113 protein-coding genes (2 of these 113 running past the window's edge) are annotated in these 110,677 nt (G+C 70.6%); 72 read left to right on the top strand and 41 right to left on the bottom strand.

The window, feature by feature from the left end; genetic code table 11:
• Positions 1 to 190, bottom strand: partial view of a nodulation protein NolW gene (locus MKK52_RS18960; protein WP_243956405.1) — the 5' portion only. It extends 395 nt beyond the left edge of the window; only the first 190 of its 585 coding nucleotides appear in the window; the start codon lies at positions 188 to 190; the stop codon falls past the left edge of the window.
• Between the two features lie 287 nt (positions 191 to 477).
• Between MKK52_RS18960 and MKK52_RS18955 the strand changes: the two genes are divergently transcribed.
• The 12 genes from MKK52_RS18955 (at position 478) to lexA (ending at position 9,404) form a co-directional block, all read left to right on the top strand.
• A complete protein-coding gene (locus MKK52_RS18955; RefSeq protein WP_243956404.1) occupies positions 478 to 882 on the top strand; it encodes a nodulation protein NolB in 405 nt (134 codons plus the stop codon).
• Between the two features lie 10 nt (positions 883 to 892).
• On the top strand, positions 893 to 1,702 hold the full coding sequence (gene sctJ / locus MKK52_RS18950) for a type III secretion system inner membrane ring lipoprotein SctJ (protein WP_243956403.1): 810 nt from the start codon (positions 893 to 895) through the stop codon (positions 1,700 to 1,702).
• A 25-nt stretch (positions 1,703 to 1,727) separates the two neighbouring features.
• Entirely contained in the window at positions 1,728 to 2,252 is a 525-nt protein-coding gene (locus tag MKK52_RS18945; protein WP_243956402.1) for a hypothetical protein, read from the top strand.
• Positions 2,245 to 2,841, top strand: coding sequence for a type III secretion system stator protein SctL (gene sctL, locus MKK52_RS18940; RefSeq protein WP_243956400.1), 597 nt, complete (start codon positions 2,245 to 2,247; stop codon positions 2,839 to 2,841). Before MKK52_RS18945 ends, sctL begins: the two co-directional genes overlap by 8 nt.
• The gene (gene sctN, locus MKK52_RS18935; RefSeq protein ID WP_313898763.1) at positions 2,838 to 4,178 is read left to right on the top strand and encodes a type III secretion system ATPase SctN; all 1,341 of its coding nucleotides are present in this window, start codon (positions 2,838 to 2,840) and stop codon (positions 4,176 to 4,178) included. Before sctL ends, sctN begins: the two co-directional genes overlap by 4 nt.
• The gene (locus MKK52_RS18930) at positions 4,154 to 4,666 is read left to right on the top strand and encodes a hypothetical protein (RefSeq protein ID WP_243956398.1); all 513 of its coding nucleotides are present in this window, start codon (positions 4,154 to 4,156) and stop codon (positions 4,664 to 4,666) included. Before sctN ends, MKK52_RS18930 begins: the two co-directional genes overlap by 25 nt.
• Entirely contained in the window at positions 4,663 to 5,742 is a 1,080-nt protein-coding gene (sctQ, locus tag MKK52_RS18925) for a type III secretion system cytoplasmic ring protein SctQ (RefSeq protein WP_243956396.1), read from the top strand. Before MKK52_RS18930 ends, sctQ begins: the two co-directional genes overlap by 4 nt.
• Before the next feature lies 1 nt (position 5,743).
• Positions 5,744 to 6,406: a type III secretion system export apparatus subunit SctR gene (gene sctR, locus MKK52_RS18920; RefSeq protein WP_243956390.1), complete on the top strand. Its 663-nt coding sequence runs from the start codon at positions 5,744 to 5,746 to the stop codon at positions 6,404 to 6,406.
• A gap of 13 nt (positions 6,407 to 6,419) precedes the next feature.
• On the top strand, positions 6,420 to 6,695 hold the full coding sequence (locus MKK52_RS18915) for an EscS/YscS/HrcS family type III secretion system export apparatus protein (RefSeq protein WP_243956388.1): 276 nt from the start codon (positions 6,420 to 6,422) through the stop codon (positions 6,693 to 6,695).
• An 8-nt stretch (positions 6,696 to 6,703) separates the two neighbouring features.
• Positions 6,704 to 7,507: a type III secretion system export apparatus subunit SctT gene (gene sctT, locus MKK52_RS18910; protein WP_243956386.1), complete on the top strand. Its 804-nt coding sequence runs from the start codon at positions 6,704 to 6,706 to the stop codon at positions 7,505 to 7,507.
• Positions 7,504 to 8,547 (top strand): EscU/YscU/HrcU family type III secretion system export apparatus switch protein, encoded by a 1,044-nt coding sequence (locus MKK52_RS18905; protein ID WP_243956384.1) that lies wholly within the window; start codon positions 7,504 to 7,506, stop codon positions 8,545 to 8,547. Before sctT ends, MKK52_RS18905 begins: the two co-directional genes overlap by 4 nt.
• Positions 8,548 to 8,663: 116 nt before the next feature.
• Positions 8,664 to 9,404, top strand: a complete 741-nt coding sequence (gene lexA / locus MKK52_RS18900) for a transcriptional repressor LexA (protein ID WP_243956382.1) — start codon at positions 8,664 to 8,666, stop codon at positions 9,402 to 9,404.
• Here lexA and MKK52_RS18895 read toward each other — a convergent pair.
• Positions 9,398 to 11,566 carry a ComEC/Rec2 family competence protein gene (locus tag MKK52_RS18895; protein ID WP_243956380.1) on the bottom strand — a complete coding sequence of 723 codons (2,169 nt, stop codon included), beginning with the start codon at positions 11,564 to 11,566 and terminating at the stop codon, positions 9,398 to 9,400. The genes lexA and MKK52_RS18895 overlap by 7 nt on opposite strands.
• 262 nt (positions 11,567 to 11,828) lie before the next feature.
• On the opposite strand from MKK52_RS18895, the gene gltX reads away from it, so the two are divergent.
• From gltX to MKK52_RS18870, 5 genes are all read left to right on the top strand, one after another.
• Positions 11,829 to 13,256 carry a glutamate--tRNA ligase gene (gltX, locus tag MKK52_RS18890; protein WP_243956378.1) on the top strand — a complete coding sequence of 476 codons (1,428 nt, stop codon included), beginning with the start codon at positions 11,829 to 11,831 and terminating at the stop codon, positions 13,254 to 13,256.
• Positions 13,257 to 13,444: 188 nt separating this feature from the next.
• Positions 13,445 to 14,734 carry a citrate synthase gene (gltA, locus tag MKK52_RS18885; RefSeq protein WP_243956376.1) on the top strand — a complete coding sequence of 430 codons (1,290 nt, stop codon included), beginning with the start codon at positions 13,445 to 13,447 and terminating at the stop codon, positions 14,732 to 14,734.
• Between the two features lie 68 nt (positions 14,735 to 14,802).
• Positions 14,803 to 15,675, top strand: a complete 873-nt coding sequence (locus MKK52_RS18880) for a DNA-3-methyladenine glycosylase family protein (protein WP_243956374.1) — start codon at positions 14,803 to 14,805, stop codon at positions 15,673 to 15,675.
• Between the two features lie 222 nt (positions 15,676 to 15,897).
• Positions 15,898 to 17,187, top strand: coding sequence for a crotonyl-CoA carboxylase/reductase (ccrA, locus tag MKK52_RS18875; protein ID WP_243956373.1), 1,290 nt, complete (start codon positions 15,898 to 15,900; stop codon positions 17,185 to 17,187).
• 142 nt (positions 17,188 to 17,329) lie between these two features.
• Entirely contained in the window at positions 17,330 to 17,626 is a 297-nt protein-coding gene (locus tag MKK52_RS18870) for an alkylphosphonate utilization protein (RefSeq protein WP_243956372.1), read from the top strand.
• A gap of 7 nt (positions 17,627 to 17,633) precedes the next feature.
• Here MKK52_RS18870 and MKK52_RS18865 read toward each other — a convergent pair whose 3' ends face one another.
• Positions 17,634 to 18,194 carry a cupin domain-containing protein gene (locus tag MKK52_RS18865; protein ID WP_243956371.1) on the bottom strand — a complete coding sequence of 187 codons (561 nt, stop codon included), beginning with the start codon at positions 18,192 to 18,194 and terminating at the stop codon, positions 17,634 to 17,636.
• Between the two features lie 146 nt (positions 18,195 to 18,340).
• Between MKK52_RS18865 and MKK52_RS18860 the strand changes: the two genes are divergently transcribed.
• On the top strand, positions 18,341 to 19,663 hold the full coding sequence (locus MKK52_RS18860) for an aspartate aminotransferase family protein (protein WP_243956370.1): 1,323 nt from the start codon (positions 18,341 to 18,343) through the stop codon (positions 19,661 to 19,663).
• 69 nt (positions 19,664 to 19,732) lie between these two features.
• Complete coding sequence (locus tag MKK52_RS18855; RefSeq protein WP_243956369.1) at positions 19,733 to 20,794, top strand: SDR family oxidoreductase; 1,062 nt, start codon at positions 19,733 to 19,735, stop codon at positions 20,792 to 20,794.
• Here the strand turns inward: MKK52_RS18855 and MKK52_RS18850 are convergent.
• Positions 20,784 to 22,082 (bottom strand): ArgE/DapE family deacylase, encoded by a 1,299-nt coding sequence (locus MKK52_RS18850; protein ID WP_243956368.1) that lies wholly within the window; start codon positions 22,080 to 22,082, stop codon positions 20,784 to 20,786. The two genes, MKK52_RS18855 and MKK52_RS18850, sit on opposite strands and share 11 nt — an antisense overlap.
• 174 nt (positions 22,083 to 22,256) lie before the next feature.
• On the opposite strand from MKK52_RS18850, the gene MKK52_RS18845 reads away from it, so the two are divergent.
• Positions 22,257 to 22,433, top strand: a complete 177-nt coding sequence (locus MKK52_RS18845) for a hypothetical protein (protein ID WP_243956366.1) — start codon at positions 22,257 to 22,259, stop codon at positions 22,431 to 22,433.
• On the opposite strand, the gene MKK52_RS18840 is transcribed toward MKK52_RS18845, so the two are convergent.
• The 3 genes from MKK52_RS18840 to MKK52_RS18830 form a co-directional block, all read right to left on the bottom strand.
• Entirely contained in the window at positions 22,430 to 23,296 is an 867-nt protein-coding gene (locus MKK52_RS18840; RefSeq protein ID WP_243956365.1) for an amidohydrolase family protein, read from the bottom strand. The genes MKK52_RS18845 and MKK52_RS18840 overlap by 4 nt on opposite strands.
• A 2-nt stretch (positions 23,297 to 23,298) precedes the next feature.
• Positions 23,299 to 24,606 carry an MFS transporter gene (locus MKK52_RS18835; RefSeq protein ID WP_243956364.1) on the bottom strand — a complete coding sequence of 436 codons (1,308 nt, stop codon included), beginning with the start codon at positions 24,604 to 24,606 and terminating at the stop codon, positions 23,299 to 23,301.
• A gap of 126 nt (positions 24,607 to 24,732) precedes the next feature.
• A complete protein-coding gene (locus MKK52_RS18830; RefSeq protein WP_243956363.1) occupies positions 24,733 to 25,224 on the bottom strand; it encodes a hypothetical protein in 492 nt (163 codons plus the stop codon).
• 179 nt (positions 25,225 to 25,403) lie between these two features.
• Here MKK52_RS18830 and MKK52_RS18825 point away from each other — a divergent pair, with 179 nt between their 5' ends.
• Positions 25,404 to 26,150: a phosphodiester glycosidase family protein gene (locus tag MKK52_RS18825; RefSeq protein WP_409564696.1), complete on the top strand. Its 747-nt coding sequence runs from the start codon at positions 25,404 to 25,406 to the stop codon at positions 26,148 to 26,150.
• 157 nt (positions 26,151 to 26,307) lie between these two features.
• On the opposite strand, the gene MKK52_RS18820 is transcribed toward MKK52_RS18825, so the two are convergent.
• Positions 26,308 to 27,426, bottom strand: coding sequence for an NADH:flavin oxidoreductase/NADH oxidase (locus MKK52_RS18820; protein ID WP_243956362.1), 1,119 nt, complete (start codon positions 27,424 to 27,426; stop codon positions 26,308 to 26,310).
• A 173-nt stretch (positions 27,427 to 27,599) separates the two neighbouring features.
• Here MKK52_RS18820 and MKK52_RS18815 point away from each other — a divergent pair, with 173 nt between their 5' ends.
• On the top strand, positions 27,600 to 28,028 hold the full coding sequence (locus MKK52_RS18815; protein WP_409564699.1) for a hypothetical protein: 429 nt from the start codon (positions 27,600 to 27,602) through the stop codon (positions 28,026 to 28,028).
• Between the two features lie 202 nt (positions 28,029 to 28,230).
• Here the strand turns inward: MKK52_RS18815 and MKK52_RS18810 are convergent, their stop codons facing one another.
• Both MKK52_RS18810 and MKK52_RS18805 read right to left on the bottom strand, forming a co-directional pair.
• Positions 28,231 to 30,141, bottom strand: coding sequence for a propionyl-CoA synthetase (locus MKK52_RS18810; protein WP_243956360.1), 1,911 nt, complete (start codon positions 30,139 to 30,141; stop codon positions 28,231 to 28,233).
• A gap of 163 nt (positions 30,142 to 30,304) precedes the next feature.
• Positions 30,305 to 30,484, bottom strand: coding sequence for a YdcH family protein (locus MKK52_RS18805; RefSeq protein ID WP_243956359.1), 180 nt, complete (start codon positions 30,482 to 30,484; stop codon positions 30,305 to 30,307).
• 172 nt (positions 30,485 to 30,656) lie between these two features.
• Here MKK52_RS18805 and MKK52_RS18800 point away from each other — a divergent pair, with 172 nt between their 5' ends.
• The 4 genes from MKK52_RS18800 (at position 30,657) to MKK52_RS18785 (ending at position 33,700) form a co-directional block, all read left to right on the top strand.
• Positions 30,657 to 30,875, top strand: coding sequence for a YdcH family protein (locus MKK52_RS18800; protein WP_243956473.1), 219 nt, complete (start codon positions 30,657 to 30,659; stop codon positions 30,873 to 30,875).
• 78 nt (positions 30,876 to 30,953) lie between these two features.
• Entirely contained in the window at positions 30,954 to 31,448 is a 495-nt protein-coding gene (purE, locus tag MKK52_RS18795; RefSeq protein WP_243956357.1) for a 5-(carboxyamino)imidazole ribonucleotide mutase, read from the top strand.
• A complete protein-coding gene (locus MKK52_RS18790) occupies positions 31,445 to 32,539 on the top strand; it encodes a 5-(carboxyamino)imidazole ribonucleotide synthase (protein WP_243956355.1) in 1,095 nt (364 codons plus the stop codon). Before purE ends, MKK52_RS18790 begins: the two co-directional genes overlap by 4 nt.
• 291 nt (positions 32,540 to 32,830) lie before the next feature.
• Positions 32,831 to 33,700: a tetratricopeptide repeat protein gene (locus tag MKK52_RS18785; protein ID WP_243956354.1), complete on the top strand. Its 870-nt coding sequence runs from the start codon at positions 32,831 to 32,833 to the stop codon at positions 33,698 to 33,700.
• Positions 33,701 to 33,730: 30 nt separating this feature from the next.
• On the opposite strand, the gene MKK52_RS18780 is transcribed toward MKK52_RS18785, so the two are convergent.
• From MKK52_RS18780 to MKK52_RS18765, 4 genes are read right to left on the bottom strand one after another with little or no spacing between them, the layout of a single operon-like run.
• The gene (locus MKK52_RS18780) at positions 33,731 to 34,885 is read right to left on the bottom strand and encodes an acyl-CoA dehydrogenase family protein (RefSeq protein WP_243956353.1); all 1,155 of its coding nucleotides are present in this window, start codon (positions 34,883 to 34,885) and stop codon (positions 33,731 to 33,733) included.
• 12 nt (positions 34,886 to 34,897) lie between these two features.
• Positions 34,898 to 36,094, bottom strand: a complete 1,197-nt coding sequence (locus MKK52_RS18775; RefSeq protein ID WP_243956352.1) for an acyl-CoA dehydrogenase family protein — start codon at positions 36,092 to 36,094, stop codon at positions 34,898 to 34,900.
• Positions 36,095 to 36,097: 3 nt separating this feature from the next.
• On the bottom strand, positions 36,098 to 37,282 hold the full coding sequence (locus tag MKK52_RS18770; protein ID WP_243956351.1) for an acetyl-CoA C-acyltransferase: 1,185 nt from the start codon (positions 37,280 to 37,282) through the stop codon (positions 36,098 to 36,100).
• The gene (locus tag MKK52_RS18765; RefSeq protein WP_243956350.1) at positions 37,279 to 39,351 is read right to left on the bottom strand and encodes a 3-hydroxyacyl-CoA dehydrogenase NAD-binding domain-containing protein; all 2,073 of its coding nucleotides are present in this window, start codon (positions 39,349 to 39,351) and stop codon (positions 37,279 to 37,281) included. Before MKK52_RS18765 ends, MKK52_RS18770 begins: the two co-directional genes overlap by 4 nt.
• Positions 39,352 to 39,745: 394 nt before the next feature.
• Between MKK52_RS18765 and MKK52_RS18760 the strand changes: the two genes are divergently transcribed.
• From MKK52_RS18760 to MKK52_RS18745, 4 genes are read left to right on the top strand one after another with little or no spacing between them, the layout of a single operon-like run.
• A complete protein-coding gene (locus MKK52_RS18760) occupies positions 39,746 to 40,651 on the top strand; it encodes an NAD(P)H-dependent flavin oxidoreductase (RefSeq protein WP_243956471.1) in 906 nt (301 codons plus the stop codon).
• Positions 40,648 to 41,385 (top strand): enoyl-CoA hydratase/isomerase family protein, encoded by a 738-nt coding sequence (locus tag MKK52_RS18755; protein ID WP_243956349.1) that lies wholly within the window; start codon positions 40,648 to 40,650, stop codon positions 41,383 to 41,385. The genes MKK52_RS18760 and MKK52_RS18755 overlap by 4 nt, the downstream gene beginning before the upstream one ends.
• A 17-nt stretch (positions 41,386 to 41,402) precedes the next feature.
• A complete protein-coding gene (locus tag MKK52_RS18750; RefSeq protein WP_243956347.1) occupies positions 41,403 to 42,179 on the top strand; it encodes an IclR family transcriptional regulator in 777 nt (258 codons plus the stop codon).
• Between the two features lie 10 nt (positions 42,180 to 42,189).
• Positions 42,190 to 43,389: a CaiB/BaiF CoA transferase family protein gene (locus MKK52_RS18745; RefSeq protein WP_243956345.1), complete on the top strand. Its 1,200-nt coding sequence runs from the start codon at positions 42,190 to 42,192 to the stop codon at positions 43,387 to 43,389.
• Here MKK52_RS18745 and MKK52_RS18740 read toward each other — a convergent pair.
• Positions 43,386 to 44,576 (bottom strand): complex I NDUFA9 subunit family protein, encoded by a 1,191-nt coding sequence (locus MKK52_RS18740; protein WP_243956469.1) that lies wholly within the window; start codon positions 44,574 to 44,576, stop codon positions 43,386 to 43,388. The genes MKK52_RS18745 and MKK52_RS18740 overlap by 4 nt on opposite strands.
• A gap of 192 nt (positions 44,577 to 44,768) precedes the next feature.
• Between MKK52_RS18740 and MKK52_RS18735 the strand changes: the two genes are divergently transcribed.
• Positions 44,769 to 44,960, top strand: coding sequence for a hypothetical protein (locus MKK52_RS18735; RefSeq protein ID WP_243956344.1), 192 nt, complete (start codon positions 44,769 to 44,771; stop codon positions 44,958 to 44,960).
• 14 nt (positions 44,961 to 44,974) lie between these two features.
• On the opposite strand, the gene MKK52_RS18730 is transcribed toward MKK52_RS18735, so the two are convergent.
• The 3 genes from MKK52_RS18730 to MKK52_RS18720 form a co-directional block, all read right to left on the bottom strand.
• Complete coding sequence (locus MKK52_RS18730; RefSeq protein ID WP_243956343.1) at positions 44,975 to 45,898, bottom strand: MBL fold metallo-hydrolase; 924 nt, start codon at positions 45,896 to 45,898, stop codon at positions 44,975 to 44,977.
• Positions 45,899 to 46,169: 271 nt separating this feature from the next.
• A complete protein-coding gene (locus MKK52_RS18725) occupies positions 46,170 to 47,330 on the bottom strand; it encodes a murein L,D-transpeptidase family protein (protein WP_243956342.1) in 1,161 nt (386 codons plus the stop codon).
• 112 nt (positions 47,331 to 47,442) lie between these two features.
• Positions 47,443 to 50,007: an ABC transporter ATP-binding protein gene (locus MKK52_RS18720; protein ID WP_243956341.1), complete on the bottom strand. Its 2,565-nt coding sequence runs from the start codon at positions 50,005 to 50,007 to the stop codon at positions 47,443 to 47,445.
• A 198-nt stretch (positions 50,008 to 50,205) separates the two neighbouring features.
• On the opposite strand from MKK52_RS18720, the gene MKK52_RS18715 reads away from it, so the two are divergent.
• The 14 genes from MKK52_RS18715 to MKK52_RS18650 all read left to right on the top strand — a co-directional run bounded on the left by MKK52_RS18715 (position 50,206) and on the right by MKK52_RS18650 (position 64,134).
• Positions 50,206 to 50,814, top strand: coding sequence for a cytochrome c3 family protein (locus MKK52_RS18715; RefSeq protein ID WP_243956467.1), 609 nt, complete (start codon positions 50,206 to 50,208; stop codon positions 50,812 to 50,814).
• Entirely contained in the window at positions 50,811 to 53,753 is a 2,943-nt protein-coding gene (locus MKK52_RS18710; RefSeq protein WP_243956340.1) for a TAT-variant-translocated molybdopterin oxidoreductase, read from the top strand. The genes MKK52_RS18715 and MKK52_RS18710 overlap by 4 nt, the downstream gene beginning before the upstream one ends.
• Positions 53,754 to 53,756: 3 nt before the next feature.
• Positions 53,757 to 55,736, top strand: a complete 1,980-nt coding sequence (locus MKK52_RS18705) for a quinol:electron acceptor oxidoreductase subunit ActD (RefSeq protein WP_243956339.1) — start codon at positions 53,757 to 53,759, stop codon at positions 55,734 to 55,736.
• Positions 55,733 to 56,266: a c-type cytochrome gene (locus tag MKK52_RS18700; RefSeq protein ID WP_243956338.1), complete on the top strand. Its 534-nt coding sequence runs from the start codon at positions 55,733 to 55,735 to the stop codon at positions 56,264 to 56,266. The genes MKK52_RS18705 and MKK52_RS18700 overlap by 4 nt, the downstream gene beginning before the upstream one ends.
• Positions 56,263 to 57,306: a hypothetical protein gene (locus tag MKK52_RS18695; RefSeq protein WP_243956336.1), complete on the top strand. Its 1,044-nt coding sequence runs from the start codon at positions 56,263 to 56,265 to the stop codon at positions 57,304 to 57,306. The genes MKK52_RS18700 and MKK52_RS18695 overlap by 4 nt, the downstream gene beginning before the upstream one ends.
• Entirely contained in the window at positions 57,303 to 57,788 is a 486-nt protein-coding gene (locus MKK52_RS18690; RefSeq protein WP_243956334.1) for a hypothetical protein, read from the top strand. Before MKK52_RS18695 ends, MKK52_RS18690 begins: the two co-directional genes overlap by 4 nt.
• The gene (gene coxB / locus MKK52_RS18685) at positions 57,785 to 58,753 is read left to right on the top strand and encodes a cytochrome c oxidase subunit II (RefSeq protein ID WP_243956332.1); all 969 of its coding nucleotides are present in this window, start codon (positions 57,785 to 57,787) and stop codon (positions 58,751 to 58,753) included. The genes MKK52_RS18690 and coxB overlap by 4 nt, the downstream gene beginning before the upstream one ends.
• On the top strand, positions 58,750 to 60,426 hold the full coding sequence (locus MKK52_RS18680; RefSeq protein ID WP_243956330.1) for a cbb3-type cytochrome c oxidase subunit I: 1,677 nt from the start codon (positions 58,750 to 58,752) through the stop codon (positions 60,424 to 60,426). Before coxB ends, MKK52_RS18680 begins: the two co-directional genes overlap by 4 nt.
• Complete coding sequence (locus MKK52_RS18675; RefSeq protein WP_243956328.1) at positions 60,423 to 61,088, top strand: cytochrome c oxidase subunit 3; 666 nt, start codon at positions 60,423 to 60,425, stop codon at positions 61,086 to 61,088. Before MKK52_RS18680 ends, MKK52_RS18675 begins: the two co-directional genes overlap by 4 nt.
• Positions 61,089 to 61,090: 2 nt before the next feature.
• On the top strand, positions 61,091 to 61,402 hold the full coding sequence (locus MKK52_RS18670; protein WP_243956325.1) for an oxidase: 312 nt from the start codon (positions 61,091 to 61,093) through the stop codon (positions 61,400 to 61,402).
• A gap of 69 nt (positions 61,403 to 61,471) precedes the next feature.
• A complete protein-coding gene (locus MKK52_RS18665; protein ID WP_243956323.1) occupies positions 61,472 to 62,269 on the top strand; it encodes a class II glutamine amidotransferase in 798 nt (265 codons plus the stop codon).
• Between the two features lie 150 nt (positions 62,270 to 62,419).
• Complete coding sequence (locus MKK52_RS18660) at positions 62,420 to 63,154, top strand: NepR family anti-sigma factor (RefSeq protein WP_243956321.1); 735 nt, start codon at positions 62,420 to 62,422, stop codon at positions 63,152 to 63,154.
• A gap of 158 nt (positions 63,155 to 63,312) precedes the next feature.
• Positions 63,313 to 63,726 (top strand): DUF1236 domain-containing protein, encoded by a 414-nt coding sequence (locus MKK52_RS18655; protein WP_243956319.1) that lies wholly within the window; start codon positions 63,313 to 63,315, stop codon positions 63,724 to 63,726.
• A gap of 138 nt (positions 63,727 to 63,864) precedes the next feature.
• Positions 63,865 to 64,134: a hypothetical protein gene (locus tag MKK52_RS18650; protein WP_243956317.1), complete on the top strand. Its 270-nt coding sequence runs from the start codon at positions 63,865 to 63,867 to the stop codon at positions 64,132 to 64,134.
• A 4-nt stretch (positions 64,135 to 64,138) separates the two neighbouring features.
• On the opposite strand, the gene mscL is transcribed toward MKK52_RS18650, so the two are convergent.
• The 3 genes from mscL to MKK52_RS18635 all read right to left on the bottom strand — a co-directional run bounded on the left by mscL (position 64,139) and on the right by MKK52_RS18635 (position 66,199).
• Entirely contained in the window at positions 64,139 to 64,567 is a 429-nt protein-coding gene (mscL, locus tag MKK52_RS18645; protein ID WP_243956315.1) for a large conductance mechanosensitive channel protein MscL, read from the bottom strand.
• Positions 64,568 to 64,640: 73 nt separating this feature from the next.
• Positions 64,641 to 65,477, bottom strand: a complete 837-nt coding sequence (locus tag MKK52_RS18640; protein WP_243956313.1) for a CDP-alcohol phosphatidyltransferase family protein — start codon at positions 65,475 to 65,477, stop codon at positions 64,641 to 64,643.
• An 11-nt stretch (positions 65,478 to 65,488) separates the two neighbouring features.
• Positions 65,489 to 66,199, bottom strand: a complete 711-nt coding sequence (locus tag MKK52_RS18635) for a phosphatidylserine decarboxylase (RefSeq protein ID WP_243956311.1) — start codon at positions 66,197 to 66,199, stop codon at positions 65,489 to 65,491.
• A 267-nt stretch (positions 66,200 to 66,466) separates the two neighbouring features.
• Between MKK52_RS18635 and MKK52_RS18630 the strand changes: the two genes are divergently transcribed.
• The 3 genes from MKK52_RS18630 to MKK52_RS18620 all read left to right on the top strand — a co-directional run bounded on the left by MKK52_RS18630 (position 66,467) and on the right by MKK52_RS18620 (position 68,166).
• Entirely contained in the window at positions 66,467 to 67,357 is an 891-nt protein-coding gene (locus tag MKK52_RS18630) for an NAD(P)-dependent oxidoreductase (RefSeq protein WP_243956309.1), read from the top strand.
• A gap of 144 nt (positions 67,358 to 67,501) precedes the next feature.
• On the top strand, positions 67,502 to 67,759 hold the full coding sequence (locus tag MKK52_RS18625) for a type II toxin-antitoxin system RelE family toxin (protein ID WP_243956307.1): 258 nt from the start codon (positions 67,502 to 67,504) through the stop codon (positions 67,757 to 67,759).
• 32 nt (positions 67,760 to 67,791) lie between these two features.
• Entirely contained in the window at positions 67,792 to 68,166 is a 375-nt protein-coding gene (locus tag MKK52_RS18620; protein WP_243956306.1) for a helix-turn-helix domain-containing protein, read from the top strand.
• Positions 68,167 to 68,172: 6 nt separating this feature from the next.
• Here the strand turns inward: MKK52_RS18620 and MKK52_RS18615 are convergent, their stop codons facing one another.
• The 5 genes from MKK52_RS18615 to MKK52_RS18595 all read right to left on the bottom strand — a co-directional run bounded on the left by MKK52_RS18615 (position 68,173) and on the right by MKK52_RS18595 (position 74,306).
• Entirely contained in the window at positions 68,173 to 68,967 is a 795-nt protein-coding gene (locus MKK52_RS18615; protein WP_243956304.1) for an ABC transporter ATP-binding protein, read from the bottom strand.
• 6 nt (positions 68,968 to 68,973) lie between these two features.
• Positions 68,974 to 69,783 carry an ABC transporter permease gene (locus MKK52_RS18610; RefSeq protein WP_243956302.1) on the bottom strand — a complete coding sequence of 270 codons (810 nt, stop codon included), beginning with the start codon at positions 69,781 to 69,783 and terminating at the stop codon, positions 68,974 to 68,976.
• A gap of 4 nt (positions 69,784 to 69,787) precedes the next feature.
• A complete protein-coding gene (locus MKK52_RS18605; protein ID WP_409564698.1) occupies positions 69,788 to 70,759 on the bottom strand; it encodes an ABC transporter substrate-binding protein in 972 nt (323 codons plus the stop codon).
• A 154-nt stretch (positions 70,760 to 70,913) separates the two neighbouring features.
• Entirely contained in the window at positions 70,914 to 72,815 is a 1,902-nt protein-coding gene (locus MKK52_RS18600; protein ID WP_243956298.1) for an ABCB family ABC transporter ATP-binding protein/permease, read from the bottom strand.
• Positions 72,816 to 72,902: 87 nt separating this feature from the next.
• The gene (locus MKK52_RS18595) at positions 72,903 to 74,306 is read right to left on the bottom strand and encodes a LysM peptidoglycan-binding domain-containing protein (protein ID WP_243956296.1); all 1,404 of its coding nucleotides are present in this window, start codon (positions 74,304 to 74,306) and stop codon (positions 72,903 to 72,905) included.
• A 230-nt stretch (positions 74,307 to 74,536) separates the two neighbouring features.
• Between MKK52_RS18595 and MKK52_RS18590 the strand changes: the two genes are divergently transcribed.
• Both MKK52_RS18590 and MKK52_RS18585 read left to right on the top strand, forming a co-directional pair.
• The gene (locus MKK52_RS18590; RefSeq protein WP_243956294.1) at positions 74,537 to 75,133 is read left to right on the top strand and encodes a TIGR00730 family Rossman fold protein; all 597 of its coding nucleotides are present in this window, start codon (positions 74,537 to 74,539) and stop codon (positions 75,131 to 75,133) included.
• 147 nt (positions 75,134 to 75,280) lie between these two features.
• A complete protein-coding gene (locus MKK52_RS18585; protein WP_243956292.1) occupies positions 75,281 to 78,547 on the top strand; it encodes an autotransporter domain-containing protein in 3,267 nt (1,088 codons plus the stop codon).
• 57 nt (positions 78,548 to 78,604) lie between these two features.
• Here the strand turns inward: MKK52_RS18585 and MKK52_RS18580 are convergent, their stop codons facing one another.
• The 7 genes from MKK52_RS18580 to MKK52_RS18550 all read right to left on the bottom strand — a co-directional run bounded on the left by MKK52_RS18580 (position 78,605) and on the right by MKK52_RS18550 (position 85,521).
• Entirely contained in the window at positions 78,605 to 79,144 is a 540-nt protein-coding gene (locus tag MKK52_RS18580) for a ferritin-like domain-containing protein (RefSeq protein ID WP_243956289.1), read from the bottom strand.
• 142 nt (positions 79,145 to 79,286) lie between these two features.
• On the bottom strand, positions 79,287 to 80,510 hold the full coding sequence (locus tag MKK52_RS18575) for an ABC transporter substrate-binding protein (protein ID WP_243956287.1): 1,224 nt from the start codon (positions 80,508 to 80,510) through the stop codon (positions 79,287 to 79,289).
• Between the two features lie 94 nt (positions 80,511 to 80,604).
• Complete coding sequence (locus MKK52_RS18570; protein ID WP_243956284.1) at positions 80,605 to 81,507, bottom strand: 3-keto-5-aminohexanoate cleavage protein; 903 nt, start codon at positions 81,505 to 81,507, stop codon at positions 80,605 to 80,607.
• 64 nt (positions 81,508 to 81,571) lie between these two features.
• Positions 81,572 to 82,573, bottom strand: a complete 1,002-nt coding sequence (locus MKK52_RS18565) for a nickel/cobalt transporter (RefSeq protein WP_243956282.1) — start codon at positions 82,571 to 82,573, stop codon at positions 81,572 to 81,574.
• A complete protein-coding gene (locus MKK52_RS18560; protein WP_243956280.1) occupies positions 82,564 to 83,220 on the bottom strand; it encodes a DUF1007 family protein in 657 nt (218 codons plus the stop codon). The genes MKK52_RS18565 and MKK52_RS18560 overlap by 10 nt, the downstream gene beginning before the upstream one ends.
• An 81-nt stretch (positions 83,221 to 83,301) precedes the next feature.
• Positions 83,302 to 84,216, bottom strand: coding sequence for an amino acid ABC transporter substrate-binding protein (locus MKK52_RS18555; protein ID WP_243956278.1), 915 nt, complete (start codon positions 84,214 to 84,216; stop codon positions 83,302 to 83,304).
• A 24-nt stretch (positions 84,217 to 84,240) separates the two neighbouring features.
• On the bottom strand, positions 84,241 to 85,521 hold the full coding sequence (locus MKK52_RS18550; protein WP_243956276.1) for a dicarboxylate/amino acid:cation symporter: 1,281 nt from the start codon (positions 85,519 to 85,521) through the stop codon (positions 84,241 to 84,243).
• Between the two features lie 232 nt (positions 85,522 to 85,753).
• Here MKK52_RS18550 and MKK52_RS18545 point away from each other — a divergent pair, with 232 nt between their 5' ends.
• The 10 genes from MKK52_RS18545 to MKK52_RS18500 all read left to right on the top strand — a co-directional run bounded on the left by MKK52_RS18545 (position 85,754) and on the right by MKK52_RS18500 (position 95,012).
• Positions 85,754 to 86,671 (top strand): branched-chain amino acid ABC transporter permease, encoded by a 918-nt coding sequence (locus MKK52_RS18545; protein WP_243956274.1) that lies wholly within the window; start codon positions 85,754 to 85,756, stop codon positions 86,669 to 86,671.
• Entirely contained in the window at positions 86,671 to 88,077 is a 1,407-nt protein-coding gene (livM, locus tag MKK52_RS18540) for a high-affinity branched-chain amino acid ABC transporter permease LivM (protein ID WP_243956272.1), read from the top strand. The genes MKK52_RS18545 and livM overlap by 1 nt, the downstream gene beginning before the upstream one ends.
• Positions 88,077 to 88,937 (top strand): ABC transporter ATP-binding protein, encoded by an 861-nt coding sequence (locus MKK52_RS18535; protein ID WP_243956270.1) that lies wholly within the window; start codon positions 88,077 to 88,079, stop codon positions 88,935 to 88,937. The genes livM and MKK52_RS18535 overlap by 1 nt, the downstream gene beginning before the upstream one ends.
• Before the next feature lie 10 nt (positions 88,938 to 88,947).
• On the top strand, positions 88,948 to 89,754 hold the full coding sequence (locus MKK52_RS18530; protein ID WP_243956269.1) for an ABC transporter ATP-binding protein: 807 nt from the start codon (positions 88,948 to 88,950) through the stop codon (positions 89,752 to 89,754).
• Positions 89,747 to 90,100, top strand: coding sequence for a DUF6867 family protein (locus MKK52_RS18525; protein WP_243956267.1), 354 nt, complete (start codon positions 89,747 to 89,749; stop codon positions 90,098 to 90,100). The genes MKK52_RS18530 and MKK52_RS18525 overlap by 8 nt, the downstream gene beginning before the upstream one ends.
• A 57-nt stretch (positions 90,101 to 90,157) precedes the next feature.
• Complete coding sequence (locus MKK52_RS18520) at positions 90,158 to 91,279, top strand: branched-chain amino acid ABC transporter substrate-binding protein (protein WP_243956265.1); 1,122 nt, start codon at positions 90,158 to 90,160, stop codon at positions 91,277 to 91,279.
• A 381-nt stretch (positions 91,280 to 91,660) separates the two neighbouring features.
• Positions 91,661 to 92,584 (top strand): amino acid ABC transporter substrate-binding protein, encoded by a 924-nt coding sequence (locus MKK52_RS18515; RefSeq protein WP_243956263.1) that lies wholly within the window; start codon positions 91,661 to 91,663, stop codon positions 92,582 to 92,584.
• Positions 92,585 to 92,661: 77 nt separating this feature from the next.
• Positions 92,662 to 93,384, top strand: a complete 723-nt coding sequence (locus tag MKK52_RS18510) for an amino acid ABC transporter permease (protein WP_243956261.1) — start codon at positions 92,662 to 92,664, stop codon at positions 93,382 to 93,384.
• A 58-nt stretch (positions 93,385 to 93,442) separates the two neighbouring features.
• Positions 93,443 to 94,135 carry an amino acid ABC transporter permease gene (locus MKK52_RS18505; RefSeq protein ID WP_243956259.1) on the top strand — a complete coding sequence of 231 codons (693 nt, stop codon included), beginning with the start codon at positions 93,443 to 93,445 and terminating at the stop codon, positions 94,133 to 94,135.
• A 148-nt stretch (positions 94,136 to 94,283) separates the two neighbouring features.
• Complete coding sequence (locus MKK52_RS18500; protein ID WP_243956464.1) at positions 94,284 to 95,012, top strand: amino acid ABC transporter ATP-binding protein; 729 nt, start codon at positions 94,284 to 94,286, stop codon at positions 95,010 to 95,012.
• Between the two features lie 19 nt (positions 95,013 to 95,031).
• On the opposite strand, the gene MKK52_RS18495 is transcribed toward MKK52_RS18500, so the two are convergent.
• The gene (locus tag MKK52_RS18495; protein ID WP_243956257.1) at positions 95,032 to 96,054 is read right to left on the bottom strand and encodes a DapH/DapD/GlmU-related protein; all 1,023 of its coding nucleotides are present in this window, start codon (positions 96,052 to 96,054) and stop codon (positions 95,032 to 95,034) included.
• 109 nt (positions 96,055 to 96,163) lie between these two features.
• Between MKK52_RS18495 and MKK52_RS18490 the strand changes: the two genes are divergently transcribed.
• Positions 96,164 to 96,634, top strand: coding sequence for a molybdenum cofactor biosynthesis protein MoaE (locus tag MKK52_RS18490; RefSeq protein WP_243956255.1), 471 nt, complete (start codon positions 96,164 to 96,166; stop codon positions 96,632 to 96,634).
• Between the two features lie 4 nt (positions 96,635 to 96,638).
• Here MKK52_RS18490 and MKK52_RS18485 read toward each other — a convergent pair whose 3' ends face one another.
• Entirely contained in the window at positions 96,639 to 96,788 is a 150-nt protein-coding gene (locus MKK52_RS18485; protein WP_243956253.1) for a hypothetical protein, read from the bottom strand.
• Between the two features lie 126 nt (positions 96,789 to 96,914).
• Here MKK52_RS18485 and MKK52_RS18480 point away from each other — a divergent pair, with 126 nt between their 5' ends.
• A complete protein-coding gene (locus MKK52_RS18480; protein ID WP_243956251.1) occupies positions 96,915 to 98,060 on the top strand; it encodes an AI-2E family transporter in 1,146 nt (381 codons plus the stop codon).
• Positions 98,061 to 98,067: 7 nt separating this feature from the next.
• Here MKK52_RS18480 and MKK52_RS18475 read toward each other — a convergent pair whose 3' ends face one another.
• A complete protein-coding gene (locus tag MKK52_RS18475; RefSeq protein ID WP_243956249.1) occupies positions 98,068 to 99,297 on the bottom strand; it encodes an amidase in 1,230 nt (409 codons plus the stop codon).
• 130 nt (positions 99,298 to 99,427) lie between these two features.
• On the opposite strand from MKK52_RS18475, the gene MKK52_RS18470 reads away from it, so the two are divergent.
• The 8 genes from MKK52_RS18470 (at position 99,428) to MKK52_RS18435 (ending at position 104,876) form a co-directional block, all read left to right on the top strand.
• Positions 99,428 to 100,438 (top strand): extensin family protein, encoded by a 1,011-nt coding sequence (locus MKK52_RS18470; RefSeq protein WP_243956248.1) that lies wholly within the window; start codon positions 99,428 to 99,430, stop codon positions 100,436 to 100,438.
• A gap of 28 nt (positions 100,439 to 100,466) precedes the next feature.
• On the top strand, positions 100,467 to 100,604 hold the full coding sequence (locus MKK52_RS18465) for a hypothetical protein (protein ID WP_243956247.1): 138 nt from the start codon (positions 100,467 to 100,469) through the stop codon (positions 100,602 to 100,604).
• 67 nt (positions 100,605 to 100,671) lie between these two features.
• Positions 100,672 to 100,932, top strand: coding sequence for a type II toxin-antitoxin system ParD family antitoxin (locus MKK52_RS18460; protein WP_243956246.1), 261 nt, complete (start codon positions 100,672 to 100,674; stop codon positions 100,930 to 100,932).
• Complete coding sequence (locus tag MKK52_RS18455) at positions 100,925 to 101,227, top strand: type II toxin-antitoxin system RelE/ParE family toxin (RefSeq protein ID WP_243956244.1); 303 nt, start codon at positions 100,925 to 100,927, stop codon at positions 101,225 to 101,227. Before MKK52_RS18460 ends, MKK52_RS18455 begins: the two co-directional genes overlap by 8 nt.
• Positions 101,228 to 101,348: 121 nt before the next feature.
• Positions 101,349 to 101,813: a hypothetical protein gene (locus MKK52_RS18450; RefSeq protein ID WP_243956242.1), complete on the top strand. Its 465-nt coding sequence runs from the start codon at positions 101,349 to 101,351 to the stop codon at positions 101,811 to 101,813.
• A gap of 20 nt (positions 101,814 to 101,833) precedes the next feature.
• Complete coding sequence (locus MKK52_RS18445; RefSeq protein ID WP_279597922.1) at positions 101,834 to 102,496, top strand: ribonuclease T2; 663 nt, start codon at positions 101,834 to 101,836, stop codon at positions 102,494 to 102,496.
• Positions 102,497 to 102,555: 59 nt separating this feature from the next.
• Complete coding sequence (locus tag MKK52_RS18440; protein ID WP_243956238.1) at positions 102,556 to 103,410, top strand: 23S rRNA (adenine(2030)-N(6))-methyltransferase RlmJ; 855 nt, start codon at positions 102,556 to 102,558, stop codon at positions 103,408 to 103,410.
• Positions 103,411 to 103,610: 200 nt separating this feature from the next.
• Positions 103,611 to 104,876: a porin gene (locus tag MKK52_RS18435; protein WP_243956236.1), complete on the top strand. Its 1,266-nt coding sequence runs from the start codon at positions 103,611 to 103,613 to the stop codon at positions 104,874 to 104,876.
• A gap of 60 nt (positions 104,877 to 104,936) precedes the next feature.
• Here MKK52_RS18435 and MKK52_RS18430 read toward each other — a convergent pair whose 3' ends face one another.
• Positions 104,937 to 105,473 carry a GNAT family N-acetyltransferase gene (locus tag MKK52_RS18430; RefSeq protein ID WP_243956462.1) on the bottom strand — a complete coding sequence of 179 codons (537 nt, stop codon included), beginning with the start codon at positions 105,471 to 105,473 and terminating at the stop codon, positions 104,937 to 104,939.
• Between the two features lie 176 nt (positions 105,474 to 105,649).
• Here MKK52_RS18430 and MKK52_RS18425 point away from each other — a divergent pair, with 176 nt between their 5' ends.
• Complete coding sequence (locus MKK52_RS18425) at positions 105,650 to 107,149, top strand: peptidoglycan DD-metalloendopeptidase family protein (protein ID WP_243956456.1); 1,500 nt, start codon at positions 105,650 to 105,652, stop codon at positions 107,147 to 107,149.
• A gap of 53 nt (positions 107,150 to 107,202) precedes the next feature.
• Here MKK52_RS18425 and MKK52_RS18420 read toward each other — a convergent pair whose 3' ends face one another.
• Both MKK52_RS18420 and MKK52_RS18415 read right to left on the bottom strand, forming a co-directional pair.
• Positions 107,203 to 107,544, bottom strand: a complete 342-nt coding sequence (locus MKK52_RS18420; protein ID WP_243956235.1) for a YidB family protein — start codon at positions 107,542 to 107,544, stop codon at positions 107,203 to 107,205.
• 88 nt (positions 107,545 to 107,632) lie between these two features.
• The gene (locus MKK52_RS18415; RefSeq protein ID WP_243956234.1) at positions 107,633 to 108,043 is read right to left on the bottom strand and encodes a YidB family protein; all 411 of its coding nucleotides are present in this window, start codon (positions 108,041 to 108,043) and stop codon (positions 107,633 to 107,635) included.
• A gap of 131 nt (positions 108,044 to 108,174) precedes the next feature.
• Between MKK52_RS18415 and MKK52_RS18410 the strand changes: the two genes are divergently transcribed.
• The gene (locus MKK52_RS18410) at positions 108,175 to 109,074 is read left to right on the top strand and encodes an alpha/beta fold hydrolase (RefSeq protein WP_243956233.1); all 900 of its coding nucleotides are present in this window, start codon (positions 108,175 to 108,177) and stop codon (positions 109,072 to 109,074) included.
• 15 nt (positions 109,075 to 109,089) lie between these two features.
• Here MKK52_RS18410 and MKK52_RS18405 read toward each other — a convergent pair whose 3' ends face one another.
• A complete protein-coding gene (locus MKK52_RS18405) occupies positions 109,090 to 110,433 on the bottom strand; it encodes a sensor histidine kinase (protein WP_243956231.1) in 1,344 nt (447 codons plus the stop codon).
• Positions 110,434 to 110,437: 4 nt separating this feature from the next.
• Positions 110,438 to 110,677, bottom strand: partial view of a response regulator gene (locus MKK52_RS18400; protein WP_243956230.1) — the end only. It continues 495 nt past the right edge of the window; only the last 240 of its 735 coding nucleotides appear in the window; its start codon lies beyond the right edge, outside the window; the stop codon is at positions 110,438 to 110,440.

Here is a 110,677-nt window from a genome sequence, read left to right as displayed (position 1 = left end):
CCTGCGGCGTGCCGTCGGGGATGCGCCCCTGGATCCGCCCCTTCACCTCCGGGCTGATGCTGACCTTGAGGCCGAGGTTGGCGCCGAACTCCTGGAGCGCGGCGGCGAGATCCTGATCGATCACCGTGTAGCGGTAGGGGATGTCGGGCAGGGTCAGCGGGGCCGCGACGCCGCCGGACCCGCTCGCCACCGAGCTCACTAAGAGGGCGGCGCAGAGGGCAAGACGACGACCGAACCGGTCCAACCGTGACATGCCTGCGACGACTCCGCTACGGGCCCGGTGCCCGGCAAGCCGATCCGGTTAGGCGGGAAGTATGACGCTTCGCTGACGCCGCGCGAACGTCGTCGTCAGGTCGCCGTCAGTTTGGCGGCCTAGGCCGGGGCGATATCCGGCCGCCGACGATTCCCTGGGCGCCCGGAAGGGGTGGTGTCGGCGGTATGGCGATCGAGTCGATTGCGGCGGGTCTCGGCGGGGCGATGCCAACGCCCGGAGGCGCGTCTCAAACGAGCAGCGCGGAGGCTTTCGAGGCCTTCCGGCCGGCGCCCCCCGAGGCGTCCGCGTCCCTGCCCGCGCAGACGGCCCGGCTCGACGGCCCGGCGGAGGCGTCGCTGCGCCCGCGCATCGTGACGGAGGTGAGCGCGTCGCCACCCGTCAACGACCTCTCCCTCGGCCAAAATGTGCTCGACCGGCTCGACACCCTGCAGCGGGGCGCCGCCGCCACGGCCCTCCCCGGCCCGCCCGGCGAGGGCGGAGGGCCGAGCTTCGAGGGGATGATGGACCAGCTTCGGCAGATGAGCGGCCAGGTGGTGCAGGTCTCCCTCGTCACGAAGACCACGAGCAGCTTCACCGGCTCGCTCAACAAGCTGCTGTCCTCCGGTTGAGCGCATGGCGATGACGCGACCGATAGGTTCCGGCCGAATCCGGCTCCTGCGCCGAGCCACGCTGCTCGTGGCGCTGGCGCTGGCGCTCGGCGCCTGCAAGACCGACCTCTACACCAAGCTCTCGGAGCGCGAGGCCAACGAGATGGTCGCGCTGCTCCTCGACCGGGGGATCGACGCCGCCCGCATCGGCGTGAAGGACGGAACCAGCACCGTCCAGGTGGAGCAGACCCGCTTCGCCCAGGCGGTCGAGATCCTGAAGGCGGCCGGATACCCGCAGCCGAGTTTCGCCAGCATGGGCGAAGTCTTCAAGGGTGGGGGCCTCGTCGCCTCGCCCACGGAGGAGCGGGCGCGCTACATCTACGCCCTCAGCCAGGAACTCTCGAAGACCGTCTCCGGCATCGACGGCGTGCTCTCGGCGCGGATCCATGTGGTCCTGCCGAAGAACGACCTGCTGAAGCAGGATTCCACGCCCTCCTCCGCCTCGGTCTTCATCCGCTACGACCAAGCGGTGCCCGTGAAGGCGCTGCTGCCGCAGATCAAGATGCTGGTGGCCAACAGCATCGAGGGGCTGAACTACGAGAAGGTCTCGGTGGTGTTCGTGCCCGTGGACCGGCCCCCGATGGATCGCGAGGCGCCCCTGCGGGAGCGCCCCGTGGGGGGCCTCGATCCGGTCCTTGGGCTCGCCCTGGCGGCGGGGGCGGTGGTCCTGCTCGCCCTCGCGGGCGGCGCTTTCTGGTTCCTTCGCCGCCGCCGTCGTGCGGAGGCCCCGCGTCTCAATGATCCCCCGGTGCAGGGTCTGATCGCCGATGCGAACGGGTGAGACGATGCGGATCCATCCGGATCGGATGCGCACCACCCTCCACGGGGGGCTGAGCGATGCCACCATCGTCCGCCTTCTCGCCTGCGCGCGGTTGCGCGGGCGCCTCGATGCGTGTTTCGGGACCGGCCCCGTGGGCGCGAGGGACGCGCCGGCCTGGCTCCTCGCCGACCCTGCGGAGGCCGTGCGCCGGGCGGGTGCGGTCCTGCACGGACGGGCGATCCGGAGCGTTCTCACGGGACCGGACGTGGCGGCCCTCGTGGCGGCCATCGGGCGGGAGGCGCATGCCCTCGGCCTGCGCCACGGCGCGCAGGCGCCCGCACGCGACCACGGCAGCGACCTCGCGGGGGCGATCCTCCGCGACGGCGCGGCCTGCCTCGGCGCGTGGCTGCGCACCCGTGCGGCGCCGCTGCGTGCCGCGATCCTCCTGGCGCTGCCCCCCGAGTTGGCCGTCGCGGAGCCCTCGGAGGCCATCGACGCGGAGGCGGTGATGGAGGCGGTCGCGTGCTCCTTCACGCCGCCCGGGGATGCGGAGGCCGGCTCCGGTGTCTGACGAAGCTCCGACGCCCCCGCGCCTGCGTCCCGACGGCCCGATCCTGAAAGCCGCCGAGGTGGCGATCTGGGGCGAGGCCGAGGCGGCACTCGCCGCCGCGCGGCAGCATGCAACGCAAACGCGGGAATGGGCCCGCGATCTCCTCGAAGCGGAGCGGGCGCGCGGTCATGCGGAGGGGCGCGCGGCGGGGGCCGAGGAGGCGGCACGGCTCCTGGCCGAGACCGCGACCCGCGCGACGGACTACATCGCGGCCCTGGAGCGGGACCTGCCCACCCTCGTCCACGACCTCGTCGCCCGCATCCTCGGTGAGTTCGATCCGGGGGATCGCATCGCCCGCGTCGTCGGCCACGCGGTGGAACGGCTCCGCCCCGATGCCCAGGCGGTGCTGCGCTTCGCCCCCGGCGAGGCCGATGCGGTGCGCAAGGCCCTGGAAGGGCTCGGTGGCCACGCCCTGCGGATCGAGCCCGATCCGAGCCTCGCCCCCGGCGAATGCACTTTGCGCAGCGCGGTCGGCCGGGTCGAACTCGGCGTCGAAGCGCAGTTGCGCGCGCTGCGCGACGGCCTCCTCCGGGCGGAGGCGCAGCCGTGAGAGGGACGGGCCCTACCGGAGGCGGACTCGCGGAGGCCCTGCCCCGCCTGCGCACGGCCGTTGCCGACATCGACACGCGGCCGGTGCGCGGGCGCATCGTCTCGGCCATCGGCACGGTGATCCAGGCCGTGGTGCCGGGCGTGCGCATCGGCGAATTGTGCCGGCTGGAGGATCCCGCCGGCGGCACCCGCCTGGAGGCCGAGGTGGTCGGCCTGACCGACGAGGCCGCGATCCTGACCCCCATCGGGGCCATCGAGTCCCTGTCCGCCCGCACGGAGGTGGTGCCGACCGGCCGGATGGTCGAGGTTCCGGTGGGGGAGGCCCTCCTCGGGCGCATCCTCGACAGCCGGGGGAAGCCCCTCGACGACGGCGCCTCCCTGGCCGGCTGCCGGACCCGCTCCCTGCGCGGCACCGCGCCGAACCCGCTCAAGCGGCAGCTCATCGCGCGGCCGATGCCCCTCGGCGTGCGCGTCATCGACGGCCTGCTCACCGTGGGCGACGGGCAGCGCCTCGGGATCTACGGCGAGCCCGGCGGCGGCAAGTCCTCGCTGATGGCGCAGATCGTGAAGGGCGCGCAGGCCGACATCTGCGTGATGGCGCTGATCGGCGAGCGCGGGCGCGAGGTGCGCGAATTCGTGGAGCGCCATCTCGGGCCGGAGGGCATGGCCCGCAGCGTCCTGGTGGTGGCGACCTCCGACCGGTCGGCCATCGAGCGGATGCAGGCCGCCTACGCCGCCACCGCCATCGCCGAGCATTTCCGGGACGAGGGCCGGCGCGTCATCCTGCTGATGGATTCGGTCACGCGCTTCGCCCGGGCGCTGCGCGAGATCGGGCTGGCGGCGGGGGAGCCTCCGACGCGGCGCGGCTTCCCGCCTTCCGTCTTCGCCAGCCTGCCGGGGCTGATGGAGCGGGCGGGGCCCGGGGAGACGGGCTCGATCACCGCCTTCTACACCGTCCTCGTGGAAGGGGACGGCGGGGGCGACCCGATCGCGGAGGAGACGCGGGGCATCCTCGACGGGCATATCGTGCTCTCGCCGAGCCTCGCCGCGCAGAACCACTACCCCGCCGTCGACGTGCTGGTGAGCCGGTCCCGCGTGATGGGCGCGGTGGCCTCGCCGGAGCACGTGAAGGCCGCCGGCCGGTTCCGGCAATTGCTCGCCCGCTACCAGGAGGCCGAATTCCTTGTGCAGGTCGGCGAATACAAGTCCGGCTCCGACGCCCTCACCGATAAGGCCATCGCCCGGATCGACGACCTGCGCGGCTTCCTGCGCCAGGGCGAGCACGAAACTACCGTCTTCCAGGAGAGCGTCGCGTGGATGCAGCGTCTCGTCGCGTGAGGCCGGTCGATCTGGCCCGGCTCCAGACCCTGCGGAGCCGGCGGGAGGATGAGGCGCGCCGCGCCGTCCGCGCGGGCATCGCCGCGCGGGAGATGGCGGAGGCGGAAACCCTGCGCGCCGGCCGGGAGGCCGAGGCCCGCGAGGCCGAGCGCCTGGAGAACGAGCGGGTGCTTCGGGCCAAGCTCGACGGTGCCTCCCTCGGCTTGACCGCCCTCGTGGAGGCCCGCCTGCGGATCGCGGGATGGGCGGAGGAGGTCGCGAAGGCTCATGCGCAGGTGAGAGCGCGCGCGGCCGATGCCGAGGCCGCCACCACGGTGCTCGCGCAGGCCCGCGCCCGCCACGCTGCGCGGATGGGCGAGGCGAAACGGTGGGAGCGTGTGCGCACCCGCATCCTGTCGGCGCGCCGGGCGGCGGCGGAGCGGGCCGAGGAAGCCGCCGCCGAGGACGACACCCTCGACCGGCTCGGGGCCGCACGCGTGCGCCGATGAACGCGGGTCCCTCCCCCCGGCGCTACGCGCCCCGCACGCGGATCGACCCGGCGGCGGTCGCGGTACTCAACGCGGTCGCACGGCCGCGCGACGGAGTCTCCGCGATCATCGAGGGTCTGGCCCTGCGCCTCGCCCCCGCCGGAGTCGCGGACGAGCCCGCCCCGTCGCCGGAGGACACCGAGATCACCCTCGCCGTCGCGGAGGCGGACACGCTGGCCCTGTGCCTGCCGGGGGCGATCCTCGACCGGCTCGCGCGGGCGGTGCAGGCGGACCTCCCCGCGCTGCCGCCGGGGCCGGCGGGCCTTTTCCTCCTCGAACTCGCCCTCGCCCCGCTCCTCGACGCCGCCGAGGGCATCGCCGGCAGGACGCTCCGCATTGAGGCCGTGGCCCCCGCCGCGCGCCGGCCCGGCGCGGTGGTGTTGCGCCTCGACGGGGCGCTGGACGGCACAGCCTTCACGGCTTCCCTCGCGCTGCCGCCCTCCGGCGCGGCGACGGACGCGGCGCTTGCCCTGCTGCGGGGGCTGCCGAAGCGGGATGTCCCGGTGCCTGAGATCGGCCTGCCCCTCGCCTGGGAGGCCGGCGTCACGCGGCTGAGCGCGGGGCAGATCGCGGGGCTCAGCCCCGGCGACGTGGTGCTGCCGGACCTCTGGCATCCGAAGCGGCGGGCGATCCGCATCGTCCTCGGCACCACCCATGCCGCGATGGCGGCGGCGGACGCCCGGCGGGCGAAACTGAGAACCGCATTCCGGCCGATCCCGGCCGGCGCGATGGCACGGGGGACGGACGGCATGAACGAGGCCACGGGGCAGGCCGCGACGAACGAGGCCGAGACGGCCGGGTCGGGCCTCGACGCGGTGGGCCTGACGCTGAGCTTCGAGCTCGGGCGGCAGGTGATGACCCTCGCCGAACTGAAGGACGTCGGCCCCGGCCACATCCTCGATCTCGACGTCGCGACGGACGAGGCCGTCGACCTCGTGGTCAACGGCTCACGCATCGGGCGGGGCGAGATCGTCACCATCGGGGAGCGGCTCGGGGTGCGGGTCGTGCGCCTGTTCGGACAGGGCCGGGACGCCTGACATGAGCGAAGTCCAGCCGAGCATCCTGTCCCTCGTCGCCGTCACGGTCGCGATCGGCCTCCTGACCTTCGTGATCGTGACGACCACGGCCTTCATGAAGATCGCGGTGGTGCTGTTCCTCGTGCGCAACGCCCTCGGAACGCAGCAGATTCCGCCGAACATGGTGCTCTACGGCGCTGCGCTGATCCTCACCGTCTACGTCTCCTCCCCCGTGGCCGAGAAGATGTTCGCGCGCGCCTCCGAGCCGCACCTCACCTACCAGACCATCGCGGATTGGGTGGAGGCGGGCCGCCGGGCGGCGGACCCGGTGCGCGACCACCTCATGCGCTTCACGACGCCGGAGCAGCGCCAGTTCTTCCTCGACGCGACGCGCCGGGTCTGGCCCGAACCGGCGCGGGAGAGCGTCGGCCCGGAGGATCTGCGCATCCTCGTGCCGTCCTTCCTCATCTCCGAACTGAAGCGCGGCTTCGAGATCGGCTTCCTGCTCTACCTGCCCTTCGTCGTCATCGACCTCGTGGTGACGACGATCCTGATGGCGATGGGCATGTCGTCGGTCACGCCGACCACGATCTCGACCCCGTTCAAGCTGTTCCTGTTCATCGCCATCGACGGCTGGTCGCGGCTCATGCACGGGCTCGTGCTGAGCTACGCGGTCGAGCCCTGACCGGAAGCGCCCCATGGACGGTGCCGACATCGAGACGCAGATGAGCGCCGCGCTCCTGCAGTTCATGATTCTGGCGCTGCCGCCCCTCGGCGCGGCCCTGGTGGCCGGGCTGATCGTCGGCATCCTGCAGGCCGCGACGCAGATCCAGGATCAGACCATGCCGCAGACGGTGAAGCTGCTCGTGGTCATCGCGGTGCTGGTGCTGTTCTCGCCCATCCTCGCGGCGCCGATGTTCGAGAGCGCCAAGCAGCTCTTCACCGATTTCCCCGCCCTGACGCGGCGGGGCTGAGCCGGACCATGCCGGACGGCCTCGGAGACCTCGGCATCGAGGCGGCACGCTGGGTGACGGTGGCCTCGATCGGGATGAGCCGGCCGGTCGGCCTCATGCTGATCCTGCCGGTCTTCACCCGCGCGGAGCTGGGCAACCTGCTGCGGATGGCCTTCGCCTTCGCCCTGGCCTTGCCGGTCCTCGGCACGGCGGGGCTTGTGCCGGCCGACCTCTCGGCCGCGAGCCTCACCCTCATCGGGCTCAAGGAGCTCTTCGTCGGGCTCGTCATCGGCTACCTGATGGGCGCGCCGTTTTGGGCGATCCAGGCGGTCGGCGAATTGATCGACACCCAGCGCGGCATCTCGAACCCGGCGGGGCCGAGCGATCCCTCGTCGAAGTCGCAGGCTTCGGCGACGAACCTGCTCCTCGGCCTCCTGGCGATCACGATCTTCGTCGCCGCCGACGGGATGAACCTCGTCGTGGACATCCTCTACGGCAGCTACACCCTCTGGCCGGTCGGCAGTGCCCTGCCCGGCTTCGCCTCCGAACGCGACGCGGTGGACGAGGTCGGCCGCGTCGTGGACCACGTGCTGCGCGTGGGGCTCACCGTCGGCGGGCCGGTGATCGGGCTGATGCTGTTGCTCGAACTGTCCGTCGCGCTGCTCGGGCGGATCGCGCCCTCGCTCCACCTCGGCGAGCAGGGGGGGATGCTGAAGAACGCGGCGTCGGTGGTGTTCCTGCTCGTCTACGCCCATGCGCTGTTCCACTACGTCGGGGGCGAGGTCGCGACCACGCGGGAGCTCGCCGCGCGGCTCGGGCAGTTCCTGCGGTGAGCGGCGCATCGAGCGAGGAGAAGAACCACCCCGCGAGCCGGAAGAAGCTTCAGGACGCGCGCAAGAAGGGGCAGGTCGCCAAGAGCCGCGACCTTGTGGGCGCCCTCACCCTCACCGCCGCCGCGATGGTCCTCGCCGGCCAGTCCGGGAGCCTGACCGAACGCCTGCGCGACGCGATGCGGCAGGCCCTGCGCCTCCAGAACGCGCCCTTCGCGGAGGCGCTTCCGCAGGTCGCGGCGAACCTCGCCGACCTCGCGGCGATCACCCTCCTGCCCCTGCTCGGTTTGATCTTCGCGATGGTCGTCCTCGCCAGCGTGCTCGCGACGCAGGGCGTGGTCGTCTCCCTCGACCCACTCAAGCCGAAATTCTCGAAGCTCAACCCGATCAAGGGTCTCGCCGGGCTGTTCGCCGCGAAGGCCCTGGTGGAACTCGGTAAGGGCCTGCTGAAGGCGCTGATCCTCGGCGCGGCCCTGTTCACGATCATCCTGGAGACCGTGCGCTCGCTCCCGCTCCTGCCGGCCTGCGGCGTGCCCTGCCTCGGCTCCCTCGTCGCGGCGAGCGCGAAGTCCCTCCTGCAGACCACGGCCGGGATCTCCCTCGCCGCCGGCCTCGCGGACGTGCTGATCCAGCGCTGGCTGTTCCTGCGCGACATGAAGATGAGCAAGAGCGAGGTGAAGAAGGAACACAAGGATCAAGAGGGCGATCCGCATGTGCGCAACGCCCATCGCCGCCACCGCCAGGAGGCCGCGTCGCTCCCCCGCACCGGGCTGGACCGCGCGACGATCCTGATCCGGGGGCGCGGCGTGGTGGTCGGGATGCGCTACGTGGCGAGCGAGGGCACCGCGCCCGTCATCGTCTGCCGCGCCCGCGACGAACGGGCCGACGCGATGCTCGCGGCCGGGGCGGCGCTGCGCATCCCGACCGTGGCGGACGAATGGCTCGCGGTCTCCCTGGCGAAGAAGGTCCCGCCGGGCACGATCCTGCCGAACCGCTTCTTCGACCGGGCGGCGCAGGCGATCTACGCCACCATGCAGACCTGAAACGCTCGCCCGTCTCGCCTAAGGCCAAGCTTGTCTCTTGCGGAACACTTGCGGAACGCTTAACGTGTTCGCGATTTGTTTCTTTGCGCCCGGCGCCCCTTTGCGAGACCCGACCCATGCTCACCCGCAAGCAGCTGGACCTCCTGCGCTTCATCCAGCAGCGGATGCAGGAATGCGGCGTGCCGCCGTCCTTCGATGAGATGAAGGACGCCCTGGATCTCAAGTCGAAATCCGGCATCCACCGCCTCATCACCGCCCTGGAGGAGCGCGGCTTCCTCCGCCGCCTGCCGAACCGCGCGCGGGCCATCGAGGTGATTCGCCTCCCCGACGCCCTGGGCCGCGGGGCGGAAGCCGCCGAGGCGGCCGCTGCCGCCGCGCCGGAGCCCCGTCGCTTTACTCCCAGCGTGGTCGAGGGTGGCCTCGCCAAATTGCCGCCGGCCGCCGCGCCTCAGCCGCGGGCCTACGAGGAGTTCCGGGGCGTCGCCATCCCGGTCATGGGTCGCATCGCGGCGGGCACGCCCATCGCGGCGATCCAGAACCAGAGCCACACCGTCACCATGTCGCCGGACTTCCTAGCCGGCGGCGAGCATTACGCCCTCGAAGTGCGCGGCGACTCGATGGTCGAGGCCGGCATCCTCGACGGCGACCTCGTGGTCATCCGCAAGCAGGAGACCGCCAATACCGGCGACATCATCGTTGCCCTGATCGACGACGAGGAGGCGACCCTCAAGCGCCTGCGTCGGCGCGGCTCCTCCATCGCCCTCGAAGCGGCGAACCCGGCCTACGAAACCCGCGTCCTCGGGCCCGACCGAGTGCGGATCCAGGGCCGGCTGGTGAGCCTCGTCCGCCGCTACTGATCCGGCAGGGGCTCCGGCTCCCGACCAGACCGCCAGGGTGGGGCGCGCTGCGCCTCATGGGCATAGGTCGGGACCAGGGCAGCGCCGTCGAGTCTCAAGGAGACGGCGCCCCTTTCCGCGAGGCGGTGCCGGTCGATGACGAGGGGCGCCGCGCAATCCGGCGGTGCCCTCAACGCGCTGACGATGACGGTGGCGCGGGCGCAATCCTCGGGGAAGGCCCGCCTGTCCTTCACCAGGGCGACGGCCCGCCCGTCCGGCAGGCGGGCGGTGCAGCCGAGGCGGTCGCAGCGGCCCGGCGGGGGCGCGGCGAGGAGGTCGCCGGCCCGGCGCCCATCGCCATCGGCCTTCAGCCATTGCTCCAGCACGAAGGCCGGCGGCTTGCCGAGCACCGCGAGGCGTCCGTCCGCCCCGCGCAGGGCCGCCCCCGCACCCTGGCGGTCGATGTAGAGATCCTGCCGCTGCGGCAGGGCGGCGAAGGCGAGCCCCGCCAGGGCCGGCAGCAGGGCGAGGCGGCGCAGGGGCGAGGCCGGCAGGGTCGCGACGAGCAGCGCCGCCGCCAGCAGCAGCAGGGCCCCCGTCCCGAAGGCCGGCACCACGAGGACGGAGCGGCCGAACCCGGCGATCCAGTCCGAGATGGCGAGCATCCCCGCCACCGCCTGGCCCATCACCCACCAGACCGGCCGGTCGAGGGCGAAGGGATAGGCGAGCGTCCCGAGGACGGCGCAGGGCATCACCACCAGCGAGACCAGGGGCAACGTCAGCGCGTTGCTGAGGACGCCGAAGGGCTGCACCGTCTGGAAATGGTAGGTCGCGAAGGGGGCGGTCGCGATTTGCGCGACGAGGGTCGTGGTGAGCGTGCCGACGACGGCCTTGGCGAGGAGCCCCAGGGCCCGCCCGAGGCGTCCCGCGCCGGGGGTGAGGAAGAGCCGCCCGTCGATGAGCCGGGCGCAGGCGACGAGTCCCGCCACCGCGCCGAAGGACATCTGGAAGCTCGGCCCGAGCAGTGCCTCGGGCTCCCGTGCGAGGCAGATCAGGGCGGCGAGCGCGAGGTTGCGCATCGAGAGGGCGGGCCGGTCCACGAGGATCGCGCCCAGCATGATCAGCGTCATCACGAGGCTGCGCTCGGCGGCGATGTCCCAGCCGGAGAAGGCGCAATAGGCGGTGACGCCCGCCATGGCGGTGCCGGCCGCGATCTTCTTGATCGGCCAGAACAGAGCGCAATGGGGCACGAGGGCGAGGAGCGCCCGGACGAGCCAGAACACGACCCCCGCCGCCAGCACCATGTGCAGGCCGGAGATCGAGACGACGTGGTAGATGCCCGCCGCGCGCAAGGCATCGTTGGCCTGGGGGCCGATCAGCCCGCGCTTGCCGGTGACGAGGGCGGCGGCGACGGCGCCGGGCTGGCCGCCGTAGCTGTCAGCGATCCGCCGGGTCAGGGCGTTCCGGGCGTCGTCCAGGGCGGCGGCGAACCGGAGCGCGGGCGGCAGGTCCGGCGTCGGCCGCACAATGATCGCCCCGGAGAGCGAGCCCACCGCGCCGATACCCTGGAAATACGCGTCCCGGGCGAAGTCGTAGCCCCCCGGCCGCGCGGCCTCGGGCGGGGGCAGCAGCCGCGCCGTGGCGCTCACCGTGTCGCCCGGCTTGAGCGGCGGCGCCTTGCGGAACGAGACCCGGACCCGAAGGGGCCGCGCCTCCGGCGGCAGGGTGCCGAAGCTCTCGACGCGGACGATGAGCCGTGCGCCCTCCTCCCGCTCGTCCAGGGCCTCGATCAGCCCGGTGAGCGGGCCGACGAGGGTCCGCGTCAGGACCGGCGCGGCGACGCGCTCCACCCGCCACGCGGCGGCGAAGAAGCCGAGGGAGGCGAAACCGAGGGCGAGCGCCAGGGCCATCGCCCCCGGCCGCGCGCCGAGCCGGGTGGCGAGGAGGAGGCAGGCCGTGCCGGCCGCCAGAGGCGCGGGCAGGACGGGCCGCCCGTCGGCGCAAGCGAAGAACACGAGGATGCCGGCCCCGAAGGCGACGGCGAGCCAGGGGAACAGCCGCCGCTGCCCGGCCTCCAGGGCGAGGGCGTGCCGAAGGCGACCGTGCAGGGCGCCGAGCGCGAGGTCCGGGGCGCGGAGGCGGGCGCTCGCCCCCGCCGCCAATCCCGCACCGATCCGCTGCATCGAGAGCCGTCCACGCCGTCGCCCACGATGACGCGGGCGCCCTGCCGATGCTTAGCGTAGCGGCCGGGCCCGGCGACAGTGTCGCGCGGGGTATGGGGCGATCTCAGCCCCAGGCACTTGACCCGGCGGGCGGAGCAATGCCCTGTCGCCGGCAGCGAACAGGCCGACGCGACGACACGCAGGGATCGAACTTGCGTCGGCGCGCTTTCCCCCGCAATCCCGGTCCCGGCCGCCGCCGGCTCCCTCGCCAGTCCGAAAAAAGATGTCGTCTCCCGTCGTCACGCGCTTTGCCCCCTCGCCCACCGGCTTCCTCCATATCGGCGGGGCGCGCACCGCCCTGTTCAATTGGCTCTATGCCCGCCACCACGGCGGCCGGATGCTGCTGCGCATCGAGGACACCGACCGGGAGCGCTCGACCAAGGCGGCCATCGACGCGATCCTCGAAGGGCTGCGCTGGCTCGGCCTCGATTGGGACGGCGACGTGGTGTTCCAGTTCGCCCGCGCCGAGCGCCACCGGCAGGTGGTGGACGATCTGCTCGCCGCCGGCCGCGCCTACCGCTGCTACGCCTCACAGGACGAGCTGACCCAGATGCGCGAGCAGGCCCGCGCCGAGGGCAAACCCCTGCGCTACGACGGGCGCTGGCGGGACCGCGATCCCTCCGAGGCGCCGGAGGGCGTGAAGCCGGTCATCCGACTGCGGGCGCCGCTCGAAGGCGAGACCGTCGTGGACGATGCGGTGCAGGGCCGCGTCACCTGGGCGAATCGCGACCTCGACGACCTCGTGCTGCTCCGCTCGGACGGGACGCCGACCTACATGCTCGCCGTGGTGGTGGACGACCACGACATGGGCGTCACGCAGATCATCCGCGGCGACGACCATCTCACCAACGCCGCCCGGCAGAGCCAGATCTTCTCGGCCATCGGATGGGAGGTGCCGAAGATGGCGCATATCCCGCTGATCCACGGGGCGGACGGCGCCAAGCTCTCGAAGCGCCACGGGGCGCTCGGCGTCGAGGCCTATCGCGACCTCGGCTACCTGCCCTCGGCCCTGCGCAACTACCTCGTCCGCCTCGGCTGGAGCCACGGCGACCAGGAGGTCTTCTCGACGGAGGAGATGGTCGCGGCCTTCGATCTCGGCTCCGTCGGCCGCTCGGCCTCGCGTTTCGATTTCGTGAAGCTCGCGAACCTCAACGGGCTCTACATCCGCAACAGCGGCGATGCCGAACTGGTGGCCGCCATCGAGGCGATCCTGCCCCAGGTCGGCTCCGAGCGCGGCATCCCGGTGCCCCTGCCCGACGACCTGCGGGAGAAGCTGACGCTCGCCATGCCGGGGCTGAAGGAGCGCGCCAAGACGCTGATCGAACTCCTCGACAGCGCCTATTATCTCACCGCCGCCCGGCCCCTCGTGCCCGACGAGAAGGCGAAGGCCCTCCTGTCGGACGAGGGCCGCGCCCGCATCGCGGCGGTGCTGCCGGCGCTGGAAGCCCTGCCCGATTGGAGCGCGGCGGCGACCGAGGGTGCGGTGCGCCAGTACGCCGAGACCGCCGGCTGCAAGCTCGGGCAGGTGGCGCAGCCCCTACGCGCGGCGCTCACCGGCCGCACCACCTCCCCGCCCCTGTTCGACGTGATGGCCGTGCTGGGGCGGACCGAGAGCCTCGCCCGCCTGGGGGACCAGATCCCGCAGGCCTGACTCGGCCCGGATTTCGCATTGCGGGCGGCAGGCTTTGTCACCCGGCCCGTTGCCGCTGCACTGCCGTTCGGCTAACCGGGGGTTCTGTGAGCAACCGCAAAATAATGTGCGGTGCGCTCACGAGTCCGGGGTCGCCTCGGGGGAGCGGAACCGGTCTCGTCACGTCCCACCAGAAGGGTCCACGTCCCATGAGCGGCACCAGCACCATCACCGTGGACGGAAAGCAGATCGAACTGCCGGTGAAATCCGGTACGATCGGGCCGGACGTCGTCGATATCAGCAAGCTCTACGCGCAGACGGGGGCCTTCACCTTCGATCCGGGCTTCACCTCGACGGCCTCCTGCGAATCGAAGATCACCTACATCGACGGCGACGAGGGCGTGCTGCTCTATCGCGGCTACCCGATCGAGCAATTGGCCGAGCAGGGTGACTTCCTCGAGACCTGCTACCTGATGCTGTTCGGCACCCTGCCGACCGAGGCCCAGAAGGCCGACTTCGATTACCGCGTCACGCGCCACACCATGGTGCACGACCAGATGAACCGGTTCTTCACCGGCTTCCGCCGCGACGCGCACCCGATGGCGGTGATGGTCGCCTCCGTCGGCGCCCTCTCGGCCTTCTACCACGACTCGACCGACATCACCGACGAGAACCAGCGGCTGATCGCGTCGATCCGCATGATCGCCAAGATGCCGACCCTGGCGGCGATGGCCTACAAGTATTCGATCGGCCAACCCTTCGTCTATCCGAAGAACGACCTCGACTACACCTCGAACTTCCTGCGCATGTGCTATGCCGTGCCGTGCGAGGATTACGAGGTGAACCCAGTCTTCGCCAAGGCGCTGGACAAGATCTTCATCCTGCACGCCGACCACGAGCAGAACGCCTCGACCTCGACGGTGCGTCTGGCCGGCTCCTCGGGCGCTAACCCCTTCGCCTGCATCGCGGCCGGCATCGCCTGCCTGTGGGGCCCGGCCCATGGCGGCGCCAACGAGGCGGCGCTGAAGATGCTGATGGAGATCGGCAAGCCCGAGAACGTGGGCAAGTACGTCGCCAAGGCCAAGGACAAGAACGACCCGTTCCGCCTGATGGGCTTCGGCCACCGCGTCTACAAGAACTACGACCCCCGCGCCCGCCTGATGCAGAAGGTGACGCACGAGGTCCTAAAGGAACTCGGCCACCAGGACGATCCGCTGCTCGAAGTCGCCGTGCAACTGGAGCAGATCGCCCTCAAGGACGAGTACTTCATCGAGAAGAAGCTCTACCCGAACATCGATTTCTATTCAGGCATCACCCTGAAGGCCATGGGCTTCCCGACCGACATGTTCACGGTGCTCTTCGCCGTGGCGCGCACGGTCGGCTGGATCGCCCAGTGGGCCGAGATGATCGAGGACCCGCAGCAGAAGATCGGCCGTCCGCGCCAGCTCTATGTCGGCCCGGACAAGCGCGATTACGTGCCGATCAACTCGCGCGGCTGAGGCCGACGCGAGGGTCTGACGAAAGGCGGCCTCCGGGCCGCCTTTCTCGTTTCGGAGGCGCCCCTCCCGTGATCGTCACCCTCCCCGTCCGGCAGCCCTACGATTGGGCGGGCATCCGCGCCTTCCTCGCGGCGCGGGCGATCCCCGGCGTCGAGAGCGCCGACGCGGGCGGTCCCTATGCCCGCACGGTCCGCCTCGGGGGCCGGGCCGGCACCGTGACGGTCGAGCCCGGTGGCGACGGGCTCGTGGCGACGCTCGCCGGCCTGTCACCGTCCGATGGGCCGGAGGTCGAGGCCCGCCTGCGCCGCCTGTTCGATGGCGAGGCCGACCCCGCCGCGATCTGCGCCTGCCTCTCCCGCGATCCGCACCTCGCTCCCCTGGTCGCGGCGCGGCCGGGCCTGCGTCTGCCGGGCGCCTGGGATCCGTTCGAGACCGGGTGCCGGGCGATCCTCGGCCAGCAGGTGTCGGTGTCCGCTGCGCGCCGCCTCGCCGGGCGCCTCGCGGAGGCGTTCGGAGCGCCCGTGCCGGCCTCGACCGGGCTCGAACGGCTGTTCCCGGCGCCGGAGGATCTGGTGGAGGCCGACGTCGCCCTCGTCCTCAACATGCCCCGGGCGCGGGGCGCGGCGATCCGGGCGCTCGCGGCGGCATTCCTCGCCGATCCGGGCCTGTTCGCCCCGGCGGCGAGCCTGGACGAGGCCGTGATGCGCTTCACCGCCATCCGGGGCATCGGCCCCTGGACGGCGCAGTACATCGCCCTGCGCGCCCTCAAGCTGCCGGACGCCCTGCCGGTGGGCGATGTCGGCCTGCTGCGCGCCCTCGACCGGGGCGCCGGCCGCCCGAGCCCGGCCGAACTCGTCGCCCGTGCCGAGGCGTGGCGGCCCTACCGGGGTTATGCCGCGCAGCACCTCTGTGCGTCCGACGAGGCACCCCGCCACGACTGAATTGATGTGGCACCACGCCTGTCCCGACCGAATAATGTTTGGCCATTCGAGAAACGGATTTTGAATGCGGTCGATCTCTGCTCTGCGCGGCGGCGTCGTGCCTGTGAGAACTCGGCTTTCTCCGACTTTAGGCCCACTTGGAGGCTCTTCGCAACGCAGCTATAGGCGGAAGTCGAAGAACCGCGGCACTGCATAAGACCGCGCGTCAGCGAGGAGATCGAGATGGCGGCGAGCGCTGCGATCCAGGAAGCGGGTCGCGAGGTCAAGGACCTCTACGAGATGGGGGAGATCCCCCCGCTCGGTCACGTGCCGGCCAAGATGTATGCCTGGGCGATCCGGCGTGAGCGCCACGGGCCGCCGGAGCAGTCGCACCAGCTCGAAGTCCTGCCGGTGTGGGACATCGGCGACGACGAGGTGCTGGTCTACGTCATGGCCGCCGGCGTCAACTACAACGGCGTCTGGGCCGGCCTCGGCGAGCCGATCTCGCCCTTCGACGTGCACAAGGGCGAGTACCACATCGCCGGCTCCGACGCGTCGGGCATCGTCTGGAAGGTCGGCTCCAAGGTCAAGCGCTGGAAGGTCGGTGACGAGGTCATCGTCCACTGCAACCGCGACGACGGCGACGACGAGGAGTGCAACGGCGGCGACCCGATGTTCTCGCCCTCGCAGCGCATCTGGGGTTACGAGACCGGGGACGGCTCCTTCGCCCAGTTCTGCCGGGTGCAGTCGCGCCAGCTGATGAAGCGTCCGCAGCACCTCACCTGGGAAGAGGCCGCCTGCTACACGCTGACCCTTGCCACCGCCTACCGGATGCTGTTCGGCCACGCTCCGCACACGGTGAAGCCCGGCCAGAACGTGCTGATCTGGGGCGCCTCCGGCGGCCTCGGCGTGTTCGGCGTGCAGCTCTGCGCGGCCTCGGGCGCCAACGCCATCGCCGTGATCTCGGACGAGTCGAAGCGCGACTACGTGATGAGCTTGGGCGCCAAGGGCGTCATCAACCGCAAGGACTTCGATTGCTGGGGCCAGCTGCCGAAGGTGAACTCCCCCGAGTTTCACGCCTGGACGAAAGAGGCGAGAAAATTCGGCAAGGCGATCTGGGACATCACCGGCAAGGGGAACGACGTCGACATCGTGTTCGAGCACCCCGGCGAGGCGACCTTCCCGGTCTCGGCGCTGGTGGTGAAGCGCGGCGGCATGGTGGTGTTCTGCGCCGGTACGACCGGCTTCAACATCACCTTCGACGCCCGCTACGTGTGGATGCGCCAGAAGCGCATCCAGGGCTCGCATTTCGCCCATCTCAAGCAGGCCTCGGCCGCGAACCAGTTCGTTTTGGATCGCCGGATCGACCCGTGCATGAGCGAGGTCTTCCCCTGGGACAAGATCCCCCAGGCGCACACCAAGATGTGGAAGAACCAGCACCCGCCGGGCAACATGGCCTGCCTCGTGAACTCCCCCCGCGCCGGTCTTCGGACCGTCGAGGACGTGATCGAGGCTGGTCCGCTCAAGCGGTAAGGCTTTCGCGGGGCGGCACTGCCTTGAAGCGGTGCTGCCCTGCGCGTCCCGCGCTTGCCCGGCGCCGGGCGGGGCGCGACAACGGCGACGCTTGACAGATGGTTCCCGCTTTCGAGGAACGCCGCGGCGGGAGCCCCGAGACGTGACCGGCGACGACGAATCCTACGTGTACGACGAGGCCACCGGCGAGTGGCTGCCCCCCGGCGCGGCGTCCGCTCCCGCCGCCGTCGTGGTCCGCGACGCGGCCGGCAATGCGCTTGCTGACGGCGATGCGGTGACGCTGATCAAGGACCTGAAGGTCAAGGGCACGAGCACGACCCTGAAGCAGGGCACGGTGATCCGCTCGATCCGCCTGACGGACAACCCCGACGAGATCGACTGCCGCCACGACACCATCAAGGGCTTGGTTCTGCGCACGGAGTTCGTGCGCAAGCGCTGAGCGCGATTCAAAAACTCGGCGGCGTGCAGGCGCTCACCACCTCGCAGGGCTGCGGCCCGATGCAGCGGAAGCGGTGCGGGCGGCGGCTGTCGAAGCTGTAGGCGTCGCCGGGGCCGAGGATGCGCCGCTCCTCGCCGACCGTGACCTCCAGCCGTCCGCTGAGCACGATCCCGCCCTCCTCCCCATCATGGCTGAGGAGCACCCGGCCGGTATCCGCGCCGGGCTCGTAGCGTTCCTTCAGGATCTGCAGCCGGCGGCCGAAGAGGTTGTCCCCCACCTGCCGGAAGGAGATGCCGCCCCGCGCCGAGCGGCGGCCGATCTCGGTCAGCTCCTCGGCGGCAAAGAACGCCTTGCGCTCCGGCTCCGGCTCGACGGCGAAGAACTCGGCCATGCCGATGGGGATGCCGTCGAGGATGCGCTTCAGCGCGCCGACCGAGGGGTTCACCCGGTTCGCCTCGATCAGCGAGATCGCCGAGTTGGTCACGCCCGCGCGCTTGGCCAGGGTGCGCTGGGACAGGCCGTGACGCACCCGCACGAAGCGCAGGCGTTCGCCGACATCGACGTCCATGGGCGGTGTCCGTTGCAAGTGTTGCAGATCCCGCAACAGTGCCGCCTCCGCACAAGCTCCCGCAAGGGGTTGGCGCGCACCAGAAAAGGACTTGTTGCTGCAACCGATTGGGTATCCCCTGGCCGGGACAGAGCCGGAGCCCGTCCATGACCGACCATCCGCTGCGCAACACCCCCTCCCTCGACGCCTTCTGGATGCCGTTCACGGCGAACCGCCAGTTCAAGGCGGCGCCCCGCCTGCTCGTCTCGGCCGAGGGGATGCACTACACGGCGGATGACGGGCGCACGGTCCTCGACGGCACCGCCGGCCTGTGGTGCGTGAATGCCGGGCACGGGCGTCGGCAGATCGCGGCGGCGGTGGAGCGCCAGCTCTCCACCCTCGATTTCGCGCCGACCTTCCAGATGGGCCACCCCATCGCCTTCGAATTCGCCGAACGCCTCGCGGAGATCGCGCCGGGCGGGCTCGACCGGGTGTTCTTCACCAATTCCGGCTCCGAGTCGGTCGACACCGCCCTCAAGATCGCGCTGGCCTACCAGCGCTCCATCGGCCAGGGCACCCGCACCCGGCTGATCGGGCGCGAGCGCGGCTATCACGGCGTCGGGTTCGGCGGCATTACGGTGGGCGGCATCGTGTCGAACCGACGGGTCTTCCCGCAACTGGCCGGCGCGGACCACCTGCGCCACACGCACGATCCCGCCCGCAACGCCTTCACGAAGGGCCAGCCGGAGCACGGCGCCGAACTCGCCGACGACCTCGAGCGCCTCGTGGCCCTGCACGGTGCCGAGACCATCGCCGCCTGCATCGTGGAGCCGCTCTCGGGCTCGACCGGCGTCCTCGTGCCGCCGAAGGGCTATCTGGAGCGCCTGCGCGAGATCTGCACTAAGCACGGCATCCTGCTGATCTTCGATGAGGTCATCACCGGCTTCGGCCGCCTCGGCGCTCCCTTCGCCACCGATTATTTCGGCGTGACGCCGGACCTCGTGACCGCCGCCAAGGGCCTCACCAACGGCACCGTGCCGATGGGCGTGGTCTTTGCGAGCCGGCAGATCCATGACGGGCTGATGCAGGGGCCGGACGGCATCGAGCTGTTCCACGGCTACACCTATTCCGGGCATCCGGTCGCCTGCGCGGCGGGTATCGCGACGCTCGACATCTACCGGGAGGAAGGGCTCCTCACCCGCGCCGCCGATCTCAGCGAAGATTGGTCCTCCGCGATGCACGACCTGCGCGGGCGCAAGCACGTCATCGACATCCGCACGCTGGGACTCGTCGCGGGCATCGAGCTCGAACCGCGCCCCGACGCGCCGGGCAAGCGCGCCTACGAGGTGTTCGTGGATTGCTTCCAGCGCGGGCTCCTCGTCCGCGTCACCGGGGACATCGTCGCCCTGTCGCCGCCGCTGATCGTCGAGCCGGGGCAGATCGCCGAGATGGCCGAGGTGCTGGGCGCGGCCATCGACCGGGTGGCCTGAACCCTCCCTCGCCTCAGGGGTTGCCGCCGGACAGGTTGCCCCATCGAAGGGGCTGAGTGAGGCTGACCCATGACCAAGACCGTCCTGATCGTCGGCGCGAGCGGCATCGTCGGCAGCGCGGCCGCGTCGCGCTTCGTCGCCGAGGGCTGGCGCGTCGCAGGGCTCGCCCGGCGCCCGACCGCGCAGGAGGGCGTCGAGCCCGTCGCCGCGGATCTGCAGGACCGTGCCTCCCTGGAGGCCGCGCTGAAGGACCTCGCCCCGACCCATCTCGTGCTCGCGACGTGGCAGCGCCGGGACACGGAAGCGGAGATGATCCGCGTAAACGGGGCGATGGTCGCGGGCGTGCTCGACGTCCTGCGTCCGCAGAAGAGCCTGCGCCACGCCGCCCTCGTCACCGGGCTGAAGCACTATCTCGGGCCGTTCGAGGCCTATGGGAAGGGCACCCTGCCGCAGACCCCGTTCCGCGAGGAGCAGGGGCGGCTGCCGGTCGAGAACTTCTACTACGCGCAGGAGGATGCCCTGTTCGCGGCGGCCGAGCGCGACGGGTTCACGTGGAGCGTCCACCGCCCGCACACGATCATCGGCAAGGCGGTCGGCAACGCCATGAACATGGGCACGACGCTCGCCTGCTACGCCACCCTGTGCCGCGAGAAGGGGGAGCCCTTCGTGTTCCCCGGCTCGGCGGCGCAGTGGAACGGCCTCACCGACATGACCGACGCGCGGTTGCTCGCCCGGCACCTGCTCTGGGCCTCCACCGAGCCGAAGGCCGAGAACCTCGCGTTCAACGTCGTGAACGGCGACGTCTTCCGCTGGAGCTGGATGTGGGGCCGCCTCGCCGAATGGTTCGGCCTCGAGGCCGCGCCCTTCGACGGCACGCACCGTCCGCTGGAACCGCGCATGGCCGGCGACGGCCCCCTCTGGGCCGAGATCGCCAAGCGTCATTACCTCGCGGAGCCGGACCTGACCAAGCTCGCCTCGCCCTGGCACACGGATGCCGATCTCGGACGGCCCATCGAGGTCGTCACCGACATGGGCCGCAGCCGCCGCCTCGGCTTCACCGCCTACGAGCCGACCGACGACGCCTTCTTCGACCTGTTCGCGCAGCTGCGGGCCGACCGGCTCATCCCGTAGCCGAGGCCTTCCGCTCCACCCCGCACCATTCGGCCACGAACAGGGCCATGGCGGTGGTGGAGCGCTTCACCGAGGCGAGGCTGACGCGCTCGTCGAAGCCGTGGATGTTCTCCGCGTGGGGGCCGTAGCAGAGGGCCGGCACGTTCTCGTAGAGGGCGTGAACGCGGGTATCGAGGTAGCTCGGTGACATGAGGCTCGTGAGCGCCTTGCCCGTTGCCCGCTCGTGGGCGCGGCCGAGCACGGCTTCGGCCTCCGAGCCCTCCTCCAGCACGTAGCCCTCGGCCATGAAGCCGTTGAACCGCACGAGGGGCGGGTTCCGCGCCAGGAACGCATCGCCCGAAGCGAAGCGGGCGACGGCCTCCTCGATGGCGGCGGCGGCGTCGGCCGCCCGCGTGCCGGGATAGAGGGCGATCCGGCAATCCGCCCGCGCCCAGGCCGGCACCGAGGAGGCCCAGTCGCCCCCGGCGATGCGGCCGATGTTGAGGTTGATCGGGTGCGCCTCGTCCTCGAAATGGCGGTGCCGGCTGCGCTCGTCGTTCCAGCGCGCCTCGACCTCGCGTAGCGCGCCCACCACCCGCCACAGGGCGTCGATGGCGTTGGCGCCCGCGCCCATCTCGCGGACATGGACGGGACGGCCCCGCACCTCCACCGTGAACCAGATCACCCCCGTATTGGCCCGCACCAGGGCCTCGTCCTCCGGCTCGGGGATGAACACCGCATCCGCGCGGTAGCCGCGCAGATGCGCGGCCAGCGCACCGTTGCCGGTGGATTCCTCTTCCACCACCGATTGGATCGTGACGGCGGAGGCGGGCTGCAGGCCGAGCCGGCCGAGGGCGTCGAGGGCGAACAGGTTGGCCGCATGGCCCGCCTTCATGTCGCCCGCGCCCCGGCCGTAGAGCCAGTCGCCCTCGATCACCGGGTCGAAGGGCGGGTGGCGCCACAGGTCGAGGGGCCCGGTCGGCACCACGTCCACATGCGCCTGCAGGATCAGCGAGCGCCCCGCCTGCCCCGCGGGCCGGTGATGGCAGACTACGATCGGCGCATCCGAATGGCGCTCGTCGATCCGGCCGCCGCCGGGATGGGCGTCGAGCGCCGCCTGGTCCATGGCGAAGCGCTCGGCGGCGTAGCCCCGCGCGCGGAAGGTCTCGAACACGTAATCCTGGCAGGCCTGCTCCTGCCCGCGCAGCGACGCGAACCGCACGAGGTTGCGCGTGTGCTCCACCTGGGCGTCGAACCCCTCCGCGACGGCGGCTTCGATCTCGGCGGCGAGCGTCGGGTCCAGCGGCATGGGCACTCCTTTGGGTTGCGGAAGGGGAAGCCGGCCGGGCGATCCTGTCAACGGCGGATCGCCGCCTTCCGGTGTGTCGCAGCCCTATGCCCTTGCCGAATCGCGCCTTTGCTGCGTTGGCTGCGGCCCTCGCAGGCGGGGGCCGCGATCCCCGCCCGGATCGGAGGGCATCGCATGAGCGAGATCGGGGACACCTTCAAGAAGGCACCCAAGCGCAAGCCGAGCAAGGGCAAGAGCATTTCCGTCTCGCCGGAGATGCGGGAAGCCTATGCCGAGATGATCCGACAGAGGGCGGAGAAGGAGGAGGTCTACGGCCGCCACCTGCCCCAAGACGAGACCCGCCGCCGCTAGAAACCATAGAGCCGCGTCGGGTTGTCGACGAAGAGCATCCGGCGGCGATGCTCGTCGGGCACCCACTCTGCCATCAGGTCGAGGAGCGCCGGAAGCTTCGGCGGCCCGTCCCAGGCGGCGACATGCGGCCAGTCCGAGCCCCAGAGGCAGCGCTCCGGCGCCGCGTCGTTGAGGGCGCGGGCCATGGGGATCGTGTCCGCGTAGGGCGGTCCGGTGTCCGACACGCGGAAGGCGCCGGAGAGCTTCACGTAGTTCCCGTCGCGGACGAGGCCGAGGAGCGTCTGGAAGCCGGGATGGTCGACTCCGGCCGAGGCCGGCATGTGGCCCATGTGGTCGAAGACCAGGGGCACCGGCAGGCGCGCCATCAGGCCGGCCATCTCCGGCAGGTGCCGCGCGTCGAGCAGGAATTGCAGGTGCCAGCCCATCTCGCGGGCGAGCGCGCCGTAGCGCTCGAGCTGATCGAGGCCGACCCCGCCGCCGAACAGCACGTTGAGGCGCAGGCCCGTCACCCCCGCCTCCTTGAGGTCGGCGAGGTCGCGCTCGGGCAGGCCCAGCGGGATGACCGCGATGCCGCGCAGGCGCTGACGGTTCGCCCGCAGGGTCTCGACCATCCGCCGGTTGTCCGTGCCGTGGACGCTCACCTGCACGAGGACGCCGTGTGCCATCCCCGTGGCGTCGAGCATGGCGAGGTAGCGCTCGGCCGGCGCCTCGGACGGGGTGTAGCTGCGCTCCGCGACGAACGGATAGGCCGGCGGCAGGCCGATGACGTGGGCATGGGTGTCGACGGCGCCCGGCGGCACCGCGTAGCGCGTCGGGCCGCCGGGATGCGGATCGGGGGCGGGGCAGTCGCGGATGTCGCTCATGGTCAGGTGTCCGCGTGGAGGACGCGCCCGCGCGTCTCGGGCAGGGCGAAGGCGGCGAGGAAGAACATGCCGTAGGCGATGGCCGCGAACAGGGCGATGGCCGAGGCGAGCCCGACGCGCTCCGACAGGTAGCCGACGAGGGCCGGGAACAGGGCGCCGAGGCCGCGCCCGAAATTGTAGCAGAAGCCTTGGCCGGACCCGCGCAGGCGCGTCGGGTAGAGTTCGGTGAGGAAGGCGCCCATGCCGGAGAAGTAGCCGGAGGCGAAGAAGCCGAGCGGGAAGCCGAGCAGCCAGAGCACGCCGTTCGAGAGCGGCAATTGCGTGTAGGCGACGATGACCGCTATGGCGCCGAGCGAGAAGATCAGGAAGAGCGGGCGCCGTCCGAGCTTGTCGGCGAGCCACGCGCCGACGAGGTAGCCGGTGAACGAGCCGACGATCAGCGCGGCGAGGTAGCCGGTGGAGGAGACGATGGAGAGGTGGCGCTCCGTCGTCAGGAAGCGCGGCACCCAGGTGGTGATGGCGTAGTAGCCACCCTGGCAGCCCGCCGCCGCCAGCGAGGCGAGGATCGTGGTGCCGAGGATCGGGCCGGAGAAGATCTCCCACAGCTTCGGCCGGTCGCCGCTCGCGGCGGCGGCGGCGCGGGTGCGGACGGCGACCTCCGGCTCCTTCACGTGGCGGCGCAGGTAGAAGACCAGCAAAGCCGGCAGGGCGCCCACGGCGAACATCCAGCGCCACGCGCTCTCGGGCGGGAGCGCTGAGAACAGGATCGCCTGCGACAGCACGGCGAGGCCCCAGCCGATGGCCCAGCCCGACTGCACCGAGCCCACCGCCCGGCCCCGGTACTCGGCGCGGATCGTCTCGCCGATCAGCACCGCGCCGGCCGCCCACTCGCCGCCGAAGCCGAGGCCGAGGAGGGCGCGGGCCACGAGCAGTTGCTCGAAGCTCTGCACGAAGGCGCAGACCAGGGAGAAGAACGAGAACCACAGGATGGTGATCTGCAGGGTGAGCACCCGGCCGATCCGGTCGGCCATGAAGCCGGCGATCCAGCCGCCCAGCGCCGAGGCCAGCAGCGTCACCGTGGCGGCGAGCCCCGCCGTGCCGGGATCGACCTTCCACAGCGCGATGATCGTGCCGATCACCAGCGGGTAGATCATGAAGTCCATGCCGTCGAGGCACCAGCCGCCGGCGCAGGCCCAGAAGGTATGCCGCTCGGGCGCCGTCATGGAGCGGTAGAAGGCGGTGAGACTCGCGTCCCGGATCTCGACCGCCTCGGCGCCCGGCGCCGTCCCCTGTCCGCCGACCGTATCCATGATTCACTCCCGCTTTGGCGGGAGTATCGGCCCGGTGCCGGACCCTGTCCAACGGCGTTTGCGGCAAGTCCAAAAGAAAAGGGCCACCCTCGCGGGCGGCCCCTTCGCATCGCGCGTCTGCCGGTCTTAGTAGCAGCGCTCGACCAGCACGCGGCGGTAGCCGTAGGGCGTCCACCGGACGCGCGGGACGGTATAGCAGCCGCCGCCGTAGCCGTAATCGCCGCCGTAATAGCCGACCGGGGCGTAGCCGCCACCGTAGCCGTAGCCATAGCCCGGGTAGCCATACCCGCCGTAGCCGCCATAGAGGCCGCCCGCCGCGAGGCCCAGGCCGAAGCCCGCCAGGCCGAAGCCGATGCCGCGACCGTAGCCGCCGCGATAGCCGTAACCGCGATAGCCGCCGTAGCCGCCACGGAAACCGCCGTAGCCACCGCGGAACCCACCGTAACCGCCGCGGAAGCCCGCGCCACGGAAGCCGCCGAAGCCGCCGCCATGGAACCCGCCGCCGAAGCCGCCGCCGTGGAATCCGCCCCCGCCGAACCCGCGGGCATCGGCGCTCACCGGCGCAAGCGCCAGGGCGCCGGCCGCCAGAAGCGCAGAACCGAGCACTGCACCCTTCATCTCACGTCTCCAAGAAATCAGAACCCCTTCGCTCCTGAAACGTGCATCCGGGCGAAACGGTTCGCATGGCGTGCGCGGCAGGCGGTCACGGTCCCGTGCATGCCGGGTGACGGCCCTGTGCGAAAACCGCCGTTTTCGGGCGGCAGAGGGACGGCGCGATCCACCTGATGATGCGTTCCATGCTCCTTCGTTCGGCCTTCCTCGCGCTCGTCGCCGGCCTTGCCCTGTCTCACCCGGCCCGCGCGGCCCCCGAGGCGGGCGAGCCCTGCCGGGCGATCCAGGCCCAGGGCGAGAGCTTCACGGTCTGCACCGTCGATCTGCGCAAGCGCCGCCTGCGGGTGTTCTGGCGCCGGCCGGACGGGCAGGCCTATTCGTCCCTCCAGGCGCTGGCCGAGGCGCAGGGTCCGACGCTCGCCTTCGCCATGAATGGCGGCATGTACGACAAGGATCAGGCGCCGGTCGGGCTCTATGTCGAGGACGGGCACGAGCTGCACGGCGTCTCGACGGCGGACGGGCCGGGCAATTTCCACCTGAAGCCCAACGGCGTGTTCTACGTGAAGGGCGAGAAGGCCGGCGTGCTCGACACGCCGCGCTATCTCCGCGCCCATCTGAAGCCCGACTTCGCCACGCAATCCGGGCCGATGCTGGTGATCGAGGGGCAGATCCATCCGAAGATTTCCGCCGACGGGCCGTCGCAGAAGATCCGCAACGGCGTCGGCACCCGTGAGGGGGGCCATGTGGCGGTCTTCGCCATTTCCGAGCGTCCGGTGAGCTTCGGCGCCTTCGCCCGGCTGTTCCGCGACGACCTCGGCTGCCGCAACGCCCTGTTCCTCGACGGCTCGGTGTCGAGCCTCTACGCGCCGAACCTCGGGCGCTCCGATCTCGGGCGGCGGCTGGGTCCGATGATCGGAGCGGTGGCGAAGTAAGACGCCGGATCGCTTGCGCCGCCACCCTGCCGCGCTTGTCATCCCGGGGCGCCGAAGGCGAGCCCGGGATTCAGACGCGCCTGGGGCGCCGGGTTCGGCACGGTCGGCGGCTCTGGATCCCGGGCTCCGCTGCGCGGCCCCGGGATGACGGGGGGTCTTACCGCTGCCCGAAGGATATGTCCTTGAACAGGTCCTTCAGGTGGTGCGGCTGCGAGCGCCAGTATTGCTTGGGCGCGTGCACCCGGGCGCCGAGTTCGGCCGCCGCATGCCAGGGCCAGCGCGGGTTGTAGAGCATGGCGCGGGCCAGCGAGATCGCGTCCGCCTTGCCCTCGGCCAGGATGTCCTCGGCCTGCTTCGGCTCGGTGATGAGACCCACCGCGATGGTGGTGAGGCCGGTCTCGGCCTTGATCCGCTCGGCATAGGGCACCTGATAGCCCGGCCCGACCTTGATCGCCTGCTTGGGCGAGACGCCCCCGGTCGAGACGTGGATGGCGGGGGAGCCCGCCGTCTTCAGGGCCTGGGCGAGTTCCACCGTCTCGTCGAGGTCCCAGCCGTCCTCGACCCAATCCGTCGCCGAGACCCTGAACCAGACCGGCGAACCGGCGGGCACGACCTGCCGCACCGCGTCGTAGATCTCCAGCGGGTAGCGCATCCGGTTGGCGAGGCTGCCGCCGTATTCGTCCGTGCGCTTGTTGGCGATGGGCGAGAGGAACTGGTGCAGCAGGTAGCCGTGGGCGCCGTGCAGTTCCACGGCCTCGATCCCGAGGCGCACGGCGCGCTTGGCGGTGGCGACGAACTGATCGCGCACGCGCTTCAGGTCAGCGGCGTCGAGGGCGTGCGGCGGCACCTCCCCCTCGCCATGCGCCACAGGGGACGGCGCCTCGGTGCGCCAGCCATAGGGGTGATCCGGCGCGATCTGCTTGCCGCCGGACCAGGGGGCGTCGCTCGACGCCTTGCGGCCGGCATGGGCGATCTGGATGCAGACCGGGATCGGCGCGTATTCGCGCACCGCGCCGAGGACGCGGGCCAGCGCCCGCTCGCAGCCGTCGTTGTAGAGGCCGAGATCCCAGGCGGTGATGCGCGCCTCGGGGGAGATGGCGGTGGCTTCCAGCGTCAGCAGGCCGGCGCCCGACATGGCCAGGTGCCCGAGATGCATCATGTGCCAGTCGGTCGCCTCCCCGTCGCGGGCCGAGTACTGGCACATCGGCGCGATGAGGATCCGGTTCTCCAGGGTGAGGGAGTCGAGGGTCAGGGGCTCGAACAGGCGTACGGTCATGGGGTCCTCCGGCATGGGGTCAATCTGGGGCGGTGCTGCGGTGCGGCCAAGCGGCTCCATCGTCCCGAACCGGGAACCCGCCGATTGGAAGGCCTGTTTTGTGTGCGTCGCCGCGCTGCGGCGGCCCAAGCGAGCCGCCTGAGGGGGCGAGATCGCCCAGGATTCCGATCATGATGCTTCCGAGATTCACCGCCCCGTTCGTGTTCGCCGCCGGTTGTGTCGCCCTCGCGGGTGCCTCCCAGGCCCAGCCCGCCGCCTTCGGTGGGCCGAAGATGCTGATCCACGGCAATTATTGCGGGCCGGGCAACAACGCCCCCCTGCCCCCCATCGACGCCCTCGATGCGGCCTGCGCCCGTCACGATGCCTGCACCCCTCAGGGCGGGCTTCCCTCCCGCGCCTGCAACATGCGCCTCCAGCGCGAGGCCGAGATGATCTCCCGCGATCCGCGCATACCCGAGAAGGAGCGCGCCATGGCCGGGATGATCGCCATGGGTGCCGGCGCCATCCCGACGAGCCCCGACAGCGGACCCACCGCCACCGGCTCGCTCACGAATCCGGCCGCCGGCATCGGCCTGCCGGGCGATGACGACGACGCGGAGTAAGCCCTAGCCGCCGATCCCGCACGAGTTGGTTCAGCCAGCCTTCTCAAGATCGTCCCCTCATCCTGAGGTGCGGCGAAGCCGCCTCGAAGGAGGGCTCCAGGGATCGCGCGGCAGGCTGGAACTCTCCTTCGAGGCCCGCTGACGCGGGCACCTCAGGATGAGGTGAGTGGGTGGGGCCGCCTCACTATGATCGGTCGCTTCCCTACCCGCCGATCCCACGGGTCCTGAGACTGTCGCCGATCTCCTCGAGAACGCTCGCGTCGTCGATGGTGGCCGGCATGGTCCAGGGCTCGTCGTCGGCGATGCGCTTCATCGTGGCGCGCAGGATCTTGCCCGAGCGGGTCTTGGGCAGGCGCGGCACGGTGAGCGCCAGCTTGAACGCCGCCACCGGCCCGATCTCCTCCCGCACCTTCGCCACGAGTTCCCGCTCGATCTCGGCGGGGTCGCGGGAGACACGGGCCTTCAGCACCACGAAGCCGCAGGGCACCTCGCCCTTCAGCGCGTCGCGGATGCCGATCACCGCGCATTCCGCCACGTCCGGGTGGGCCGAAAGCACCGCCTCCATCCCGCCCGTCGAGAGCCGGTGCCCGGCGACGTTGATGATGTCGTCGGTGCGGCCGAGCACGGTGATGTAGCCGTCCTCATCGATGATCCCGGCATCCGACGTGTCGTAATAGCCGGGGAAGGTGGTGAGGTAGCTCTCGCGCATCCGCTCGTCCGAGCCCCACAGGGTCGGCAGGCAGCCGGGCGGCAGGGGCAGGCGGATCGCGATGGTGCCCATCGTGCCCGCCGGCACCTCCTTGCCGCCCTCGTCGAGGACGCGCACGTCGTAGCCCGGCATCGGCACGCAGGTGCTGCCGCGCTTCACCGGCAGGAGGCCGAGGCCGACCGGGTTGCCGGCGATGGGCCAGCCGGTCTCCGTCTGCCACCAATGGTCGATGACCGGCCGGTCGAGCACCCGCTCGGCCCAGGCGACGGAATCCGGGTCCGCCCGCTCGCCCGCCAGGAACAGGGAGCGGAAGGCCGACAGGTCGTGGCGGCCGACGAGCTCGCCCTGCGGGTCTTCCTTCTTGATGGCGCGCAAAGCCGTCGGCGCCGTGAACAGGCACACGACCTTGTGCTCTTCCAGCACCCGCCAGAACGCGCCGGCATCCGGCGTGCCCACCGGCTTGCCCTCGTAGAGCACCGTGGTGCAGCCGTGCAGCAGCGGCGCGTAGACGATGTAGCAATGGCCGACGACCCAGCCGATGTCCGAGGCGCAGAAATAGGTCTCGCCGGGGGCGACGCCGTAGAGGTTCGGCATCGACCACGCGAGCGCCACGAGGTAGCCGCCGGTGTCGCGCACCACGCCCTTCGGCTTGCCCGTCGTGCCCGAGGTGTAGAGGACGTAGAGCGGGTCCGTGGCCGCCATGCTCACGCAACCGGCATGCTTCCCCGCCGCCCGCGCGGCCTCCATCGTCCCGGCCCAGTCGTGGTCGCGGGCGGGGTCGAGGTCGGCGCGGCATTGCGGGCGCTGGAAGATCAGGCAGGCCGAGGGCTTGTGCGCGGAGGCCGCGATGGCCGCATCGAGGAGCGGCTTGTAGGCGACGACCCGGTTCGGCTCGATGCCGCAGGAGGCGGCGAGCACCACCTTCGGCTGCGCGTCCTCGATGCGCTTGGCGAGCTCATTGGCCGCGAAGCCGCCGAACACCACCGAATGCACCGCGCCCAGCCGGGCGCAGGCCAGCATCCCGACCATCGCCTCGGGCACCATCGGCATGTAGATCACCACCCGGTCGCCCTTGCCGACGCCGAGGTCGGCGAGCACGGCGGCGAGCGTCGCCACCTCGTCGCGCAGCGCGCCGTAGGTGATCGTCCGCTTGGTGCCGGTGACGGGCGAATCGTGGATGATCGCGACCTGGTCGCGGCGGTCGGAGTCCGCGTGCCGGTCGATGGCGTTGTAACAGGCGTTGAGCCGGCCATCCGGGAACCAGCGCCCGTAGGGGCCCTGGGCCCTGTCGAAGGCCCGTTCCGGCATCCGGTCCCAGGCGATGGCGCGGGCGGCGTCCAGCCAGAACGATTCGGGGTCGCGCGCGGCGGCGGCGTGGGTTTCGGCGTAGCGGCTCGCGGGCATGGCGTGTCCTCGGGGTCGTGCGACGGTCTTCCGCCGTCTCGTGCCGAGCTTACCAGATCGCCGGCCGCACCGTCATCGGTGTCGCCCCTGGACCTTCAGGCATGAAAAAGCCGCGCCGTCCGGTATGGAGCGGCGCGGCCTGCCTTGGCCTATCGTATGGGTGTCAGTGCAAGGTGCCGGTGGCTTGCAGCCTGTTCATCTCGTCCTTGAGGTGAAGTTTTCGGCGCTTGAGTTCCGCTATCTGCTGATCGCTTGCCGAGGGCCTGTGGATGGCCTCCTGAATCTCGCGCTCGAGGGCTTCGTGCTTACGGGCGAGTTGGCTCAGATGCGTCTGCAGCGACATGAGGCGAATCTCCTGTCATTGTTCTGACACGGGCAGACTGACACAGGTTGGCGGGCCTGTCGAAGCGTTTTCGCTGGGCAACCTTTCGCAAGGGTTGCTCCGGCGCTTGCCCACCGCCGAGGCGTGACGCATGCTTCTGACCTTCGAAGGGGTTTCGGTTTTCCAGGGTGCGATGGCGGCTGAGTCGGGTGAAAACGGGCAGTCCGATCTCGAAGCGGAACTGGTCCGGCTTCGCGAGGAGCATCGCGATCTCGACGGCGCCATCGAGGCGCTGGAGCAGAGCGTGGCGGGGGATCAGTTGCAGATCCAGCGGCTGAAGAAGCGCAAGCTCACGCTGCGGGACCGGATCTCCCACATCGAGGACGTGCTGACGCCGGACATCATCGCCTGAGAGCGGTGGGTCGGCAGCCGTCCCGCCTTGCGGTTCGCGGGCCGCGCGGTTAAGCGCCCTCTTTTGCTGGAACCACGCATGTCGGCGCCACCCGTCGCGATCATCATGGGCAGCCAGTCGGACTGGGCGACCATGTGCCATGCCGCGCAGACCCTGGATGCGCTGGCGATCCCCTATGATGCCCGCATCGTCTCCGCCCACCGCACGCCGGACCGGCTCGTCGCCTTCGCCAAGGGCGCGCGCGGGGCCGGGTTCAAGGTGGTGATCGCAGGCGCCGGCGGCGCGGCGCACCTGCCGGGCATGGCCGCCGCCATGACGAGCCTGCCGGTCTTCGGCGTCCCCGTCGAATCGAAGGCCCTCTCGGGACAGGACAGCCTGCTCTCCATCGTGCAGATGCCGGCGGGCGTGCCGGTGGGCACCCTCGCCATCGGCCGGGCCGGGGCGGTGAACGCCGCGCTGCTCGCCGCCGCCGTGCTGGCGCTCTCGGACGAGGCGCTGGCGGACCGCCTCGACGCATGGCGCGCGGCGCAGAGCGCATCCGTGGCCGAACGGCCGGAGACTCAAGGACAGTGACGCAGAACGCGATTGCCCCCGGCGCGGTGCTCGGGATCGTCGGCGGCGGCCAGCTCGGCCGCATGATCGCCCTCGCGGCGGCGAATCATGGGTTGAAGGTCCATGTCTACGCCCCCGATGCCGACAGCCCGGCCTTCGACGTGGCCGCCCGCACCACCTGCGCCGCCTATGACGACGAGGCGGCGCTCGCCGCCTTCGCGGCGTCCGTGGATGTCGTGACCTACGAGTTCGAGAACATCCCCCGCGCCACCGCCGAGGTGCTGGCCCGCCACGCGCCGCTCCACCCGAACGCCGAGGCCCTGGCGACGACCCAGGACCGGCTCTCGGAGAAGGAATTCATCAATCGCCTCGGCATCCCCACGGCGCCGTTCCGGCCGGTGGACACGCCGGACGACCTTGCCCGCGCGCTGGAGACGATCGGCCTGCCGGCGGTGCTGAAGACCCGCCGCTTCGGCTACGACGGCAAGGGCCAGCGCATTATCCGCGAGCCCGGCGAGGGCGACCGCAACGCGATCTTCGCCGAGTTCGGCGGCGCGCCGCTGATCCTCGAAGGCTTCGTGCCCTTCGAGCGCGAGGTCTCGGTGGTGGCCGCGCGCGGCGCCGACGGGAGCTTCGCCGCCTTCGACCTCTGCGAGAACGAGCACCGCAACCACATCCTGGCCTTCACGCGGGTCCCGGCCGAGGGCGTCTCCCCGGAGACGGCGCAGGAGGCCTACCGCATCGCCCGCGCCATCGCCGACGCCCTCGACTATGTCGGGGTGCTGGCGGTGGAGATGTTCCTCGTGCGTGAAGGCGGCGAGCGGCTCGTGGTCAACGAGATCGCGCCGCGCGTCCACAATTCCGGGCACTGGACCATCGAGGGCGCGCTGTCCTCGCAGTTCGAGCAGCATGTCCGCGCCGTCTGCGGCTGGCCGCTCGGCAGCGCGGCCCGCGTCGGCGGCCTGCCCTGCGAGATGGAGAACCTGATCGGCGATCAGGTCGAGGCATGGCGGTCGCTCCTGGCGGAGCCCGGCGCGCATCTGCACCTCTACGGCAAGGGCGAGTCCCGCCCCGGCCGCAAGATGGGCCACGTCACCCGCCTCAAGGGCTGATTTCACCCGCCCCGGTTGCGGCCCGCGCGCCACACCCGTCCGCCGGAAGAGGCGACGGCTGGCGCGATTGCGTGGCCCGGCGGCGGGGGGCCATACCTTCGCCACATCCCGCCGCTTCCAACCGTTCCAGGGTTCGCCCGGCCGCGATCGGGCGGCCCGGCTTAAGGGGGCATTCACCGCGTTGCGCGAGGTTGCGCGCGGGTTGCCGGAACCGGGCGCGATGCGCCGGCGCGGACAGGACTAGGGGCGGGGCACCGTGCAGGGCACGGCGGCTCCCGGGAGAATGGGGCGATGACGCAACGCAACGGGCTCGTGAAGGCCGCGCTGGTCGGCGCAGCGGTGGTCGCGGCTGCGGGGCTGGCGGGCTGCGAGACCGTGGGTTCGGCCGCGGGCGCGCGCCAGTACGCGGTGCTGGAAACGGATACGACGGGGGCGACGACGAGCAACATCGCATCGCTCAGCGAGGTGGTGCAGCGGAACCCGAACGACGCCGCCGCCTACACGACCCGCGGCGCGGCCTATGCCCGCGCGGGCCAGTTCAGCGAGGCGATCGGCGACTTCACGAAGGCGATCCAGCTCGATCCGAACTCGGCCTCGGCCTACAACAACCGGGCGCTGGCCCTGCGCCAGACCGGCCGCAACGACGCCGCCCTGCAGGATTTCTCGAAGGCGATCAGCGCCGACCCGAATTACGGCCCGGCCTATATCGGCCGCGCCAACGTGGAGCGGGCGCAGGGCAACCTCGACGCCGCCCTCAACGACCTCAACGTGGCGATCCGCCTGAGCCCCGAATCGGCCGAGGCGTACCACGCGCGCGGGCTGGTGAAGCAGAAGCAGGGTCTCGACACCCAGGCCATCGCCGATTTCGACGCGGCCATCGACCGGAACCCCTTCGTCTCCGCGCCCTACGCCGCGCGCGGCCAGAGCCTGATCGCCACGAACCAGTATCCGAAGGCGATCGAGGACTACAACGCGGCGCTCAACGTGAACAACAAGGACGCCACGTCCTGGGCCTATCGCGGCCTCGCCTACGAGAAGTCCGGCCAGCGCAAGGAAGCGCTGGACAATTACCAGCGCGCCGCGACCATCGACCCGAACAACGGCGTCGCGAAGTCGGGCCTCGCCCGCGTGCAGGGCGGTTTGGGCTCGGTGTTCAACTGACGCCCCGGAGAACGTGAGGGGGCAGCCCCCTCACGCCGCCAGCAGGCCGTCCTCCGCGTCGGTGAGGGTCCGCATGTGATGCGGGGTGTCGCCGAGCTGCGTCGCGATCATCGCGAGGCGCTTGAAGTGGTGGGCGCCGAGATATTCCATCGTCATGCCGATGCCGCCGTGCAGTTGCACCGCCTCCTGGCCGAGGGCACGGCAGGCGGTGTTGATGCGGATCTTCACCGCCGCCAGCGCCGCCGCGCGGGCCGCCGGATCGTCCGACTCCACCATCATCGCGGCGTAGAGCGCCATGGAGCGGGCCTGCTCCAGCTCGATCAGCATGTCGACGGCCCGGTGCTGTAGCGCCTGGAAGGCGCCGATGGACGTGCCGAACTGCGTGCGCGTCTTCAGGTACTCGACGGTCAGCCGGTGCAGGGTCTCCATCGAGCCCACCGCCTCGGCGGCCAGCGCCGCGATGCCGTGCTCGACCACCCGTTCCAGCAGTGGCAGACCGCCCTCGGGATCGCCCAGCACCGCGTCGGCCGGGACTGACACGTCGGAGAACGAGACCTCCGCCGCCCGGCCGCCATCCTGGGCCGGATAGGCCGTCACGCTCACGCCGGCCGCGTCGGCGGGCACGAGGAACAGGCCGATCCCGCTCCGGTCCCGCCGCTCCCCCGAGACCCGAGCCGAGACCACGATCAGCCCGGCCGAGTCGGCGTTCGGCACGACGGATTTGGCGCCGTTCAGCACGAACCCGTCCCCGCTGCGCCGGGCGGTGGTGGCCACGTCGAACAGGTCGTAGCGCGATTGCCGCTCGGTATGGGCCAAGGTGAGCCGCAGGGTGCCCTCCACGAGGCCCGGGATGTACCGCTCCTTCTGCGCCGCGCTGCCGCCGAGGCGCAGGGCGGTGCTGCCCAGGACGACCGAGGCGAGCAGCGGCTCCACCACGAGGTTGCGGCCCACCGCCTCCATGACGAGCATGGTCTCCACCGGCCCGCCGCCGAACCCGCCCTCCTCTTCCGTGAAGGGCAGGCCGGGAATGCCGAGCTCGACGAATGTCTGCCAGTTCGCCTCGGGGAAGCCGAGGGGGGCGCCCGCATGCTTCTGCCGGGCCTCCAGCGCGGGATAGAGGTCGGCGCAGAGCCGCTCGACGCTGTCGCGCAGGAGCGACTGATCCTCGTTCAGGTCGAAATCCATGCCGATCTCCCGTCAGAGCCCCAGGATGCCCTTGGCGATCACGTTGTGCTGGATCTCGTTCGACCCGCCGTAGATCGAGACCTTGCGGTTGTTGAAGTAGCTCGGCGCGGCGGCATCGACCCAGTCGAACCCGCCCGGCAGGTCGTTGGCGCCCTGCCCCCGCGCCGGGGCGGCGAGCGCGAAGGGTCCCGCGAGTTCGAGGAGCAGTTCGGTCGCCGCCTGCTGCAATTGCGAGCCGCGGATCTTCAGGATCGAGGAGGCCGGATCGGGCTCGACGGAATCCGCCCTGCCCTGCTTGGCCGCGACCCGCATCTGCGTGATCTCGAGCGCCTTCAGCTCCACCTCGACGCCGGCGACGCGGGCGCGGAAATCCCGGTCGTCCCACATCGTGCCCGCCCCCGCCGGCATCTCGCGGGCGAGGCGCTTGATGCGGGTGATCCGCTCCTTGGTGAGGCCGATCCGGGCGATGCCGGTGCGCTCGTTGGCGAGCAGGAACTTGGCGTAGTCCCAGCCCCTGTTCTCCTCGCCGACGAGGTTCTCCACAGGCACCCGCACCGCGTCGAAGAACACCTCGTTGACCTCGTGTCGGCCCTCCAGGGTGATGATTGGGCGCACGGTGATGCCGGGCGTCTTCATGTCGATCAGCAGGAAGGAGATGCCCCGCTGCTTCTTCGCCTCGAAGTCTGTGCGGACGAGGCAGAAGATCCAGTCCGCGTGCTGGCCGAGCGTCGTCCAGGTCTTCTGGCCGTCCACGATGTAATGGTCGCCGTCGCGCACGGCCTTCGTCTTGAGGGAGGCGAGGTCGGACCCCGCGCCGGGCTCCGAGAAGCCCTGGCACCACCAATCGTCGAGGTTGGCGGCGCGGGGCAGGAAGCGCTCCTTCTGGTCCTGCCGGCCGAAGGTCGCGAGCACGGGGCCGAACATGTAGCAGTTGAACTGCTGCGGTAGGGGCACCGCCGCCTGGAACAGCTCTTCCGTGTAGATGTAGCGCTGGACCGTGGTCCAATCCCGCCCGCCCCATTCCTTGGGCCAATGCGGCACCGCCCAGCCCTTGGCGTTCAGGATGCGCTGGCTGGTGACGATGTCCTCCTTCGAGAGGCCACGCCCCTCGGAGACCTTGCGCCGGATCTCGGCCGGTATCTTCTCCCGGCAGAAGCTGCGAACCTCGTCGCGGAAGGCGACTTCCTCGGGGGTGAAGCGGAGATCCATGGATCAGCCTCCGATCTCGAACAGGCCGGCGCAGCCTTGGCCGCCTGCGACGCACATCGTTACGACGGCGTAGCGCGCGCCCCGGCGGCGCCCTTCCAAAAGGGCGTGGCCGACGAGGCGGGCGCCGGACATGCCGAAGGGGTGGCCGATGGCGATGGCGCCGCCGTTGACGTTGACCTTCTCGGGGTCGATCCCGAGCCGGTCGCGGCAATAGACGGATTGCGAGGCGAAGGCCTCGTTCAGTTCCCACAGGTCGATGTCGGCGACGGTGAGCCCGTGCCGTTCGAGCAGGCGCGGCACGGCGAAGACCGGGCCGATGCCCATCTCCTCCGGCGCGCAGCCCGCCGAAGCGAAACCCCGGAAGGTCCCGAGCGGCGTCAGGCCGCGCCGGGTCGCCTCCTCGGCGGACATAAGCACGCTGGCCGAGGCCCCGTCCGAGAGCTGGCTCGCATTGCCGGCGGTGATGAAGGCGCCCTCCCCGCGCACGGGCTTAAGCTTGGCGAGGCCGTCGAGGGTGGTGTCGGGGCGGTTGCCCTCGTCCTTGGCGAGCCGCGTCTCGACCTGCCGCGTTTCCCCGGTCGCCTTGTCGGTGACGGCCATGACCGCGCTCATCGGCACGATCTCGTCCTCGAACAGACCGGCCTCCTGCGCAGCCGCCGTGCGGCGCTGGCTCTCCAGGGCGAAGGCGTCCTGCGCCTCCCGCGAGACGCCGTAGCGCGCGGCCACGATGTCGGCGGTCTCGATCATCGGCATGGCGATGGCGGGGAGATGCGCGTCGAGCCACGCATTGCGGGTGAGTTCGCGCTGCACATGCGGCTGGACGAGGCTGATCGATTCGACCCCGCCCGCGACGGCGACGGGCACGCCGTCGAGGACGATGCGCCGCGCGGCCGAGGCGATGGCCTCCAGTCCCGAGGCGCAGAAGCGCGAGACCGTGACCCCCGCCGAGGCGACGGGCACGCCCGCGATGAGCGAGGCGCGGCGGGCGACGTTGCCGCCGGTCGAGGCCTCCGGGTAGCCGCAGCCGAGCACGACTTCCTCCACCGCCTCCGGTTCGAGCCGGGCGCGGTCGAGGGCGGCCCGGATCGCGTGGGCGGCGAGGTCGGCGCCGTGGGTCTGGTTGAACGCGCCCCGCTGGGCCTTGCCGATCGGCGTGCGCGCGGTGGAGACGATGACGGCGTCGGTCATGCGTGCGCCTTCCAATCGGCGAAGCGGCCGCCCTCGGCGGCGAGGCGCTTCAGGAGGGGGGCGGGCTCCAAGCTGTCGTCGCCGGTCTCGGCGGCGAAGCGGTGGAGGTCGGCGGCGATCCTGTCGAGGCCGACTCCGTCGGCCCAGTGCATCGGGCCGCCGCGCCACGCGGGCCAGTTGTAGCCGTTGATCCAGATCGTATCGATGTCGCCGGGCCGGGCTGCGATGCCTTCATCGAGGATGCGCGCGCCCTCGTTAACCATCGGGTACATCAGCCGCGCGATGATCTCGTCGGTGCTGAAGCGGCGGCGGGTGATGCCGTGCTCGGCGGAGACCCGCTCGATCAGCGTCTCCACCTCCGGGTCGCGGGTGCCGGCGCGGGCGCCCTCGGGATAGAGGTAGAAGCCGCGCCCGGTCTTCTGGCCGTAGCGGCCCATCTCGGCCAGCGAATCCGCGACCGGGGCCCGCCCGCCGAAATCCTTGCGCGAGCGCCAGCCGATATCGAGCCCGGCGAGGTCGCTCATGGCGTAGGGCCCCATGCGGAAGCCGAACTCCGTCACGGCCGCGTCGATCTCGTGCGGAAACGCGCCTTCGAGCAACAGCCGTTCGCCGGCCTTGCTGCGCTTCTCCAGGATGCGGTTGCCGACGAAGCCGAAGCACACGCCGACCGCCACCGGCAGCTTGTTGAGGCGCCGCCCGAGGTCGAGGGCGGTGGCCAGCGCATCCGGTGCGGTTTTCTCCGCACGGACCACCTCCACAAGGCGCATGACGTTGGCCGGGCTGAAGAAGTGCATCCCGAGCACGTCCTGCGGCCGGCTCGTCACCGCGGCGATGGCGTTCACGTCGAGATAGGACGTGTTGGTGGCCAGGATCGCGCCGGGCTTCGCGATCCGGTCGAGCTCGGTGAAGATCGCGCGCTTGACGCCCATCTCCTCGAAGGCCGCCTCGATCACGATGTCGGCCTCCGCCGCATGGGCGAGGCCCACCGCCCCCGTGATGCGGTTAATGCGGGCATCGCGCTCGGTCTCGGAAATCGAGCCGCGCTTGGCCGAGCCGGCATAGAGGCCGCGCACCCGGTCGAGCCCCTGGCCCAGCGCGCCCTGCTCGGTCTCAATCACCGTGACGGGGATGCCGGCATTGGCGAAGCACATGGCGATGCCGCCGCCCATCGTGCCGGCGCCGATCACGGCGGCGCGGGCGATCTCCCGGCGGGGTGTGTCCTTCGGCAGGCCCGGCACCTTCGCCGCCTCGCGCTCCGCGAAGAAGGCGTGGCGCAGGGCCTTCGAGCGGGGATCGTCCACGAGGGCGCGGAATTCCTCGCGCTCAGCAGCCACCGCGGCGTCGAACGGCTTCTCGAAGGCGCCGCGCACGGCGCGCACCAGCGCGGCGACGTTGGTGGCGTTCGGGTCGCGCTTCAGCGCCTCCTCGGCCTTGGCCTCGAAGGCCTCGCGGGCCGCCTGCGTCAGGTGCTCGTCCCGGTCACGGGCGCGGGGCAACTGTTTGGCATCGGCCAACTCGCGGGCATGAACCCGCGCGGCCTCCACGAGGTCACCGAGGTCCACCTTGTCCACGAAGCCAAGTTCGGCGGCCCGGCCGGCGCTCACCGGCTCGCCGGTCAGCATCATGGCGAAGGCGGGGGCCGGGCCGATCAGGCGCGGCAGGCGCTGCGTCCCGCCCGCGCCGGGAATGAGCCCGAGCTTGATCTCCGGCAGGCCGAGCTTCGCCCCCGGTGCGGCGAGCCGTGCGTGGCAGGCGAGCGCCAGTTCGAGTCCGCCGCCGAGCGCCGCGCCGTTGATGGCGGCGACCACCGGCTTCGGGGCGGCGTCCAGCCGGGCCAGGATGTCGGGCAGGATCGGCGATTGCGGCGGCTTGCCGAACTCACTGATGTCGGCCCCGCCGACGAACAGCTTGCCCTCGGCCGCCAGCACGACGGCGCGCACGGTCTCGTCCGCGAAGGTTTCGGCCAGGGCGGCGTCGAGCCGGGCGCGGAGTTCGGCGCCGAGGGCGTTGACGGGCGGATTGGAGAGGGTGAGCACGGCGATGCCGCCGTGGTCGTCACGTTGGATCACCAGGCCCTCCCTGTTCCGCTGTGCGGAATGTCGTTCTGCATTTGCGCCAGGGTGGCCGGTCGGGGACCGGCCTGTCAAGGCTCAGAAGGTTTGGAACGCAACACCGTCTCGGCTGGCGGAACGGGGCTGGGCCCCGGTTTGACAGGCTCGGCGGGGCTATGCGAACCCTTCCGCCGCCGCGAGACGGGGTTCAACCCGTGGCGGTCCTTTGCGGTTGCGCGGCCCCTTCGGAGGCCGCCAGGGAGGAGACCCGCGTGAAAAGCCGGATGCCCGTTTCGCGCCGTCCGATGCTGGGAGACCGGCCGTGAGTGACGTGCTCGTTCCCACCGCCGCCGAGGCGCGGTTGCCGCCGGTCCTGCGCGGGCGGCTCGCCCTGCCGGTCATCGCCTCGCCGATGTTCATCGTCTCGGGGCCGGACCTCGTGATCGCGCAATGTCTTGCGGGCGTGGTCGGCTCGTTCCCGGCGCTGAACGCGCGGCCCCAACCCGTCCTCGACGAGTGGCTGACGCGGATCGCCACCACGCTCCGCGAGGCCCAGGCCGCCGACCCCACGCGAAAGATCGCGCCCTTCGCGGTGAACCAGATCGTCCACGCCTCGAACGACCGGCTGGCGCAGGATGTCGAGGCCTGCGTGCGCCACGAGGTGCCGATCATCATCACCAGCCTGCGGGCGCCGGATGCGGTGATCAAGCCGGTCCATGCCTATGGCGGGGTGGTGTTCCACGACGTGATCTCCGTCCGCCACGCCGAGAAGGCGCTGGAGGCGGGAGTCGATGGACTGATCCTCGTCTGCGCCGGGGCCGGCGGGCATGCGGGCACGCTCTCGCCCTTCGCCCTGGTCTCGGAGGTGCGCAGATTCTACGACGGGCCGATCATCCTCTCTGGGGCCATCGCGACGGGATCCGCGATCCTCGCCGCGCAGGCGATGGGGGCCGACCTCGCCTATATGGGCACGCGCTTCATCGCCACGCAGGAGGCGAACGCCGCGCCGGGCTACCGGGAGATGATCACCGGCTCGTCTGCCACCGACATCCTCTACACGCCGTATTTCACCGGGGTGCCCGGCAATTACCTGACGCCGAGCATCGTCAAGTCCGGGCTCGACCCGAACGCCCTGCCCGAGCGCGACAAGACCGCGATGGATTTCGGCAGCGCCCAGGTGAAGGCGTGGCGGGATGTCTGGGGCGCCGGCCAGGGGGTCGGGAGCATCGACGATGCGCCCCCGACCGCCGACCTCGTCGCCCGCCTCGCCCGGGAATACGCGCAGGCCCGGGCGCGGCTGACGGGCGTGCCGGCATGAGCGTCACTGTCGCGGATGTCGAGCCGGGGCTGCGCCTCGTCACCATGGACCGTCCCGAGCGGCGCAACGCCCTCGACCGGGCGGCCTACGCCGCGCTGACCGAGGCCTTCGCGGCGGCGGATGGCGACGCATCCGTGCGGGCGGTGGTGCTCACCGGGGCGGGCGGCTGCTTCACCGCCGGCAACGACCTGCGCGACTTCCAGGACACGCAGACCACGGGCGAGAGCCCCGGCATGATCTTCCTCGCGGCGTTGCGTGATTGCGCGAAGCCCGTCGTCGCGGCGGTGGAGGGCCATGCGGTCGGCATCGGCGCGACGCTGCTGCTCCATTGCGACCTCGCCTATGCCGGCGACGGCGCCAAGTTCCGCCTGCCCTTCGCCGCCCTGGGCCTCAGCCCCGAGGGCGGATCGAGCTACCTCCTGCCGCGCATCGCGGGCGCGAAGCGGGCGGCCGAACTGCTGATGCTCGCGGAGCCCTTTGGCGCGCAAGCCGCGAAGGAGGCGGGCTTCGTCAACGCGGTGGTGCCGGGGGGGCAGGCTCTCTCTGTGGCCCTCGACCGCGCGCGGGCGCTCGCCGCCCTCCCCGCGCAGGGAATCGCCGCGACGAAGCAGGCCCTGCGGCGCGGCCAGGAGGAGATCGTCCGCACGGCGCTGCGCGAGGAATCCGAGGTGTTCCACGCCCTGCGCAAGACCCCCGAGGCGCAGGCCATCTTCGCGGCCTTCCTGCGCCGATGAGCGAGGGGGCGGATATCATGCCGGAAGAGGCCGGAGAGGACCGCCACTTCGTGACGGCGCTGGCCCGGGGCCTGTCGGTGCTCGCCTGTTTCGGGCCGGGGCGGACGAGCCTCGCCAACCACGACATCGCGGAGGCCTGCAGCCTGCCACGCTCCACCGTCTCGCGGCTGACCCACACCCTGACCCGCCTCAACTACCTGCAGCACCTGCCGGAATCGGGCCGCTACCGGCTGGGCACGGCGACCATCGCCCTGTCCTCGGCGGCGCTAGGCGGACTCGACGTGCGCGCCATCGCCCGGCCGGCCCTGCGGGCAGTGGCCGAGGCGGCGAACGCCTCCGTGGGGCTCGGCGTCCGCGACGGGTTGAGCATGCGCTACGTCGATTGCCACCGCGGCCCGGCGGCCATCGCGCTGAACCTCGACACCGGCTCGCGGATTTCGCTCGCCCGCAGCGCCATGGGCCGGGCTTATGTCGCGATCTGCCCCGAGCGGGAGCGCGAGCGGATCTACGAGGACCTGAAGGCCCTCGACCCGGTGGCGTGGCCGAAGCTGCGCGCCGGGCTCGACCGGGCGGTGCAGGAGCACCGGGAGATCGGCTGCTGCACCTCCTTCGGCGAGTGGCAGGAGACCGTCTCGGCCATCGCCGTGGGGTTCGACCCCGGCGGGGGCCTGCCGGCGATGTCGGTGAATTGCGGCGCCCCCTCGGTGATCACCGACGGGCGCTTCCTGATGGAGGTGGCCCGTCCGCTGCTGATCGAGGCCGTGCGCGGCCTCGACGGCGTGATGGGCGCTTGAGGATGACGCGATGCTGTTCGACCCCGACGACCTGCCGCTGACCGGCATCCGCGTCCTCGACCTGTCGCGGGTGCTCGCCGGGCCGTGGTGCGCGCAGGTGCTCGGCGATTTCGGCGCCGACGTGGTCAAGGTCGAGCACCCCGAGCGGGGGGACGACACCCGCGACTGGGGCGTGCGCACGACGCCGGGCAACACCTCGTATTTCGACAGCGTGAACCGCAACAAGCGCTCCATCGGCGTCGATCTCGCCGACCCGGAAGGCCTCGCCCTGGTGAAGGCGATGGCCCGCGACAGCGACGTGCTGGTGCAGAACTTCAAGACCGGCGGCGCCGACCGGCTCGGCCTCGGCTACGACGCGCTCAGCGCCGAAAATCCGGGCCTGATCTACTGCTCGGTGGCGGGCTACGCCTCGGACGGGTCGGAGGCGACGCGGCCGGGCTACGATCTCGTCGTGCAGGGCGAATCGGGGGTGATGGCCCTGAACGGCGAGCAGGGCGGGCCGCCCCTGAAGTTCGGCGTGGCGGCGGTGGACCTGTTCACCGGCCAATACGCGGCGCAGGCGGTGATCGCGGCGCTCTACCAACGCGAGCGCACCGGCAAGGGCCGCAGAATCGATCTCGCGCTGTTCGACAGCGGCGTCTCGCTGACCTCGTATTACGGGCTCGAATCGCTGGCGCAGGGCTTCGATTCGCAACGCTACGGCAACGCCCACCCCTCCATCGTGCCCTACGGCGTGTTCGAGGCGGGCGATGGGCCGCTGGTCATCACGGTGGGCAACAACGGCCAGTACCGGCGCTTCTGCGAGCAGGTGCTGAACCGGCCCGACCTCTGCGCCGACCCGCGCTTCGCGACCAATCTCGACCGCTCGAAGAACCGCGCCGCCTTCGTGCCGGTGCTGGACGCCGAGCTCGCCAAATGGACCCGGCGCGATCTCATCGCGCGGCTGCGGGAATGCGGCATCCCATGCGGCGAGGTGACAGGCCTGCGCGAGGCGCTGCTCGGCGACCGGGCGAAGGAGGCCGGGCTGATCGTCTCCGGCGAGGCCGGCGGTACCGTCATCGCCCCGACCTACCGCCTGGATGGTGCCCGCCTGCCCGTCCGGCGGATGCCGCCCGATCTCGGCGGGTCCACTGCCGAGATCCTGGAGGAGCGACTGGGCCTCGGCCCCGCCGAGTGCGAGGCGCTGAAGGCGAAGGGCGTGGTGCGCTAGCGCCGCGTCCCCCAGCGGGAGCCCATCGGGCTGCTGCCGGCATCGGCGCCGATGGCCGGGCCGGCGGCGCGCTCGGGGCGGTGGGTCGAGGGGGCGGCCATCGGCTCCGGGGCGATCATGTCCGGCACGCCGGCCTGGGCCTCCGTGCCGCGTCCTTCCGCGAACTGGCCCGCCTTGCGGAAGGTCCAGAGGTAGCCCGGCACCACGGCCTCGGCGGCGGTCGGCACGATGCCGAACGCCTCGATGCTGCGGCCTTCCGCCTTCGCCGCGTCGGAGACGACGTTGTCGGTCTGGAGCAGGATCACCTGATCGCGGGTGAGCTTCAGCTCGTCCGGCAGCATCCCGAGCGTCAGGGTGTTCACGATCTCCAGCGCCCGCGCCTGGATCTTGGCGATGGGCAGCGGCAGGTCGAGGACGAGGCGGCTGCGCTGGATGGTCTTCAGCATGTAGCGGACGAGATGATCGAGGGTCGCGACCTCCGGCCCACCGAGTTCGTAGACCCTGCCCCCGGCAACATGGCCGTCCACCGCCTTGGCGACGGCCTCGGCCACGTCGCCGACGAAGACCGGCTGGAAGCGCGTCTGCGCGCCGGCCAGCGGCAGCACCGGCAGGGCGCGGGCGAGGCCGGCGAAGCGGTTGAAGAAGCTGTCGCCCGGCCCGAAGATCAGCGACGGGCGCAGGATGATCGCGTCCGGGCAGGCGGCGAGCACCTTGGCCTCGCCCTCCGCCTTGGTGCGGGCATAGGCCGAGGGCGAGGCCGCGTCGGCGCCGATGGCCGAGACCTGGATCATCCGCGCGCCGTTGGCGGCGGCGGCGCGGGCGATGGCCCCGGCCCCGTCAGCCTGGAGCCGCGCGAAGCGCTGCGGCCCGCTCTCCTGCAGGATTCCGACGAGGTTGATCACCACGTCCGAGCGCTCGACGGCGCGGGTGATCGAATCCGGGTAGCGCAGGTTCGCCTGCACGGCGACGATCTGGCCGACCTTGCCGAGGGGCTGGAGGAACAGGGCGAGGTCCGGCCGCCGCACCGCGACGCGGATCCGGTAGCCGCGCTTGGCGAGCGCCCGGACGACGTGGCGGCCGAGGAAGCCGGAACCGCCGAAGATCGTCACGAGCTGCGTGTCGGGGCGCCGCGCCGGCCCGGCGGGCGTCTCGTGCTGCGGGTCGAGATACGTTTCCTGGCCGGTCATCACCGTCGTCTCGGGCTCCTTGCAGTGCGGAAGGAACACTGCCGGGGCCTCCTTAGCCCAACCTTGCGCCGCAGGGGAGAGGCGTGGACCGCGCGCGGTGTTGTGATGAGTCGATCCGTCTCCGCCGGGGAACGACGGGGCAGCGCGGACATTCCCCCGCTCTCACCCAGATCGCTTGCAGGGAATGCGTTGATGTTCGGGATGCTCGCCTCGGCGGTGATCGCCGTGTTCGGATTGCTCGTGGCGCTGGGCCGCATCGGCCACCCGATCGACGATCAGGCGGTGTCGCCCTTCGGATGGAGCATCCTGACGGTCGGGGCCGCCCTGTTCGTGCTGTTCGCCTACCGGCGCTTCAGCGCCGCGCGCGGGAACCGCCCCGCCTGATTCGAATGCGGAGGTCAGGCCGCGCGGACGCGGGGACGGGCTTCGCCGCCCACGGCGTGGAGGTCCGCGTGCCGCCCGCCCACCACCACCGATTGATACTCGCGGGCGATGAACGCGCTCGGCATCTCGGCCTGCAGGTCCGCTTCCATGGCCTGCAGGGTCGTGTCGGAATGGGCCGGGTGCAGGTGGATGATCGCCACCGATTTCACCCCGGCGGCGTGGGCGAGCTCGACGCCCTTCTGCCACGTGGAATGGCCCCAGCCCCGGCAGGTCGGATATTCGCAATCCGTGAACATGCCGTCGTAGACCATCAGGTCCGCGCCCGCGACGAACTCCGCCAGGGCCGGATCCGGCCACGGGTCGCGGTGCTCGATGTCGCTGATGATGCAGAGGCGCCGGCCGTTATGGTCGAACCGATAGCCCACCGATCCCTGCGGGTGGTTGAGCAGGATCGTGTCCACGCGGGTCCCGTCCTCGAAGACCAACGGCTCGCCGGCCTTGAACCCATGATGGCTGAACGTGCAGCACAGGTTGTCGAGTGTAATCGGGAACAGCGGCGGCGCGAACAGCCTGTCGAGGGCGTCGCTCGCCGACTGCCCGTCGAGGTTGCCGCACCACGTGCGGATGGTGCGGTCGCAGTCGAGCACCGCCGGCTTGAAGAAGGGCAGGCCCGCCGTGTGGTCGAGGTGCAGGTGGCTGAACAGCAGGTCCACCCGCTGCGGCAGGTCGGTTCGGTGATTCTGGCCGAGGTTGTACAGGCCCGAGCCGGCATCGATCACGAACAGGCGTTCGCCGCAGCGGACCTCCAGGCACGGAGTACTGCCGCCGAACTCGGCGTATTGCGGCCCGCTGACCGGGGTCGAGCCACGGACGCCCCAGAACCTGAGGACGAGGTCGTCGTTCGCTGTGCCCGGAAGGGGCACGGGATCCTGGGACATGGTGATCACTTCGGACGGACCTTCCCGACCGCAACAAGGATCGGATCTCCGTCGTCGTTCCAGAGAAATTGGGCGAAGTCCGGCAGAAGTCCGTTACAGGACTACCGTTTCGTCCCTGATGGACAATGAATTGGGGAATGCAACCGCGCCGCGATGTGCGGGCGCACACATGGGGCCGGCTCCGCGCCCGGCCTTCCCACAGGTCAGCCATGAATTTGGGGCCGGGCGCTAAAGCTTTGCCGGGACAGCATTTCCGCCGCCCGGCCGCACGTCAGAGCGGGGCCGCGGAGGCGACGAGGCCGGGTCGCTGGACGCGCGGCTCGCCATCCGGTCCGAGGGTGTCGCGCAAAAGACGCGGCAGGCTGTCGGCGTAGCGAGTCTCGAACGGGTCGGCGAGGCGGGCGAGGGAATCGCGCGGGCTCGCATAGGCGGGCACGAAGGGCGTCTCGCCCGGCCGGGGCGCGGCGGCGACCCAGCCGGTCCAGACCGATTCAGGTACCGGGGCCGCCCGGCGGCGGGCCGGCGTCAGGATGACCTCCTGCGCGGCGAAGGCCAGGGCCTCCGGCCGGCTGATGTCGCCGACCGCCCCGCCGCGCGACACGTAGGCCGCCCAGAAGGCGTTCTGGCCGCCATCGGAATAGGTGGTGCGGACGGCCGGCGCCTCGGTGGCGAGGGCGGCGATCCGCGCCTCCTCCATGGCGTGGCGGGTGACGTAGGCCGCCTCGCGCTTCGGGTCCTTGGAGGGGGCGAAGGCGTAGCGCCCGCCGACCACCGAGACCTGCGGCTCCTCCCCGGTCGCCTCGAACCGGTCGGCGCCTTCCTTGAGGTTCTGCCAGAAGGCGAAGTTCGGATCGCTCCGGTGGCGGGCGAGGTTTTCCGCCGTCATGTGGAACGGGTAGGCCTGGAACTGGAAGGCCGCCTGCCCGCCGGCCAGGGCCTCGCGGGCAATGGCGAAGATCTCCTCCACCGTCCCGTTCGTCATGGCGAAGCAGCCCATCGACGAGCAGATGCCGTGCACCATGATCGCCGAGCCGCTGCTGCCATGGGCGCGGTCGTAGGCGTTTGGGTACCCGACGTCGAAGGACAGGTGATAGTGCGAGTTCGGGTTCATCTGCCGCTTGGCGACCGAATAGAACCCCTCCGGCACCTGCCGGTCGCCGTTGCGGTGCTTGGGGCCGAGCTGGCCGGACCAGCGGCAGATCGGGAAGGACTTGATGAAGACGTAGCCCTTGGCCGCCTTCTTCCAGACTTCGAGTTCCGATTCGCGCTTGTAGGCGCGGAACACGACCGGCGCCGAGGCACTGGTGCCCTTCGACGCCATGATCGCCAGCGTGCCCGCCGGGATCGGAGCCGTCGCCTTGTCCTGCGCCGTCGCGGCCGAGCCGAGGGCGAGGAGGACGAGGCCGGCGGCGAGGCTTGTCCGGAGGGGCATGAACCGGGGGCGAGATCCAGGGGCGCGATGCGTCCCGAGGGGTGCCGCATCATGCTTAACCGACTGTTAAGCCAGTGATCTTCGCCGGCCTTTGCGGCGCGGGTGAGGCCGATCAGGCGGGTTCGAGCACCGCGTCCGCCACTGGCACCACCGCGCTGTTCTCCACGGCGATCACGGCGTCGAACGGATCGAGCCCGTCCGGCACCGTGGGGCCGTGCAGGCAGACGATGAGGCCGCGCCCGGCGCGCAGGCGCCGCAACCCGGCGAGGCGTGCGGCGAAGTCGTCCGGCTGGCGGGCTTCGAGGACGGCCATGACGAGGATGTCCGGCTCGCGGGCGAGGCAGCGGACGAGTTCGATGGCGATGCGGTCGCGGGCGCCGATCGCCCCGTCCGACAGGGCGCCGCCGCCCGTGGGATCGACCTCGCTGTCGAGGCCCCGGCGGTATACGGCGGCTTCCAGCCCCTCGTCGGCGAGGAAGCGCCGGAGCAGGGCGCGCACGCGCGGCTCGGCATTGGCCTCGCCGAGGCTCACCCGGCCGAAGAGCAGGTTCTCCTCCAGGCTCGCCGCCGGGTTGATCCGCGCCGGATCATGGAACTCGACCGCCCCGGAGAGGTGGGCCGGCAGCATCCGCGCGAAGGAGCGTCGGGCCTGGAGCAGCCTCTCCTCGAAGGCGGGGTCGATGAGGCCGAAGCGGTGGCGCGTCTCGCTGTAGCGCAGAGCGAGGCCGATCAGCCGCTTGCGGTCGCGCTGGCCCGCCGGCCCCCGCCTCAGGCCCGTGGCGGCGGGCAGGCGCACCACCAGATCCTCGAAATAGCCCCGCTCGGCGGCCGGGAAGAGGGAGTAGGCGTCGAAGAGCGGGTGGTCGTTCGGCAGTTCCGAGAAGATCTCGACGGTCATGCGCGCCACCGTAAGGCCGATCTCGGTGAGCGGGCGCACGAGGTCTTCCGCCTCCAGCACCGCGCGCATGTAGGGGTTGCGGGCGAGCCGGGCCGGGGCGAAGGCACCCCCGACCGGCGTGCCGAACAGGATGTTCTCGCCGACGCTGGCTTGGTGGTTGTAGCGCTCCGGGTCGAACGGCTCGATCAGCCGGCCCGCCCCCTCGGCGGCCAGCGCCGCCTGCATCCCCCGCCGGGCTGCGACGATGGCGGCGGCCAAGTCGGGGGCGGTCTTCGCGTCGAGCCGGCCTTCGAGGCCCCGGCTGTAGACGAGGCCGTCGAGGCCGGTGAGGCGGCAGAGGCCGATCAGCGCGATGTCGTCCGGGGCGAGGCCGGGCTTCGTGCCGTAGAGCAGGTTCTGGCGCAGGCTCCCTTCCACGAGGATGGCCTCGCCCCCCGCGAAGGCGATCCGCCGCGCCCGCTGGATGGGATCGAGGGACGACAGGTCGAGCCCGGCATAGGTCACGGAGCCGGCGGTCGGCTCGATCTGCCCGGCGAGCACCGCCGCGAGCACCCGCGCGCCGCTGCCGCGCCCCCCGGTGATCGCCACATGGCCCGGCATCGTCACCGCGACGTCGGAGCGGGCCAGCCGCTCTCCCGTGGCCGGATCGAAGGCGCCGACATCCTGTGCCGCGAGCGTTCCCGCCTCCGGCAGGCGCCGCGTCACCGGGGGCGCCGGGCGGGTCCCCGTGCGGCCGTCGAGGGCGGCGACCGTGCGGGCGAGGTCCCGCAGGCGGGGCCGCACCGCCTGCCGCGTGAGCCAGAGGCGCACGCAGGCGCCGACGAGCCACGCGGCCACGCCGAAGGCGCCCGCCGCCGCCGCGAGGTCGGCGGGCTCCACCGGCGGCGAGGCGGCCTCGCCCTTCAGGCCGGTGCGCCACAGGGCCGTGCCGATGGCCAGCGCGGGCAGGATCGCCGCCAGGGCCACGGCGGGGCCGCGCGCATAGGCGAGGCGCGCCTCGGCGCGGGCGATCTTGGCGCGGTTGACCGCGACGCGGGAGGTGATCCGCGCCATCTCCAGGGCGCCCGCCCCGTGGTTGCGGACGGCGGGCAGGCGCCGCACGAGGTCGCCGAGACCGGCCTCCACCCGCGCGGCGGTGCGGATGCGCAGGTCCTGCCGCTCACGGCCCCGGCGCAGCATCAGCGCGTCCGCGAGGGCGGCCGCCGCGAGGCCCACCGCCGCCGCCGGCACGAGGCGCGGCGCGGCAAGCGCGGCGAAGGCCAGGGCCAGGGCGACCGCCACGAGGGTCATCGCCGGCACGACGATGCCCGCCGCCAGCAGCCGCTCGGTGCGGCTCAAGACCTCACCCACCAGCCGGGCGATGCCCCGGAGGTCGTCCCGCGCCGTGGCCGGCGAGGCGATGACCGCCCGGATCGACCGGTCGCGAACGGCGTCCGCCGCGCGGTTCTGGGCGCGAAAGCACAGCACCGCGACCAGCCAGCCGACGGCGGCCAGCGCCAGGGCGCAGCCGGCGATGCCGAGGAAGCCCGCGAGTTCCAGGTCCGCCGGCCGCATCGGCCAGCCCTTCGCCAGCACCCATTCCCCCTGCGGCAAAGCCACCGTGAGCCGCAGGAACGGCACGCTCGGCGCCTCGTCGCGGGGCATCACGCCGATCAGGTCGCGCAGGCACAGGAGCGCCAGGGTGCAGAGCGGCGCCCCGAGGCCCACCGCCAGCGCCGTCGCTGCGGCATGGAGGCGCCGCGCGTTCCGCCAGGTGATGCGCAGGGGATCGGTATCCATCCTACCCTTATACAGCCGACGCGGCAGAGCACGATTGGCCGCAGCCGCAGGGCTGGCGCGCTATCCCAACGGCGCTACCTTCGCGGCAACGCACCGGAGGGCTGGTTTTTGAACGGGAACGCCGACGACCGGCCAGAGGGCCCTGCGACGGCGCAGCTCTTCACCCCCGGTGCCGACGCCATCTATCGCCTCGTGCTGATGACGCTGGTCGCCTGCCTCGTCGCGGTGCCGGTGCTGGGCGCGGGCATCGTGCGGTCGAGCTACGTCACGGGGGTGGGCATCGCCCCGAGCCAGCCTGTGCCGTTCAGCCACAAGCACCATGCGGGCGAACTCGGCGTCGATTGCCGCTATTGCCATACGGGCGTCGAGAAGACGGCCAGCGCCGGGCTCCCCCCGACCCACACCTGCATGACCTGCCACTCACAGATCTGGACCGGCTCGGACATGCTGAAGCCCGTGCGTGACAGCTACACGCAAGACAAGCCCCTCGTCTGGAAGCGGCTGAACAAGCTGCCGGGCTACGTCTACTTCAACCACTCGGTCCACGTGACCAAGGGCGTCGGCTGCTCGACCTGCCACGGCGACGTGACCTCGATGCAGATGACCTACCGCGCCAACGCCTTCGAGATGCAGTTCTGCCTCGATTGCCACCGGGCGCCGGAGAAGAACCTGCGCACGCCGGACGAAGTCTGGAACATGAACTGGAAGCCCGCTGCCGACCAGGCGAGCCTCGGGCCGAAGCTCGCCGCGCAGTACCATGTGCGCGGCGGCGAGCGGCTCACCGAATGCGGAATCTGCCACCGATGACAGGCGTGCCCGACCTCACGGCCCTGCGCGCCCGGCTGGACGGCGGCGACGGCCCGCGCTTCTGGCGCAGCCTCGACGCGGTGGCCGATTCGGAGGAGTTCCGCACCTATCTCGCAGCCGAGTTCCCGGCGGCCACGCGGCTGGCCATGCAACCGGGGCGGCGCGGCTTCCTCAAGCTCATGGCCGCCTCCTTCGCGCTGGGCGGCCTCGCCGCCTGCGGAGGGCCGGACGGGCGTGACTACGAAGTGCCCTACGTGAAGGAGCCGGAGCGGATCGTGCCCGGCGCCGTCCTGTCCTATGCGTCGAGCGCGCTGTTCGACGGGTTCGGCAACGGCATCCTCGTCACCACCCGCAACGGGCGCCCCCTGAAGATCGAGGGCAACCCGGACCATCCCTGGAGCCGGGGCGGCACCGACGTGCTCGCCCAGGCCTCGATCCTCGGCCTCTACGATCCGTTCCGCAGCCAGGCGGTGCAGCATCTCGGGCGCCCCGCCTCCTGGGCGTCCTTTGAAGCCGCGATGCTGGGGGAGACGGAGCGCTGGCGCGCCGCGCGCGGCAAGGGCGTCGCCCTGCTCACCGGCCCCGTCACCTCTCCAACGCTCGCGGCCGAACTCGACAAGCTCCGCGCGGCCTACCCGGAGATGCGCTGGTACTCCGGCTCGACCCGCGACGGGATCCACGAAGGCGCCCGCCGCGCCTTCGGCCGCCCGGTGGAGACCCTGCCCGATTTCGCCAAGGCGAAGACCATCGTCGCCCTCGACGGCGACTTCCTCGATCTCGGGCCCGGGCAGGTCGGCCTGTCGCGGCGCTGGGCCGACGCCCGCCGGGCCGCCCTGGCGCAGGGGCGCCTGCTGCCGCTCTTCTCCGCCGCGCCGACGCCGGGCCTCACCAGCTCCAAGGCGGACGATGCCTTGCCGGTCTCCGCCGGGCGCCTGGAGGAGATCGCGCGGGCGATGCTCGCCGCCGCCGCCGGTGGGGCCGCGCCGGAGGGCACCGACCCAGCCGCGCGCTGGGCGCGCCGGGCGTGGGACTCCCTGAACGCGGCGCGGGGCGCGGGCATCGTGACGGCGGGGCTGACCGCGAGCCCCGACCTGCACGACCTCGTCCACCGCCTCAACGGCGCGCTCGGCAATGAGGGCGCGACGCTCCGCCATGTCTCGCCAGCCGTGCAGGACGGGGCGGGCTCCCTCGCCGACCTCGCCAAGGCGATGGACGGGGGCGAGGTGCAGGCCCTGATCGTGCTCGGCACGAACCCGGTCTACGACGCACCGGGCGCCCTCGATTTCGCCGCGCGGATGGAGCGGGTGCCGCTCAAGATCCACGCCGGGCTGTATTTCGACGAGACCGGCGCCCATGCCGACTGGCACCTGCCGCTCGCCCATCCGCTCGAATCCTGGGGCGACGTGCGCTCCCTCGACGGGACGGTAGGGCTGATCCAGCCGACCGTCTCGCCCTTCTACAACGGCCACACGCCGCAGGAGATCGTCGCCTTCCTCGCCCGCGCGGACGGGGCGGCCGATCCCCTGGCCCTGCTCAAGGCGCGCTGGCGCGGGCAAGGCGAGGACGAATCCGCCTTCGAGGCACGCTTCGCCGAGGCCCTGCGCACCGGCTTCCTCCCCGACAGCGCCGCGCCCGCCGAGGCGGTCACGCTCACCGCCGCCGCCGCGACGCCCCCCGCTCCGGCGGGCGGCCTCGAAGTGGTGTTCCGGCTGGACGGCACCCTCTACGACGGCACCCATGCCGACCTCGCGTGGCTTCAGGAATTGCCCAAGCCCCTGACCAAGGTGGTGTGGGAGAACGTCGTCGCGGTGAGCCCTGCGCTCGCCGCCCGCGAGAAGCTCGCCGACGGCGACCTCGTGCGGATCGAGGCGGGCGGGCGCTCCGTCACCGGCCCGGCCTGGATCCTGCCCGGTCAGGCCGCCGACACCGTGACGCTCAGCCTCGGCTACGGCCGCACCGTGCCCGACCATCTCTCGCAGGGCCTCGGCTACGATGCCGGCGCCCTGCGCTCTCCCGAGACGCCCTGGCGCCTGTCGGGGGCGCGCCTCGTGCGCACGGGCGAGCGGCGGATGCCCGCCACGACCCAGCATCTCGGCGCCCTGCCCGACGACGAGGAGGGCCGGCAGATCATCCGCACCCAGGTGCCCGGCGGTGCCCCGGCGGGCGATCCGAAGGACGCGAACCCGCCCTCCTTCTATCCGCCGCCCGAGTCGCAGGACCGCTGGACCGCCGCGCAATGGGGCATGGCGATCGACCTCGACGCCTGCACCGGCTGCAACGCCTGCGTCACCGCCTGTCAGGCCGAGAACAACATCCCCGTGGTCGGCCGCGAGGAGGTGGCTCGCGGGCGCTGGCTCGGCTGGATCCGCATCGACCGCTACTACGAGGGCGACCCGGAGGCTCCGGCGACGCATTTCCAGCCCGTGAACTGCATGCATTGCGAGTCCGCGCCCTGCGAACTCGGCTGCCCGGTGGAGGCGACGCTCCATGACAGCGAGGGGCTGAACCTGCAGGTCTACAACCGCTGCGTCGGGACGCGGACCTGCCAGAGCTACTGCCCGTACAAGGTCAGGCGCTTCAACTACCTCGACTATTCCGGCGGGATGCCCCCGGTGACGCAGCAGCAGCGCAACCCGGAGGTGACGGTGCGGGCGCGCGGCGTGATGGAGAAGTGCACCTACTGCATCCAGCGCATCGCGGCGGCCCGGATCGACTCCGCCAAGGACGCCCACGCCCCGATCCCCGACGGGACGGTCGAGACCGCCTGCCAGGGCGCCTGCCCGACGCGGGCGATCACCTTCGGCAACGTGGCCGACCCCGACAGTCAGGTCTCCGTCGCCAAGCGCGATCCGCGCAACTACTCGCTGCTGGGGCACCTCAACACCAAGCCGCGCACCACCTACCTCGCCGGGCTCGTCCCCGGCGGGCGGGAGGGCTGAGGCATGATCCGCGACCCTGCCCCCGCGATCCGCCCCGGCGAGGACATGCGCTCCGTCGGCGAGGCGGTGACGACGATCACCCTCGCCCATCCCGCCGGCCGGAGATGGTGGATCGCCTTCGCGGGCGCCGCCGCCTTGCTCGGGCTGTTCGCCCTCACCCTCTGCTACCTCCTCTACGAGGGCGTGGGGATCTGGGACAACAACAACGCCGTCGTCTGGGCGCTCGACATCGCGAGCTACGATTGGTGGATCGGCGTCGCCTGCGGCAGCCTGCTCGTCTCCGGCATCCTGCTGCTGCTCGGCGTCGAGTGGCGGGGGCCGGTGAGCCGCGTCGCGGAGACGGTAGGGCTGCTCGCCACCGCCGCCGCCGGGCTCTACCCGATCATCCATCTCGGGCGGCCCTGGTTCTTCTACTGGAACCTGCCCTATCCGAACACCTTCGGCCTCTGGCCGCAATTCCGCTCGCCGCTCCTGTGGGACGCCATCGACATCGTGTCGTTCCTCGTGTTGGCGCTGAGCCTCTGGTACATCGGCCTCCTACCCGACATCGCCTGCCTGCGCGACCGCGCCTACGCGGAGGCCGCGCGGCAGATCGAGGCGGTGGCCCCGACCCGGAAGACCGCCCTCCTGCGGGCGCGCGCCTACGGCATCCTCGCCTCGGGCTGGCGCGGCTCGGCCGCCCACTGGCAGATCCGGGGGCAGGCCTACCGGATCGTCGCCCTGCTCGGCGTGCTCCTCGTCGTCTCGGTGCAGACCGGCGCCTCGGTGATGCTCGCGGGCTCGGTGATGCCCGGCTGGCACGGCACGCTGATGCCCGTGAGCTTCCTGGTCCACGCGGTGCTCTCGGGCGTCGGCGTCACGGCGGCGCTCATGATGCTGGTGCGCGGGGTCTACGGGCTGTCGAGCCTCGTCACCGACCGCCACCTCGACGTGCTCGCGCGGCTGATGCTCTGCCTCGGCTGCGCCAGCGCCTATTGCTACGGCGCCGAGATCTTCGACACGTTCCTCGCGGGCGATGCCGCCGGCCGCGCCGTGCTGATGCGCCGGATGGAGGGCGGGCACGCCCTCGCCTTCTGGGCGGCGGTGATCGGCCTCACCCTGCCGCCGCAGGCCTTCTGGTCCGCCCGCGCCCGGCGCTCGCCGCTGATCCTCGCCGTGGTCGGGCTCCTCGTGGCGGCGGGCGCCTATGCCGACCATGTGATGATCCTGGTCGTCACCCTGACGCAGGATTTCCTGCCCTCCTCCCGCCTGCCCTACTCGATCGATCACTGGGGCGTGGCCACCTTCGTCGGCTCGATCGGGCTGTTCCTCACCCTGATCCTGCTGTTCGTGCGCTACCTGCCCTCGGTCTCGATCACCGAGATCCGCCGCCTCGTGCCGACCGGCGCGCAGGCCGCTGCCGCCGCATCGACACGCCGGCCGGAGGGGGAGCGGGACGCGCCACTCTGGGGGGTCGCCGCCTCCTTCCCGAGCGAGGCCGAACTCGCCGCCGCCCTGCAGGCGCTGTCCTCCCTGCAGGACCGCATCCACCTCGACGGCTACGGCCCCGTGCCGATGCCCCGCACCCTGCGGGCGCTCGGCCTCGAGGGGCGCTCGATCCTTCCCTATGCCCTGGGCGGGGCGCTCGTGGGCGGCGCGGCCTTCTACGGCATGTGCATCTACGCCACGGCCTACGATTACGTGTTCCTGGTCGGCGGGCGGCCGCGCTTCTCCTGGCCCTCCTTCGTGGTCCCGAGCGTGTCCTTCGCGATGCTCACCGGGTGTCTGGCCGTCCACGCCGCGCTGCTCTGGCTGAACCGCCTGCCGCGCCTGAACCACCCGGCCTTCAATATCCCCGGCTTCCTCAACGCCTCGCAGGACCGGTTCTTCCTTGCCGTCGAGTTGCGGGACGACAGCCCGGAGGCCGCGCGCATCGAGCGCCGCCTCGCCGCCCTGCCCCAGGGCAGCGGGCGCCCCCTGGCCATCGCGAGGATCCCGCGATGAGCCGCCGCCTCCTCTTGCCCCTCCTGGCCGTGCTGCCGCTCGCCGCCTGCGGCGAGGCCAACATGGACGACCAGGCCAAGGCCCGTAGCTGGGACAAGAACCCGTTCTTCCCCAAAGAGATGACGATGCGCCATCCGGTGGCCGGCACGGTGCCCCGCCTCGATCCGGCCCGCGAGGTGCCCCAGCCCGCGACCATCACCGCCGCCCTCGTGGAGCGCGGGCGCCAGCGCTATTCGGTCTTCTGCACGCCCTGCCACGGGCAGGACGGCAAGGGCGCGGGCATGATCGTGGATCGCGGCCTCGCCCCGGCGGCCGACCTCGGATCGGAGCGCCTGCGCGCCGCCGGAGCGCCCGAGATCTACGGGGCCATCTCGAACGGCTACCGCAGCATGTTCGGCATGGCGGAGATGATCCCCCCGGCGGATCGCTGGGCCATCGTCGCCTATGTCCGCGCCCTGCAGATCAGCCGGGACGTGCCCGTCTCGGCCCTGCCCGAGACTGACCGCGCGGCCCTGGAGGCGGCCCGATGAGGCTGCCCCTCTTCGCCCTCCTCGGCGCCGGGGCGCTCGCCCTGGCGCTCTATGCCGGCGGAAGCCGGGGCGCGGCGGCGTCCTGCCTCGCGGCGTGGCTCGTGCTCCTCGCCCTGCCCGTCGGCGCCCTGCCGATCACGGTGGTGGCCGAGCGCTTCGGCAAGAAGGTGCGCGAGCGCGGCGGCGTCGAGATGCTCGCCGGCCTGCGGCGCCTCATGGCGCTGATGCCGGCCGCCGCGCTCCTCGGCGTCCCGGTGCTGGTCGCGAGCCTCCTCCTCTATCCGTGGATGCACGAACCGCCGCGCACGCCGCTCGCCGGCCTGTGGTTCACCGCGCCGTTCTTCCTCGTGCGGGCGGCGCTCTATCTCGGCGTCTGGACGTGGCTGTGCCTGCGCTTCGCCCGGCCCTTCGAGGCCCCCGGCGAGGGCCGCACCGTGCCGGCAGTCGCCCTGCACGCGCTCATCGGCACGCTCTTCGCCATCGACGTGGTCGCCGCCCTCGATCCGAGGCTCGATTCCGCCCTCCTCGGCCTCCTGCTGATGACCGCCTGGAGCGGGCTGGCCTTCGCCGCCGCGATCCTCCTCGCCTGGGAGGAGCCCGAACCCATCGGCCGGGGCCGCGCGGTGCCAGGGCGGGGGCGGCTCATCCCCCTCGTCGTGCTCCTCGGCCTCTGGGCCTACATGCACTTCCTGCAGGCGCTGATCGTCTGGTCCGCGAACCTCCCCGCCGAGGTGGCGTGGTACTCGGCGCGCGGCGGCTGGACCGGCCGCAGCCTCGCCATCGCCTCCGGCGTGGTGGCGAGCCTCGCCGGGCTCGCGACCCTGCGGCCGGGCCGGGTCATCACCCGGGCGCTGGCCGCCGCCGCCATCGCGGTCCACGCCGTGGAGATGTTCTGGCTGGTCACGCCCTCCGTGCGCGACCGGTTCGCGATCCGCCCCGCGGACGTGCTCGCCTGCGTCGCCGTCGCCTGCCTCGCCGCGCTGCTGCATCCGCTCCTCGCCCGGCGCTGGGCGTCGCCCCACCGGAGGAAGGCCCGATGAGCGGCGAGGGACAACGCTCGGCCGGGCTCGTGCCGGCCATGCTCGCGGCCCTGGCGCTGAAGGCCACCGGCCTCGTGCGCCGCCGGGCGGAGGCGGGCAAGCCCAGCCGCCGGCCGGACGGGCCGGGCCACGAGACCAGCGACGTCAACGTCCGCAACACCGTGCTCGTGATGGGCGGCCTCGCCCTGTCGGCCGCCGCCGTCATCGGGGGCATGGTGCTGTTCATCCGCGTCACGGAATCGCGCCAGCGCGCGGCCCTGCCGACGCTCACCCCGCAGCAGACGACCCGCCTCGTGCCGCCGCCGCCGAACCTTCAGCCCGACCCCTATGCCGACCTCGACCAGCAGCGGGACGCTGCCCGCGCCACCATCGACGGCTACGGCTACCTCGACCCCGCACGGACCCGCGCCCGCATCCCGATCGACCGTGCGATGGATCTCGCGGTCGGGCGCTCCCTCGACGGTGGGGAGCCGTCGCGATGACACCCGATCATGCCGCCCTGCAACTCTGGCCCGTCGCCGCCTCGGCCAGCGCCGTCGAGGCCGACGAGCTGATCCTCGCCTTCACGGTGCTGACGCTCGTGCTCACCGTGCCGGTGTTCATCGCCATCACGTGGTTCGCCCTGCGATACCGGGAGGGCTCGGAGGCCGACCGCTCTCCCTCGGGCATCCGCTCGAACCTCATCGAGATCAGCTGGATGCTGATCCCGTTCCTGCTCACCCTGGTGTTCTTCGTCTGGGGCGCGCGGCTCTTCGTCGATTCGAAGAACCCGCCGCCCGATGCGATGGTGGTGGAGGTGATCGGCCGGCAATGGATGTGGAAGTTCCAGCATCCCACCGGCCAGTCCGAGATCAACAACCTGCACCTGCCCATCGGCCAGCCGATCAAGCTGCGGATCATCAGCCAGGACGTGATCCACGCCCTCTACCTGCCCGCCGTGCGGATGCAGGTCGCCGCCCTGCCCGACCGTTACACCGAGATGTGGTTCAAGGCCGACAAGGTCGGCACCTTCCACCTCTACTGCTCCGAATATTGCGGTTCCGACCATTCGGTGATGGGCGGCAAGCTGACCCTCATGAACCCTGGCGACTATCAGGACTGGCTGGTCCATGCCGGGGCGCAGCAGGGCGTCGTCGCCGCCGGCCGTGCCCTCTACGAGGCCTATGGCTGCGCCTCCTGCCACGAGCCGGGCTCCCCGGTGAAGGCGCCGAGCCTCGCCGGCCTCTACGGCAGCAGGGTCGCCCTCGCGGACGGGCGCAATGTCGTCGCGGACGACGAATGGCTGCGCCAGAAGATCCTGAACCCCAACGGCGACAAGCTCGCCGGCGGGGGCAAGCAGGTGATGCCGAGCTTCGCCGGGCGGATCCCGGAGGACGAGCTCAACAAGATCGTCGACTTCATTAAGGCCTATCCGAGGCCCGGCCAATCCGCGGAGGCGACGCGATGAGCGCATCGGGCACCATTGAGGGCGCGGCCCACCGCGAGCCGCACGCGCCGGAGGCCACGATCGGGCGCAAGCCCGACTACCTCCACGCGGAATCGACCCTGCGCTCATGGTTCTTCACCACGGACCACAAGCGCATCGCGCTGCTGTACCTCGCCTCGATCACCGGCTTCTTCGTCATCGGCGCCCTGGCGGCGGGGGTGGTGCGGCTGGCGCTGGTCGTGCCGAACGGCGCGATCATGACCAACGACACCTACAACAAGGCCTTCACCATCCACGGGGTGGTGATGGTGTGGTTCTTCCTGATCCCCTCCATCCCCGCCACCTTCGGCAACTTCCTGATCCCGTTGATGATCGGGGCCAAGGACCTCGCCTTCCCCAAGCTCAACCTGACGAGCTGGTACGTGTTCATGACCGGGGCGTTGTTCACCCTGGTCTCGGTGGTGCTCGGCGGTGTCGACACCGGCTGGACCTTCTACGCGCCGCTCTCCACCGCCTTCTCGAACACCTGGGTGCTGCCGGCGCTGATCGGCGTGACCATCGTCGGCTTCTCCTCGATCCTGACGGGGCTCAACTTCGTCGTGACGATCCACACCATGCGCGCGCCGGGCATGACGTGGTTCAAATTGCCGATCTTCGTCTGGACGCATTACGCGACGAGCTTGATCTTCCTCCTCGCGACGCCAGTCATCACCACGGCCCTGATCCTGCTCATCGCCGAGCGGGCCTTCCATGTCGGGGTGTTCGATCCGGCCTATGGCGGCGACCCGGTGCTGTTCCAGCACCTGTTCTGGTTCTACTCGCACCCGGCCGTGTACATCATGGTGCTGCCAGGCATGGGCGTGATCTCGGAGATCGTCCCAGCCTTCGCCCGCAAGAAGCTGTTCGGCTACCGCTTCGTGGCCTACGCCTCGATCGGGCTCGCCTCGGTGACGTTCTTCGTGTGGGGCCACCACATGTTCATCAACGGCCAGAGCGATCTGGCGAGCCTCGTCTTCTCCGCGCTCTCCTTCGCGGTGGCGGTGCCCTCGGCGGTGAAGGTCTACAACTGGACCGCGACGATCCATAAGGGCAGCCTCCGGCTCGACACGCCGATGCTCTACGCGATGGGCTATATCGGCCTGTTCGTGCTCGGCGGCTTGACCGGGCTCTACCTCGCGACGCTCGCGATCAACCAGCACATCCACGCCACCTACTTCGTGGTCGCGCATTTTCACTACATCATGGTCGGCGGCACGGTGCTGGCCTTCCTCGGCGGCCTGCACTTCTGGTGGCCGAAATTCACGGGCCGCATGTACAGCGAGCCGTGGGGCCGGGTCTCGGCGATCCTGATCTTCCTCGGCTTCAACGTCACCTTCTTCCCGCAATTCATCCTGGGGTATCTCGGGATGCCCCGGCGCTACGCGACCTACCCGCCGGAATTCCAGCTCCTCAACGTGCTGTCCTCGGCCGGGGCGACGATCCTGGCGGCGGGCTACATCTTCCCGATGCTCTACCTCGTCTATTCCCTGTGGTTCGGCCGAAAGGCGCCGGCCAACCCGTGGGACGCGAAGGGGCTGGAATGGGAGACCTCGTCCCCGCCGCCGACGCTGAACTTCGTCAGCCCGCCGGAGGTGCCGCGCATCCCCTACGACTACCCGATCCAGGCCACCGAATCCAAAGACCAGCACCGATGAGCGAGGGGCTCGCCAAGGGGGTCGGGGTCGCCCGCGCCCATCATTTCGAGAGCGTGGCCCAGCAGCGCGAGGCCACGACGCTGGGCATCTGGGCGTGGCTCATCACCGAGCTGCTGCTCTTCTCCGCACTGTTCCTCGTGGCGCTGATCCTGCGCATCCAGCACCCGGAGGCGACGGTCGCGGCGGCGCGGCACCTGAAGTTCTGGATCGGCGCCGCCAACACCGTGGTGCTCATCTGTTCGAGCCTCACCATGTCGATGGCGATCGAGTTCTCGCGGATGGGGTGGCAGCGGGCGATGGTGCGCGCCATGCTGGCCACCGCCGCCCTCGGGACCCTGTTCCTCGTGCTCAAGGGCTACGAGTACTATGCCGACTGGGACGAGCACATGATGCCGTTCCTGTCCTCGCGGCCCTTCGCGCTGGAGGAGACGCCGGCCGCGCGGCTCTTCGTGAACCTCTACTACGTCGCGACCATGCTGCACGCGGTCCACCTGTTCACCGGCATCACGCTGCTCCTCGGCATGACGTGGATGGCGGCCAAGGCCGGGTTCCTGTCGCGGCACCAGAACTGGATCGAGATCTACGGCCTCTACTGGCACTTCATCGATCTCGTGTGGATCCTGGCCTTTCCGATCCTCTACGTCGTCAACCGGGGGACCTGACCATGCGCACCCCCCTTTCGACCCTCACGCCGGCCGACCGGGCGCAGTTGAAGCAGCGGATGCGCAAGCCGGTGCTGACCTTCCTGGCGCTGCTCGCGCTGCTCGCCGTCAACGTCACCCTCGGCGCCACCCTGCCCTTCGCCCATGTCTGGGCCATCGAACTCGGGGTCGTCGCGCTGATGGCGGCGACCATCCTCCTCGTCTCCATGGAGGTCATCGAGGAGCCGCCACTGATCCGGCTGTTCTCGGGGCTCGGCTTCTTCTGGGTCTGCATCATGGTCGGCATGACCCTCACCGATTACCTCGGACGCTGATTTCCGGTTGTTCGGATAGGCCAAGGCGCTTAAACGGCTGCCTTCCTCCCCTCACCTCCGTCCGGTCCGATGTGCGAACTGCTCGGCATGAGCGCCAACGTGCCGACCGATATCCGCTTCTCCTTCGCGGGCCTCGCCCGGCGCGGCGGCGAGACCGGGCCGCACGCGGACGGCTGGGGCATCAGCTTCTACGAGGGGCGCACCACCCGCAGCTTCCACGAGCCGGAGCCGAGTTCGCGCTCGCAGCTCGCCCGGCTCCTGCGCGACATGCCGATCAAGAGCTGCATCGTCCTCGGCCATGTCCGCCGGGCGAATCGTGGCCGGGTCAGCCTGGAGAACACCCACCCGTTCTCCCGCGAATTATGGGGCCGCCGCTGGACCTTCGCCCATAACGGACAATTGAAGGGCGTGAAGCGCCTCGAACTCGGCGCCTTCACCCCCATCGGCACCACCGACAGCGAGCACGCCTTCTGCTGGATGCTCGGGCGCCTGCACGCCCGGTTCAAGACCCTGCCCCGGCCCTCCACCCTCGACCGGATCGTCGCCGACCTCTGCGCCGAATTGCACGCCCTCGGCGTGTTCAACATGCTGATGTCCGACAGCCGCACCCTCTACGCCCATTGCGGCAAGCGGCTCTGCTACCTCACGCGGCGCTCGCCCTTCGGCAAGGCGACCCTGATCGACGAGGATTGGACCATCGATTTCGCCCGCGAGACCACCGCCAACGACGTCGTGACGGTGGTCGCCACGCAGGCCCTGACCCGCGACGAAAGCTGGACCGTGGTGGAGCGCGGGGACATGCTCACCCTGCGCGACGGCGAGGTGCGGGTGTTGAGGGGACGCAACGGTTGCCCACATGCGACCTGAGCGAGGGTGCATGCGCGGCTCCGATGCGCTACAACCCAGGTAACAGGCGCGCATAGGTCGGGCGTTCACCCAGTCACCGGCCCTCAAGCGCGCTCCTCGGCCGCTTTGGACCGGCGGCCGGGTCACGACAAGCTGACGAGTGCGACGAGCATGACCCGCGAAGACAACGCCGTCCTGCACGCGCAGGACGGTTCCTCGGACGAGCGTCCGAACCTGTCGTCCTCGATCCGGACCCATCTCGGCGAGCATCTGCGCACCGCCTATGACCGGCTCAACGAAGAGACGATGCCGGTTCGCTTCGCCGAACTCATCGACCGGCTCGAAGCCGCCCTGCGCGCGCGCGGCGAGGCGATCGAGCCGGAATTCCGCGACGGCCTTCTCGCGGCGGTGCCATCGCTGCGCGCCTTCGCCCTGTCGCTAACCTCGAACCCGGCCCGCTCGGACGACCTCGTGCAGGACACCCTGCTCAAGGGCTGGCAGCACCGCGCCCGCTTCCAGCCGGGCACGAACCTCAATGCGTGGCTGTTCACGATCCTGCGCAACATCTTCTACTCGGATCACCGCAAGCGGGTCCGCGAGGTCGAGGATCAGGACGGCTCCTACGCCGCCCGCCTCGCCACCGCCCCGCACCAGGGCGACCGGCTCGACGTCGAGGATCTGCAATCGGCGTTGGCCAAGCTCCCGCCGGACCAGCGCGAGGCGCTGGTTCTGGTCGGTGCGGAGGGCGTCTCCTACGAGGAGGCGGCGACGATCATGGGGTGCAAGGTCGGCACGGTGAAGAGCCGCGTGAGCCGCGCCCGAGGCCGTCTGGCCGAACTCCTCGGCTACGACGAGGAGGATCTGGGCTCCGACCGGTTCATCCAGTCGGCCATGCCCGACGCGTGAACGACGTCGTCCGAGCGGTCAACCGTTCGGACACCGTGACGGCGTCGGCCCGGGAGAGGGCCGCAAAATTCGATGCATCCGAATCCGGGGATGGGGCGTTGTTGGCCCGAGCTTCGCTGCGTCCATGCGGCGGAACGACACGGAAACGGAGCATCCGTATGACTTTCAAGACCCTCCTGGCCGCTTCGGCCCTCGCCCTCTCGCTGCCCCTCGCCGCCCAGGCGCAGGGCCTCGTCCCCGGTGCCGAGCGCGGCGCTGCTGCCGGCGCGGATGCGGCCGGTCCGATCGGCGGGATCGTCGGTGGTGCGGTGGGCGCGGCCACGGGCACCGTGGGCGGCATCCTCGGCGTCGACATGGCCCCGCGCTTCCGCAGCTACGTCCGTGAGCGCAACGTCCGCTCCTACGATTACGACGGCCGCGTCGCCGTGGGTTCCACCCTGCCGTCCTCGGGCGTGACCTATTACGACGTGCCGTCCGAGTACCGCGTGCAGCCCGGCTACCGCTACACCGTCGTGAACGACCGCCCGGTGCTCGTCGATCGCGGCCACCGCATCGTCGAGGTGATCGACTAAGCGTTCCGGGTTCGCCCGAGGGCACGTCCCGCCGGAACGACCACCGCTCCGGCGGGATGAGTACGGCCCTGGGCCCCGAAGCGCGTGAGCTTCGGGGCCCTTTTCGCGTTCGGCATTCCAACGGAGGAGGCTTCCCCCATGAGCGACGACGGCGCCGAAGGCAGGCCGGTCCTGCCCGAGCCAGTCCGGGACCATCTCGGCCAGCAACTGCGCGGCACGATCCCCGTGGCCGACAAGCCGCGCTTCCTCGGCGACGAGCCGGAGATTCCCGGCGAGTTCGAGCCGCAGCTGCGCCGCCTGGAGACCCGCCTCAAGACCCACGAGGAAGGCACCGAGGCCGTGGGCGAGGCGCTGGCGCGCATCCTCGACGCGTTCGGCGTGACGCCGGAGCCGTCGAAGGACGCGTGACGCCTCAGACCTTGGGCTTCGTGGCGAGGATGTCGCGGATCTCGCCGAGCAGCTTCACGTCGGCCGGGACCTCGGCCACGGCCTCCGGCTTCTTGTCCTCGGCATGCTGCAACTTGTTCATGGCGCGGATGACCATGAACAGCACGAAGGCGACGATGACGAAGTTCAGCGAGACGGTGAGGAACTGTCCGTAACCCAGCACCGCACCTTGCTTCTTGGCTTCGGTATAGGCGAGCCCTGTCTGCACCTTCGAGGATAGAGGAAGATAGTAGTTCGAGAAATCGAGCCCGCCGGTGATCGCGCCGATGGCCGGCATGAACAGGTCTCGCACCGCCGAGGTGACGATGGCACCGAAGGCCGCGCCGATGATGACGCCGACCGCCAGATCGACGACGTTGCCCCGCAGGGCGAATTTCTTGAATTCCTCGAGCATCCCCACCTCCGCTCCGGCGAATGCGTGAGACCGTGCCTCACGCCCCGGGTGGGTGGGAACCGGGTCTCACGCGCTATCCACCGTCGGTTGCGGCGCCCCTCTCGTCGCTGAGGGTGGCCTGCTCGGCCTTGGCCCGGCGGCGATACTGCGCCGCGCCCACGGGGATGGTGATGAGATAGGCGCCGCTGACCGCCACCAGCGCCTCGAACGGGTAGCTGATGAGGATGCCGAAGGCCGCGACGCCGAGGAGGAAGATCGGCAGGACGAGGCCGCGCGGCACCCGCTTGCCCATGGTCTTGCCCGAGAAGGTCGGCACCGTGGAGACGACCATCAGCGCGATGCACAGCACGTAGACGAGCACCGCCGGCGCCGCCCAGGCATCGAAGGTGAGGCCGAGGAAGTGCAGGTAGAGCGGCAGCATCGCCGTCAGCGCCCCGGCGGGGGCCGGCATGCCGACGAAGAAGTCCTTCTTCCATTCCGGCCGCGAGGGGTCGTCCAGCATCGCGTTGAACCGCGCGAGGCGCAGGCCCATGGCGATGGCGAAGATCAGGGCGATGATCCAGCCCAGCGACTTCAGGTGGAACAGCACGAAGCCGTAGAGGATCAGCGCCGGGGCGCAGCCGAAATTCACGAAGTCGGCCAGCGAATCGAGCTCCGCGCCGAAGCGCGAGGTGCCCTTGAGCAGGCGCGCCACCCGCCCGTCGATGCCGTCGAGGACGCCCGCCGCCACCACGGAGATGACGGCCGGCTCGAACTTGCCCTCGAAGGCCAGCCGGATCGCCGTCAGCCCGAGGCAGAGCGCCATCAGGGTGATCATGTTCGGCGCGATCATGCGAAACGGCACCGGCTTGAACCGGCGCGGGCGCGGCTCGTTCGGATCCGGCGCGAAGGGCGGGAAGAGGTCGTCCACGGCGTCCCCCCTCAGATCCGGCGGAAGCTGCGCTCGGGGCCGCCGCCGAGGTCGGCGAGCACGGTCTCGCCCGCCACCGCCTTCTGGCCGAGGCCGACAAGGACGCGGGTGCCGGCCGGCAGGTAGACATCGACGCGGGAGCCGAAGCGGATCAGCCCGAAACGGTCGCCCGCCGTGAGGGTGTCCCCCGCCGACACGAAGCCGACGATCCGCCGCGCCACCAGCCCGGCGATCTGCACCACGCCGATCCGCGTCGGCGTGCCGCGATGGCTCGCCTCGATGACGAGCCCGTTGCGCTCGTTGTCGTCGCTGGCCTTGTCGAGCTCGGCGTTAAGGAACAGGCCGGGCGTATAGTGGATCTGCCCGATCCGGCCGGCGACCGGCATCCGGTTCACGTGGCAATCGAACACGTTCATGAACACCGAGACGCGGAGCGTGGGCACCTGCGGCAGGTCGAGCTCCGGTGGCGGCAGGACGGTGGCGATGAGGTTCACCCGCCCATCGGCCGGCGACACGACGAGGCCGTCGCCCGTGGGCACGACGCGCTCGGGATCGCGGAAGAAGTAGCAGACCCACAGGGTGAGGATCAGGAAGATCCACCCGAAGAACTGGGAGAAATAGCCCGCCAGCACGGTCAGCACGATGCCGATCAGGATGAAGGGGTAGCCCTCCTTGTGGATCGGCACCAGCGTCCGCCGGATCGTCTCGATGAGGTCGGTCATTCTGAAAGGGCTCGGGGGATCAGATCTCTGCCGGGCGGATGGCAGTCCGTTAGGCCGGCGTCAACTTTCGGGAGGTGAGCGCGGCGCCGCGCCGGCCAGGAAAGCAGAGACTGGCGGATCGCAGCAGCATCCGCGCGGCATCGTCCTGCATGGCCTCCGGGAGCGCGCGGACGCGCGCGATGGCTCGTTCCAATCGCTCGGTCATGGCGGCATGATACACAGCGCCGCGAGGAAAAGACGCGATTCCCGTTCGGAGTTCAGGCGCCCATGAGCCAGCACATCGCCTTTCTCGGCCTCGGTGCCATGGGCGCGCCCATCGCCCGTCATCTGGCGGCCAAGGGCCCTGAGACCGTTACGGCGTGCGATGCCGACCCCGCCCGCCTCGCCGGGCTCGACGGGCCGAGGTTGGTGGCCACCACCGACCGGAGCCGGATCGCGGGGGCCGACGTGCTGTTCCTGTGCCTGCCGGATGGGGCGGTGGTGGAGGCGGCCCTGTTCGGGCCGGACGGTGTGGCGGAGCGCCTCGCGCCGGGCGCTGTCGTAATCGATCTCAGCACGACGACCCATGCCGACGCCCTGCGCATCGGCCGGACACTTGAGGCAGGCGGGCGGCGCTTCCTCGACGCACCGGTCTCGGGCGCGCCGGCCGGGGCGGAGGCGGGGACGCTCACCGTGATGTGCGGCGGCGATGTAGGCGTGTTCGCAGCCGTGCGCCCGTTCCTCGACCGGTTCGGCACCACGGTGCTGCATATGGGCCCGGCGGGGGCAGGCCAATTGACCAAGACGGTCAACAACGTGCTCTACGACATCAACATCGCGGCGCTGGCCGAGGTATTGCCGATGGCGGTGGCGATGGGGCTCGACCCGGCCCAGTTGGGCCAAGTCGTCACGACGGGCACGAGCCGCAGCTACGCCTCGCAATACTTCGTGCCGCGCATCCTCAAGGGCGAGTTCGACGAGGGATACCCCCTCGCCAAGGCCTACAAGGACCTTGTGAGCGCCGCGACGGTGGCTGCCGAGCACGGTTTCCCCCTCCCCGTCACGGCGGCGGCGACTGCCACCTACCAGACCGCCCTCCGCCAGGGCCACGGCGACCGGGACAAGGGCGCCATGGTCCTGCCGTTCGAGACCCTGCTGGGGGTGAAGGTGCGGGGGTGAGGCCGGAGCCCCGCCATCATTGCGAGCGCAGTGAAAAAATCCAGGGACCTGCCACGTCTTGCGAGGTCCCGCTGCCTTGGATTGCGAATGCCTCAACCATAGCATTTCGCTATATATTTGAGTCGCACTCTGTTATGCGAAGCCATGCCGCAGGTCGTCTATAGCCGGGATGCCATCCGCACGTTGAGCCGCATGCCGGCCAACCTGGCCCGGTTGATCCGCACCAAGATGGAGCAGTACGCCGCCGATCCTGGCGCCCTCGCCAACAACGTGAAGATGCTCAAAGGCGAGCCCGGAGTGTTGCGGTTGCGGGTGGGCGACTGGCGCGTCCTGTTCACGGAAGACGGCGTGGTGATCGCCGTCATCCGCATCGCACCGCGCGGCAGCGTGTACGACCAATGAGATTGCTTCGACAGTCGGCCATGGAGGTGCCCGTGAACGTCCAGACCATCACCACCCCGGCGGGGGAGCGCCTCGTCCTTCTGGCCGAGGCCGATTATGCGGCGCTCGTCGAAGCGGCGGAGGACAATGGCGACCGTGCCGCCATCGCTGCGTTCCGCCAGCGGCTGGCGGCGGGCGAGGAGGAACTCTTACCCTCGGCGGTTGTGGACCGCCTCCTCTCCGGGGAGAGCCGTGTCCGCGTCTGGCGCGAGCACCGTGGGTTCAAGGCATCGGAACTGGCCGCAAAGGCCGGCATCGCGCAGGCCTTCCTCTCGCAGATCGAGACCGGCAAGCGCGACGGGACCGTGGAGACCTATCGCAAGCTCGCCGAAGCCCTCGGTGTCACCCTGGACGATCTGGCGGGATAGGATCCCTCAATCCACCGCCGGCGCGTGCAACTCAGCGTCGGTGAAGCGGGCCTGCTCCTCCATGACCAATTGGCCGAGCTCCCGCTTGATCGCGTTGAACTCGGCGCTGGCCGGATCGCGCGGGCGGGGCATGGGGACCGTCACGTCGCGTTTGATGCGGCCGGGCCGGTAGGTCATCACGAGGATGCGGTCGGCGAGGTAGATCGCCTCCTCGATGGAGTGCGTCACGAAGACGATGGTCTTCCGGTACTCCGACCAGATCCGCAGCAGCTCGTCCTGCAGGGTTCGCCGCGTCAGCGCGTCGAGGGCGCCGAACGGCTCGTCCATCAGCATGACGGGCGGATCAAGGGCGAGGATGCGGGCGATGGCGACCCGCTGGCGCATGCCGCCGGAGAGGTCCTTCGGATAGCGCTTCAGGAAGTCGGACAGGCCGAGCTTTTCGGTGATCCGCGCCACCGTCGCGTCGGCCTGGGCGCGGGGCACGCCCTTCACGTCGAGGCCGAAGCGGACGTTGTCCTCGACGCTCATCCACGGGAACAGGGCGTATTCCTGGAACACCATGCCCCGGTCGGGGCCCGGCTCCCGGATCGGCGTGCCGCCGACGGTGATCGCGCCGGAGGTGAGCGGGGTGAAGCCCGCCATGGCGTTGAGCAGGGTGGACTTGCCGCAGCCCGAGGGGCCGAGCAGGCACAGGAACTGCCCCTCCGGCACCGTGGCGGTGATGTCCTGCAACGCGGGCACGCCCGCGGCTCCGCTGCCGAACACCTTGACGGCGTTCGAGACGACGATCTCTGCCGACATGATGTCCTACCGTTCGAGGCCGCGGTGCCAGCGCAGCAGGTGGTCGTTCAGGCGACTCATGGCGCCGTCGATGATCAAGCCGAGGACGCCGATCGTCAGCATGCCGCCGATGATCTTGTCCGACCACATGTACTCGCGGGCTTCGAGGATGCGGTAGCCGAGCCCATCCGACACCGCGATCATCTCGGCGACGATCACCACGATGAAGGCGGTGCCGATGCCGATCCGCATCCCCGCCAGCACGAAGGGGCTGGCGGCGGGCAGGATCACCCGGCGGAACATCGTCCAGCGCCCCGCCCCAAGGTTGCGGGCGGCGCGGATATAGATCGAATCGACCTGCCGCACCCCGGCGATGGTGTTCACCAGCACCGGGAAGAACGTCCCCAGCGCGATCAGGAACAGGGCCGGCGGGTTGCCAAGCCCGAACCAGACGATGGCCAGCGGGATATAGGCGATGGGCGGGATCGGCCGCAGCACCTGCAACAGCGGGTTGAACAGGCCGTAGAGCCTGTCGCTGGTGCCGAGGAGCAGGCCGGTCGGCACCGCGAGCCCGGCGCCGATGGCGAAGCCAGCCAGCACCCGGCCGAGGCTCGAAACCGCGTCGTGCGGCATCTCGCCGGAGAACAGCCAGGAGAGGTAGCTCTCCTGGCCCGGATCGTAGGGAAGTGCCGGCTGGAGGCCGGACCACCACTTCACCGCCACCGCCGAGGGCGGGGGCAGCACCACGGGGGAGACCACCCCGCTCCGGCTCATGACCTCCCACAGGAGGAGCAGCGTCACCGGGACCAGGACACCGCGGAAGGACGAGAGCGCCATCGGCTCAGTTGACCTTCAGGTTGGCCTTGGCCTTCTCGAGCAGGTCGAGCTTGACCCACTCGGCGTCGGATTTCGGCGGGTTCTGCATCTTCCCCAGGCCGTACTTCACCATGTAATCGGCCGTGGTCTGCATGTGCCCGGCCGGCATCGCGTAGGTGTAGCTGGCGTTTGCCATGCCATCGCGAAAATCCTGGGCGGACAGCTGACCCTTAAAGACCTGCTCGCGCACGTATTTCTCGGCGAGCGCCGGATCGTCGATGAAGGCCTTGGTCGCGGCCACGAACAGGTTCAGCACCTTCTGCGCCACTTCCGGGCGCTCGGTGTACATCTTCTCGGTCATCACAAGGGGGCGCACCGGCTTGCCGATGGGCGTGTCGTAGGGCTTCACCAACTCGACCCCCCAGCCGGCGCTGATGGCTTGCGTCGATTGCGGCTCGGACTGGCAGATCACGTCGACGTATTTCTGCGCCAGCGCTTGGTTCAGGTCGGCGTAGTTGTTGAAGTAGGTGAGTTGCACGTCCTTGCCGGGCCGCTCAGACCACGTCATCCCGTGCTTGTCGAGTTCGGCAAGCAGCATCAAATCCTGCGTGCCGCCCCGGACGGTGGCCACCTTGAGGCCCTTCAGGTCGGCGGCGGTCTTGGCCGGCAGATCCGGCCGCTTGAGGATGCGCACCCCGCCATCGGCAAAGCCCGCCACCACGAGGAGCTTCACGCCGTTGCCGCGGGCGGCCACGGCGCCGTCGCCGCCGGAGGCCGCGATGTCGATCTGGTCCACCGCCATGGCGGGGTAGATGTCGGCGCCCTTGGCGAACTGGCGCTCGTCGATCTTTAAGCCGTATTTCGGGGCGATCTCCTTCATGTAGGAGATGGCGCCGTAATGGGCGAACTTGAGGTTGCCGAGACGCACGACGTCCTCGGCGCGGGCCGGCGCGGCGAGCGCAACGGCGGCGGCGCAGGCCGCCAGCAGATGTCTGATCACGATACTCTCCCCGGGACTGAACGATGTCCGACCGGCCTTCTTGCTGGGCCGTGTTGTGTCAGGGGTATATCGCTTCGGCGGCCGAGTTAATCCCGATCGAGGCCGGACGAACCGGATTCTGCATACATCTCGCGGCCCTTGCCCGGGGCGGTCATTCCGCCGCCACCGGCTCGGAGCGGGGGAGTGCCGGCGCGTCCGCCTCCCGCGCCAGCACCTCGCGGGCGGCGTCGGCCTCCCGCTGGCGGGCCCAGAGGGCGGCGTAGATCCCGCCCTTGTCGAGGAGCTCGCCATGGGTGCCGCGCTCGGCCACGACGCCCTTGTCGAGGACGAGGATCGCGTCGGCGTTGACGACGGTAGACAGGCGGTGGGCGATGACGAGGGTCGTGCGCCCCCGCGCCACCCGGTCGAGGGCGTCCTGGATTTCGGCCTCGGTGAAGGAATCGAGCGCCGAGGTCGCCTCGTCGAGGACGAGGATCGGCGGCCCCTTCAGGATGGTGCGGGCGATGGCGACCCGCTGCTTCTCGCCGCCCGACAGCTTCAGGCCGCGCTCGCCGACCGGCGTCTCGTAGCCCTCCGGCAGGCCCGAGATGAAGCGGTCGATCTGGGCGAGCTGGGCCGCCTCCTGCACCTCGGCGTCGCTCGCGTCGGGGCGGCCGTAGCGGATGTTGTAGCCGATCGTGTCGTTGAACAGCACCGTGTCCTGCGGGACCATGCCGATGGCGGCGCGCAGGGATTCCTGCGTGACGGTAGCGATGTCCTGTCCGTCGATGCTGATCCGGCCGGATTGCGGCTCGTAGAACCGGAACAGCAGCCGGGAGAGGGTCGACTTGCCCGCCCCTGAGGGGCCGACGATGGCGACCGTCTGGCCGGGCTTTACCTCGAAGGAGACGCCGCGCAGGATCGGCCGCTCCGGCGTGTAGGCGAAGCGCACGTCCTCGAACCGCACCGTGGCGCCGGCCACCGCGAGGGGCTTCGCCCCGGGCTTGTCGGCGATCTCGGGGTTCTGCCCGAGGATGCGGAACATGTCGTCGATGTCGATGAGCGCCTGTTTGATCTCCCGGTAGATCATGCCCATGAAGTTGAGGGGCATCGAGAGCTGCACCAGCATGGTGTTGGCCAGCACGAAGCCGCCGATCGTCGTGCGCCCGGCCAGGATGTCCCGCGCCGCCAGCCACATCACCACCGTCATGCCGGCGGTGAAGATCGCCGCCTGTCCGGCGTTGAGCACCGCGAGCGACACGTAGGTCTGCGTCGAGGCCTTTTCGTATTTCGCCATCGAGACGTCGTAGCGGGCAGTCTCGCGGGCCTCCGCGCCGAAATACTTCACCGTCTCGTAGTTGAGCAGCGAATCGACGGCCTTGGTGTTGGCGTCGGTGTCCGAGGAGTTCATCCGGCGGCGGATGGCGATCCGCCACTCCGTCGCCTTGTAGGTGTAGCCGAGATAGGCCGCCACGGTGAGGAAGGCGGTGAGCGCGTAGAGCCAGTCGAACTCGTAGGCGAGGATGCCGAGCACCAGGGCGAACTCGACGATGGTCGGCACCAGGGTCAGCACCATCAGGCGTGACAGGTCCTCGATGCCGGAGCGCCCCCGTTCCAGCACGCGGGTGAGGCCGCCGGTCTTGCGCTCCAGATGGAAGCGCAGCGACAGGGCGTGCATGTGGGCGAAGGTCATCAGCGCGAGGCGGCGTACCGCGTGCATCGCGACCTTTGCGAACAGCCCGTCGCGGACCTGGGTGAGCAGCGCCATCGCCACCCGCGACAGGCCGTAGAGGCCGATGAGCAGCATCGGCGCGGCGATCAGCCCGGCCGGCACGCCCTTCTCCTGTCCGCCCACCGCCGCGACGAGGGCGTCGGTCGCCCATTTGAAGGTGAAGGGCGTCACCATCGTCGCCGCCTTGGCGACGAGGAGCAGCCCGAAGGCGATGAAGACCCGCCGCTGCAGGTCCGGGCGCCCGTGCGGCCAGAGATGCGGCCACAGGCGGCGGTAGGTCTCGATCAGGCCGGGGCGAGCGGGCGGGGTCGTCCCGGACGGGGACGGGGTGGCATCGGACATGGAAAGGGGTTCTGGCGCGGGATTAAGGCGCATATAGGCACGTGCGGGCGCTCCCGCACCCCGTCCGGCGGGACGACGGCGTGCCGCCTAGCCCCGCCGGTCGTCCGGTAGCACGAAGATCTGGCCGGGATAGATCAGGTCCGGATCGCGGATCTGCCCCTGGTTGGCGTCGTAGATCACCGTGTAGCGCTCGCCGCGCCCGTAGATCCGCTTGCTGATCTGCCAGAGGTTGTCGCCCCGGGTGATCCGTGCCGTGGCGATGGCGGGCACGAAGACCGTCCCCGACGCGGCGGGATCCTCCTGGGCTTCGGCGAGACCGTTCGCGGCCGGCGGCGGCGCCGGGAGGGACCGCGGCGACGGTGACGACGGGAGCGTGGCCACCATGGGCTCGCCGCGCGGCGCCGAGGCGCCATGCTTCTGCTCCGGCTTGGCGTGGTCCCCCTTGCTGTGATCCATTTGCCCGTGATCCGCGCGGGCCGCCTCGGCGACCTGCTGCGGCATGGCGAACGGCACCTCCGCACGGTGCAGGACGCGGCCGGATTTCGGATCGATTTCATCGATCCGCACCTGATACTGGCCCTGCGCGACGCCCCGTCCGATGGTGAAGGTCACGCGGCCGTCCGGCCCGATCCGGGCCGGGGCGATGAGCGTGTCGTTGAGATAGAGCCTCACATCCGTGCCGGGCTTGCCGGTGCCCGTCACGAACAGGCGCCCGCCGGGCTCGGCATCGACGCTGACGATCCGCGTCGTCGCGTCCTGGGCGGGGCGTCCGGTCGGAGTCGTCCCACCCCCGCCTGCGGGCTTGTCCACCCGGCCGGCCTGGGCCGTCTCGGGGGTGCCGGGCTGGGAGAGGACCACGGTCGGCGCATCGGGGGTCGAGAGGGCGACGAGGGGGCGGCTCTTGCCCTCCGGCGCCACCGAGACGGCCACGCTCTGCGGCGAGCGGACCTCCTGGCCATCCGCCGTCCGCGACCGCAGCATGATCTCGCTCGATCCCTTCGGCAGGGCCGGCGGGACGATGGCGAATTGCCCGTTCGGATCGGTCAGCGCCTTGGCGACGGGCTTCCCGTCGACCAGCATCTCGATGACCGTGTTCGGACGGCCCCGTCCCGCCACCACCGCGTCGCCGTTCGGCTCGACGCGGACGATATCGAAGCTCGGTGCGACGGCGGCCTCGGCCGCCTTGCCCGGCTCCGCCCCTGCGGCGGGGGCGTTGCCCGCGCCGGGATTCGGTTTCGCCTCGGCGGGCTTGTCCTGCGGCGGCGTCTCCTGCCGAGGCGAGTCCTGCCGAAGCGTCTCCTGGGCGGGCTTGTCCGCATCCTTGCCCGGCAGCGGCGCATCGGGGGAGAGAGCGGAGAGCTTGCCCTGGGCCGCCTGCTCGACCCGCGACAATCCGCCGGCCCCGTAGAGGCCCAAAACGATCCCGAGACCCACCAGAAGGCCGACGAGCGCCAGGACGATTCCGTGCCGTAGCCGACCCGACGTCACCACGTTCCCCTCCCTCGCCGCCCCACCGTCAAGGGACGAAAACTCAAAACTTCGCGGACCTCCTCGTGGAAACCCGTCGACTGCACGGCCTATAATAACGTACACGGGCCGGGCACCAAGCCGCTCTACCCTTGTGGTTGGCGAATCCTGCGGGAATTCAGCACTTTGCTGCAACTTCACCCGGATGCAGGACCTTCGGGGCGGCCCCCAGAATGCGCGAAGGAGGGCGCCGGATGGCCCTGGTGAGGACGGTCTGTGTCTATTGCGGCTCCGGGTTCGGCAAGAATCCGGCCTTCAAGGAGGCGGCGCAGCAGCTCGGCACCGCGCTTGCGCAGGCCGGCATGTCCCTCGTCTACGGCGGCGGCGATGTTGGGCTGATGGGCACCGTCGCCCGCGCCGTGCTGGAATCGGGCGGCCACGTCACCGGCATCATCCCGGACTTCCTCCAGGCCCGCGAGAACATGCTGGACGCCGTCGATGAGACCATCGTCGTGCCGGACATGCACACCCGCAAGCGCCTGATGTTCGAGCGCTCGGACGCGTTCGTCACCCTCCCCGGCGGGATCGGCACGCTCGAGGAACTCGTGGAGCAGCTCACTTGGGCGCAGCTCGGGCGGCACAAGAAGCCGGTCGTGCTCGTCTCGGTGGATGACTTCTGGGCGCCCCTACTGGGCCTGTTCGACCACATGCGCGACCACGGCTTCATCCGCGACGGGTTGGACCTGAGCTACCTCGTGGCGAAGGACGCCGCCGCCGTGGTGCCGCTCCTCCAGGCCGCCGGCCACGAGCCCGACGACCATGCCGAGGAACTCGTCGTCACGAAAATGTAGTCGCTACTTAGCCGGCGCAAGTATTGATATGTTGCTATTCCGCAACTTGTTGTTGTTTTCAAATATATGACGGGATTATGACAAAATCCACAGGCTAGGCTTTGGTTAAACAACCCTCACCCGAGGACCAGCGGGTTGGGGGCAACAATGGACTTCAAGCAGAGTGTGTCAATCGCCGCGCTCGCATTGGCGGCGTTCGGCCCATCGGCCGTGCAGGCCCAGACGGTCAACACCACGCCGTCCAACGTCAACGTTCTGAACCTGCTCGGCCCGTTCCTCGGGCTGAACGCGACGCAGGTCGGCCAGCAGACGCTGCAGCTGAACCTGTCGCAGGCCGTCGCCCAGAATCGGGGTGCCTCGGTCGCGGACCAGCAGAAGGCGATCAGCGACAAGGCCCTGCCGGGGAGCGCGGCCTTCACCACCTCGATCACGCTGGCCGACGGCACGCGGGTGAACCTCGGCCCGGCGGACAACCTCGCGGGCGGGCTGCCGGCACAGGCGCCGCAGAGCGCGGGCGGCCTCACCCCCCTTCAGCCGGTGGGCGGCCTCGGGCCGCAACTCGGCGGGATCTACCAGACGGGCATCCGCGCCAGCACCGCCAACAGCGGCCCCCTGACGGCGACGTTCAACCTGCTGAACCAAGCCTACACCGTGTTCAGCGCCGATCTCGGCGTGGCGAAGAATTACTTCGCCAACGGCGCGGCCACCAACCCGAGCACGACGCCCGCCGGCTACGTGCCGGTTCCGGCCGTGGCGCCCGCCGGCTATTCCCTGCCGACCGGCCCCTACACGATCCCCGCCGGCTCGCCGGCCGGCGCGGCGGGCTCCACCGGCACCCTGCCGAACCGCTACGACAGCGTCCTCGACCTCGCCTACGGCGTGCGCAACACGCAAGCCGGGCAAGATGTCTACGGGTCGTCGCGGCCGATCCAGGTGGCGCAGAGCCAGTACAACGTGTTCGATCCGACCGCGTTGAACGGCATCGCGACCAACCCGTCCTTCCCGAGCGGGCACACGCAATACGCCTATACCGACGGCTACTTGCTCGCGATGCTCGTGCCGCAGCAATACCAGAACATGCTGCTGCGGGCCTCCGACTATGCCAACAGCCGCATCGTGCTGGGCGTCCACTACCCGCTGGACATCATCGCCTCGCGCGCCTTCTCAGCCTACGACCTCGCCCAGGCGTTCACGAACCCGGCCTACATCAATAACGCCACGACCACGGGCACGGCGATCAAACTGCCGAGCCTGTTCACGGCGGCGCAGGCCGAGTTGCAGACCTACCTATCGGCCCAGTGCGGCAACACCGTCGCCGCCTGTGCCAACAGTGCGGCGAACACGACCAATAACCCCTACCTGCCCAACGCGGCCAACCAGGCGCTCTACCAGTCCCGCCTGACCTACGGCCTGCCGACCCTGACCTTCGCCCAGGCGCCCCGCGAACAGGCGCCTTCTGGCGGGCCCGACGCCTCGATCCTGCTGGCTCCGCTCTACGGCGGCAGCACGAGCGCGGCGAAGACCCTCGCCCCGAACGGCGGCCTCTACGGCCAGCTCACGACGGGGACGATCAACCAGATCATCGTGAACACCGAGGGCAACGCGCTCGCCGCCTTCTACGGGACGGCACTGAGCTACTGGTCTCGCCTCGATCTCTACTCGGCGGCCGGGTATTTCGGGAACGTCACCGGCACCCTGTCGATGGACCCGACCGACCGGCTCAACACCGGCACGAGCATCGGCAGCGGCGGCGCCCTCTACGCCAATGGCACGATCGGCGGCACGGTCATCGTCAACAGCGGCGGCCTCCTCGGGGGCTCCGGCACGGTGGGCGGGCTCGCGGCCCTCTCTGGCGGCACGGTGGCACCGGGCAATTCCATCGGCACCCTGAACGTGGCCGGCAACGCCGTCTTCGCGGCGGGCTCGGTCTATCAGGTCGAGGCCAACGCGGCGGGCCAGTCCGACCGGCTCGCGGTCTCCGGCACGGCGACGCTGGCCGGTGGCACGGTTCAGGTGCTGGCGCAGAACGGCGCCTACAACCCGCGCACGCAGTACGCGATCCTCAACGCGACCGGTGGCGTCACGGGCCAGTTCGCGGGCGTCACCTCGAACTTCGCCTTCCTGACCCCGACCCTTCGCTACCAGCCGACCGAGGTCGACCTGACGCTCACGCGCAACGACGTCGCCTTCGCGAGCATCGCCACGACCCGCAACGGCGCCTCCGTCGCCAACGCGATCCAGGCGGGCGGGCCGGGCAGCGCCATCTACGGTTCGACCGTGGGCCTGACCACACCGGAGGCGCAGGGTGCCTTCCGCGCGCTGGCCGGTGACATCCATGGCTCGACGGTCTCGTCGTCCTACGAGACGGCGTTCTTCGTCCGCGAGGCGATCCTCGACCGGCTGCGCTGGGGCACCACCCCCGGCGCGGCGGACGGCCTCAGCTTCGGCAACCTGCCGGCCAGCTACACCGCCGACCTGCCCGGTCGCCGGCCGCCGGTCGTGAGCGTGCCGATGCAGACCCTCGACCCGACCGTGGTCGGGATCTGGGGCCAGGGCTTCGGCGCGTTCGGCAGCGCGAGCGGCGGCAACGCCTTCGGGCTGGACCGGACGCTCGCCGGCTTCGCGGCGGGCCTCGACGTGCGCCTGCCGAGCGGGATCAAGCTCGGTGTGGTCGGCGGCTACACCGAGAACACCCTCGACACGAATGGCCGCTTCCAGTCGGCCGGCGTGACTAGCGGGTTCGGCGGCGTCTACGGCGGCTACGAGGTCGGGCCGGTGTCGCTCCGCCTCGGCGCGGTCTACGCGGACGAGTCGCTGCGCACCCGCCGTGCCGTGATCTTCCCCGGCGTGGCGGACACCCCCACCGGCCGCTACGGCGGCTACACGGTGCAGGGCTTCGGCGAGATCGGGTACAAGTTCTTCCTCGGTCAGCCCGCTCCGGTGGCGCTAGTGTCGAAGGGTGCGGCCCTCCAGCCGGTGCAGCCTTCCCTGACCTACATCGAGCCCTTCGTCGGCGGCGCCTATGTCGGCATCCACCGGGACGGCTTCGCCGAAACCGGCGGCGTGGCGGCCCTGCGCGGCTTCGCCCGCGACTACGACCTCGGCGCCCTGACGGTGGGCGTGCGCGGCCAGACCGCCTTCGACTTCGGCACCGGCCTGCCGCTCTCGGCCCACGCCCTGGTCGGCTACCGCCGGGCTTTCGGCGACGTGGTGCCGAAGGCGCTCCTGGCCTTCGGGACCGGCCCGTCCTTCCTGTCGGCCGGCGTGCCGATCGACCGGGACGCGATGGTTGCGGAAGTCGGCCTCGATCTGCGGGTGGCGCCGGGCGCGACGCTGGGCGTGGCCTATACGGGCCAGACCGGTTCGCGCGCCCAGGACCAGGCGGTGAAGGGCAACTTCACCTACCGGTTCTGAGCCTCACGCAGCGGACAGTGACAGGGCGGCGCTCCGAAAGGGGCGCCGCCCTTTCCGTTAGCGGACCGCCTTCGCCTTGGCCTTCGGGGCCGGCTCCGCGCCGTCTTCGATGCCGGCCGCGTTGATGGTCTCGGCGATCTTCGAGAGGAGCGCGTCGGTCTTCTTCTCTTCCTGCAAGGTCTCGTCGAGGAGGCTCGCCGCATCCGCGTAGCCGAGTTGGCTCGCCCAGGTCTTGAGCGTGCCATAGCGGGCGATCTCGTAATGCTCGACCGCCTGGGCGCAGGCGGCGAGGACGGCATCGGCCGCCGGGCTGTCGCCGAAATCCTCCAGATCCTCCTCCATCTCCGAGGTGATGCCCTGCATCGCCTCGCAGGTCTTGGCGCGGGCGGGCTTGCCGATGATCTCGAAGACCTGGGTCAGGCGCTCGACCTGATGGGCGCTCTCCTCGGCATGGGTCTCGAAGGCCTGCCGAAGCTCGTCGTGCTCCGCCGCCTTGGCGGATTTCTTGAGGGCTTTCACCGATTGCTTCTCGGCGTAGTAGACGTCCTTGAGGGTCTCGTAGAACGCGTCGTGAAGCGTCTTCTGCTTGGTGGCCATGGCGATCGGAACTCCTGCGGGCTGTGGAATGGCCGAGCGGGTGAAAGCGGCCACATCCCGCCAACCCCGGCTTGGCTCTGCGGGTCCCGCCTTTATTCTCACCGTCCGCAGGAACTTTCCGGATCGCCGCGTTCGGTCTCGCTTACTTGGCGATCATTGGGCACCCGCCCTCGCTCATCGGGCGGAAGGCCTGATCGGCGGGGATGGTCTCCAAGACCTTGTAGAGGTCCCACTCGCCCTTCGACTCGGCCGGAGCCTTCGCCTCGAACAGGTACATCGGGTGGATCTTGCGCCCGTCCGGCCGGATCGTCCCCTTGCCGAAGAGCGGATCGTCGGTGGGGATCTCCTTCATCTTGGCGACGACCGCCGCGCCGTCCTTGGCCGAGTGCAGGGCCTCGACGGCCTTCAGGTAATGGAGCGTGCTGGCGTAGACGCCCGCCTGATACGAGGTCGGCTTCTTGCCCGGCATCTTCTGCGAGAAACGGTCGGCGAAGGAACGGGTGGCGTCGTTCAGGTCCCAGTAGAACGAGGCGGTGAACTGGAGCCCCTGGGCCACGTCGAGGCCCAGCGAGTGGATGTCCGTGATGGCGATCAGCAGGGCCGCGAGTTGCTGCCCGCCCTGGCGGATGCCGAATTCGTGCGCCTGCTTGATCGCGTTGGCCGCATCGAGCCCCGCATCGGCCAGCCCGATCACCTGTGCGCCGGAGGCCTGGGCCTGGAGCAGGAAGGACGAGAAATCCGGGTTCGGGAAGGGCGTGCGCACGCCGCCGACGACCTTGCCGCCGTTCTTCTCCACCACCGCCTTGGTGTCCCGTTCGAGTGCCAGCCCGAAGGCGTAGTCGGCGGTGATGAAGTACCAGGATTTGCCGCCGCGCTTCAGCAGGGCCTTGCCGGTGCCGTTGGCGAGCGCCGCCGTGTCGTAGGTCCAGTGGACGGTGTTCGGCGTGCAGGCCGGGCCGGTGAGGTCGGCGGTGCCGCCGCCCGAATTCACGAAGGCCTTGTTCTTCTCCTTGGTGATCTGCGCGATGGCGAGCGCCACCGACGAGGTCGGCACGTCGAAGATCGCATCGACCCCGTCGCGGTCATACCATTGCCGGGCAATGGAGGCGCCGACATCGGGCTTGTTCTGGTGGTCGGCGGCGATGACCTCGACCTTGAGCCCGTGCTGCTCCGGCTTGAAATCCTCCACCGCCATCCGCGCCGCGACCACCGCGCCCTCGCCGGTCGAGTCGAAATAGACGCCGGAGCGGTCATTCAGGACGCCGATCTTCACCGGCACGAGGTCGGCGGCATGGGCGTCAAGATGGGCGGCGGCGAGCGTGCAGAACGCGGCGAGCGCCCCCGCCGCGAGGGTACGGGTCGACATCGGTCTCTCTCCCTAGGGGCATGACGATCCCACCGCGTTCGGTGCGGCGGGTTTGCATGACGGATGCAGCTTAGACGGCGTGTTCGGCCGTTGCCTACGCCTCGGGTTGAGGAAGCGTCCCCGGAGTCAGGCCCAGGATCGCCCGCGCCTCGGCCGGGCTCGCGGGCGTGCGGTCGATATGAGCGAGCAAGCTCACCGCCTTCTCGACCAGGGCCGCGTTGCTCGGGGCGAGCTGCCCCCGTCCGAGATAGAGGTTGTCCTCCAGTCCGACGCGGACATGCCCGCCCATCCCCGCCGCCACGGCGAGCATCGGGAACTCCGCCCGGCCGATGCCGAAGGCCGACCAGACCGCGTCCTCGGGCAGACGGGCGCGCAGGGCGACCAGGGTTTCGGGCGTGGCCGGCGCCCCCCACGGAATGCCGAGGCAGAGCTGGAACAGCGGTGGCCGGGCGAGGTGCCCCTCCGTGATGAGATGCCGGGCAAGCTCGATATGGCCGAGGTCGAACACCTCGATCTCCGGCTTCACCCCGGCCTCACGGATCGCCTTCGCCATGGCGCGCAGGTGCGCGGGTGTGTTGAGGAACAGGTGCTCGCCGAAATTCATCGTGGCGATGTCGAGGGTGCAGATCTCGGGCTTCAGCGCGCCGACATGCCGGGTGCGTGCCTCGGGCGTGACGAAGGTGGTGCCCGGCCCCGCCACGGCGGGGTCCGTCTCCCCCGGCACGAAACGTCCGCCCGCGCCCGTGGTGAGGTTGAGGATGACGTCGCCGTTGCGCTCGCGGATCCGCTCCACGACCTCGTGGTAGAGGGCGAATTCCATACTCGGCGCCCCGGTCTCGGGATCGCGGACATGGATGTGGACGATGGCCGCTCCCGCCGCGGCGGCATCGAGGGCGGAGCGTGCGATCTGCTCGGGCGTCACCGGGACGGCCGGGTTCTTCTTCGGCGTGTCGAAGGAGCCCGTCAGCGCGCAGGTGACGATCGTCCTGTCGGTCATGTTCACTCCTCCCGCTTTTGCGCCAGAGTGGCACGGCGGCGGGAGGCTGGCGAGGCGTCGCGCCCTAGCCGCCGACGCCTGTGGCGACACCGGCGAGCATCGCGACACCCAGAACCAGCACGAAGGCGGCGGCCAGCAATTCGAGCCCACCGACCGCCCTCGCCCCGGCCTGTCCGCGACCGCCGGCCAGCGCCAGGGCGGCGCGCTTGGCGAAGACGGCGAGCGCGGCAAGCGCGGTGGTGGTGAGCGCGGTGCCCACCGCCATGGCGAGGACGGCGAGGATGCCGGCGAGCGGCACGCCCTGCGCCATCGCGAAGACGAGCACGAGCACCGCCCCGGCGCAGGGCCGCGAGCCCGCCGCGAGGACGATCCCCGCCCGCGCCCGCCAGGTCCGTGCGGAGTCGACGCGCTCGGCCGCCGGCATGTGAGCGCAATCCGGCCCGCAGGCGCTGCCGGCCATCTGGCCCGATGCGAGCTGCCCGGCCTTGCGCCAGGTCAGGGCGAGGCCGGCGGCGGCCACCAGGGCGAAGCTTGCCGTCTCGATGAAGGTGCCGGCCCGCGTCATCGTCGCGGCGGTGGCGTTGAGGACGAGGCTGCCGACCCCCACCAGGGCCATCGCCACGGCGGCCTGCAGCAGGGCGGCGCAGGCGCTGAGGGCGCAGCCAAGGCGAAAGGCGCGCTCCCCCGCCAGAATGTAGCCGGCGATGACCGCCTTGCCGTGCCCCGGCCCGGCGGCGTGGAAGACGCCGTAGGCGAAGGCGAGGCCGATCAGCGGCGTCCAGTCGCCCCCGCCCTTGAGGGCGGTGACGGCGGCGTTCATGGCCCGCGAGAAGCTGGACTGAAGCGAAAGAATGAGGCCACCGAGGCCAGTGGTGGCGGGGGCGGCCTCGCGGAACCCGATGCCGAAGGGCGAGCGCGGCGGCGGCGCGGCGATACCGGGGGCGATGAGCCACGCCAGCAGGGCGACGAGGAGCGCCGCCAAGGCGACCGCCCCGGCCATCAGCGCGAGGCGCTGGGGCAGGCGCGAGGCCGGCGCGGCGGGGGCGATACCGAGCCCTACGGACACGCGACGATCACCCGGTTGGCGAACTGCTCGCCGTAATTCGAGGCGGCGGTGAGGGCTTCGAAGAAGGCCTCGCTCATGCCGGTCTTGGCGTCGGCGACCTTCGTCTGGTCGTTCTTCGGCCGCGTGACCGAGGCGGTGCAGCCCTGCGGCGCCCCCGTCAGCGTCACCGCATCCTGCCCCTCCGCGAAGCCGAAGGAGACGAAATAGGTCGGGTCGTAGATTTCGAGCGCCGCCACGCCCCGTCCCGGCGCCGCCGGGCTCTTGAGGGGCAAGAGGAAGCTGAGCGTCAGGGCGTTGCCCTCCATCCGCATCGCCGCCTCGCGGGGCTCGGCGAAGGCCTGCTCCTTGCCGGCGACCTTCAGCTTCGTGAAGTAGCCGAACTCCGCGAGGTTCTCGGTGTTCGTAGTCGCGAGGGACGCCAGCTCGTCGGGGCTGAGCTTGCCGTCCTTGTTGGCGTCGAGCCCCTGGGTGACGTAGGCCGAGTATTCCGGATCGAACGCCCAGATATGGCGCACGCCCGTGACCTTGCCGTCCGCGTAGGCGACCTGCGCCCTGGCGGAGACCCAGACGTGGGGATGGGCCTGCGCGGCCGTCGCGGCACAGCAGGCGGCGACGGCGAGGAGGCTGCGGAGGGCGGCGGTCGGCATGGGCGGCACGCTCGCGGCGATGGGTCAACGAAGGATGAACGCGCGCTTGTTCGCCCGGCCGTGGGGCGAAAGCGAGGCGCGCTATTGCCCTGCGTCCAATCCCATCAGTTGGAAGCTCACCCGCAAATCGTCCGACATCGGCACATCGAGGCGTTCGCCGTTCGGCAGGCGCTTGAGGAACCAGCGCTCGTAGGTCCAGCGCAACTCGCGGGATTCGGCGAGCCGCCGGAAGGTGTCGGCGACCAGGGACGCGAATGCCGGGTCGTCCTTGCGGAACATGATTCCGTAGGGCTCGAAGGAGAGCTTGTCCGGCAGCACCGTGTAGGAGGACCCATCCGCCGGATCGGTGGCGATCAGCCCGTAGAGGAGGATGTCGTCCAGGGCGAAGGCATCGGCCTTGCCAGCCTTCACCAGGGCAAAGGAGGCGGCGTGGTCGGGCGCCGTCACCACCTGCGCGTCGATCTTCAACCGGGCGAGGAGATCGCGCAGGATGCGCTCGTTGGTGGTGCCGGCGGTGACGACCACCGTCTTGCCGCCGAGGTCCCGGTAGGAGGTGAGCGTCGAGCCCTTCCGCACGAGGAGCTTCGTGGCGCTGATGAAGTCGACGGGCGAGAAGGCGACCTGCTTGCGCCGCTCGGCGTTGGCGGTGGTCGAGCCGCATTCGAGATCGACCTTGCCGGAGGCGACGGCCCCGATGCGGGTCTCGGACGTCACCGGCTCGTAGCGGACCCTGAGGGGGCGACCGATCGCCGTCTGCACGTCGTCCACGATCTCGCCGCACAGGTCGATGGCGTAGCCCGCCACCCGGGGCGTGCCGTCGGCCCGCTTGCCCTCCACGAAGGAGAACGGGATCGAACTCTCCCGGTAGCCGATCACGATCTCCCCCCGCTGGGCGGCGGTCTTGAGCGTGCCGGTCAGGACCTCCACCGCCCCTGCGGGACAGGCGGCGAGGGTCAGTGCGGCGGCGAGGGCGAGGGCCCGGTTCCGCGTAGCCATGTCGGCCATCCCCTCCCGGTCGCCCTACTCGGCCGGCGCGGCGGCGCCGGGCATGTGATCGAGGCGCTGGTCCTCCAGGGTGAGCTGGCCCTCCCACTTCGCCACGGCGACGGTCGCGATGCTGTTGCCGAGGACGTTGGTCGCCGAGCGGCCCATGTCGAGGAACTGGTCGATGCCGATGATGAGCAGCAGCCCCGCCTCGGGGATGTTGAACTGCGACAGGGTCGCCGAGATCACCACCAGCGAGGCGCGCGGCACGCCGGCCATGCCCTTCGATGTGACCATCAGGAGAAGCAGCATCGTCAGTTGCTGCGTCCAGGTGAGCGGGATGTTGTAGGCCTGCGCGATGAACATCACCGCGAAGGTGCAGTACATCATCGAGCCGTCGAGGTTGAACGAGTAGCCCATCGGCAGCACGAACGAGGTGATCTTGTTCGGCACGCCGAACTGCTCGAGGTTCGAGAGCAGCTTCGGATAGGCCGCCTCGCTCGACGCGGTGGAGAAGGCCAAGACGAACGGCTCCTTGATCAGGTTCACGAGCCGGCTGATCCCGCCTGTGCCGACGAGGAGGGTGCCGACCCCCATCAACAGCATCCACAGGCAGAACAGGCCGAAGTAGAACATCAGCATGAACTTGCCGTAGGTGACGAGGACACCGATGCCCTGGGTTGTGATGGTCGCCGCGATGGCCGCGAAGACGGCGACGGGGGCGAACAGCATCACGTAGCCGGTGACCTTGAGCATCACGTCGGCGACGCCCTCGATCCCCTTGGCGAGGAACTGGCCCTTCTCCCCGAGGGAGGCCAAGGCGACGCCGAAAAAGATCGAGAATACAACGATTTGCAGGATTTCGTTGTTGGCCATCGCCTCCACCGCGCTCTTGGGCACGAGGTGGGTGACGAACTCCTTCAGGGAGAGCGAGGCGGCCTTCAGGCCGGTGCCCGCTCCGGCGTCGGGGAGCGGCAAGTTCAGGTTGTGGCCGGGCTGGAGAAGGTTCACCAGCATCAGGCCGAGCAGCAGCGAACAGAACGACGCGCCCACGAACCACAGCAGTGCCTTACCGCCGACCCGGCCGACGGAAGCAGTATCGCCCATGTGCGCGATGCCCACGACCAGTGTCGAGAACACCAGAGGCGCAATGATCATCTTGATGAGCCGCAGGAAGATATCGGACACCAGTGCGATGTATCCGGCGATCTCCTTGGCGGTCTGCGGATCCGGCCAAGTGATGCTGCAGGCATAACCCACCGCGATGCCGAGTACCATTCCGACAAAGATGAGTGTGGTCAGTCTCGATCCGGACATTGCTGATCCCTCCCCGCACCCGCCCGGGTCGATTGGTTACATTTCTCGTAACGGTCCAGCAGACACCATGCCATCCGCAAGCCCGCTTGCTGAAATTTGTGCGGCAAATGCCTGGATTTGTGTCGATGACGCCCCCGGGGCCCCTGTGGCGTCGAGGCTACGCTTGCGGTACGGGTCTTGCGGACCGACCCCGGAGGATTGAAACGCTCTGGGGCATCGAGCGGACGGGTGTATGGACGTCTTCCTGCAGCAGTTGATCAACGGCCTGACGCTGGGCTCGATCTACGGGTTGATCGCCATCGGCTATACGATGGTCTTCGGCATCATCGGCATGGTGAACTTCGCCCATGGCGACGTCTTCATGGTCTCCTGCTTCATTTCCCTGATCCTGTTCCTGCTGCTGACGACGTGGCTCGGCGTCACCTCCATCGTGCTCGCCTTCCTCGTGGTGCTGGTGCTGGCGATGGCGCTCACCGCCCTCTGGGGCTGGGCCATCGAGCTGGTGGCCTACCGGCCGCTCCGGGGCTCCTTCCGGCTGGCGCCGCTGATCTCGGCGATCGGCGTCTCCATCTTCCTGTCGAACTTCGTGCAGGTGGTGCAGGGCGCCCGCAATAAGTCGATGCCGCCGGTCCTCTCGGGGGGCATCACCGTCCTGGAGCGGGAGGGGTACACCGTGGTCCTGTCCTACAAGCAGGGGCTGATCATGGTGGTGACGGCGGTGCTGCTGACGGGCTTCTGGTACCTCGTCCAGCGGACGCCCTTCGGCCGCGCCCAGCGGGCCTGCGAGCAGGATCGGAAGATGGCCGCCCTGCTCGGCATCGACGTGGACCGGACGATCTCCCTGACCTTCGTCCTCGGCGCCGCCCTCGCGGCGGTCGCGGGGGTGCTCTACGTGATGTATTACGGCGTGGTCTCGTTCTCGGACGGGTTCGTGCCGGGCGTGAAGGCCTTCACGGCGGCGGTGCTGGGGGGCATCGGCTCCCTGCCCGGCGCGGTGCTCGGGGGGCTGATTATCGGCCTGATCGAGACCTTCTGGTCGGCCTATTTCTCCATCGAATACAAGGACGTGGCCGCCTTCTCGATCCTGGCGATCGTGCTGATCTTCATGCCCTCGGGGATCCTCGGGCGGCCTGAGGTCGAGAAGGTCTGATGGCCCGCCCCGCCGCCTCGACCCAGGGCGCCCTGCCGGAGAGCGTCATGGGCGCCATCCTGCGCGACGCCGCCCTCTGCGCCCTCGTCGCCCTCGGCCTCTGCCTGCCGCTGATCGCCTACCGGATGGATCCGGGGCCGGGCAGCGACCTCGTCCTCGTCCCCCGCTGGGGGCTGGTGGCGATCCTCTGCGCGATCACCTTCGGCGTCCGCCTCGGCCAGCGCCTGCTCCTGCTGCGCCGGGACGCGCGGCGAGCCCTGACGCCCGCCCCCGCCCAGGCCACCGAGGCCGTGGGGGGCGAGCCCGATGCCGGGCAGAAGGTCTCGAAGATCGGCCTGAAGCTGTTCGTGGCGGTGGCGCTCTCCCTGCCGGTCCTGGCGACGCTGGCCACCGGCGATCTCGGCTCGGCCCGCTACTGGATCGACCTCGGCATCCTCATCCTCACCTACGTGATGCTCGGCTGGGGGCTGAACATCGTCGTCGGCCTCGCCGGCCTCCTCGACCTCGGCTACGTCGCCTTCTACGCGGTCGGCGCCTATTCCTACGCGCTGCTCTCGACCACCTTCGGCCTGTCCTTCTGGGTGTGCCTGCCGCTCGCCGGCCTGTTCGCGGGCCTGTGGGGGATGCTGCTGGGCTTCCCCGTCCTGCGGCTGCGGGGCGATTACCTCGCCATCGTGACGCTGGCCTTCGGCGAGATCATCCGCCTCGTCCTCATCAACTGGACGGACGTGACCGGCGGCGCGGCGGGCGTGTCCTCGATTCCACGCGCCACCTTCTTCGGCATCCCCTTCACGGCGGACGAGGACGGGTTCGCCGCCCGCTTCGGCCTCGAATTCGATTCGATGCACCGGGTCGTGTTTCTGTACTACCTGATCCTCGTGCTGGCGCTGATCACCAACCTCGTGACGCTGCGCCTGCGCCGCCTGCCCATCGGCCGCGCCTGGGAGGCGCTTCGCGAGGACGAGATCGCCTGCCGGTCGCTCGGCATCGACACCACGGCGACGAAGCTCACGGCCTTCGCCCTGGGCGCGGCCTTCGGCGGCATCGCCGGCTCGTTCTTCGCCGTGCGGCAGGGCTTCATCTCGCCGGAGAGCTTCACCTTCCTCGAAAGCGCGATCATCCTGGCGATCGTGGTGCTCGGCGGCATGGGCAGCCAGTTCGGCGTTGCCATCGCGGCCGTGGCGATGGTCGCCGGCCCCGAGATGCTGCGCAACCTCGGCGGCCTGAAGGCGGTGTTCGGCGAGGGGTTCGATCCCAACGAGTACCGGCTGCTGCTGTTCGGCCTCGCCATGGTGGCGATGATGGTCTGGCGCCCGCGCGGGCTGATCTCGGTGCGGATGCCCTCGGTGACGCTGGGTGAGCGGAAGGCGATCTCCGGCGCCCATGTGAGCGAGGGGCACGGCTGATGGCGGCCCCCGTCCTCACGGTCGATCACCTGACCATGCGTTTTGGCGGCCTGACCGCCATCGCCGACCTGTCCTTCGAGGCGCGCCGGGGCGACATCACCGCCCTGATCGGCCCGAACGGGGCCGGCAAGACGACGGTCTTCAACTGCATCACCGGCTTCTACAAGCCGACCGAGGGGATGCTGACCCTCACCCACGAGGACGGCAGCGAGCACCTGCTGGAACGCCTGCCGAACCATCAGGTGAACCGGACGGCGCGGGTGGCGCGGACCTTCCAGAACATCCGCCTGTTCCCCGGCATGACGGTGCTGGAGAACCTGCTGGTCGCCCAGCACAAGACGCTGATGCGCGCCTCCGGCTACACGGTGCTGGGGCTCCTCGGCTTCAAGGGCTTTCGCGATGCCCAGGCCGCGGCGGTGGAGAAGGCCAAGGGCTGGCTCACGCGGATCGACCTGCTCGCGCGGGCCGACGAGCCGGCGGGGAGCCTGCCCTACGGGGCGCAGCGGCGGCTGGAGATCGCGCGGGCGATGTGCACCGATCCGGTGCTGCTCTGCCTGGACGAGCCCGCCGCCGGCCTGAACCCGCGCGAATCGCTGGAGCTGAACGCCCTGCTCCGCCACATCCGCGACCACGAGGGCACCTCGGTCCTGCTCATCGAGCACGACATGTCGGTGGTGATGGAAATCTCCGACCACATCGTCGTGCTCGACTACGGCAAGAAGATCGCGGACGGTACGCCGGAGGAGATCCGCACCAACCCGAGCGTCATCGCCGCCTATCTCGGCGTCGAGGACGAAGAGGTCGAGGCGGTGGAGGCCGAGGTGGGCCTGTCCCTGCCGCACGAAGGGCATCCGGCATGAGGGCCGACCGTTGAGCGTTGCCGGCATCAACGTGCTCGTGGAGGAGACCCGCGCGATCCAGGCGGGGGGCACGCCGCCGCTCCTGACGGTGCGCGGGGTCTCGACCTATTACGGCAGCGTCGCCGCCTTGAGGGGCGTCGATCTCGATGTCGGCGAGGGCGAGATCGTCACGCTGATCGGGGCCAACGGCGCCGGCAAGTCGACCTTGATGATGACCGTGTTCGGCGCCCCCCAGGCGCGTTCGGGCACCATCACCTACGAGGGCCGCGACATCACCCGCGTGCCGACCCACGAGATCGCCCGCCTCGGGATCGCCCAGTCGCCGGAGGGCCGCCGGGTCTTCCCGCGCATGAGCGTGCACGAGAACCTGCAGATGGGCGCCGCCCTCCATGGCGGGCGGTACTTCGCGGAGGACCTGGAGAAGGTCGTCACCCTGTTTCCCCGCGTCGGCGAGCGGCTGCACCAGCGGGCCGGCACGATGTCCGGCGGCGAGCAGCAGATGCTCGCCATCGCCCGCGCCCTGATGAGCCGGCCGAAGCTGCTCCTGCTGGACGAGCCGTCGCTCGGCCTCGCGCCCCTCGTGGTAAAGGGCATCTTCGACGCGATCCGCCGCCTCAACCGGGAGGACGGGATGACCATCTTCCTCGTGGAGCAGAACGCCTACCACGCCCTGAAGCTCGCCCATCGCGGCTACGTGCTGGTGAACGGGCGCATCACCATGAGCGGCACCGGCCGGCAATTGCTGGACGACCCGTCAGTGAAGGCGGCCTATCTCGAAGGCGGCCACGCCGCGCCTGCGGGGGGCGACCATGCTTGACGGCCTGCTGTTCGAGGAAGGCTCGGTCTGGCTGTTCCTCCTCGTCACGGTGGTGATGGGCGGCTGGGCCGGCTGGATGGCGGCGCGGGGCATCGCCAAGGGCTGGCGGCCGTATTGGCACTGCGTTCCGGCCCTGCTCCTCGTGGCGGCGGCGGTGCGCTTCATCCATTTCGCCCTGTTCGGGGGCACGCTCTTGTCGGCGCATTACTACGCCGTGGACGCGCTGGTGGTGCTGCTGATCGGCTCGGCGGGGTTTCGCGCGACGCGCACCCGCCAGATGACGAGCCAGTACCGCTGGCTCTACGAGAAGACCTCGCCGCTGACATGGCGTCCGCGCGGGTCTTGAGCCTTCGACGATTCGGTTCGCCCTGATTGTCCGGGGCGCATGAAGGGGAGTGTGGCGATGCGATCGGTACTTCTGGCGGGCCTCGCGCTCGGCGTCCTGACCTCCGGCCCCGCCCTGGCGGAGGTCAAGATCGGCGTCGGTGCGCCGATCACCGGCAACAGCGCGGCCTTCGGCGCGCAGCTCAAGAACGGCACCGCCCAGGCGGTGGAAGACTTCAACAAGGCCGGCGGCATCAACGGCGAGAAGGTCGAGCTGGTCGTGGGCGACGACGCCTCCGATCCGAAGCAGGGCGTGTCGGTGGCCAACAAGTTCGCCTCCGACAAGGTGAAGTTCGTGGTCGGCCACTTCAATTCCGGCGTCTCGATCCCGGCCTCGGACGTCTACGCCGACGCCAACATCGTCGAGATCACCCCCGCCTCGACCAACGTGAAGTTCACCGAGCGCGGCCTGTGGAACACCTTCCGCACCTGCGGCCGGGACGACCAGCAGGGCGCGGTGGCGGGCGATTACCTCGCCACCAAGTTCAAGGGGAAGAAGGTCGCCATCGTCCATGACAAGACCCCCTACGGGAAGGGTCTCGCCGACGAGACGCTGAAGGCGTTCAAGGCCAAGGGCGGCAAGGAGACCCTCTACGAGGGCATCAATCCGGGCGAGAAGGATTACTCGGCCCTCGTCTCCAAGCTGAAGCAGAACGGCGTCGATATCGTCTACTTCGGCGGCTACTACACCGAGGCCGGGCTGATCCTGCGCCAGATGCGCGACCAGGGCCTGAATGCGCCGATGATGGGCGGCGACGGCATGGTCGATCGCGAACTCGTCGCCATCGCCGGCCCGGCCGCCGAGGGCACGCTCACCACCTTCCCGCCGGACGCCCGCAAGAACCCGGCGGCCAAGGACGCGGTCGCCGCCTTCAAGGCGAAGGGCATCGATCCGGAGGCCTACACCCTCTACGCCTACGCCGCCGCGCAGATCTTCAAGCAGGCGGCGGACGCCGTGAAGTCCACGGACGGCAAGAAGGTCGCCGCCTACATGCGCGAGGGTAAGCCGTTCCAGACGGTGCTCGGCCCGATCTCCCTCGACAAGAAGGGCGACATCACCAAGCCCGACTACGTGATCTACGAGTGGAAGAAGGGCAAGGACGGCCAGATCGGCTATGCCGGCAATGAACTGACCCAGTAACGTCTCACTCACGCCGACCGGACGCCGTCCCGCCATGCTGCGGGGCGGCTTTCGCATTGCGACATCGGGCGGATCGTCAGGCGCAGCCTGTGGGCTCCGTGACGCGCCCCGGTGCGTCCGCCTCAAAATCATGCAACATGCCGCTCGCGCGGGCGCTCGGCCCGGCTCCGAGTGTCGGAGAGGCGGCGAGTGTGGCTCCGGATGGATCGATGCGGTTCAGGGCGGCCGGTTCACCGGCCTACGGACCGCGCGCCGACCGGTATCTCGTATTCAGACCTGTCTCTCCGGCATCAACGTTGCAAAGGCTCCGCTCGAGCGGGCGGGCCTGCACCCGACACCGCCTGCCGACGACGTTCGGCCAGACCCAGGAGTTCCGTACCGATGCAGTTCGTTAACGCACGCCGTGGCCTCGCCGCGGCGCTTGGCCTGAGCCTCGCCGTCGCCCCCCTGGCCGCCGGCGCCGAGGACCTGACCGGCACCCTCAAGAAGGTGAAGGATTCCGGTGCCATCACCATCGGCTACCGCGACTCCTCCGTGCCGTTCTCCTACCTCGGCGGCGACGAGAAGCCGGTCGGCTACGCCATGGACATCTGCTACAAGATCGCCGACGCGGTGAAGACCAAGCTCGGCCTGCCGAAAATCGACGTGAAGTTGAACCCGGTCACCTCGGCGACCCGCATCCCGCTGATGGCCAACGGCACGATCGACCTCGAATGCGGGTCGACCACCAACAACGCCGACCGCCAGAAGCAGGTGGGCTTCACCAACAGCCACTTCCTCACCGCGACGCGCTTCGTGTCGAAGAAGTCCTCGAACCTGCACACGATCGAGGACCTGAAGGGCAAGACCGTCGTCTCGACCTCCGGCACCACGAACATCCGGCAGATCAACGAGGCCAACACCGAGAAGAAGCTCGGCCTGACCATCCTGCCCGCCAAGGACCACGCCGAGGCGTTCCTGATGGTCGAGACCGGCCGCGCCGTCGCCTTCGTGATGGACGACGTGCTCCTCGCCTCGCTGGTCGCCTCCTCGAAGGATCCGGGCGCCTACGAGATCTCGAAGGAAGCCCTCTCCAAGCCGGAGCCCTACGGCATCATGCTCCGCAAGGACGACGCGCCGTTCAAGGCCGTCGCCGACGAGGCCACCGCCAAGCTCTACACCAGCCCTGAGGGCAAGGCGCTCTACGACAAGTGGTTCACGCAGCCGATCCCGCCGCGCAACATCAACCTGAACCTGCCGATGAGCGACGAGATGAAGAAGCAGTTCACGAAGCCGATCGACAGCCCCGATCCGGCTGCCTACTGAGCCTTCGCACCTGAACGAGCGCCCCGCGGCACGATCCGCGGGGCGAACCAAGAAACGGCAGCGGGGCCGGGCGGGCGATGAACTACAATTGGAATTGGAGCATCTTCTTCGACCAGTCCCCGGAGGGGACCGGCACCTACGCGGACATGCTCCTGTCCGGCCTGTACTGGACCATCGTGACGGCGCTGTGCGCCTGGGCGATCGCCTTCACCCTCGGCTCGGTCATCGGCGTGCTGCGCACCCTGCCGAGCAAGACGGCGAACGCCATCGGCACGACCTATGTCGAGATCTTCCGCAACGTGCCGCTGCTGGTGCAGATGTTCCTCTGGTACTTCGTGCTGCCCGAGATGCTGCCGCGCGGCCTCGGGGATGCCGTGAAGCAGATGCCGGACGCGCCGTTCTACACGGCGGTGGTGTGCCTGGGCTTCTTCACCGCCTCGCGGGTGGCCGAGCAGGTCCGCGCCGGCATCCAGGCCCTGCCGCGCGGGCAGCGGATGGCCGCCACGGCCATGGGCTTCACCACGGCGCAGACCTACCGCTACGTCCTGTTGCCGAACGCCTACCGCATCATCCTGCCGCCGATGACCTCCGAGTTCCTGAACAACCTCAAGAACACGTCCGTGGCGCTGACCATCGGCCTGCTCGAACTCACCGGCCGGGCGCGCTCGATGCAGGAATTCTCCTTCCAGGTGTTCGAGGCCTTCACCGCCGCGACGCTCCTGTACGTGGCGATCAACCTCGTGGTTGTCGTCTGCGCGAGCCTGCTCGAACGCGCCGTCACCATCCCCGGGCAGCGCTGACCGCCCGAACCCCGCTGCAACCGGCCGCCGACGAGGCGGCGATGATGCGCAGGCCGAGATGCTCTCGAACTTCGATTTCTCCGTCGTCCTGACGTCCCTCCCCTACCTGTTCGGGACGGGCATGGTCTTCACCCTGTCGCTCACCGCCATGGCGGCGGCGGGGGGCGTGATCCTCGGGACCCTGCTCGCCATGGCCCGGCTCTCGGGGATCCCCGGCGTGTGGCACCTCGCCAAGGGCTATGTCGAACTGTGCCGCTCCCTGCCCCTCGTGCTGGTGATCTTCTGGTTCTACTTCCTGGTGCCGTATATCGGCGCCTACGCGGTCGGCTCGACGACGCCGATCCAGGTCGGCGCCTTCCCCTCGGCGCTCATCACCTTCACGGCGTTCGAGGCGGCCTATTTCGCCGAGATCATGCGCGCGGGCATCCAGTCGGTGCCGAAGGGGCAGACCGGCGCCGCGCAGGCGCTCGGTATGAATTACTGGCAGACGATGAGCAACGTCGTGCTGCCCCAGGCCTTCCGCAACATGCTGCCGCTGCTGCTGACCCAGACCATCGTGCTCTTCCAGGACACGTCGCTGGTCTACGTCCTGTCGCTCACCGACTTCATGGGCGCGGCCTCGAAGGTCGCCCAGCGCGACGGGCGTCTAGTGGAGATGTATATCTTCGCGGCGCTCGTCTACTTTGCGATCTGCTTCGCCGCCTCGTTCCTCGTGCGCCGCCTGCAGCGCCGCGTCGCCATCATCCGCTGATCAGGGGACTTTCACCATGACCTCTTCCCCGATGCCGGCCCCGACCGCCTCGCAGCCCGCCGTCGACGCCGACCACGCCCCGAAGGATCCCGGCCTCCAGCCGGGCAGCCTCGTCTCCGGCCTGCCGAAGGGCGCGCCGGGCGAGACGATGATCGCCATCGACGGCATCAGCAAATGGTACGGCGACTTCAAGGTGCTGACCGATTGCACCACGAAGGTCGCCAAGGGCGAGGTGGTGGTGGTTTGCGGCCCCTCGGGCTCGGGCAAGTCGACGCTCATCAAGTGCGTGAACGCCCTGGAGCCCTTCCAGAAGGGCCAGATCACGGTGGCAGGCACGAAGGTGCTCGACAAGTCCACCAACCTGCCGAAGCTCCGCTCGCGGGTCGGCATGGTGTTCCAGCATTTCGAGCTGTTCCCGCACCTAACGATCACCGACAACCTCACCATCGCCCAGCGCAAGGTGCTGGGGCGCGGCTCCGAGGATGCCAAGAAGCGCGGCCTCGACCTGCTGGCCCGCGTCGGGCTCGGCGCCCACGCGCACAAGTATCCGGGCCAGCTCTCCGGCGGCCAGCAGCAGCGCGTGGCCATCGCCCGCGCGCTCGCCATGAACCCGGTGGTGATGCTGTTCGACGAGCCGACCTCGGCGCTGGACCCCGAAATGGTCGGCGAGGTTCTCGACGTGATGGTCGAGCTCGCCAAGGAGGGCATGACCATGATGGTCGTGACCCACGAGATGGGCTTCGCCCGCAAGGTCGCCGACCGCGTGATCTTCATGGACCGGGGCGAGATCGTCGAGGACGCCACCAAGGACGAGTTCTTCGGCAGCCCCCGCTCCGAGCGCGCGCAGACCTTCCTGTCGAAGATCCTGCAGCACTGAGCGGCGGCGGGCGCGGTCGCTAGCCCGCCAGCTCCTCCTGCGCCGCCCGGTACTCGCGACCGTGGCGGCAATAGCTCTCCACGATGCGCAGCATCATCGCGCGCCGCTCGGCGTCGAGGGGGCCGAGGATGCGCGCGGGGCGCCCGCCCCAGAGATGGCCGGATTCGAGGATCTGGCCGGGATCGGTGGTGGCCCCGGCGGCGAGCATCACGTCGTCGGCGATCAGCGTCCCCGGCGCGATCACCGCGCCGATGCCGATGAGGCTGCGGGCGCCGATGCGGGAATCGGCGATGCGGACGTTGTGCGCGATGGTGGTGTCGCGCCCGATCACCACGCCCTCGCCCCGCGAGCGGATCACCGTGTTGTCCTGGATGTTGGTGTCGGCGCCGACCACTATGGGCCCGGCCTCGGCCTCCAGCGCGCAGCAGAACAGCACGCTCGCCCCCGCCCCCAGCCCGACGCGCCCGCGCAGGCGCGCGGTGCGGGCCACGAACACGTCCGGATCGAGGTCCTGCGGCGGCTCGGGATCGGCGCCGAGCCCCTCGGCGCTGCGCTCGCGCACCCGTTCGGCGCGCTCGGCCGCCTCCCCCGGCGCGACCGGGCGCACCGCCTTGGCGGGGCTGCCGGCATAGGCGAAGCCCCCCGCGAGGTCGGAGCGGGGGAACACGGTCGCCCCCGCCTCGATCACCGCGCCGTCGCCGATGCTCGATCCGTCGAGGATCACCACGTCGTCCTCGACCACCACGTCCGCGCCGATCGTGCAGGCGTGGAGCACGCTGTTGCGCCCCACCGTCACCCGGTCGCCGCAGGTCGTGCCGTGGGCGAAGGTGGCGATGTGGACGGTCGAGCGGTGGCCGAGCCAGAACCGGTCCCCCAGGGTCACGGGCTGCCCGTCGGCGCGGATCACCGCCGCATCCCCGAGCCAGGACTGATCGCCGATCCGCGCCGCGCCGATCACGGTGCTGCCGCGTCCGCACCAGACCGGGCGGCTGGCGAAGGACGGCGACTCGCCCTCGTAAGGCAGCGTCAGCTCTGGGTTCATGATGCCTTGTGCCTCCCGCGGCCCCGGTTCGGCCTCCGGCTCCTCCGTGCCATATAGGGCGCAGCGCAAACAGTCAGGCGCCCTGTGGGGCAGCCCCCGAAAGTCCGCCATGGAATCTCCGCTGCCCCCCGCGAAGGTCTCGATCCAGGCCGAGCCCTTCGACCTCGCGCGGGAGGTCGCCCGCGTCGAGGCGGAGCTTGCGGGGAAGGCCGGGGCGGTCGTCACCTTCTCGGGGCTGTGCCGGGACGAGGCCGGGCGCCTCGCCGCCCTCGAACTGGAGCATTATCCCGGCATGGCCGAGGCCGAGATCGGCCGGGTGGTCGAGGAGGCCGAGACGCGCTGGCCGCTCCAGGCGGTGCGGGTCATCCACCGGCATGGGCTCGTCCGGCCCGGCGAGGGCATCGTCTTCGTGCTGACGGCCTCCGGCCACCGGATCGCGGCCTTCGAGGCGGCGAGCTTCCTGATGGATTACCTGAAGACCCGTGCGCCGTTCTGGAAGCGCGAGCATCTGGCCGACGGAACGGTCGGCGGCTGGGTCGAGGCCACCGCCGCCGACGACGCGGCGGCGGGGCGCTGGTAAGGGACTAGCCGCCGATCAGCGACAGGAGCACCAGCGAGACGGCCCCGCCCGCGATGGCGAGGCCCATCAGCACCACGCTGCTCAACTGGTCCCGCTTGTCGATGTTGTCGCCGGGGGCGAGGTGGTTGAACCGGGTGCTGCCGTGGTTGTCCATGCGCGGGTGCTCCTTGGGATGACGTCTCCGGGCATCAACGCACATCCCCCGCATTCGTCGCCCAGGGCTTGACCGGGGCGCCTGCGACGCGTTCGACGTGGGGCTCAGTGGCCGCCAAGGATCGTAATGACCGAATCGAAGCTCGAGGCCCTGAAGGGGCCGGTCGGCCCGTGGCGGGGGGCCGCCCCCCTCGCCGGCTCCGGCATCGCCGTGGTCTGCTTCACCGCCGCCCTGGCCCTGGCCTGGATGTCGGCGGGCACGCTGCTCCTGATCTTCGCCGGCGTGCTGCTCGGCGTATTCCTCGACGGTCTGACGCGGGCGCTCGCCTATGTCCTGCCGCTGCCGCGCAGCCTGCGGCTGACGCTGGCGAGCGTCACCGTCGCGCTCCTGGCGCTCGGCTTCGCCACCTATGGCGGCACCACCGTCGCGCAGCAGGGGCGTGACCTCGGCAGCACCATCAAGACGCAGGCCGATTCCGTGAACACCTGGCTCGCCGACCACGGGATCGACGTGCCCCTCCTCGGCCCGGCGAAGGACGACGGCCGGTCCGCGCGGGAGCCCGGCCAGCAGGAGAGCGGCCTCGGCGGCCTCGCCTCCGGGCTGCTGAAGAGTTCCGGTTCGGTCCTGTCGAGCGCGGGCAGCGTGCTCGGCCCGGCGACGGCGGTGGTGCTCGGCCTCGTGGATGCCGTGGGCAACCTCCTCGTCATCGTCTTCCTCGGCGCGGCCTTCGCGGCCGACCCGCACAGCTACCGCGACGGCGTGCTGCGCTTCATCCCCCCCACGAAGCGCCGCCGGGGGGCGAAGGTGCTCGACGGGGCGGGCGAGACCCTGCGCCACTGGCTGTTCGGCCAGCTGCTGACCATGACGGCGATCTTCCTGTTCACCTGGGCGGGCCTCGCCTTCCTCGGCATCGGCGGCGCGCTGATCCTCGGCCTGCAGGCGGGGCTCCTCGCCTTCGTGCCCACGGTGGGGCCGCTCGTGGCGGGCCTCGTGATCCTGCTCGCCGCCCTGGCGTCAGGGCCGAAGGCGCTGCTCGGCGCGCTCGGCGTCTACCTCGCGGTGCAGTGCCTGGAGAGCTACGGGCTCACGCCCTTCATCCAGAAGCGGGCGCTCGACATCCCCCCGGCGACGATCTTCGCCGGGCAGCTCGTGCTCGGCGTGATCTTCGGTCTTTGGGGCATCGCGCTCGCCCTGCCGCTGCTCGCGGTGATCAAGGTGCTGCTCGAACAGCTCTACGTCGAGGACACGCTCGGCGAGCATCCGGGGCATTGAGGGGCATTCACCCCCGCAGGGCGTCCTCGATCAGCTTGGCGACGGCGAGCGCCTGCCCGTCGCCGCCGAACCGGCCGATGACCTGCACGCCCACGGGCAGGCCGTCGCCCGGCACCGGCACGTTCACGCAGGGCACGCCCATCAGCGTCCAGAGCCGGTTGAAGCGCGGATCGCCCGTGGAGGCGAGGCTCACCGGGGCCGGGCCGGCGGCCGAGAAGGTGAGGATGGCGTCGAACTCGCCGAACAGGCCCTTCAGCACCCGGCGGGCGCGGTGGGCGTGGCGGCGGGCGTCGTCGTAGGTCGCGGGGGCGGTGGCATCGCCCGCTTCGAGGTTCCGCCGGACATGGGGCGGGAGGCTGTCGCGATGGGCGGTGAACTCCCAGCCCAGCGCCTGCCGCGCTTCGAAATCCTGGATGGCGCTGTGGCGCTCCCAGGCCTGCGCGAGTTCCGGCGGCAGCGTCAGGTCGAAGACGCGGGCCCCCGCCCGCTCGGCGGCGGCGCGGGCCGTGGCCAGCGCCGCCTCGGCGGCGGGCTCGGGCGCCTCCGCGAAGTCCTGGCGCACCAGGGCGATGCGGGGCGCGGACGTGGCCTCCCCGTCGATCCCGTCCCGGCCGGTGATGGCGGCGAGCGCATAGGCGAGGTCGCCGACGCCCGCCGCGAACAGGCCGACCGTGTCGAGGGCCCAGGACCACGTCTTCACCCCGACCGTGGGGATCAGCCGGAAGGAGGGCTTGATCGCCGCGCAGCCACAATAGCTCGCCGGGCGGATCACCGAGCCCGCCGTCTGGGTGCCCAAGGCCAGCGGCAGCATGCCGGCGCCCACCGCCGCCGCCGAGCCGGCCGACGACCCGCCGGGCGTGTGGCCGGCATCGTGCGGATTGCGCGTCTCGGTGGGGTCTGAGCTGGCGTAGGCGGTGGTGGTGGTCTTGGCGAGCGCCACCGCGCCGCGCTCCTTCAGCCGCGCCACGACGGCCGCGTCCGCCTTCGGGCGCCAGCCCGCGTAGAGCGTCGTGCCGAGCTGCGTCGGCAGGGTGGCGGTGTCGATGATGTCCTTGATGCCGACCGCGATGCCCGCGAGCGGCCCGTCCTGCGGGATCGCCGGATCGGGATCGATGGCGACGAAGGCGCCGATGGAGGGATCGCGCGCGGCGATGGCCTCCCGGCAGAGGTCGACGGCGCCGGCCGGGGTCAGGGTGCCGGCGGCGATACGGGCGCGGAGATCGAGGAGCGAAAGCATCGCTTATGTGGTCGACCAGGGTGGGGGCCTGTCAACCGCGTCGGGCGTGGACCGTGCCATGCCACAGGGGTCGGGAAAGCGGAAACGCGCTTGACGAAGCGTTTACGGGATCGTGCGCACCGTCTGGTTCATGCGGCGTAGCGTTCTCGCGTTCTCAGGCCTGGCCCTGTTCGGGGCGGCCCTCACGGCCTGCTCGGTCAACCGGTTCGAACGGCGCGAGCCGTGGCGGGACCAGGCGGAGCAGGTGTGCCTCGCCAAGAAATTGGTGACGCAGACCGAATTCATCACGCCGGCGGCCGCCATCGACGGCCCCGGCCCCTGCGGCATGCAGCAGCCCTTCCGGGTGACGCGGCTCGGCAACGGCTCCGTGATCCTCAAGCAGCGGATGACGCTGGGCTGCCCGGCCCTCGCCGAGGCCGACGCGTGGCTCGCGGACACGATCCAGCCGGCGGCCGAACTCTATTTCGGCGTCCCTGTGGCCGAGATCAACGCGGGCTCCTATTCCTGCCGGGGGCGCAACAACCAGCCCGGCGCCAAGCTCTCCGAGCACGGCTTCGGCAACGCCATCGACGTGATGTCGCTCAAGCTCGCGGACGGCCATGTCATCACCGTGAAGGGCGGATGGCGCGGCACCGAGGCGGAGCAGGGCTTCCTCCGGGAGATCTTCCTGGGCGCGTGCCAGCGCTTCACCACGGTGCTGGCGCCGGGCTCGAACGTGTTCCACTACGACCACATCCACGTGGACCTCGCCCGGCACGACCCGCGCGGCCTGCGCCGGATCTGCCAGCCGCTGATCAAGTTCACGCCGCAGCTCGGCGGCGACGGCCCGCGTCCGCTCTCGAAGCCCGTCCCGCCGCCGCGCCAGCCCGCGCCGCCGCAGGCCCCTGTGGATATCGAGGAGGACGATCCCTACGGCGTCTCGCCGATGTCGAAGGCCGCGAGCCCGACGCAGGTGGCCCGCGCCCCGGCGCGCGTGCCGGCGCAGGTGCCCTCGGCCTACACCTCGGTGCAGGCGCACCCGAGCCTTGCCCCCCGCCCGGCCCCGCGCGTCGCAGCCGTGCCGGAGGAGCCGGGCGAGGAGTACGGCGAGCCGCTGCAGCTCGGGGCGCCCCCGCCCTCCGTCGAGGGCCCGATCTACTGATCCGGCGGGTCCGCCCTATACCGGACCCATGCGACGCCTCATGCTCGGCGGCTTCATCGCCGCGATCTTCGTTGGAATCCTGCTGATCGGCCTGTGGTGGACGAAGGCGACCCCCGTCGTCCCGGCCACCCCACCGGACCCGGCCTCGTCGTCGGCGCCGCGATAGGGCGGGCCCTCCCGCGATTGCCGGACTATCATAATATGATAGTCTCGATCCGCCTCAGGAGGGACCCGTGCCGTCGAGCTACACGCTGGGTGCACATTACGAACGCTTCGTCCGCGATCTGGTCGCCAGCGGGCGCTACGCCTCGGCGAGCGAGGTGATGCGCGACGGCCTGCGCCTGGTCGAGGAGCGGGAGCAGATGCGCGCCGCCAAGCTCGATGCCCTGCGCCGCGACATCCGCGAGGGGCTGGACAGCGGCGCGCTCGAACCGCTCGACATGGCGGCGATCAAGGCCGAAGCCCGCCGCCGCAGGGCCGCGAAGGGTGAGTAGGATCCAGCGGCACCCCCGTGCCGCCGAGGACTTGCTCGACCTCTGGAGCTACATCGCCCAGGACGACATGGATGCCGCCGACCGGATGCTCGACCGGATCGAGGCGAAGCTTCACCTCGTCGCGCAGCACCCCCTCATGGGTCGCGGGAGGCCGGAACTGGCTGATGGTCTGCGCAGCGTGACGCTGGGCAATTCCGTGCTCTTCTATCGGCCGATCCCGGATGGGATCGCCCTGGTGCGGGTGTTGAGCCGTTACCGCGACCTGGATACGGCCGAGTTCGAGGATCGATTCTGAGCTGCGGCCACCGTGGCGTCCGGGCCGCACCAGGCGCCCAATCCACCGACGCGGCGTGGCGGCGGCTTGACTGATCGCCCGCCCCGGCCATCGTCCCACCATGCCGGTTCGGACCCTTGTCATGCGCCCCTTCCTCGTCCGTCTCACCCTCGGGCTCGCCCTCGGCGTGACCGCCGTCGGCGCCGCCGAGGCCCGCTCCGCCCGTGAGGATGTCGAGCCCGCCGAGGAGCGGGTCTTCCCCTACGATGCGCAGATTCCGGGCTGCCAGGATCCCGACGTGCTGGAGAAGGTGGCGACGAACTTCGCCGAGAAGGAAGCGAAGTTCTGGAACTCCTCCATGACCATCATCGCGTTCGACAGGATCGAGCGGACGGCGTGGCGTCCCTGGGGGCTCGATGCCATCCCGCGCCGGTTCTGCTCCGCCGTCGCCACAACGTCGGACGGGTTGCACCGGAAGATCGACTACTCGGTGCGCGAGAGCCTCGGCATCATCGGGTCCACCTGGGGCGTCGAGTTCTGCGTCCACGGCCTCGACCGCAACCTCGCCTATGCCTACGCCACCGCCTGCCGGATGGCGCGGCCCTGAGCGGACGGACGACAGTGCGCCTGCCCACGCTCCGCGCCGGCCTGCTGGGGCTGGCGGCCCTGGCCTCGCTCCCCGCCGCCGCGCAGGATTACGGTGGGTTCGGCCGCCGCTCCGCGCCGGGCGATTTCGACTTCTACGTCCTCGCCCTCTCCTGGTCGCCGACCTTCTGCGAGGGGGACGGCGGCCGCCGGGACGAGCCGCAATGCGCCCCCGGCCGGGGCCTCGGCTTCGTCGTGCACGGGCTCTGGCCGCAATACACCCGCGGCTACCCGCAGAACTGCTCCGCCGTGCAGCGCCCGATCACCCGGCAGGCGATGGAGGTGGCGGGGCAGGTCTATCCGAGCGAGGGCCTCGCCCGGCACGAGTGGCGCACGCACGGCACCTGCTCGGGCCTCGATCCGTCCTCGTACTTCACCGCCGTCAGGCAGGCGCGGCTGGCGGTGACGATCCCCGACGGGCTGAAGACCGGCGGGCAGCGGCTCGCGCCGGTGGAGATCGCCCGCCAGTTCGTGGCCGCGAACGCCGGCCTGCGACCGGACATGATGTCGGTGAATTGCGCGCGGGGCCAGCTGACCGAGGTGCGGATCTGCTTCGCGAAGGATCTGCGCGGCTTCACCCCCTGCCCCGAAGTCGCCCGCAGCAATTGCCGCTCGCCGGACATCGCCCTCGATCCGCCCCGCTAAAGCGGAATTTCGGGGCCCGGCCCTGGACGGGCGGCGCCGGATCCGCTTGAGCCACAGCCATGAATTACCGGCACGCCTTCCACGCGGGAAACCACGCCGACGTGCTCAAGCACCTCGTGCTGGCCCGCGTCCTCGCCCATCTCGGCCTCAAGGACAAACCGTTCCGGGCGCTCGACGCCTTCGCCGGCCTCGGCATCTACGACCTCAAGGCCGACAAGGCCCGCCGCACCGGGGAATGGCAGGGCGGCTGGGGCCGGCTGGCCGAGCCCTTCCCGGAGCCGGTGGAGGCGCTGCTGGCGCCCTACCGCGCGGCGGTGGCGGCGACGCAGGAGCGGCACGGCGCCAGCACCTATCCCGGCTCCCCGGCGGTGATCCGCGAGTTCCTGCGGCCGGGCGACCGGGGCGTGTTCGTGGAACTGCACCCGCAGGACGCGGCCGTGCTCAAGGAGCGCTACAACAGCGATTCGCGCACCAAGGTGCTGCATCTCGACGGCTGGACGGCGGTCAACGCGCAGATCCCGCCGCCGGAGCGGCGCGGCCTCGTGCTGATCGACCCGCCCTACGAGGTGCCGGGCGAGGTGGAGCGGCTCGGCGCGCATCTCCTGAAGGCGGTGGCCAAGTGGCCGACCGGGATCTTCCTCGCGTGGTACCCGGTGAAGGATGCGGCGGCGATCGACCGGATGGCCGCCGAACTCGATGCCGGCCTCGCCCGCCCGGCGCTGCGCCTCGACCTGCTCATCGCGCGGCCCGACGACCCAACCCGCCTTTCCGGCAGCGGCCTCATCGTGGTGAACCCGCCCTGGCGCCTCGCCGAGGAGGCCCTGGTGTTCCTGCCGGCGCTGGCGGAGCGACTCGCCCAGTCGGGATATGGTGGTTTTCGGTGCGATCCGCTCGGAGCCAAAGGTATCGATTGAATTAATCTGTACCTCGTGCGCCGCTTCAAGCATTCGTGGCGCGTCATCTAGATGTGGCGCCCAAGCCACAACGCTGAAACGAACGTTGCTGCGACGCGAGATTTGCCCAAAAAGTGTGCAAGTGCAAATACTTTGCTTTTGTGCCGAAACGCACGTGATGGCAGCTTGGCCGTAGATTCTCAGAACCGAGCTGCAAGCCGATGTCGAAGCGTTCCACCCTGGCCGGTCTGGCCGCCGCGCTGCTCTCCTCCACGGTGGCCTTCGCGGCCGACATGCCGGCCCCGGCGCCCGTTCCGGCCCCGGTGGAGCCGTGCAAGGCGACGCTGCTCGGCCCGGCCTATGGCGGCGTGATCAAGGCGAACCCGAACCCGACCTGCTTCGGCGTCGGCGGCCTCGGCGACATCTACATCGGCGGCGCGCTGACCGGCTACGGCTACACCCAGAACAACCCGTTCCCGATGGCCTTCGCGCCCCCCGGCTACGCCCCTGATCGGGCGGCCCGGTTCGACTTCTCGAACCTCCAGGGCTGGATCCAGAAGCCCGAGGGCACCTTCCAGTTCTACGTGCAGGGCGGCGGCTACGCGATCCCCGGCCTCGGCGTGCAGAACCTGAGCTCCATCGACCAGACGGACCTGCTGTTCACGCCCCTCCCGGTGGCCTTCGGCAAGATCCAGATCAACGACGCGTGGTCGGTGCAGGGCGGCCGGATGCCGACCATCATCGGCTCCGAGGCGCCGTTCACCTTCCAGAACCTCAACATCAACCGCGGCCTGCTCTTCGCGCAGGAGAACGTGATCAATCACGGCGTGCAGCTGAACTGGGCCGAGGGCCCGTGGTCGGTGTCGGTGGCCGGCACGGACGGGTTCTTCGCGGGCGACATCACGTGGTTCACTGGGAACGTCGCCTACAAGATCGACGATTCGAACACGATCGGCGTGAACGGCGGCGTCAATCTCGGCAGCCAGAACGTCCTCAACCGCAGCCTGCGCTACCAGTTCGCGACCCCGCTGAACCAGCAGAACAGCGGCATCTTCAACATCAACTACACCTACTCGAACGGCCCGTGGATCGTCACGCCGTACTTCCAGTTCACGAACGTCGAGGCGGACCAGCGCATTGGCATCCTGCAGAGCGCCTCGACCTACGGCGGCGCGCTGCTGGCGGCCTATTCCTTCACCGACAACTTCGCCCTGGCGGGTCGCGTCGAGTACGAGGAGCAGAGCGGCGTGCGCGGCTCGGGCACGACCAGCCTCCTCTACGGCGCGGGCAGCAACGCCTTCTCCATCACCGTCACCCCGACCTTCACCTTCGACCGCTACTTCCTGCGTGTCGAATACGCCCACGTCGAGCTCGGCGGCATCACCCGCGGCAGCCTCGCCAACGGCACGCTGGGCACCGGCTTCGGCCGCGACGGCAACCGGACCTCGCAGGACCGCTACATGGTCGAGACCGGCGTCACCTTCTGATCGCCGCCTCACGGACGCCGAAGCGCCCCGGACCCTGGTCCGGGGCGTTTTCGTTTGGGCTCAGGCCCGCGCGCGGGTGAGGAGGCGGCGGCCGGGCCGGTGGCCCTCCTCGCCGGTATCCTCGAAGCCGAGCTTGCGCAGGAGGCCCCAGGAGGCGGTGTTGGCCGGGCGGCACTCCGCCACCAGGGTGCGGGCGGGAAAGCGCCGGGCGAGATGGCCCGCGAGCGCCGAGACCGCCTCGAAGGCGAAGCCCCGGCCCCGGGCGGCGCCGCCGATCCAGTAGCCGATCTCGATGAAGCCGGGGCCGCGCAGGTGCGCCCCCACCACGCCGACGAGGGCGGCGGCCCCGCCCTCCCCCCGGATCCAGGCGCCGAGGAAGCGGTCGCGCTCGCGGTTGCCGCCGTGGATCAGGCCCTTCGCATCCTCGAGGGTGAAGGGCTCCGGCAGGAAGTCGATGGCCCCGGTGATGGCCGGATCGTCCGTGAGGCGGGCGAGCGCGGGGGCATCCTCCGGCGCCAGCCCGCCCAGGGTCAGCCGCGCGGTTTCGAGGCGCGGCAGGTCGGCGAGGCTGTCTCGCGGGGAGGACAGGTTGAATATCGCGGAGATGTGGGGTGCCGGGCCGCCCGGGGAAGCCGGCGCCCACACGCCCAGCGTGTCGCTGCACCGCACATCCCGCCGTTTCCAAGGCCATCTCATGGTGAACGGGAACGGTTGCTTAACCTGAATCCGGCTTCATGACGGCATCGGGTGGCGTTGTGCTGGCGGGTGCGTCGATGCGGGTGCGTGGAGCGGTCAGGGGGTTTCAGACGCTGTCGCGCGTCGCCCTCGTGGGGATCATCGGTGGTGGCGCGGCGGCCTGTTCGTCCGATGCGTCGCGGCTGAGCAGCCCCTTCACCAACCCCTTCTCGGAGCCTGCCGCGACGGGCAGCCTGCCGGATGACGACATCAAGCCCGTGGCGCCCCTGCGCACCGGCCGCATCCAATCCGAAGCGCTCGGCGCCCCCGGCGCGTCGCGGCCCGCCCCCGTGGCGAGCACGCTGCCGCCGCCGGCCGCCGCGAGCCCGACGCGGGTCGCCTCCGTCGGCTCCTCCGGCTGGAGCGCCCAGGGCGGCACGCGCATCACCGTCTCGAAGAACGACAGCCTCACCCAGATGGCGACCCGCTACGGCGTGCCGGGCTCGGCGATCCTGCAGGCCAACGGCCTGACCAGCGCCAGCCAGATCACCCCCGGCCGCGAGATCGTCATCCCGTCCTACAACAACGTCTCGGGCCTCAACCCCTCCGCCGCCGCCATGACCGCCCGCCCCGCGCGCGCCGTCGAGGAGAAGCGCGAGGATGCCAAGGCCCTGGAGGCCAAGGAAGCCCGCGAGCGGGATTCCCGGGCGCAGGAGGCCAAGCGCGTCGCCGCCCGCGAGAAGGACGCCAAGGAGGCCCGCGAGAAGGAAGCCCGCGAGGCCCGTGAGAAGGAGGCCCGGGAGGCCAAGGAACTCGCCGCCCACAAGGCGGCCGAGGCCAAGGCCGCCGAGGAGAAGGCGCGCAAGCTCGCGGCCCTGAAGGACGGCGACAAGAAGCACGTCCGCCCCGGCCAGACCAAGACGGCCGACGCGAAGGCCGCCGACGCGAAAGCTGCCGACAAGGCCAAGGTCGCGGCGAAGGACGCGAAGGACGCGGCCAAGGAAGCCGCCAAGGACGCCGCCAAGAGCGCGGCCAAGGCCGAGGCGGCCCAGAAGCTCGCCGAAGCCAAGGCGGCGCGCGAGGCCGCGAAGGAAAGCGCCAAGGAGACGGCCAAGCAGGCCGCCGCCGAGAAGGCCGCCAAGGCGCCGAAGGTCGAGGTCGCCAAGGCCGAGCCCGCTCCGGCAAAGGCCGAGCCGGCCACCACCGCTTCGGTGCCCGCCCAGGCGAGCAGCGACAACTTCCGCTGGCCCGCCAAGGGCCGGGTGATCGCGGGCTACGGCTCGTCGGGCAACGAGGGCATCAACATCGCCCTGCCCGAGGGCACGCCGGTCAAGGCCGCCGAGGACGGCACCGTCGCCTATGCCGGCTCGGACGTGAAGGGCTACGGTAAGCTGGTGCTCGTGCGGCACTCCAACGGCTACGTTTCGGCCTACGCCCATAACGGCGAGCTGGACGTGAAGCCCGGCGACAAGGTCAAGCGCGGCCAGACCATCGCGAAGTCCGGCGCCTCCGGCAACGTGACCTCGCCGCAGCTGCACTTCGAGATCCGCAAGAGCGGCGCCCCGGTCGATCCGATGTCGCAGCTCGCCAGCAACTGAGGCCAGCGCCTCGCAGGCAAACGGCGGTCCCCCAAGGGCCGCCGTTTCGCGTTTCAGGCCTTCGGCGGCTGCAATTCGCCGTTCGGGCTGTGCTGGTCCACCGTGTCCGGCAAGGCCTTGGCCAGGGTGGGGAACAGCTGCTCCACGGGGATGCCGAGCTTCGTCGCCATGGCGCGGACCTGCTCGTTCCCAATGACCTTCTGCAGATCTTCGGCGGTGATCGGCTCGTTGGGGCCGCGCCCGAGCCAGGAATTCACCTGCGATTCGTAGCCGTGCTCCCGCAACTGATCGAGCAGGGCATTGAGGCCGCCGGGCAGCACCTGCTGGATGATGCCGGGCAGCGCCTTCATCGCCATCTGCTGCAACGAGCCGCCGAGCGAATCGAATACACTCATCTGCTGATCTCCGCCGGGGCCGGGTGGCCCACGGCGCCGACCATAGTGACCTTCCGCGACCGCGTCGTCACGGAGACCGGCCGAAGGCTCAGCTGGCCGGCTTGTCCACCACTTGCGTGCTGGCAAACACCGGCTGAGTCTTCAGCCGCCCGTTCTCGCTGAGACCCGTCACCGCGGCGGGCAGGAACTCCGACAGGGCCGTGGGCAGGCGCTCCCGCGACAAGGAGAGGTCCGTGGCGAGGCTGTCGGCCACGCGGTCCGGCAGCGCCTGCGCGATGGCGGCGGCGGGCACGGGCTTCGGGTCCGTGCCGTTCAGCCAGGACTCGACCTGCGTGCCGTGGCCGTCCTGCCGCAGCCGGTCGAGGAAGCCGGCGAGGCCGCCGGGATAGAACTTCGCGAAGGCCATGGGGATGTCACGGCCCCCGACCTCCGCGATGGTCCGCTCGGTCGCCGCCGCGAGATCGCCGATCACCGTCTTCACCCCGTCCAAGAGCCCCATCGCCACCCGTCCTTCCGTCGAAAAAGATCATCCGAGGCCTGAAGTTCGGGCGCTGGACAGGGTCGGCAAGCCTGTGCGACGCGGAGCACGTGCGGCACGTCACGCGTGCCGCCGCGAGGGAGCGACAGGACATGGCCGCAGCCGGTTCCGTGAAGCACATCCACGCCGGTGTCCTCGACATCGCCTATCACGAGACCGGACCGGCGGACGGGCCTCCGGCCATCCTGCTCCACGGCTTCCCCTACGACATCCACGCCTGCTTGCCGGCGGCCGAGATCCTCGCCGGCCAGGGCGTGCGCTGCCTCGTGCCGTATCTGCGCGGCTACGGGCCGACGCGCTTCCTCGACGCCGCCACGCCCCGCTCCGGGGAGCAGGCCGCCCTGGGGGCCGACCTCCTCGCCTTCCTCGATGCGCTGGGCATCGCGCGGGCGGTGGTGGCGGGCTACGATTGGGGCGGGCGCGCGGCCTGCGTCGTCGCGGTCCTGTGGCCGGAGCGGGTGCGTGGGCTGGTCTCGGGCGGCAGCGGCTACAACATCCACGACGTGGCCCGCTCCGGCCGCCCGGTCGCGGCCGAGTCCGAGAGCCGGCTCTGGTACCAGTACTATTTCCACACCGAGCGCGGCCGGGCGGGCCTGACGGAGAACCGCGCCGGCATCGTGGAGCTGCTGTGGCGGCAATGGTCGCCGCATTGGGATTTCGATGCGGCGACGCTCGCCCGCACGGTTGCGGCCTTCGACAATCCGGATTTCGTGGAGGTGGTGATCCACTCCTACCGCGTCCGCTACGGCGTGGTGCCGGGCGACCCCGCCTATGCGGAGATCGAGGCCCGGCTCGCGCCCCAGCCGAAGATCGGCGTGCCGACCATCGTGCTGGAGGGCAGCGACGGCGGCGTCTTCCCGCCTAAATCGGATGATGGCGACGCGGCCCGCTTCAGCGGCCCCTACCGCTACCGCCGCCTGCCGCGCATCGGCCACAACGTCCCGCAGGAGGCGCCAGAGGCCTTCGCGCAGGCGGTGCGGGAGTTGCTGTGAGGGGCGTTCTCGCCCTCACGCTCCTGCGCGAGGCAATGTCAGCGTGAAGCACGCCCCGCCGAGCCGGCCGGCGCAGACGGCGATGGTGCCGCCATGGGCCTCGGCGATCTGGCGGGCGATGGCGAGGCCGAGCCCATTGCCGCCGGTGCGGCGGTTGCGGGAACCCTCGATTCGGTAGAACGGGCTGAAGATCGCGGCGGCCTCGGCGCTTCCGACGCCGGGTCCGTCATCCTCGACCCGCAGGCTGCACTGCTCCGGCCCGGACTCGACGGCGATCTCGACCTTGCCGCGCCCGAACTTCACCGCGTTGTCGAGGAGGTTGGCGATCACCCGGCGCAGGGCGACCGCATCCCCCGGCACGGTGGCCTCGGCCACCTCCTCGCCGACGAGGGCGACCGGCTGGCCGAGGGCCGAGCGTTCCGCCGCCTCCACCGCCGCGAGGTCGGCGAGATCGACCCGCCCCCGGATCTGCGAGACGGTGGTGCCCCGCGCGAAGGCGAGCGAGGTCTCGATCAGGTCCGTCATGCCGTCGATGTCGGCGGCCATGCGCTCGCGGCCCTGCGCGTCCGGCCAGGATTCGGCGCGCAGGCGCAGGCGGGTGAGGTAGGTCTTCAGGTCGTGCGAGATCGCGCCAATCAGGAACGAGCGCTCCTGCAGCAGCGCCGCCACCCGCTCCTGCATCGCGTGGACCGACCGGGCGAGGCGCTGCACGTCCGGCGCGCCGGACACCGGCACGGGACCGGCGGGGGGCGAGCCATCGAAGGCCTCCGCCGCCGCGCTCAGGCGGCGCAGGGGCCGCATCTCCCGCTGCGCCCCGAGCAGCGCCAGCCCCGCCACGGCGATGCCGAGGATGCCGATCCACATCCCCGGCGCGAGACCGAACAGCTTCAAGGAGATCGCACGTTGCGGCTCGATCTCGTCGAGGACGAGGACCGACCCGTCGTCCAGACGGGCGACGATGCGGGTCACGCGCCCGCCCTCGCCATCCGCATAGGCGCGAAGCCCGTCGTCCTTGCCGGGAGCCGGCCGCTGCAGCGCCTCGGAGAAGGCCCGCAGCATCGCCTCCGAGCGCGGGAGCCGGCGCAGTCCCTCGCCGGGCGGGGCCGCGTCCGCGAGGGCGGCGTGCAGGCGGATGCCGCTCACCGCGCGCAGGATGGTGGGCCGCAACGACGGCTCGGTGCGGGAGAGGAGGTCGATCACCCCCGCCGCCTGCTCCAGGCGCGGATAGGGCGCGACCTGCGCGCTGCGCGGGCTGGCGGGCTCCATGCGGCCCACGAGGATCGCGCCGACGATCACCGCGCCGAGGGCGGCCATCAGGATCAGCATGATCCGGCCGAGCAGGCCGATGCGACTCAACATGCGGTCAGGCCGGGCGGACGGGGGCGGCGAGGATGTAGCCCGCGTTGCGCACCGTCTTGATCAGGGCCGGCAGGCCGCTGCCCGCCTCGTCCAGCCGCTTGCGCAGGCGGCTGACCTGCACGTCGATGGTCCGGTCGAACACGTCCGCGACGCGGCCCCGCGTCCAATCGAGGAGTTGGTCGCGGGAGAGCACCCGCTGTGGCCGCGTGACGAAGCACATCAGCAGGTCGAACTCGGCGCTGGT

Origin of the sequence: Methylobacterium sp. J-067, from assembly GCF_022829465.1 — a bacterium.
Taxonomy (GTDB): Bacteria; Pseudomonadota; Alphaproteobacteria; order Rhizobiales; family Beijerinckiaceae; genus Methylobacterium; species Methylobacterium litchii.
This window is presented reverse-complemented; position numbering and strand designations above follow the sequence as displayed.

Coding starts and splice junctions, on each gene's coding strand:
- MKK52_RS18955 (WP_243956404.1), top strand. CDS start 478: ATGCCAACGCCCGGAGGCGCGTCTCAAACGAGCAGCGCGGAGGCTTTC.
- sctJ (WP_243956403.1), top strand. CDS start 893: ATGACGCGACCGATAGGTTCCGGCCGAATCCGGCTCCTGCGCCGAGCC.
- MKK52_RS18945 (WP_243956402.1), top strand. CDS start 1,728: ATGCGCACCACCCTCCACGGGGGGCTGAGCGATGCCACCATCGTCCGC.
- sctQ (WP_243956396.1), top strand. CDS start 4,663: ATGAACGCGGGTCCCTCCCCCCGGCGCTACGCGCCCCGCACGCGGATC.
- sctR (WP_243956390.1), top strand. CDS start 5,744: ATGAGCGAAGTCCAGCCGAGCATCCTGTCCCTCGTCGCCGTCACGGTC.
- MKK52_RS18915 (WP_243956388.1), top strand. CDS start 6,420: ATGGACGGTGCCGACATCGAGACGCAGATGAGCGCCGCGCTCCTGCAG.
- sctT (WP_243956386.1), top strand. CDS start 6,704: ATGCCGGACGGCCTCGGAGACCTCGGCATCGAGGCGGCACGCTGGGTG.
- lexA (WP_243956382.1), top strand. CDS start 8,664: ATGCTCACCCGCAAGCAGCTGGACCTCCTGCGCTTCATCCAGCAGCGG.
- MKK52_RS18895 (WP_243956380.1), bottom strand. CDS start 11,566: ATGCAGCGGATCGGTGCGGGATTGGCGGCGGGGGCGAGCGCCCGCCTC.
- gltX (WP_243956378.1), top strand. CDS start 11,829: ATGTCGTCTCCCGTCGTCACGCGCTTTGCCCCCTCGCCCACCGGCTTC.
- gltA (WP_243956376.1), top strand. CDS start 13,445: ATGAGCGGCACCAGCACCATCACCGTGGACGGAAAGCAGATCGAACTG.
- ccrA (WP_243956373.1), top strand. CDS start 15,898: ATGGCGGCGAGCGCTGCGATCCAGGAAGCGGGTCGCGAGGTCAAGGAC.
- MKK52_RS18865 (WP_243956371.1), bottom strand. CDS start 18,194: ATGGACGTCGATGTCGGCGAACGCCTGCGCTTCGTGCGGGTGCGTCAC.
- MKK52_RS18860 (WP_243956370.1), top strand. CDS start 18,341: ATGACCGACCATCCGCTGCGCAACACCCCCTCCCTCGACGCCTTCTGG.
- MKK52_RS18855 (WP_243956369.1), top strand. CDS start 19,733: ATGACCAAGACCGTCCTGATCGTCGGCGCGAGCGGCATCGTCGGCAGC.
- MKK52_RS18850 (WP_243956368.1), bottom strand. CDS start 22,082: ATGCCGCTGGACCCGACGCTCGCCGCCGAGATCGAAGCCGCCGTCGCG.
- MKK52_RS18845 (WP_243956366.1), top strand. CDS start 22,257: ATGAGCGAGATCGGGGACACCTTCAAGAAGGCACCCAAGCGCAAGCCG.
- MKK52_RS18840 (WP_243956365.1), bottom strand. CDS start 23,296: ATGAGCGACATCCGCGACTGCCCCGCCCCCGATCCGCATCCCGGCGGC.
- MKK52_RS18835 (WP_243956364.1), bottom strand. CDS start 24,606: ATGGATACGGTCGGCGGACAGGGGACGGCGCCGGGCGCCGAGGCGGTC.
- MKK52_RS18830 (WP_243956363.1), bottom strand. CDS start 25,224: ATGAAGGGTGCAGTGCTCGGTTCTGCGCTTCTGGCGGCCGGCGCCCTG.
- MKK52_RS18825 (WP_409564696.1), top strand. CDS start 25,404: ATGCTCCTTCGTTCGGCCTTCCTCGCGCTCGTCGCCGGCCTTGCCCTG.
- MKK52_RS18820 (WP_243956362.1), bottom strand. CDS start 27,426: ATGACCGTACGCCTGTTCGAGCCCCTGACCCTCGACTCCCTCACCCTG.
- MKK52_RS18815 (WP_409564699.1), top strand. CDS start 27,600: ATGCTTCCGAGATTCACCGCCCCGTTCGTGTTCGCCGCCGGTTGTGTC.
- MKK52_RS18810 (WP_243956360.1), bottom strand. CDS start 30,141: ATGCCCGCGAGCCGCTACGCCGAAACCCACGCCGCCGCCGCGCGCGAC.
- MKK52_RS18805 (WP_243956359.1), bottom strand. CDS start 30,484: ATGTCGCTGCAGACGCATCTGAGCCAACTCGCCCGTAAGCACGAAGCC.
- MKK52_RS18800 (WP_243956473.1), top strand. CDS start 30,657: ATGGCGGCTGAGTCGGGTGAAAACGGGCAGTCCGATCTCGAAGCGGAA.
- purE (WP_243956357.1), top strand. CDS start 30,954: ATGTCGGCGCCACCCGTCGCGATCATCATGGGCAGCCAGTCGGACTGG.
- MKK52_RS18785 (WP_243956354.1), top strand. CDS start 32,831: ATGACGCAACGCAACGGGCTCGTGAAGGCCGCGCTGGTCGGCGCAGCG.
- MKK52_RS18780 (WP_243956353.1), bottom strand. CDS start 34,885: ATGGATTTCGACCTGAACGAGGATCAGTCGCTCCTGCGCGACAGCGTC.
- MKK52_RS18775 (WP_243956352.1), bottom strand. CDS start 36,094: ATGGATCTCCGCTTCACCCCCGAGGAAGTCGCCTTCCGCGACGAGGTT.
- MKK52_RS18770 (WP_243956351.1), bottom strand. CDS start 37,282: ATGACCGACGCCGTCATCGTCTCCACCGCGCGCACGCCGATCGGCAAG.
- MKK52_RS18760 (WP_243956471.1), top strand. CDS start 39,746: ATGTTCATCGTCTCGGGGCCGGACCTCGTGATCGCGCAATGTCTTGCG.
- MKK52_RS18755 (WP_243956349.1), top strand. CDS start 40,648: ATGAGCGTCACTGTCGCGGATGTCGAGCCGGGGCTGCGCCTCGTCACC.
- MKK52_RS18750 (WP_243956347.1), top strand. CDS start 41,403: ATGCCGGAAGAGGCCGGAGAGGACCGCCACTTCGTGACGGCGCTGGCC.
- MKK52_RS18745 (WP_243956345.1), top strand. CDS start 42,190: ATGCTGTTCGACCCCGACGACCTGCCGCTGACCGGCATCCGCGTCCTC.
- MKK52_RS18740 (WP_243956469.1), bottom strand. CDS start 44,576: ATGACCGGCCAGGAAACGTATCTCGACCCGCAGCACGAGACGCCCGCC.
- MKK52_RS18735 (WP_243956344.1), top strand. CDS start 44,769: ATGTTCGGGATGCTCGCCTCGGCGGTGATCGCCGTGTTCGGATTGCTC.
- MKK52_RS18730 (WP_243956343.1), bottom strand. CDS start 45,898: ATGTCCCAGGATCCCGTGCCCCTTCCGGGCACAGCGAACGACGACCTC.
- MKK52_RS18725 (WP_243956342.1), bottom strand. CDS start 47,330: ATGCCCCTCCGGACAAGCCTCGCCGCCGGCCTCGTCCTCCTCGCCCTC.
- MKK52_RS18720 (WP_243956341.1), bottom strand. CDS start 50,007: ATGGATACCGATCCCCTGCGCATCACCTGGCGGAACGCGCGGCGCCTC.
- MKK52_RS18715 (WP_243956467.1), top strand. CDS start 50,206: ATGACGCTGGTCGCCTGCCTCGTCGCGGTGCCGGTGCTGGGCGCGGGC.
- MKK52_RS18710 (WP_243956340.1), top strand. CDS start 50,811: ATGACAGGCGTGCCCGACCTCACGGCCCTGCGCGCCCGGCTGGACGGC.
- MKK52_RS18705 (WP_243956339.1), top strand. CDS start 53,757: ATGATCCGCGACCCTGCCCCCGCGATCCGCCCCGGCGAGGACATGCGC.
- MKK52_RS18700 (WP_243956338.1), top strand. CDS start 55,733: ATGAGCCGCCGCCTCCTCTTGCCCCTCCTGGCCGTGCTGCCGCTCGCC.
- MKK52_RS18695 (WP_243956336.1), top strand. CDS start 56,263: ATGAGGCTGCCCCTCTTCGCCCTCCTCGGCGCCGGGGCGCTCGCCCTG.
- MKK52_RS18690 (WP_243956334.1), top strand. CDS start 57,303: ATGAGCGGCGAGGGACAACGCTCGGCCGGGCTCGTGCCGGCCATGCTC.
- coxB (WP_243956332.1), top strand. CDS start 57,785: ATGACACCCGATCATGCCGCCCTGCAACTCTGGCCCGTCGCCGCCTCG.
- MKK52_RS18680 (WP_243956330.1), top strand. CDS start 58,750: ATGAGCGCATCGGGCACCATTGAGGGCGCGGCCCACCGCGAGCCGCAC.
- MKK52_RS18675 (WP_243956328.1), top strand. CDS start 60,423: ATGAGCGAGGGGCTCGCCAAGGGGGTCGGGGTCGCCCGCGCCCATCAT.
- MKK52_RS18670 (WP_243956325.1), top strand. CDS start 61,091: ATGCGCACCCCCCTTTCGACCCTCACGCCGGCCGACCGGGCGCAGTTG.
- MKK52_RS18665 (WP_243956323.1), top strand. CDS start 61,472: ATGTGCGAACTGCTCGGCATGAGCGCCAACGTGCCGACCGATATCCGC.
- MKK52_RS18660 (WP_243956321.1), top strand. CDS start 62,420: ATGACCCGCGAAGACAACGCCGTCCTGCACGCGCAGGACGGTTCCTCG.
- MKK52_RS18655 (WP_243956319.1), top strand. CDS start 63,313: ATGACTTTCAAGACCCTCCTGGCCGCTTCGGCCCTCGCCCTCTCGCTG.
- MKK52_RS18650 (WP_243956317.1), top strand. CDS start 63,865: ATGAGCGACGACGGCGCCGAAGGCAGGCCGGTCCTGCCCGAGCCAGTC.
- mscL (WP_243956315.1), bottom strand. CDS start 64,567: ATGCTCGAGGAATTCAAGAAATTCGCCCTGCGGGGCAACGTCGTCGAT.
- MKK52_RS18635 (WP_243956311.1), bottom strand. CDS start 66,199: ATGACCGACCTCATCGAGACGATCCGGCGGACGCTGGTGCCGATCCAC.
- MKK52_RS18630 (WP_243956309.1), top strand. CDS start 66,467: ATGAGCCAGCACATCGCCTTTCTCGGCCTCGGTGCCATGGGCGCGCCC.
- MKK52_RS18625 (WP_243956307.1), top strand. CDS start 67,502: ATGCCGCAGGTCGTCTATAGCCGGGATGCCATCCGCACGTTGAGCCGC.
- MKK52_RS18615 (WP_243956304.1), bottom strand. CDS start 68,967: ATGTCGGCAGAGATCGTCGTCTCGAACGCCGTCAAGGTGTTCGGCAGC.
- MKK52_RS18610 (WP_243956302.1), bottom strand. CDS start 69,783: ATGGCGCTCTCGTCCTTCCGCGGTGTCCTGGTCCCGGTGACGCTGCTC.
- MKK52_RS18600 (WP_243956298.1), bottom strand. CDS start 72,815: ATGTCCGATGCCACCCCGTCCCCGTCCGGGACGACCCCGCCCGCTCGC.
- MKK52_RS18590 (WP_243956294.1), top strand. CDS start 74,537: ATGGCCCTGGTGAGGACGGTCTGTGTCTATTGCGGCTCCGGGTTCGGC.
- MKK52_RS18585 (WP_243956292.1), top strand. CDS start 75,281: ATGGACTTCAAGCAGAGTGTGTCAATCGCCGCGCTCGCATTGGCGGCG.
- MKK52_RS18580 (WP_243956289.1), bottom strand. CDS start 79,144: ATGGCCACCAAGCAGAAGACGCTTCACGACGCGTTCTACGAGACCCTC.
- MKK52_RS18575 (WP_243956287.1), bottom strand. CDS start 80,510: ATGTCGACCCGTACCCTCGCGGCGGGGGCGCTCGCCGCGTTCTGCACG.
- MKK52_RS18570 (WP_243956284.1), bottom strand. CDS start 81,507: ATGACCGACAGGACGATCGTCACCTGCGCGCTGACGGGCTCCTTCGAC.
- MKK52_RS18560 (WP_243956280.1), bottom strand. CDS start 83,220: ATGCCGACCGCCGCCCTCCGCAGCCTCCTCGCCGTCGCCGCCTGCTGT.
- MKK52_RS18555 (WP_243956278.1), bottom strand. CDS start 84,216: ATGGCTACGCGGAACCGGGCCCTCGCCCTCGCCGCCGCACTGACCCTC.
- MKK52_RS18550 (WP_243956276.1), bottom strand. CDS start 85,521: ATGTCCGGATCGAGACTGACCACACTCATCTTTGTCGGAATGGTACTC.
- MKK52_RS18545 (WP_243956274.1), top strand. CDS start 85,754: ATGGACGTCTTCCTGCAGCAGTTGATCAACGGCCTGACGCTGGGCTCG.
- livM (WP_243956272.1), top strand. CDS start 86,671: ATGGCCCGCCCCGCCGCCTCGACCCAGGGCGCCCTGCCGGAGAGCGTC.
- MKK52_RS18535 (WP_243956270.1), top strand. CDS start 88,077: ATGGCGGCCCCCGTCCTCACGGTCGATCACCTGACCATGCGTTTTGGC.
- MKK52_RS18525 (WP_243956267.1), top strand. CDS start 89,747: ATGCTTGACGGCCTGCTGTTCGAGGAAGGCTCGGTCTGGCTGTTCCTC.
- MKK52_RS18520 (WP_243956265.1), top strand. CDS start 90,158: ATGCGATCGGTACTTCTGGCGGGCCTCGCGCTCGGCGTCCTGACCTCC.
- MKK52_RS18515 (WP_243956263.1), top strand. CDS start 91,661: ATGCAGTTCGTTAACGCACGCCGTGGCCTCGCCGCGGCGCTTGGCCTG.
- MKK52_RS18510 (WP_243956261.1), top strand. CDS start 92,662: ATGAACTACAATTGGAATTGGAGCATCTTCTTCGACCAGTCCCCGGAG.
- MKK52_RS18505 (WP_243956259.1), top strand. CDS start 93,443: ATGCTCTCGAACTTCGATTTCTCCGTCGTCCTGACGTCCCTCCCCTAC.
- MKK52_RS18500 (WP_243956464.1), top strand. CDS start 94,284: ATGATCGCCATCGACGGCATCAGCAAATGGTACGGCGACTTCAAGGTG.
- MKK52_RS18495 (WP_243956257.1), bottom strand. CDS start 96,054: ATGAACCCAGAGCTGACGCTGCCTTACGAGGGCGAGTCGCCGTCCTTC.
- MKK52_RS18490 (WP_243956255.1), top strand. CDS start 96,164: ATGGAATCTCCGCTGCCCCCCGCGAAGGTCTCGATCCAGGCCGAGCCC.
- MKK52_RS18485 (WP_243956253.1), bottom strand. CDS start 96,788: ATGGACAACCACGGCAGCACCCGGTTCAACCACCTCGCCCCCGGCGAC.
- MKK52_RS18480 (WP_243956251.1), top strand. CDS start 96,915: ATGACCGAATCGAAGCTCGAGGCCCTGAAGGGGCCGGTCGGCCCGTGG.
- MKK52_RS18475 (WP_243956249.1), bottom strand. CDS start 99,297: ATGCTTTCGCTCCTCGATCTCCGCGCCCGTATCGCCGCCGGCACCCTG.
- MKK52_RS18470 (WP_243956248.1), top strand. CDS start 99,428: ATGCGGCGTAGCGTTCTCGCGTTCTCAGGCCTGGCCCTGTTCGGGGCG.
- MKK52_RS18465 (WP_243956247.1), top strand. CDS start 100,467: ATGCGACGCCTCATGCTCGGCGGCTTCATCGCCGCGATCTTCGTTGGA.
- MKK52_RS18450 (WP_243956242.1), top strand. CDS start 101,349: ATGCGCCCCTTCCTCGTCCGTCTCACCCTCGGGCTCGCCCTCGGCGTG.
- MKK52_RS18440 (WP_243956238.1), top strand. CDS start 102,556: ATGAATTACCGGCACGCCTTCCACGCGGGAAACCACGCCGACGTGCTC.
- MKK52_RS18435 (WP_243956236.1), top strand. CDS start 103,611: ATGTCGAAGCGTTCCACCCTGGCCGGTCTGGCCGCCGCGCTGCTCTCC.
- MKK52_RS18425 (WP_243956456.1), top strand. CDS start 105,650: ATGCGGGTGCGTGGAGCGGTCAGGGGGTTTCAGACGCTGTCGCGCGTC.
- MKK52_RS18420 (WP_243956235.1), bottom strand. CDS start 107,544: ATGAGTGTATTCGATTCGCTCGGCGGCTCGTTGCAGCAGATGGCGATG.
- MKK52_RS18415 (WP_243956234.1), bottom strand. CDS start 108,043: ATGGGGCTCTTGGACGGGGTGAAGACGGTGATCGGCGATCTCGCGGCG.
- MKK52_RS18410 (WP_243956233.1), top strand. CDS start 108,175: ATGGCCGCAGCCGGTTCCGTGAAGCACATCCACGCCGGTGTCCTCGAC.
- MKK52_RS18405 (WP_243956231.1), bottom strand. CDS start 110,433: ATGTTGAGTCGCATCGGCCTGCTCGGCCGGATCATGCTGATCCTGATG.